The organism is Chachezhania antarctica (genome assembly GCF_003646465.1).
In the GTDB taxonomy this organism is placed as follows: domain Bacteria; phylum Pseudomonadota; class Alphaproteobacteria; order Rhodobacterales; family Rhodobacteraceae; genus Chachezhania; species Chachezhania antarctica.
The window spans coordinates 280,690-394,026 of record NZ_QZEX01000004.1 but is presented as its reverse complement, the minus strand read 5'-3'; the positions used below and the strand labels follow the sequence as shown (position 1 = coordinate 394,026).

At 65.4% G+C, this 113,337-nt stretch carries 103 protein-coding genes, 2 tRNA genes and 3 pseudogenes (1 of these 108 only partly in view); 67 read left to right on the top strand and 41 right to left on the bottom strand.

Translation table 11 applies throughout. The features are described from left to right. Window positions 1–74: 74 nt before the first annotated feature. The 8 genes and pseudogenes from D4754_RS10895 to D4754_RS10860 form a co-directional block, all read left to right on the top strand. Window positions 75–365 (top strand): hypothetical protein, encoded by a 291-nt coding sequence (locus D4754_RS10895; RefSeq protein ID WP_121063361.1) that lies wholly within the window; start codon window positions 75–77, stop codon window positions 363–365. 6 nt (window positions 366–371) lie between these two features. Then, window positions 372–719, top strand: coding sequence for a hypothetical protein (locus tag D4754_RS10890; RefSeq protein WP_240453842.1), 348 nt, complete (start codon window positions 372–374; stop codon window positions 717–719). Then, entirely contained in the window at window positions 716–1,000 is a 285-nt protein-coding gene (locus tag D4754_RS10885; RefSeq protein ID WP_121063357.1) for a hypothetical protein, read from the top strand. The genes D4754_RS10890 and D4754_RS10885 overlap by 4 nt, the downstream gene beginning before the upstream one ends. Before the next feature lie 78 nt (window positions 1,001–1,078). After that, window positions 1,079–1,933, top strand: a complete 855-nt coding sequence (locus tag D4754_RS10880) for a glycoside hydrolase family 19 protein (RefSeq protein ID WP_121063355.1) — start codon at window positions 1,079–1,081, stop codon at window positions 1,931–1,933. A gap of 59 nt (window positions 1,934–1,992) precedes the next feature. Continuing rightward, a complete protein-coding gene (locus tag D4754_RS10875; protein WP_121063353.1) occupies window positions 1,993–2,343 on the top strand; it encodes a hypothetical protein in 351 nt (116 codons plus the stop codon). 68 nt (window positions 2,344–2,411) lie between these two features. After that, window positions 2,412–2,852 (top strand): hypothetical protein, encoded by a 441-nt coding sequence (locus tag D4754_RS10870; RefSeq protein ID WP_121063350.1) that lies wholly within the window; start codon window positions 2,412–2,414, stop codon window positions 2,850–2,852. A 296-nt stretch (window positions 2,853–3,148) separates the two neighbouring features. Then, window positions 3,149–3,238 (top strand) — tRNA-Ser (locus tag D4754_RS10865). Window positions 3,239–3,516: 278 nt separating this feature from the next. Then, window positions 3,517–3,756, top strand: a pseudogene (locus D4754_RS10860) (transposase); the annotation flags it as partial. On the opposite strand, the pseudogene D4754_RS24705 reads toward D4754_RS10860, so the two are convergent. Continuing rightward, window positions 3,756–3,875 (bottom strand): annotated as a pseudogene (locus D4754_RS24705) (DUF6441 family protein); the annotation flags it as partial. The pseudogenes D4754_RS10860 and D4754_RS24705 overlap by 1 nt on opposite strands. A 47-nt stretch (window positions 3,876–3,922) precedes the next feature. On the opposite strand from D4754_RS24705, the pseudogene D4754_RS10855 reads away from it, so the two are divergent. Continuing rightward, a pseudogene (locus D4754_RS10855) lies at window positions 3,923–4,540 on the top strand (DDE-type integrase/transposase/recombinase); the annotation flags it as partial. Between the two features lie 90 nt (window positions 4,541–4,630). Then, window positions 4,631–5,185, top strand: a complete 555-nt coding sequence (locus tag D4754_RS10850) for an RNA polymerase sigma factor (RefSeq protein WP_240453841.1) — start codon at window positions 4,631–4,633, stop codon at window positions 5,183–5,185. A 14-nt stretch (window positions 5,186–5,199) separates the two neighbouring features. Here D4754_RS10850 and D4754_RS10845 read toward each other — a convergent pair whose 3' ends face one another. Continuing rightward, on the bottom strand, window positions 5,200–5,772 hold the full coding sequence (locus D4754_RS10845) for a hypothetical protein (protein WP_121063346.1): 573 nt from the start codon (window positions 5,770–5,772) through the stop codon (window positions 5,200–5,202). A 221-nt stretch (window positions 5,773–5,993) separates the two neighbouring features. On the opposite strand from D4754_RS10845, the gene D4754_RS10840 reads away from it, so the two are divergent. Further along, window positions 5,994–7,166, top strand: a complete 1,173-nt coding sequence (locus D4754_RS10840) for a S8 family serine peptidase (RefSeq protein WP_240453840.1) — start codon at window positions 5,994–5,996, stop codon at window positions 7,164–7,166. Window positions 7,167–7,301: 135 nt separating this feature from the next. Next, window positions 7,302–7,700, top strand: a complete 399-nt coding sequence (locus tag D4754_RS10835; protein ID WP_240453839.1) for a c-type cytochrome — start codon at window positions 7,302–7,304, stop codon at window positions 7,698–7,700. 13 nt (window positions 7,701–7,713) lie between these two features. Here the strand turns inward: D4754_RS10835 and D4754_RS10830 are convergent, their stop codons facing one another. From D4754_RS10830 to D4754_RS10805, 6 genes are all read right to left on the bottom strand, one after another. Further along, window positions 7,714–8,613 (bottom strand): 2-hydroxyacid dehydrogenase, encoded by a 900-nt coding sequence (locus D4754_RS10830; protein ID WP_121063344.1) that lies wholly within the window; start codon window positions 8,611–8,613, stop codon window positions 7,714–7,716. Continuing rightward, window positions 8,610–10,223 carry an ABC transporter ATP-binding protein gene (locus D4754_RS10825; RefSeq protein ID WP_121063342.1) on the bottom strand — a complete coding sequence of 538 codons (1,614 nt, stop codon included), beginning with the start codon at window positions 10,221–10,223 and terminating at the stop codon, window positions 8,610–8,612. The genes D4754_RS10830 and D4754_RS10825 overlap by 4 nt, the downstream gene beginning before the upstream one ends. After that, entirely contained in the window at window positions 10,220–11,053 is an 834-nt protein-coding gene (locus D4754_RS10820; RefSeq protein ID WP_121063340.1) for an ABC transporter permease, read from the bottom strand. The genes D4754_RS10825 and D4754_RS10820 overlap by 4 nt, the downstream gene beginning before the upstream one ends. Window positions 11,054–11,056: 3 nt before the next feature. Continuing rightward, window positions 11,057–12,034 carry an ABC transporter permease gene (locus D4754_RS10815; protein ID WP_121063338.1) on the bottom strand — a complete coding sequence of 326 codons (978 nt, stop codon included), beginning with the start codon at window positions 12,032–12,034 and terminating at the stop codon, window positions 11,057–11,059. 89 nt (window positions 12,035–12,123) lie between these two features. Then, the gene (locus tag D4754_RS10810; protein WP_121063336.1) at window positions 12,124–13,671 is read right to left on the bottom strand and encodes an ABC transporter substrate-binding protein; all 1,548 of its coding nucleotides are present in this window, start codon (window positions 13,669–13,671) and stop codon (window positions 12,124–12,126) included. A 71-nt stretch (window positions 13,672–13,742) separates the two neighbouring features. Beyond that, entirely contained in the window at window positions 13,743–14,513 is a 771-nt protein-coding gene (locus D4754_RS10805) for a class II aldolase/adducin family protein (RefSeq protein ID WP_121063334.1), read from the bottom strand. A gap of 135 nt (window positions 14,514–14,648) precedes the next feature. Here D4754_RS10805 and D4754_RS10800 point away from each other — a divergent pair, with 135 nt between their 5' ends. The 4 genes from D4754_RS10800 (at window position 14,649) to D4754_RS10785 (ending at window position 19,169) form a co-directional block, all read left to right on the top strand. Further along, window positions 14,649–15,368 carry a GntR family transcriptional regulator gene (locus D4754_RS10800; protein WP_240453838.1) on the top strand — a complete coding sequence of 240 codons (720 nt, stop codon included), beginning with the start codon at window positions 14,649–14,651 and terminating at the stop codon, window positions 15,366–15,368. Further along, window positions 15,365–16,387, top strand: a complete 1,023-nt coding sequence (locus D4754_RS10795) for a histone deacetylase family protein (protein ID WP_121063332.1) — start codon at window positions 15,365–15,367, stop codon at window positions 16,385–16,387. Before D4754_RS10800 ends, D4754_RS10795 begins: the two co-directional genes overlap by 4 nt. 3 nt (window positions 16,388–16,390) lie before the next feature. After that, on the top strand, window positions 16,391–17,674 hold the full coding sequence (locus D4754_RS10790) for an ArgE/DapE family deacylase (protein WP_121063329.1): 1,284 nt from the start codon (window positions 16,391–16,393) through the stop codon (window positions 17,672–17,674). Window positions 17,675–17,786: 112 nt separating this feature from the next. Continuing rightward, window positions 17,787–19,169 (top strand): aspartate aminotransferase family protein, encoded by a 1,383-nt coding sequence (locus D4754_RS10785; RefSeq protein ID WP_121063327.1) that lies wholly within the window; start codon window positions 17,787–17,789, stop codon window positions 19,167–19,169. A 58-nt stretch (window positions 19,170–19,227) separates the two neighbouring features. Here the strand turns inward: D4754_RS10785 and D4754_RS10780 are convergent, their stop codons facing one another. Further along, window positions 19,228–19,824, bottom strand: a complete 597-nt coding sequence (locus tag D4754_RS10780; RefSeq protein ID WP_240453837.1) for a TetR/AcrR family transcriptional regulator — start codon at window positions 19,822–19,824, stop codon at window positions 19,228–19,230. 117 nt (window positions 19,825–19,941) lie between these two features. Between D4754_RS10780 and D4754_RS10775 the strand changes: the two genes are divergently transcribed. From D4754_RS10775 to D4754_RS10760, 4 genes are read left to right on the top strand one after another with little or no spacing between them, the layout of a single operon-like run. Then, complete coding sequence (locus D4754_RS10775; RefSeq protein ID WP_121063323.1) at window positions 19,942–21,258, top strand: flavin-containing monooxygenase; 1,317 nt, start codon at window positions 19,942–19,944, stop codon at window positions 21,256–21,258. Next, complete coding sequence (locus D4754_RS10770; protein ID WP_121063321.1) at window positions 21,255–22,151, top strand: bile acid:sodium symporter family protein; 897 nt, start codon at window positions 21,255–21,257, stop codon at window positions 22,149–22,151. The genes D4754_RS10775 and D4754_RS10770 overlap by 4 nt, the downstream gene beginning before the upstream one ends. After that, window positions 22,148–23,077, top strand: coding sequence for an SDR family oxidoreductase (locus D4754_RS10765; protein ID WP_121063319.1), 930 nt, complete (start codon window positions 22,148–22,150; stop codon window positions 23,075–23,077). Before D4754_RS10770 ends, D4754_RS10765 begins: the two co-directional genes overlap by 4 nt. Further along, the gene (locus D4754_RS10760) at window positions 23,074–23,835 is read left to right on the top strand and encodes an SDR family NAD(P)-dependent oxidoreductase (RefSeq protein ID WP_121063314.1); all 762 of its coding nucleotides are present in this window, start codon (window positions 23,074–23,076) and stop codon (window positions 23,833–23,835) included. The genes D4754_RS10765 and D4754_RS10760 overlap by 4 nt, the downstream gene beginning before the upstream one ends. 43 nt (window positions 23,836–23,878) lie before the next feature. Here the strand turns inward: D4754_RS10760 and D4754_RS10755 are convergent, their stop codons facing one another. The 4 genes from D4754_RS10755 to D4754_RS10740 form a co-directional block, all read right to left on the bottom strand. Next, the gene (locus D4754_RS10755; RefSeq protein ID WP_121063312.1) at window positions 23,879–24,589 is read right to left on the bottom strand and encodes a carbonic anhydrase; all 711 of its coding nucleotides are present in this window, start codon (window positions 24,587–24,589) and stop codon (window positions 23,879–23,881) included. Window positions 24,590–24,657: 68 nt separating this feature from the next. Continuing rightward, a complete protein-coding gene (locus D4754_RS10750; RefSeq protein ID WP_121063310.1) occupies window positions 24,658–25,845 on the bottom strand; it encodes a serine hydrolase domain-containing protein in 1,188 nt (395 codons plus the stop codon). 197 nt (window positions 25,846–26,042) lie between these two features. Then, on the bottom strand, window positions 26,043–27,020 hold the full coding sequence (locus tag D4754_RS10745; protein ID WP_163025874.1) for a helix-turn-helix domain-containing protein: 978 nt from the start codon (window positions 27,018–27,020) through the stop codon (window positions 26,043–26,045). Between the two features lie 145 nt (window positions 27,021–27,165). After that, window positions 27,166–27,957: a helix-turn-helix transcriptional regulator gene (locus tag D4754_RS10740; RefSeq protein ID WP_121063306.1), complete on the bottom strand. Its 792-nt coding sequence runs from the start codon at window positions 27,955–27,957 to the stop codon at window positions 27,166–27,168. Window positions 27,958–28,043: 86 nt separating this feature from the next. Here D4754_RS10740 and D4754_RS10735 point away from each other — a divergent pair, with 86 nt between their 5' ends. From D4754_RS10735 to argE, 10 genes are read left to right on the top strand one after another with little or no spacing between them, the layout of a single operon-like run. Continuing rightward, window positions 28,044–29,111, top strand: a complete 1,068-nt coding sequence (locus D4754_RS10735) for an ABC transporter ATP-binding protein (RefSeq protein WP_240453836.1) — start codon at window positions 28,044–28,046, stop codon at window positions 29,109–29,111. Beyond that, a complete protein-coding gene (locus D4754_RS10730) occupies window positions 29,111–30,031 on the top strand; it encodes an ABC transporter permease (protein ID WP_121063301.1) in 921 nt (306 codons plus the stop codon). The genes D4754_RS10735 and D4754_RS10730 overlap by 1 nt, the downstream gene beginning before the upstream one ends. Further along, window positions 30,031–30,837, top strand: coding sequence for an ABC transporter permease (locus tag D4754_RS10725; protein ID WP_121063299.1), 807 nt, complete (start codon window positions 30,031–30,033; stop codon window positions 30,835–30,837). The genes D4754_RS10730 and D4754_RS10725 overlap by 1 nt, the downstream gene beginning before the upstream one ends. Before the next feature lie 20 nt (window positions 30,838–30,857). After that, window positions 30,858–31,883 carry an extracellular solute-binding protein gene (locus D4754_RS10720; protein ID WP_121063298.1) on the top strand — a complete coding sequence of 342 codons (1,026 nt, stop codon included), beginning with the start codon at window positions 30,858–30,860 and terminating at the stop codon, window positions 31,881–31,883. Window positions 31,884–31,885: 2 nt separating this feature from the next. Beyond that, window positions 31,886–32,647, top strand: a complete 762-nt coding sequence (locus tag D4754_RS10715) for a carbon-nitrogen hydrolase family protein (protein ID WP_121063296.1) — start codon at window positions 31,886–31,888, stop codon at window positions 32,645–32,647. A gap of 3 nt (window positions 32,648–32,650) precedes the next feature. Then, a complete protein-coding gene (locus D4754_RS10710) occupies window positions 32,651–34,015 on the top strand; it encodes an aminotransferase class III-fold pyridoxal phosphate-dependent enzyme (protein ID WP_121063294.1) in 1,365 nt (454 codons plus the stop codon). Window positions 34,016–34,033: 18 nt separating this feature from the next. Next, window positions 34,034–35,284: a flavin-containing monooxygenase gene (locus tag D4754_RS10705; RefSeq protein ID WP_121063292.1), complete on the top strand. Its 1,251-nt coding sequence runs from the start codon at window positions 34,034–34,036 to the stop codon at window positions 35,282–35,284. A gap of 14 nt (window positions 35,285–35,298) precedes the next feature. Continuing rightward, window positions 35,299–35,712: a RidA family protein gene (locus D4754_RS10700; protein ID WP_121063290.1), complete on the top strand. Its 414-nt coding sequence runs from the start codon at window positions 35,299–35,301 to the stop codon at window positions 35,710–35,712. A 5-nt stretch (window positions 35,713–35,717) separates the two neighbouring features. After that, a complete protein-coding gene (locus D4754_RS10695) occupies window positions 35,718–36,392 on the top strand; it encodes a DUF1028 domain-containing protein (protein WP_121063288.1) in 675 nt (224 codons plus the stop codon). After that, window positions 36,392–37,486: an acetylornithine deacetylase gene (argE, locus tag D4754_RS10690; RefSeq protein ID WP_121063285.1), complete on the top strand. Its 1,095-nt coding sequence runs from the start codon at window positions 36,392–36,394 to the stop codon at window positions 37,484–37,486. Before D4754_RS10695 ends, argE begins: the two co-directional genes overlap by 1 nt. A 41-nt stretch (window positions 37,487–37,527) precedes the next feature. Here argE and D4754_RS10685 read toward each other — a convergent pair whose 3' ends face one another. Further along, the gene (locus D4754_RS10685; RefSeq protein ID WP_163025873.1) at window positions 37,528–44,922 is read right to left on the bottom strand and encodes an autotransporter outer membrane beta-barrel domain-containing protein; all 7,395 of its coding nucleotides are present in this window, start codon (window positions 44,920–44,922) and stop codon (window positions 37,528–37,530) included. Window positions 44,923–45,971: 1,049 nt separating this feature from the next. Here D4754_RS10685 and D4754_RS10680 point away from each other — a divergent pair. The 4 genes from D4754_RS10680 (at window position 45,972) to D4754_RS10665 (ending at window position 49,975) form a co-directional block, all read left to right on the top strand. Then, entirely contained in the window at window positions 45,972–47,789 is a 1,818-nt protein-coding gene (locus tag D4754_RS10680) for a tetratricopeptide repeat protein (RefSeq protein ID WP_163025872.1), read from the top strand. 137 nt (window positions 47,790–47,926) lie between these two features. Continuing rightward, the gene (bfr, locus tag D4754_RS10675; protein WP_121063279.1) at window positions 47,927–48,412 is read left to right on the top strand and encodes a bacterioferritin; all 486 of its coding nucleotides are present in this window, start codon (window positions 47,927–47,929) and stop codon (window positions 48,410–48,412) included. Window positions 48,413–48,604: 192 nt separating this feature from the next. Next, window positions 48,605–49,093 (top strand): hypothetical protein, encoded by a 489-nt coding sequence (locus tag D4754_RS10670; RefSeq protein WP_205589617.1) that lies wholly within the window; start codon window positions 48,605–48,607, stop codon window positions 49,091–49,093. A gap of 141 nt (window positions 49,094–49,234) precedes the next feature. Next, window positions 49,235–49,975, top strand: a complete 741-nt coding sequence (locus D4754_RS10665) for a porin family protein (protein ID WP_121063277.1) — start codon at window positions 49,235–49,237, stop codon at window positions 49,973–49,975. Between the two features lie 97 nt (window positions 49,976–50,072). Here the strand turns inward: D4754_RS10665 and D4754_RS10660 are convergent. The 3 genes from D4754_RS10660 to D4754_RS10650 form a co-directional block, all read right to left on the bottom strand. Continuing rightward, window positions 50,073–50,149: transfer RNA gene (locus D4754_RS10660), tRNA-Arg, on the bottom strand. A 65-nt stretch (window positions 50,150–50,214) separates the two neighbouring features. Next, a complete protein-coding gene (locus D4754_RS10655) occupies window positions 50,215–50,685 on the bottom strand; it encodes a GNAT family N-acetyltransferase (RefSeq protein WP_240453834.1) in 471 nt (156 codons plus the stop codon). A 6-nt stretch (window positions 50,686–50,691) separates the two neighbouring features. After that, window positions 50,692–51,003 (bottom strand): ETC complex I subunit, encoded by a 312-nt coding sequence (locus D4754_RS10650; RefSeq protein WP_121063275.1) that lies wholly within the window; start codon window positions 51,001–51,003, stop codon window positions 50,692–50,694. 133 nt (window positions 51,004–51,136) lie between these two features. Between D4754_RS10650 and uvrB the strand changes: the two genes are divergently transcribed. Next, a complete protein-coding gene (uvrB, locus tag D4754_RS10645; protein ID WP_121063273.1) occupies window positions 51,137–53,335 on the top strand; it encodes an excinuclease ABC subunit UvrB in 2,199 nt (732 codons plus the stop codon). 83 nt (window positions 53,336–53,418) lie between these two features. Here the strand turns inward: uvrB and D4754_RS10640 are convergent, their stop codons facing one another. The 4 genes from D4754_RS10640 to ettA all read right to left on the bottom strand — a co-directional run bounded on the left by D4754_RS10640 (window position 53,419) and on the right by ettA (window position 57,819). Then, on the bottom strand, window positions 53,419–53,604 hold the full coding sequence (locus tag D4754_RS10640) for a hypothetical protein (RefSeq protein ID WP_121063271.1): 186 nt from the start codon (window positions 53,602–53,604) through the stop codon (window positions 53,419–53,421). Between the two features lie 296 nt (window positions 53,605–53,900). Next, a complete protein-coding gene (locus tag D4754_RS10635) occupies window positions 53,901–54,254 on the bottom strand; it encodes a hypothetical protein (protein ID WP_163025871.1) in 354 nt (117 codons plus the stop codon). A 241-nt stretch (window positions 54,255–54,495) separates the two neighbouring features. After that, on the bottom strand, window positions 54,496–55,818 hold the full coding sequence (locus D4754_RS10630) for a calcium-binding protein (protein WP_121063267.1): 1,323 nt from the start codon (window positions 55,816–55,818) through the stop codon (window positions 54,496–54,498). Between the two features lie 345 nt (window positions 55,819–56,163). Further along, on the bottom strand, window positions 56,164–57,819 hold the full coding sequence (gene ettA, locus D4754_RS10625) for an energy-dependent translational throttle protein EttA (protein WP_121063265.1): 1,656 nt from the start codon (window positions 57,817–57,819) through the stop codon (window positions 56,164–56,166). Between the two features lie 136 nt (window positions 57,820–57,955). Here ettA and D4754_RS10620 point away from each other — a divergent pair, with 136 nt between their 5' ends. Next, window positions 57,956–58,561: a nicotinate-nucleotide adenylyltransferase gene (locus D4754_RS10620; RefSeq protein ID WP_121063263.1), complete on the top strand. Its 606-nt coding sequence runs from the start codon at window positions 57,956–57,958 to the stop codon at window positions 58,559–58,561. An 83-nt stretch (window positions 58,562–58,644) separates the two neighbouring features. Then, complete coding sequence (dacB, locus tag D4754_RS10615) at window positions 58,645–60,183, top strand: D-alanyl-D-alanine carboxypeptidase/D-alanyl-D-alanine endopeptidase (protein ID WP_121063261.1); 1,539 nt, start codon at window positions 58,645–58,647, stop codon at window positions 60,181–60,183. A 102-nt stretch (window positions 60,184–60,285) separates the two neighbouring features. Here the strand turns inward: dacB and D4754_RS10610 are convergent, their stop codons facing one another. After that, a complete protein-coding gene (locus D4754_RS10610) occupies window positions 60,286–60,735 on the bottom strand; it encodes a tellurite resistance TerB family protein (protein ID WP_121063429.1) in 450 nt (149 codons plus the stop codon). Window positions 60,736–60,863: 128 nt separating this feature from the next. Here D4754_RS10610 and D4754_RS10605 point away from each other — a divergent pair, with 128 nt between their 5' ends. Next, window positions 60,864–62,438 (top strand): lysine--tRNA ligase, encoded by a 1,575-nt coding sequence (locus D4754_RS10605; RefSeq protein WP_121063427.1) that lies wholly within the window; start codon window positions 60,864–60,866, stop codon window positions 62,436–62,438. 172 nt (window positions 62,439–62,610) lie between these two features. Further along, on the top strand, window positions 62,611–63,030 hold the full coding sequence (locus tag D4754_RS10600; protein WP_121063259.1) for a DUF4864 domain-containing protein: 420 nt from the start codon (window positions 62,611–62,613) through the stop codon (window positions 63,028–63,030). Here the strand turns inward: D4754_RS10600 and D4754_RS10595 are convergent. Next, on the bottom strand, window positions 62,987–63,751 hold the full coding sequence (locus D4754_RS10595; protein ID WP_163025870.1) for a hypothetical protein: 765 nt from the start codon (window positions 63,749–63,751) through the stop codon (window positions 62,987–62,989). The two genes, D4754_RS10600 and D4754_RS10595, sit on opposite strands and share 44 nt — an antisense overlap. Before the next feature lie 120 nt (window positions 63,752–63,871). On the opposite strand from D4754_RS10595, the gene D4754_RS10590 reads away from it, so the two are divergent. The 3 genes from D4754_RS10590 (at window position 63,872) to D4754_RS10580 (ending at window position 65,181) form a co-directional block, all read left to right on the top strand. Continuing rightward, window positions 63,872–64,123, top strand: a complete 252-nt coding sequence (locus D4754_RS10590; RefSeq protein ID WP_121063255.1) for a GlsB/YeaQ/YmgE family stress response membrane protein — start codon at window positions 63,872–63,874, stop codon at window positions 64,121–64,123. A 119-nt stretch (window positions 64,124–64,242) separates the two neighbouring features. Beyond that, window positions 64,243–64,473: a TFIIB-type zinc ribbon-containing protein gene (locus D4754_RS10585; protein WP_121063253.1), complete on the top strand. Its 231-nt coding sequence runs from the start codon at window positions 64,243–64,245 to the stop codon at window positions 64,471–64,473. Window positions 64,474–64,623: 150 nt separating this feature from the next. After that, window positions 64,624–65,181: a L,D-transpeptidase gene (locus D4754_RS10580; protein WP_205589616.1), complete on the top strand. Its 558-nt coding sequence runs from the start codon at window positions 64,624–64,626 to the stop codon at window positions 65,179–65,181. A gap of 3 nt (window positions 65,182–65,184) precedes the next feature. Here D4754_RS10580 and D4754_RS10575 read toward each other — a convergent pair whose 3' ends face one another. Then, on the bottom strand, window positions 65,185–65,802 hold the full coding sequence (locus D4754_RS10575) for an SOS response-associated peptidase (protein WP_121063251.1): 618 nt from the start codon (window positions 65,800–65,802) through the stop codon (window positions 65,185–65,187). Window positions 65,803–65,805: 3 nt separating this feature from the next. Beyond that, window positions 65,806–66,459 carry an arylesterase gene (locus D4754_RS10570; RefSeq protein ID WP_121063249.1) on the bottom strand — a complete coding sequence of 218 codons (654 nt, stop codon included), beginning with the start codon at window positions 66,457–66,459 and terminating at the stop codon, window positions 65,806–65,808. 47 nt (window positions 66,460–66,506) lie between these two features. Here D4754_RS10570 and D4754_RS10565 point away from each other — a divergent pair, with 47 nt between their 5' ends. Together D4754_RS10565 and D4754_RS10560 are read left to right on the top strand one after the other, a co-directional pair. Next, window positions 66,507–67,205 (top strand): ABC transporter ATP-binding protein, encoded by a 699-nt coding sequence (locus D4754_RS10565; protein ID WP_121063247.1) that lies wholly within the window; start codon window positions 66,507–66,509, stop codon window positions 67,203–67,205. Further along, on the top strand, window positions 67,202–69,742 hold the full coding sequence (locus D4754_RS10560) for an ABC transporter permease (protein WP_121063245.1): 2,541 nt from the start codon (window positions 67,202–67,204) through the stop codon (window positions 69,740–69,742). Before D4754_RS10565 ends, D4754_RS10560 begins: the two co-directional genes overlap by 4 nt. A gap of 6 nt (window positions 69,743–69,748) precedes the next feature. Here the strand turns inward: D4754_RS10560 and D4754_RS10555 are convergent, their stop codons facing one another. Next, window positions 69,749–70,270 carry an RrF2 family transcriptional regulator gene (locus tag D4754_RS10555; RefSeq protein ID WP_276208625.1) on the bottom strand — a complete coding sequence of 174 codons (522 nt, stop codon included), beginning with the start codon at window positions 70,268–70,270 and terminating at the stop codon, window positions 69,749–69,751. A gap of 74 nt (window positions 70,271–70,344) precedes the next feature. Between D4754_RS10555 and D4754_RS10550 the strand changes: the two genes are divergently transcribed. Beyond that, window positions 70,345–70,920, top strand: a complete 576-nt coding sequence (locus D4754_RS10550) for a gamma-glutamylcyclotransferase family protein (RefSeq protein WP_121063241.1) — start codon at window positions 70,345–70,347, stop codon at window positions 70,918–70,920. 64 nt (window positions 70,921–70,984) lie between these two features. On the opposite strand, the gene gltX is transcribed toward D4754_RS10550, so the two are convergent. After that, complete coding sequence (gltX, locus tag D4754_RS10545; protein ID WP_121063239.1) at window positions 70,985–72,310, bottom strand: glutamate--tRNA ligase; 1,326 nt, start codon at window positions 72,308–72,310, stop codon at window positions 70,985–70,987. A 58-nt stretch (window positions 72,311–72,368) separates the two neighbouring features. After that, window positions 72,369–72,791 carry a DUF1801 domain-containing protein gene (locus D4754_RS10540; protein ID WP_121063423.1) on the bottom strand — a complete coding sequence of 141 codons (423 nt, stop codon included), beginning with the start codon at window positions 72,789–72,791 and terminating at the stop codon, window positions 72,369–72,371. 110 nt (window positions 72,792–72,901) lie between these two features. Between D4754_RS10540 and D4754_RS10535 the strand changes: the two genes are divergently transcribed. Continuing rightward, window positions 72,902–73,837, top strand: coding sequence for an MBL fold metallo-hydrolase (locus D4754_RS10535; RefSeq protein ID WP_121063237.1), 936 nt, complete (start codon window positions 72,902–72,904; stop codon window positions 73,835–73,837). Window positions 73,838–73,965: 128 nt separating this feature from the next. Here the strand turns inward: D4754_RS10535 and D4754_RS10530 are convergent, their stop codons facing one another. After that, complete coding sequence (locus D4754_RS10530) at window positions 73,966–75,627, bottom strand: NAD+ synthase (RefSeq protein ID WP_121063235.1); 1,662 nt, start codon at window positions 75,625–75,627, stop codon at window positions 73,966–73,968. A gap of 194 nt (window positions 75,628–75,821) precedes the next feature. Between D4754_RS10530 and D4754_RS10525 the strand changes: the two genes are divergently transcribed. Further along, window positions 75,822–77,240, top strand: coding sequence for an MORN repeat-containing protein (locus tag D4754_RS10525; protein ID WP_121063233.1), 1,419 nt, complete (start codon window positions 75,822–75,824; stop codon window positions 77,238–77,240). Window positions 77,241–77,500: 260 nt separating this feature from the next. Further along, complete coding sequence (locus tag D4754_RS10520) at window positions 77,501–79,213, top strand: calcium-binding protein (protein ID WP_121063231.1); 1,713 nt, start codon at window positions 77,501–77,503, stop codon at window positions 79,211–79,213. A 245-nt stretch (window positions 79,214–79,458) separates the two neighbouring features. Here the strand turns inward: D4754_RS10520 and D4754_RS10515 are convergent, their stop codons facing one another. Next, window positions 79,459–80,232, bottom strand: coding sequence for a GH25 family lysozyme (locus tag D4754_RS10515; RefSeq protein WP_121063229.1), 774 nt, complete (start codon window positions 80,230–80,232; stop codon window positions 79,459–79,461). A gap of 450 nt (window positions 80,233–80,682) precedes the next feature. On the opposite strand from D4754_RS10515, the gene D4754_RS10510 reads away from it, so the two are divergent. The 7 genes from D4754_RS10510 to D4754_RS10480 all read left to right on the top strand — a co-directional run bounded on the left by D4754_RS10510 (window position 80,683) and on the right by D4754_RS10480 (window position 89,220). Next, on the top strand, window positions 80,683–82,278 hold the full coding sequence (locus D4754_RS10510; RefSeq protein ID WP_121063228.1) for a 2-isopropylmalate synthase: 1,596 nt from the start codon (window positions 80,683–80,685) through the stop codon (window positions 82,276–82,278). Window positions 82,279–82,577: 299 nt separating this feature from the next. Further along, a complete protein-coding gene (locus tag D4754_RS10505; RefSeq protein ID WP_121063226.1) occupies window positions 82,578–83,624 on the top strand; it encodes a rod shape-determining protein in 1,047 nt (348 codons plus the stop codon). Between the two features lie 76 nt (window positions 83,625–83,700). Beyond that, window positions 83,701–84,639 carry a rod shape-determining protein MreC gene (gene mreC / locus D4754_RS10500; RefSeq protein ID WP_121063224.1) on the top strand — a complete coding sequence of 313 codons (939 nt, stop codon included), beginning with the start codon at window positions 83,701–83,703 and terminating at the stop codon, window positions 84,637–84,639. A gap of 4 nt (window positions 84,640–84,643) precedes the next feature. Then, the gene (locus D4754_RS10495; protein WP_121063222.1) at window positions 84,644–85,183 is read left to right on the top strand and encodes a rod shape-determining protein MreD; all 540 of its coding nucleotides are present in this window, start codon (window positions 84,644–84,646) and stop codon (window positions 85,181–85,183) included. Continuing rightward, entirely contained in the window at window positions 85,180–87,123 is a 1,944-nt protein-coding gene (gene mrdA, locus D4754_RS10490) for a penicillin-binding protein 2 (protein WP_121063220.1), read from the top strand. Before D4754_RS10495 ends, mrdA begins: the two co-directional genes overlap by 4 nt. Next, a complete protein-coding gene (gene rodA, locus D4754_RS10485) occupies window positions 87,120–88,259 on the top strand; it encodes a rod shape-determining protein RodA (RefSeq protein WP_121063218.1) in 1,140 nt (379 codons plus the stop codon). The genes mrdA and rodA overlap by 4 nt, the downstream gene beginning before the upstream one ends. 7 nt (window positions 88,260–88,266) lie before the next feature. Next, window positions 88,267–89,220, top strand: a complete 954-nt coding sequence (locus tag D4754_RS10480) for a 2-hydroxyacid dehydrogenase (protein WP_121063216.1) — start codon at window positions 88,267–88,269, stop codon at window positions 89,218–89,220. Window positions 89,221–89,325: 105 nt separating this feature from the next. On the opposite strand, the gene D4754_RS10475 is transcribed toward D4754_RS10480, so the two are convergent. The 6 genes from D4754_RS10475 to D4754_RS10450 form a co-directional block, all read right to left on the bottom strand. Further along, on the bottom strand, window positions 89,326–91,338 hold the full coding sequence (locus tag D4754_RS10475) for a M3 family metallopeptidase (RefSeq protein ID WP_121063214.1): 2,013 nt from the start codon (window positions 91,336–91,338) through the stop codon (window positions 89,326–89,328). 365 nt (window positions 91,339–91,703) lie between these two features. Continuing rightward, window positions 91,704–92,750 (bottom strand): HesA/MoeB/ThiF family protein, encoded by a 1,047-nt coding sequence (locus D4754_RS10470; protein ID WP_121063212.1) that lies wholly within the window; start codon window positions 92,748–92,750, stop codon window positions 91,704–91,706. Continuing rightward, window positions 92,750–93,211: a dUTP diphosphatase gene (gene dut, locus D4754_RS10465; protein WP_121063210.1), complete on the bottom strand. Its 462-nt coding sequence runs from the start codon at window positions 93,209–93,211 to the stop codon at window positions 92,750–92,752. Before dut ends, D4754_RS10470 begins: the two co-directional genes overlap by 1 nt. Continuing rightward, window positions 93,208–94,404, bottom strand: coding sequence for a bifunctional phosphopantothenoylcysteine decarboxylase/phosphopantothenate--cysteine ligase CoaBC (coaBC, locus tag D4754_RS10460; RefSeq protein ID WP_121063208.1), 1,197 nt, complete (start codon window positions 94,402–94,404; stop codon window positions 93,208–93,210). The genes dut and coaBC overlap by 4 nt, the downstream gene beginning before the upstream one ends. Before the next feature lie 72 nt (window positions 94,405–94,476). Continuing rightward, window positions 94,477–95,244: a ChaN family lipoprotein gene (locus D4754_RS10455; RefSeq protein ID WP_240453832.1), complete on the bottom strand. Its 768-nt coding sequence runs from the start codon at window positions 95,242–95,244 to the stop codon at window positions 94,477–94,479. Between the two features lie 38 nt (window positions 95,245–95,282). Then, window positions 95,283–96,161 carry an RNA polymerase factor sigma-32 gene (locus D4754_RS10450; protein WP_121063204.1) on the bottom strand — a complete coding sequence of 293 codons (879 nt, stop codon included), beginning with the start codon at window positions 96,159–96,161 and terminating at the stop codon, window positions 95,283–95,285. Between the two features lie 152 nt (window positions 96,162–96,313). Here D4754_RS10450 and cobU point away from each other — a divergent pair, with 152 nt between their 5' ends. The 3 genes from cobU (at window position 96,314) to D4754_RS10435 (ending at window position 99,003) form a co-directional block, all read left to right on the top strand. After that, a complete protein-coding gene (gene cobU, locus D4754_RS10445; protein ID WP_121063202.1) occupies window positions 96,314–96,835 on the top strand; it encodes a bifunctional adenosylcobinamide kinase/adenosylcobinamide-phosphate guanylyltransferase in 522 nt (173 codons plus the stop codon). Next, window positions 96,832–97,410: a histidine phosphatase family protein gene (locus tag D4754_RS10440; protein ID WP_121063200.1), complete on the top strand. Its 579-nt coding sequence runs from the start codon at window positions 96,832–96,834 to the stop codon at window positions 97,408–97,410. The genes cobU and D4754_RS10440 overlap by 4 nt, the downstream gene beginning before the upstream one ends. A 75-nt stretch (window positions 97,411–97,485) precedes the next feature. Beyond that, window positions 97,486–99,003 carry a YifB family Mg chelatase-like AAA ATPase gene (locus D4754_RS10435; RefSeq protein WP_121063199.1) on the top strand — a complete coding sequence of 506 codons (1,518 nt, stop codon included), beginning with the start codon at window positions 97,486–97,488 and terminating at the stop codon, window positions 99,001–99,003. Here the strand turns inward: D4754_RS10435 and D4754_RS10430 are convergent. The 4 genes from D4754_RS10430 to rsmI all read right to left on the bottom strand — a co-directional run bounded on the left by D4754_RS10430 (window position 98,969) and on the right by rsmI (window position 102,176). Next, window positions 98,969–99,871: an alpha/beta hydrolase gene (locus D4754_RS10430; protein ID WP_121063197.1), complete on the bottom strand. Its 903-nt coding sequence runs from the start codon at window positions 99,869–99,871 to the stop codon at window positions 98,969–98,971. The two genes, D4754_RS10435 and D4754_RS10430, sit on opposite strands and share 35 nt — an antisense overlap. After that, window positions 99,868–100,803, bottom strand: coding sequence for a glutathione synthase (gshB, locus tag D4754_RS10425; protein WP_121063195.1), 936 nt, complete (start codon window positions 100,801–100,803; stop codon window positions 99,868–99,870). Before gshB ends, D4754_RS10430 begins: the two co-directional genes overlap by 4 nt. Window positions 100,804–100,899: 96 nt before the next feature. Further along, window positions 100,900–101,307 (bottom strand): YraN family protein, encoded by a 408-nt coding sequence (locus tag D4754_RS10420; RefSeq protein WP_121063193.1) that lies wholly within the window; start codon window positions 101,305–101,307, stop codon window positions 100,900–100,902. Beyond that, on the bottom strand, window positions 101,304–102,176 hold the full coding sequence (rsmI, locus tag D4754_RS10415) for a 16S rRNA (cytidine(1402)-2'-O)-methyltransferase (RefSeq protein ID WP_121063190.1): 873 nt from the start codon (window positions 102,174–102,176) through the stop codon (window positions 101,304–101,306). The genes D4754_RS10420 and rsmI overlap by 4 nt, the downstream gene beginning before the upstream one ends. Window positions 102,177–102,251: 75 nt before the next feature. Between rsmI and D4754_RS10410 the strand changes: the two genes are divergently transcribed. From D4754_RS10410 to murJ, 3 genes are read left to right on the top strand one after another with little or no spacing between them, the layout of a single operon-like run. Beyond that, window positions 102,252–103,439, top strand: a complete 1,188-nt coding sequence (locus D4754_RS10410; RefSeq protein ID WP_121063188.1) for a penicillin-binding protein activator — start codon at window positions 102,252–102,254, stop codon at window positions 103,437–103,439. 16 nt (window positions 103,440–103,455) lie between these two features. Beyond that, on the top strand, window positions 103,456–106,335 hold the full coding sequence (locus D4754_RS10405) for a [protein-PII] uridylyltransferase (RefSeq protein ID WP_121063186.1): 2,880 nt from the start codon (window positions 103,456–103,458) through the stop codon (window positions 106,333–106,335). A 28-nt stretch (window positions 106,336–106,363) separates the two neighbouring features. Beyond that, window positions 106,364–107,959, top strand: coding sequence for a murein biosynthesis integral membrane protein MurJ (gene murJ / locus D4754_RS10400; RefSeq protein WP_121063184.1), 1,596 nt, complete (start codon window positions 106,364–106,366; stop codon window positions 107,957–107,959). Between the two features lie 117 nt (window positions 107,960–108,076). Here the strand turns inward: murJ and D4754_RS10395 are convergent, their stop codons facing one another. Next, window positions 108,077–108,775 carry a rhomboid family intramembrane serine protease gene (locus tag D4754_RS10395; protein WP_240453831.1) on the bottom strand — a complete coding sequence of 233 codons (699 nt, stop codon included), beginning with the start codon at window positions 108,773–108,775 and terminating at the stop codon, window positions 108,077–108,079. Window positions 108,776–108,860: 85 nt separating this feature from the next. Here D4754_RS10395 and trpS point away from each other — a divergent pair, with 85 nt between their 5' ends. The 6 genes from trpS to D4754_RS10365 all read left to right on the top strand — a co-directional run. Next, entirely contained in the window at window positions 108,861–109,892 is a 1,032-nt protein-coding gene (trpS, locus tag D4754_RS10390; protein ID WP_121063182.1) for a tryptophan--tRNA ligase, read from the top strand. A gap of 274 nt (window positions 109,893–110,166) precedes the next feature. Next, on the top strand, window positions 110,167–111,030 hold the full coding sequence (locus D4754_RS10385; RefSeq protein WP_121063180.1) for a branched-chain amino acid aminotransferase: 864 nt from the start codon (window positions 110,167–110,169) through the stop codon (window positions 111,028–111,030). A gap of 126 nt (window positions 111,031–111,156) precedes the next feature. After that, a complete protein-coding gene (locus D4754_RS10380) occupies window positions 111,157–111,612 on the top strand; it encodes a universal stress protein (RefSeq protein ID WP_121063419.1) in 456 nt (151 codons plus the stop codon). Between the two features lie 120 nt (window positions 111,613–111,732). Further along, window positions 111,733–112,302, top strand: coding sequence for a NifU family protein (locus D4754_RS10375; RefSeq protein ID WP_121063417.1), 570 nt, complete (start codon window positions 111,733–111,735; stop codon window positions 112,300–112,302). Beyond that, window positions 112,302–112,997, top strand: a complete 696-nt coding sequence (tsaB, locus tag D4754_RS10370) for a tRNA (adenosine(37)-N6)-threonylcarbamoyltransferase complex dimerization subunit type 1 TsaB (protein ID WP_121063178.1) — start codon at window positions 112,302–112,304, stop codon at window positions 112,995–112,997. Before D4754_RS10375 ends, tsaB begins: the two co-directional genes overlap by 1 nt. Beyond that, a protein-coding gene (locus tag D4754_RS10365) for a GNAT family N-acetyltransferase (RefSeq protein ID WP_163025869.1) crosses the window boundary here: on the top strand, window positions 112,994–113,337 show its 5' portion. 67 nt of this gene lie beyond the right edge of the window; only the first 344 of its 411 coding nucleotides appear in the window; its start codon is at window positions 112,994–112,996; its stop codon lies off the right edge, out of view. The genes tsaB and D4754_RS10365 overlap by 4 nt, the downstream gene beginning before the upstream one ends.

Sequence of the window (113,337 nt, the reverse complement as noted above, 5' to 3'; positions counted from 1 at the left end):
CGCGCAGGTGTCCGGTATCTTCCTGAACGGCTGATAGCCGGCTTCACTCCTCAACCCTCAGAAAGGAATTTCCCATGGCAAGTCTTTCGCAGCTCTGCACCTTCGACATGAATGTGTGGATCAACCAAATCCGCACCGACATGAATGTCGTCCTGGACGACCGGACGCGGCTTTGCATGTTCTATTCGCTGGATCCGCGCGAGATCGGCCTGTTCGTGGATGGTCACCGGGTGGCGACCTTTCGCGAAGAGGGCGCGCCGATCCGCCACGAGCCCAACATTGCCGCGGGCGTGCCCGAGTATCCCGATCATGCGGAGGTGTCCGAGGCCAGGATCGCCGAGGCCTCGGCTTACTTCGCGAGCTGATCGGTCGTGACTGACAACGAATGGGCGCACCCTCTGATCGTGCGCGCGATCGGCTCTGCAATCGGAGTGATTGCATCAATGATCGTCGTGGCTCCGGCAGGAACGCGCAATGCGCTGTATCGGGGCTTGGTCGGCGCCGTTATGGGCTTCGTCTTCGCGCCAGTTGCGCCGCACCTCTGGGGTCTCGACTTTCTGGCCGGCGAAAACCTTGACGTGGTGCTGGCGCGCGGCGCCGCGATGGGTTTCGTGATCTGGTGGATCTTGGAGCTGATCGCCAGGCTTCTGTCATCTAGCGAATGGGTTGATCGGTTGGTTAAGGAGCTGGCGCGCAAGCGGGCGGGTGGAGGCGAATGAGCCTTTGGTATCTGTCCCTTGTGCTGGCGATCGCCGACGTTGCATCGGCCGTCATGCTGGCTGCAATGGTGTTGCGACTGCGGTGCGCCCTGCGCTTGTCGCTCTGGACGCGGGGCCTGATTGCAATGTTGGCCGTGTGCCTGTGCCTTCATGCGGTCGAGCAGGTCAACCTGCTCTACAACTATCGGCCGCCGCGGGCGTTCACCTGGATTGGCGTCATGCTGTCAATGCACGGTGTGATCGCTGCCTGCTACTGGCGGACCTTCGTGCGACTGCCCTGAGCCGCTGACCGTCGCCAAAATCTAAACGCTACCGCGCCGCGCTGCGGTGGCTCAATCCAGAAACCGGAAGGGCAACCCATGCTCAATATCGAAATGCTCGAGGCGATTTCTAATCGGGCTGCAAATAGCAACATGCGTTCGGCGATCGCGGGGATCGAGGCGGGGAACAAGGTCGCAGAGATCTGCCGGCCGCATATCTTGGCGCAGTACATCGCGCAGCTCGGACACGAAAGCGCGGGCTTTCGGTACGACCGCGAGGTTTGGGGGCCGACGAGGGCGCAGCTCGGATATGAGGGCCGCGCGGATCTCGGGAACGTCCGGCCGGGTGATGGCTCGCGTTTTCGCGGGCGCACGGCAATTCAGATCACCGGCCGGGCGAACACGGCCGCTTTCCGGGATTGGTGCCGGGCCGAGATCTCGGCCGCCTGCCCTGATTTCGAGGCGGATCCGGATCTCATGTTGACGGATCCTTGGGAGGGTCTCGGGCCGGTCTGGTATTGGGCAACCCGAGATCTCGATCGTTATGCCGAAACCGGCGATATCGAAATGATCACGCGGCGGATCAACGGCGGGCTCAATGGCTACGCCGATCGGCTGGCGTGGTACGCGCGCGCCGCCCTGGTGCTCCTCGGCTTTGCGCCTGACGATGTGCGCGGCTTTCAACGGTCGGTCGGGCTCAGGGTTGACGGGATCTCGGGCGAAAATACGCGTGGCGCGCTGCATGCCGGCCTGGTCGAGCTCGACCGGATCGAGGCGGAAGGCGGCCGGGGTGTCGAGCCGGATCCTTTCACGGCGGCCGGCGAGCTCATGCTCCGGATAACGGCGGCGCAGGACACGCTCGCGCTAGCGGGTCAGGCGATCGCGCAGGGGCAAGAGGCGCTCGCGCAGGCGCAGGACGATCTCGAGACGTATCTCGCGACCGCGCAGGTCTAAGGCCGTCACGGGGCGGATCCAAACGCCGTCACGGGCGGCAAAATTCGAAAGGCAATCCAATGAAAGAAATACTGACGGCTTTTGAGCCGGCTCTGATCTATCTCCTCGGCCTCTTGATCACTGCGGCCGTGGGGCTGGCGGCAAAGAAGATGACGGAATTGACCGGCCTCGAGATCGAGGCGCGACATCGGATCGCTCTGACCGAGGCGCTCAAATCTGGCGCGGCGGCCAGCGTCAAGAATGGGCCGGATGCCGGACTTGAGGCGGTGAAGCGCGCGGCGATCGCGCATGCCCACGGCTCGGCTCCGAAGGCTATCGCCAAGCTTCGGCCGACCTACCAAGTGCTTGACACGATCGCAGAGCGATATGCCAGCGAAGCCCAAGCGGGTCGCGGCGCGGGGCATGACTAATCCGTTCTGATCCGCCGCGCCTTCTGGTGATCGGCCACGGGGGGCACGGGAAGGACACGGCCGGGCGCATGCTCGGCCGTGTCTTGCGTTGCGGGGCGATCTCCTCGAGCGCCTACGCCGCCGAGCGCGCGGTCTGGCCGATCGTGGCGGCGCGGGGCTTGTGGCCGGACTGGCGCGCGATGCATGCCGATCGCGGTATGCATCGGGAAATGTGGTTTCACGCAATCCGGGCCTACAACCTTGCGCCGGGCGCAAGCCTTGCAGAGCAGATCCTCGCCGAGCGCGCGATCTATGTCGGCATGCGCTCGCGTGAGGAGTTCGCCGCGGCACGCGGTTTGTTCGATTGCGTGATCTGGATCGACGCGGGCCGGCGTCTGCCGATCGAGGATCCCTCCTCAATGGAGCTAGAGCAATGCGATGCCGATCGGGTTCTCGACAACAATGGAACCGAGGCGGATCTCGCGCGGGGGGTGGCGGCGCTCGCCCTGGCGCTGCGCGCGCACGAATGAATAGCGCCCGGCGCTTGGGGGCGCCGGGCGAGTCGAGGGGAGGAGGTTGGGAAGGTGCGGACAGGAGCCGCGATCTCAGATTGCACAAGATTATGTGCCACGCAAACAAAAAATATCACTGCCGTAGGAACAAAAGCGAACGGGGCTGCACGGATTTTGCACGTTTTGCACGTCGAAGCGGGGGAAATCCCGGTGAATTACGGTGAAAACCAATAAAAACAGGGGTTTGTGCAATCTGCCCCTATGTACAAAAAAACGCTTGTATCTCCAAGGTGTTACCGGCTATTCCCGGCGGCGGAGACGTGGCCGAGTGGTCGAAGGCGCTCCCCTGCTAAGGGAGTAAACGGGAAACCGTTTCGAGGGTTCGAATCCCTTCGTCTCCGCCACTTGCCCTAGCGAAAGCGTTCTTACGATCCGGCCGCTGCCGGATTTTTTCGTTGTTTTCGAGGGTTATGCGGGAGGGGCTGAGCACTGGCCCAGGCATCAAGAGAACCGGAAGCGGTCTCCCAGGGGCGATATTCTCCGGACCTCATGACTGCGCAGATTTGGTGAACATCTTTTAATATATTGTTATAATGTGGTTTTTCTAAGTTTCGACTGACCTTCCCCCCGCGAGATCCCTCAGTCTGATGTAGAGTCTGCTCAACCGCGAAGGAGCAGACGAATGAGGAAGAGCCGTTTCACCGAGGCGCAGATAATCGGGATGATCAAGAAGCAGGAGGCCGGGATGGCGACCGCGGAGGTGAGCCGCAAGCACGGCCTGAGTCCGGCGACGTTCTACAAGGTGAAGTCCAAGTATGGTGGCATGGAGGTTTCCGGGGCCGCCAGGCTGAAGGCGCTGGAAGACGAGAATGCCAAGCTCAAGCGCCTGCTGGCCGACACCATGCTCGACAATGTCGTCCTGATCCGGCCACCGCGCAGGGACTTGCCTGCGGCGGACAGCGGGATCGCCAGCCAGAAACCATCTTTGGAGCGGATCAGCGGACCCGTGTCATGCGTGTCCACGATGACGGGGGCCCGCGAGATCGTAGCTCGTGGAGACGCGCTCGGCCTCGCGGGCGCGGGTAGCAACCGCATCGGTGTGGCGCAATCGCGACAGCGTTCACGACCGCAGCCACACAGCGCATCGCTTGCAGATCACTCTGACGCCGGCGCAGGAGGTGGTGGCGGTGTCTCTGCGCAAGACCCTGCTCCTGCCGCTTGACGATCTTCGCTCGGTGATGCGGAAGTTTCTGAACCCGAACGTCGCGCGCTCTGGGCTGGACCGCTGTCTGCGTCGGCATGGAGCCGGTAGCCTGCGAGACCTGAAGCCTGCCGCGCCGCGGCCTGCGGATAAACCCTTCAAGGCTTACGAGCCAGGCTATCGCCATCTCGATGTGAAATACCTATCGCAAATTGCGGACGAGGACCGCCGCCGGTATCTGTTCGTCGCAATTGACCGAGCCGCCCGCTGGGTCTTCGTGCGCATTTACCCGACGAAGACGACAGCCAACGCGCGCCGCTTCCTGCGAGACGTGGAACGGGCGGCGCCGATGCAGAACACCCGGGTGCTCACGGACAACGGTAAGGAGTTCACGGATCGTCTGTGCGGCCTGCGCAAGCGCGCGGCCACCGGGAACCACGACTTCGACCGTCCCTGCGCAGATCTCGGCATCGAGCATCGTCTGGCCCCGCCCATGCATCCCAGACCAACGGCATGGTCATGGGCTGTACCGGCGGACCGGAATTGCGACCCTGCGGTCGTTCGATTAGTGGTACGGAAAGCAACTTAAAAGGAAATGGCGATGTGTCCGGACACGCCAAGGGATGACAAGCAGCTGCTCGCTGCCGTCGCACGCGGCGACAAGGCGGCGATGCAGGTATTGTATCAGCGGCATCACGATCCGCTGTACGGGTTCATCCGGTCCCGGTGCGGCGACGAGGCGCTGGCGATGGATGTGGTTCAGGACGCGATGCTGGATGTCTGGCGCAGTGCCGCGCGGTTCTCGGGCAAATCCTCGGTGCGGACATGGATCTTCGCCATCGGGCGCAACAAGCTGGTCGACCGCATCCGGCGGTCGTCGCAGCTGTCCTATGTCGACGAGGTGCCCGAGCAGGTCGACGAGACGCCCGATGCCGCCGAAATCATCGCCGCGTCGCAGGATGCCGGGCGCTTGCGGGCGTGCCTCGATAAGCTGAAGAAGGTGCAACTGGCGGTCATCCGCCTCGCCTTCTTTGACGAGCTTCCCTATGGCGAGATCGCCGAGATCGAAGGCGTGCCCGTTGGCACGGTCAAGACGCGCATCCACCACGCCAAGCAGGCGCTGATGCATTGCCTTGGCACCCCGGCGTGACCCCGGTGAGACGTTCAGGGCCGCGACAGGGCCGTGACGCGCGGATCGTCGGCCAGCGCCGCCTCGGCTGCGTCCCGGGCTGCCTCATCGTCGAAGCTCAGGGTGTAAAGGCCAATGGCCCCCGGCCCTTCGGTGATACGCGCGCCGATCCGTTGCAGAAGCGCCGTGAGGTCCGCCAGCGCCACGTCTTCGGCGAAAGCCACGCGCAGCGCATGTCGTGCCTCCGCCTCCTCAGTTACGGTCACGTAACCCGGCCCCTGCCCCGGCAATTTCGGCACCACGCCGAACTGCCAGACCGCCACCGTAGCACCGATGATGCAGGCGACCTTCAGCAGGGTCAGCGGCCGGTTGGTGTTGGCCGGTTGTGGCACGCGTTCGGCATCTATGGCCGCCGACAGACGGTCCCACCCGGCCGCGCGCGCGCCGTCCGGCACCTGCGCCCGCCCCAGTTCGCTGGCCGCGGCGCGGAGCGCCGTGACCTCGGCCTCCAGCGCGGGGGTGCGGGCCATCTCGGCCTCAAAGGCTACGCGTTCCTCTTCGGAAAGCCGGCCCTGCATGTAGTCGATCAGTCGGTCGTCCTGGTCCATCACCGGATCCTGTTTTCTTGTGCGAATCTTCCAGACTTCAGGGCGGAAAAGAAGATCCGATCTGAAGCGGCGCCGCCAACGTGCATGTGTTGTCCCCCTATGGTCGCGCGGGATGCCGGGGTGGTTCAAAAAAAGTCGGTCCGTCGCGCTGACCGCCCGGCATGGGCGGTATATCCACGAAAAAGATTGAACCGATCCGACCCAAGGAACGACCATCAGGTATGAAACAGAGCCCCATCCTTCCCCGCCCCGTCCGCGCGACACTGCTGGCCGGCCTTCTGGGCCTGGCCGCCTGCGCAAGCTATGAACTCAACCCGCCCGCGCCCGAGATGATCCGCGCCGACGCAGGTCAGGTCACCGACCCGCGCGAGATCGTGGCGCTGGTGCCCGATGCGGCCTCGGCCTCCCGCCTGCTGACGGGCGCCACGGCGCAAGGCTTCGTGTTGCGCGAGCAGGACGATCTGCCCGCGCTCGACATGAAGATGCTCAGCTTCACCATACCGGAGCCGCTGGACGGCCCCGGCGCCATCGCCGCGCTGGAAACGATCGAGCCGCGTTCTACCGCGGGCGTGAACCACGCCTACAAGCCCGCAAGCACCGGGTCGCTCGATTATGCCGATGCGCTGATGAGCTGGCCCGATTCCCCCTGCCGGGCCCTTGGGCCTATCGGGATGCTGGATACGGCCATCGACAGCTCGATCCCCGAACTCGCGGGCGTGACCATCCACCAGGCCAGTTTCCAGCGTGGCACGGCCGCCGACCCGCGCCACGGGACCGAGGTCGCCTCGGTCCTCGCGAATCCGCGGCGGCTGACCGGCGTGACGCTCTACAATGCCTCCGTGATCGGAAAGTCGGCGCGCGGGCAGGACGAATCCGGGGTCGACAGCCTGCTGCTGGCGCTGGACTGGCTGGCGCAGAACGGTGTGCGGCTGGTGAACATCAGCCTTGCCGGGCCGTATAACAAGCTGCTGGACCGCGGCATCGACCGGGCCGAGGCGCAGGGCATGACAATCGTCGCGGCCGTGGGCAATGACGGCGCGGCGGCCAATCCACGCTACCCGGCAGCGCTTGGCAACGTCATCGCGGTGACAGCCGTCGATGCCGACCGGCGGGTCTACCGGAAGGCCGGACAGGGCAGCTTTGTCGATGTTGCGGCACCCGGTGTGGACGTGATGGTTGAAATGGGCGGACGGACGCGGTTCGCGACCGGTACGTCCATCGCCACGCCCTTCGTGACGGCACGGCTGGCATCTGACCCGACGCTTTATACCGCGCCGGCGAATGCCGTGCGAAACGAGCTGGCGAAATCCGCCGTGGATCTGGGCGCGCCCGGCAACGATCCTGTCTATGGGGTCGGCCTTGTCGTGGCGAGTGATGCGTGCAGCCCGGGCTGACGGCCCGCGGTGGTGTTAAGGCATCACTGCAGAGTCCGCCGGCGGCCGGGGCTTCGTTGTTCCGGCCTGACGTGCGATGATCAGTCGAAAGTACCAAGCAGGCCGAAGATGGGCGGAGGAAAGATGAAAATTGTCATGCGTGTAGTGACCCCGGCAGCGGCGGCCCTTGCCGTCGCCGCCTGTGGCCAGGACCGGATGCCCGACGCGACGGACGGCATGGCGTTCTTTGTGGACAACTGCGTGGAATGCCACGGCAGCGACGCGCGCGGCGATGGCCCGCTGGCCGCCGGTCTGGCGAAGAAACCGACCGACCTTACGGTGCTGGCCCGGGACAACGGCGGCGTGTTCCCGGCGGCAGAGGCACTGAGCTATATCTACGGCGAACCGGGCTCCAGCCATCTGTCCCGGGTGATGCCCGAATTCGGGGGCGCGATGGAAGATGACCTAGTGCCTGTCGAGATCGACGGGATCCTTACGCCCACCCCACGCGAACTGGCCGGGCTGCTGGCCTACCTCGAAAGCATCCAGCGATAGGCTGCGGCCCGCTTCACGCGGGCTGAAGCTCCCTCAGCCGGGCGATGATCGAACCGGTGACGTTCTTCGCTTCGGCCAGACTGGCGCTGTGGGGCGTGATCACGATGCGCGGATGGGTCCACAGCGGATCTTCCGGCGGCAGCGGTTCGGTGGCGAAGACATCCATCGTGGCGCCGGACATATGGCCTTCGTCGATCATCCGGATCAGGTCGGGTTCCACCACCTGCCCGCCACGGCCGATCTGGATCAACGATGCGCGCTTGGGCAGCTTGGCGAAAAGGTCCGCGTTCAGCATGCCCTTCGTCTGGGGCGTCAGCGGCAGGACGTTCACAAGGATGTTCGTTCCCGCCAGGAATTCGTCCAGCTGGTCGCCGTGATAATGCGTCACGCCGGGATGCGGATCGGGCGCGCTGCGCGAAAAGCCCGAAACGGGGTAGCCAAGCCCCGTCAGCCCCGTCGCGATGGCACGTCCCAGAAAACCGAAGCCCAGGATGCCGATGCGCCTGCGCTCCGGCGACATGCTCATGGTCACCCGGGACCATTCGCTTTTGCGCTGCATCTCCAGCGTGTGGAACATGTTCCGGTGATGCCAGATCACATGGAAGGCGACATAGCCCGCCATCTGCAGCGCCTGGTCATCGTCCTTCACCGGGTAAAGCGGTACGTGCGTCGGCAGCGACGGGCAGATGTCGATCGCATCCGTCCCGGCACCGGCCGAAAAGACCGCCTTGAGGTTGGACATGCCGGTGAACAGGCCCGGCGCGGGGCGGAACGTCAGCACGAAATCGACCTCCGCCGGATCGGTGATCTCGTCCTTGCCCAACAGTTCGATGTCCGGCGCCTGCGCTTCGAAATGTTTTCGGTAGAACTGCATCAGGTCGATGCCGCCTTCAGATGTGATCACGCCCTTCATGCGTCCACGTTCTCCTTCGCCCAGTCGGCGCCGGGAACCGCCGCCAGAAGCTGACGGGTATAGGCCTGCTGGGGCGAAAGGAAAATATCGTGGACGGTGCCGATTTCGACAAGCTTGCCCTTCTGCATCACCGCGATCCGGTCGCACAGCTGCGCCGCGACACGCAGGTCGTGGGTGATGAAAAGGATCGACAGGTCGAACCGTTCGCGCAGGTCGCGCAGAAGGTCCAGCACCTGCGCCTGGATCGACACGTCGAGCGCCGAAACCGCCTCGTCCGCGATGATCAGTTCCGGGTCCATGGCCAGCGCGCGCGCGATGCCGATCCGCTGCCGCTGCCCGCCGGAGAATTCGTGCGGATAGCGGGTGGCGGCCTCGGCGCCCAAGCCCACGATCTCCAGGAGTTCGCGGGCGCGTTCCTGTGCCTTGGCCCTGGGCACACCGTTGGTGATGGGCCCCGCCGTCAAAGCGCCCATGATCCGTTGCCGGGGGTTGAGCGAGGCATAGGGATCCTGGAACACCATCTGCACCTTGTGGCGTTCCTTGCGCAGTTCCTCATCCGACAGAGCCGCCAGATCGGTGCCCCCGACCATCACCTGTCCGCCATCCGGCGTGACCAGCCGAACCGCCGTCCGCCCCAGCGTCGACTTGCCGGAGCCGCTTTCGCCCACCAGCCCCAGCACCTCGCCCCGCGCAACGGTCAGGGACACATCGTCCACCGCGCGCACCTCGCGCACGGGTTTGAAAAGGCCCCCGCCGGTGCGATAGATCTTGCGCAGGCCGCGGATTTCCAGTGCCGGCACGTCGCGCGGCGGGCGGGCCTTGGGCAGCTTGCCCGTCGGGATCGCGTCAAGCAGGCGCTTGGTATAGTCGTGCTGCGGATTGCCCAGCACCTCCGCCGCCCGCCCGCGTTCCACCACCTTGCCTTCACGCATGACGATCACGTGGTCGGCGATTTCCGCCACCACGCCGAAATCGTGGGTGATGAACATCACCGCCATGCCGTGCTTGTCGCGCAGGTCGAGGATCAGTTTCAGGATCTGCGCCTGTGTCGTCACGTCCAGAGCGGTCGTGGGTTCATCGGCGATCAGAAGTTTCGGTTCCAAAGCAAGCGCCATGGCGATCATCGCCCGCTGCCGCTGCCCGCCGGACAGCTGGAACGGATAGGCGCGGATGATCTTTTCGGGGTCCGGCAGGCCGACCTCTCGGATCAGGTGCAACGCCTTTTCGCGACGCTGCGACGGGGTGTAAAGGTCATGGGCCGCGAAGACCTCGGATATCTGTTCCCCGATCCGCATCAGCGGGTTCAGCGCCGTCATCGGCTCCTGGAAGATCATCGCGATCTCGGCGCCGCGCAGCGCCTGCTTGCGCGCCTCGGGCAGGCTCAGCACGTCCTCACCGTTGAAGACGGCCTTGCCGGCCTCGACCGTCACGCCCGGCGGCAGAAGACCCATAAGCGCATTCGCGGTCATCGACTTGCCCGACCCGCTTTCGCCCACGACGCACGTGATCTGGCCCATCTCGATGGCCATATCCATGTCCTTTACCGCGAAACGGCGGTCGGCGCCTTCCGGCAAGCCGATGCTCAGATTGTCTATGACAAGCGTGCTCATGCCCTGCCCTTCCGGCTGAGATGCGGGTTCAGCGCGTCGTTAAGGCCTTCGCCGATCAGGTTCAGCGCCAGAACGGTAATGATGATCGCCACGCCCGGGAAGAACGACAGCCACCAGGCCGACCGGATCACCGTACGTGCCGCGCCGATCATGTAGCCCCAGCTCATCGCGTTGGGATCGCCTAGGCCCAGGAAGGACAGGGAGCTTTCCAGCAGGATCGCGGTCGCCACCATGAGGGACGCCATGACGATGATCGGAGAGACCGTGTTGGGCAGCACCTGCGTGACAAGGATCCGCGGTTTCGACAGGCCCGCCAGCGTGGCGGCATCGACGAATTCGCGCTTGCGGACCGACATGACCTCCGCCCTCACCAGACGGGCCACAGGGGGCCACGAGACGATGGCAATGGCCAGGATGATCGAGGTCAGGTTGGGCTGGAAGATCGCCACCAGCACGATGGCCAGCGCGAAATTGGGGATGGTCTGGAAGAATTCTGTAAAGCGCATCGCGCCTTCATCGACCATGCCGCCGTAGAACCCGGCCAGCGCGCCCAAGGGCACACCGATCAAGAGCGCCACGAGGGTCGAGACGAGCCCCACCAGCAGCGACACCTGCGCGCCGTAGGCCAGTTGCGCGGCGACGTTCCGGCCCAGCGTGTCGGTGCCGAACGGATAGGCGTCCTGCGCGAAGGGCGGCAGGAAGGGCCGCTGCACCATCTGCCACGGCCCGCCGGGGTAGAGCATGGGCGCAATGACGGCGATCACGATCACGGCCAGCAGCAGAACGACACCCACCATGGCCCCGATATTCGAGGAAAAGCGTTTCCACATGGCTCAGGCCCTCGCGCCAATTCGGGGATCGACGATCCGGTAGACGATATCGGTGATCACGTTGAACAGGATCACCATGGCGGCCGAGACGATGAAGACGCCAAGGATCGTGTTGTAATCCCGCGCGGCGAGGCTTTCGAACATCAGCCGCCCGATGCCCGGCCAGGCGAAGACGGTTTCCGTCAGCACCGCGCCGCCCACAAGCTGGCCCGCCTGAAGGCCTGCCAGCGTGACGACCGGCAGTATGGCGTTGCGCAGGATATGGCGGCGGCGGATGGCAGCGCCGCCCAAGCCCTTGGCCTTGGCGGTCTTCACGAAATCGAGCTGGCTGACTTCCAGCATGCTCGCCCGCGTCATGCGCATGTAGACGGCCATGAAGAACAGACCCAGCGTCATCGCGGGCAGGACAAGATGGCGGCCTATGTCGAGGATGCGGGCCATGCCGGTATAGTCGGCGCCCACGGTTTCGAACCCGAAGGCGGGCAGCCAGCCCAGCCAGACGGAAAAGACCAGCACCGCCATCAGCGCGGCCCAGTACAGCGGCGTCGCGTAGAACAGCAGCGCCAGCGTGGTCAGCAGGCTGTCGGAGGCCTTGCCGACCCGGGCCGAGGCCGCGACGCCCAGCCAGATCCCCAGCCCAAGCGAGATGAAGAAGGCCGTCATCGTCAGCAGCAGCGTGGCGGGCAGACGTTCGGCGATCAGCTGCGACACGGGCATGCCCTGCCGGAAGGAATAGCCCAGGTCGAACTGGACGATGCCCCATACATATTTACCCAATTGCAAATAGAACGGCTGATCCAGCCCGAACCGTTCGCGCAATTGCGCGATCATCTGTTCGTCGGCGGCGCCGGCCTCACCGGCCAGAACCACGGCCGGATCGCCCGGCGCGGCGTGCAGCAGGAAGAAATTCAGCACGGCAATGGCCAGAAGCGTCACTGCCGCCTTGGCCACGCGCGAAAGAATGGCGATGAGAATATCCATGTGCCCCCGGATTCCCGTGTGTTGCCTGCCCCGCGATCAGGGGGCGTAAAGGTCGGCGGGCCGCGAACGGCCCGCCGGTCAAAAGGGGCTTACTCTTCGATCCAGGCGTTGCGCGGACCGTCGTTCACACCAATGGCGGTGGTGACCAGATCCTTCACGTTGCAGCGGTAGATGGTCGGGAATTCCAGCTCCATCATCCAGGCCACCGGGACATCGTCCACGATTTCCTTCTGGATCTCGTCATAGGCGGCCTGACGCTCTTCCGGCTTCACCAGCGTCGCGGCCTTGGCCCATTTCTCGTCGAGCGACGGGTTCTCGTAGCCTTCGACGTTGTTCCACGGGCTGCCCTTCTCGATACGGTCGGCGGTGTAGTTCCGAGACACGCCCAAAGCCGGATCGCCGTACTGGTAGAGGTACGTGAAGGCCATGTCGTAGTCCCAGTTGGCCGTCTTCTCATTCCAGCCCGCGACGTCGGTGCTGTCGATCTCGACGTTGATGCCCACCTCGGTCAGGTTCTGGCGCACGGCTTCGGCCCAGCGCTGCCAGGTCTCGCCATAGGGCAGCGGCAGCAGGCGGACCGGCTCGCCGTCATAGCCCATCTCTTCCAGCAGTTCCTTGGCCTTGTCCGGGTTGTGATCGTAGATCGTCACGTCGTCCGAATAGAAGTTGGTCTTGGACGACACCGGGCCCGTGGCCACGTTGCCGAAGCCGTTCCAGACCACGTCCTTCATGAACTCGCGGTCCATGGCGTACATGATCGCCTGGCGGAACTTCTCGTTTGAGGTCGGGCCTTCGCGGTTGTTCAGCCACATCCATGCGTGCGGCGCGAAGAATTCCCAGCCCTTGCCGGTGGTGCAGACGCCCTCCATCTCCGCAAGGCGCGGGATGTCCCAGTTTTCGACCGAGCCGCCGGGCAGCACATCGACTTCACCAGTTTCGAACGCCACGGCACGCGAGGCGGCGTCGGGGATGACGCGGTAGTAGACTTCATCAAGGTAGGGCAGACCGTCGACGTAATAGTCTTCGTTCTTCACCAGGTGGATGAAGCTGCCCTTTTCCCATTCGTTGAACTTGAAGGGGCCGGTGCCGATGGGCGTCGCGTTGGCCTCGTTCGTGGCGTAATCCGTGCCTTCATAGATGTGCTTGGGGATCATCGGCATGGTCGCCGCTTCGAACACGCTGATGAACGGGCCGAAGGGTTCCTTCAGCTTGAACTCCACCGTCAGCGGATCCACCGCGGTGATCGTGTCGACATAGGCCAGCGACGCGCGCAGGCGCGCATGGGTTTCGCGCAGGAACGTATCGGCCGAAAACACGACGTCATCGGCCGTGAAATCCTCGCCATCGTGCCACTTCACGCCCTCTTGCAGCTTGAAGGTGTAGGTCAGCCCGTCGTCCGAGATCTCCCAGCTTTCGGCCAGGCCCGGCATCGGGTTCAGGTCGGTGTCGTAGCGCAGCAGGCCTTCGTAGATGTCGCCGGCGACAAGCTGCGTCGGGCCGTTCTGAACAAGGCCCAGCATCAGGCCGGGCGGCTCGGGCTGCACCACTATGTCAAGCCGGCCGCCTTCCTGCTGCGCGGCCAATGGTGAGGCCAGCGCGGCAGCGACCAGGAATGTCGTCGTTTTCAGAAAGTTCATGTGTCTTCCCCTGTTGGTTTCGAAGTTTTTTCTGACTTTAGCGACCCGCGCTCTGACGGCGCGGTTGATGCTCAGCCCTTGTAGTCGGGATCGTACTTGTCGAGCCGGCGCAGCATGGCGGCCCATTCCGGATCGGGCCTTCCGCTCTCTTCCATGGCATCATAGGCCCTGGCGTACTGGCTGGCCGTGTGTTCGGCCACGTCGTCGGGCAGGACCACCGGCGTCAGCCCCATGCCCAGCGCCGCAATCTGCGCCTTGCAGGATCGTTCCAGGTTCAGCGTCAGCTTCACGGCTTCCGCGACCGACCGGCCCAGCACCAGCGTCCCGTGATTGCGCAACAGCATCAGGTTGCGCTGACCCAGATCCTTCACGATCCGCTCGCGTTCTTCAAGGTTGAGCGCGATGCCTTCGTAATCGTGGAACGCGATCCGGTCATGGAACTGCGCCGACCACTGGTTCAGCGGCAGCAGCCCTTCCTTGATCGACGATACCGCGACACCGGCCACGGTATGGGTATGCAGCACGCAAACCGCATCGTGGCGCGCCATGTGCACGGCGGAATGAATGGTGAAGCCAGCCGCATTCACCCCCGCGCCATAAGGGTCATCCACCACCGCGCCGGATTCATCCACGGTGACAAGGTTCGACGCTGTCACTTCATCGAAACGCAGGCCGTAGGGGTTCAGCAGGAACCGCTTCTCCCCCTCCGGCCCATCGGGCAGGCGGGCCGAGATATGAGTGTAGATGCTGTCGTCCATCCCCTCGAGCGCGATCAGCCGATAGGCGGCGGCCAGATCGCGGCGCAGATCCTGCAGCGTGGTTTCGGGTGCTCCGTCCGGCATGAGACATCCTTTCCATTCGCCCGCCAGATGCGGGCTGTCGCTCTGTGCCCAATCAAAAGGCACACAGGGCGCCCGGGTCAAGGAAATTGTCGACAATCGCCAATACTGCAATTAACCTGCCTAGAGATGCAGCAAATGGGCCTGTCCGCAATGGAGTCACCGCAATCCGCCTCCGGTTTCGCACCGCTTGACCCCGAAGGGCTGGTGAGTCGCGTGGTGGGCGTGTTGTCGAAGGCCATCGTGACACGGCAGTTGCCGCCGGGATCGCGCGTCTCCGAATCGGTAATCGCGCGGGACATGGGAATCAGCCGCGCCCCGGTGCGTGAGGCGGCGCGCCTGCTGGAAGCCTCGGGCCTTGTGGAGTACCGCACCAACCGCGGCTTCTTCGTTCGTCAGGTCACCGCGGACGAGCTGGACAATCTCTACGAGCTTCGGATGGTGATCGAGGTCGCCGCCGCCCGGCGCCTGATCCGGCAGGGGGCGGAAGATACCGTTCGCCGGCTGGAAGCCCAGATCGCCGAACTGCACCGCGTGGCCGACATGGACGCCGACGCGCTGACGCAGGTCGAAGCCGACATGGAGTTCCATCGTCTCCTTTGCGAAGGCAGCGGCAATCCGAAGTTTCAGGCGGTCTTCAATCAGATCGCGATCGAGACCGAATTCTCGATCATGGTTGTCGGCCATATCTACGACGATGCCCATCGCATGGCCGATACCCATCAACCCATTCTGGACGCCATCCGTCACGGCAACGAGGCCGAGGCCGAAGGCGCCCTGCGTTTTCACATCGGCGTGGCGCGCAAGCTCGTCACCGCCCAGTTCCGCAAAATCGAGGAAGGTCAGAGCAAATCATGAGGTGTTTCTACGCGCGTGCGACCGAAGCCCACGATCCCGTCTTCCGCCTGACCCACGGCAAAATCCTGCGCAACGCCGAACAGGCCGAACGCGCGCGTCTGCTGCTGGCCGGGCTGGACCAGCTTTCGCTGACGACCGAAGAACCGCCCGAGGCCCCGCGCGCAGCACTGGAAACGGTACACACGCCCGCGTTCCTGGATTTCCTGGAAACCGCCTGGGACGACTGGCAGAAACTGCCGAATGCCGGGCCCGAGGTCGTGCCGAACGTCTTCCCCCGCGCGTCCTGTTCAACCTATCCGAAAAGCATCGTCGGCAAGGCGGGCTGGCACATGGGCGATACATCGGCCCCCATCGGGGAACACACATGGGACGCCGCCCGCCGCGCGGCCGATTGCGCCATTGCCGCTGCCGACGCGGTTATCGGCGGGGAAAAGGCTGCCTATGCGCTCTGCCGTCCTGCCGGGCACCATACGACCGCGGATATCGCCGCCGGGCATTGCATGATGAACAACTCGGCAATCGCGGCCCAACGTCTGCGCACGGCCTATGACACCGTGGCCACGCTGGATATCGACGTGCATCACGGCAACGGCACGCAGGGCATCTTCTATGACCGCGCCGACGTGCTTTCGATCTCGATCCACGCCGACCCGACCGATTACTATCCCTTCTTCGTCGGCTACGACACGGAAACCGGCGAAGGTGCGGGCGAGGGTTTCAACGTGAACATCCCCCTGCCCCGCAGCACGACCGACGACGCGTGGATCGCCGCCATCGAAAGCGCACTGGAACGTATCGCCGCCTTCACGCCCGGCGCGCTGATGCTGAGCCTCGGGCTCGACGCCCACGAAAACGACCCGCTGCTGGGCATGAAGATCAGCTGGGACGGGTTCCGGCGCGCAGGGAAAATCATCGCCGATGCGGGCTATCCCACCGTGATCGTGCAGGAAGGCGGTTACCTCTCTGAAGATCTGACCACCTCGCTGGTCAGCTTCCTGTCCGGCTACATGGGGCGCTGAACGATGGCCCTTTCCCCTGAACTGACCAAACAGATCCTGGACGCCGTCGATGCCGGCTTCGAAGACCAGATCGCCTTTACCCAGGACCTGACGCGCTACCCGTCGCTGCGCGGGCAGGAGCATACCGCGCAGGATTTCCTGCACCGTGAACTCCAGAACCGCGGCTACACGATGGACCGCTGGACCATCGACGTGAAGGACATCGAACATCATCCCGGGTTCTCGCCCGTCGATGTCGATTACTCCAACGCGATCAACGTCGTCGGCACCCTGCGCCCGAAGACGGAAAAGGGCAAAAGCCTTGTTCTGAACGGCCATGTCGATGTGGTGCCCACGGGTCCCGAGGACATGTGGACCACCCCGCCGTTCGAGCCGCGCCGCGACGGTGACTGGCTCTATGGTCGCGGCGTGGCCGACATGAAAGCCGGGATCGCGGCCAACATCTTTGCCGTCGATGCGCTGAAATCGCTGGGCTACCGGCCTGCAGCGACGCTCTACCAGCAATCGGTGGTGGAAGAGGAATGCACCGGCAACGGCGCACTGGCCGCGTTGCTGCGCGGCTACAACGCAGACGCCGCGATCATCCCCGAACCCGAAGACGACAAGCTGGTCCGCGCCAACACGGGCGTCCTTTGGTTCAAGGTCCGCGTGCAAGGCGCCCCGGTCCACGTCCGCGAAGCGGGTAGCGGCGCGAATGCGATCGAGGCCGCCTATGACCTGATCCGCGGCCTGCGCGGGCTGGAGCAGGCCTGGAACGACCAGAAAGGCGACCACCGCTATTTCGAAGACCTCGACCACCCGATCAACTTCAACGTCGGAAAGATCGAAGGCGGCGACTGGGCGTCTTCCGTTCCCGCGTGGTGCGAATTTCACTGCCGCATCGCGATCTACCCCGGTCAGAAACCCGCCGACGCCGCGCGCGAGATCGAAGATTGCCTGCGCCATGCCGCGCAATCGAACGCGTTTCTCGCCAACAACCCGCCGGAGCTGACCTTCAACGGCTTTTTTGCCGAAGGCTATGTTCTGGAAGAAGGATCCGAAGCCGAAACCACGCTGGGCCGTGCCCATCTGGCCAGCTATGACCGGCCGCTCGAAAGCTTTGTCACGCCCGGCTATCTCGACGGTCGGGTTTTTGTTATCTACGGCGAAACACCGTGCCTCGTTTACGGCCCGCTGTCCGAGTCGATCCACGGCTTCGACGAACGGGTCAGCCTGTCGTCCGTCCGCCGCGTGACCGGGGCGATTGCGCTGTTCATAGCCGATTGGTGCGGGCTGGAAGAGATTTGATCAAATCCCGCGTGACGCCGCCCCCTTTGGTGGATAGATTGCGCGGAAATTGGGTATGGGCGTACCGAACGCCGAACCTTCAACGTAACGATTCAACCGATCCGGAGATATCATGAACGAGCGCCCGAATTCCCTGCACGCAAGCGACATCGCCCATTCGATGCACCCCTACACCAACATGCGCCTGCATGAGGAAAAGGGCCCCATGATCATGACCCACGGCGACGGCGCCCGGGTCTATGACAGCGAAGGCAAAGAATACATCGAAGCGCTGGCGGGCCTCTGGTCCGTGGCTGTCGGTTTCTCGGAAACCCGCCTGGCGGATGTCGCCTATGAGCAGATGAAGAAGCTGCCCTATTACCATTCCTTCGCGCACAAGGCGCACGAACCGTCGATCCGCCTGGCCGAGAAGATCGTGGAAATGACCCCCGAAGGGCTGAACCGCGTGTTCTTCACCAACTCCGGCTCGGAAGCGAACGACACCGTCATCAAGATGGCGTGGTTCCTGAACAACGGTCTGGGCCGGCCCGAGAAGAAGAAGTTCCTGTCGCGCAACAAGGCCTATCACGGCATCACCATCGCATCGGGCTCGCTCACCGGTCTGCCGGGCAACCATAACGGCTTCGACCTGCCCGCCATCCCCGTCGTCCACCTGACCACGCCGCATTACTGGCGTTGGGCCGAAGAGGGCGAGACCGAAGAGCAGTTCACCGCCCGCCTGCTGAAAGAGATGGAAGAGACCATCCTTGAAGAGGGCCCCGAAACCATCGCCGGTTTCATCGGTGAACCCGTCATGGGCGCCGGCGGCGTGATGACGCCGCCCGAAGGCTACTGGCCCGCGGTGGCCGAGCTTTGCAAGAAGTACGACATCCTGCTGGTGTCGGACGAGGTCATCAACGGCTTCGGGCGCACCGGCGCGCGTTTCGGTTGCGAAAAGTACGGCTTCACGCCCGACATCCTTGTGACGTCGAAGCAGCTGACCTCGTCCTACCTGCCGCTGGCCGCGATCGTGGTGAACGACAAGGTGTATGACGCCATTGCCGACCATACCGCGAAGCTGGGCACCTTCGGCCACGGCTTCACCGCCTCGGGCCACCCGGTGGCCTGTGCTGTGGGCTTGGAAAACCTGAAGATCATCGAAGAGAAGGATCTGATGGGCAACGCCGCGCGGCTGGAAGAGCAGTTCCAGCAGGGCCTGCGCAAGTTTGCCGATCACCCGCTGGTGGGCGAAGTCCGCGGCGTGGGCCTGATCGCCGGTGTCGAACTGGCGAAGGACCGTGACGCCCGCGAGGCGTTCTCGCCCGCTGGCAGCATGGCGCCCAAGGTCGTGAACTTCTGCGCCGAGGAAGGCCTGATCGTACGGGCCGTCTATGAAACCGTGGCCTTCTGCCCGCCGATGATCGTCACCTCGGACGACATCGACGAGATCCTCGCCCGCTTCGGCCGCGCGCTGGACAAGGCGCTGGAAGCTGCCAAGGCAGACGGTCAGCTTTAAGCCCGCTTTCCTGAACAACCGAAGGCCGCTCCCCCGGGGGCGGCCTTTTTCGTGGCCGTCACGAACCGGCCGACAGCCCCGCCGCGCAGTACTGCACCAGGTGTCGGATCTGCGTGTCTTCTTCCGGAAGCTCGCCACCCAGCGCACCGATCCGGCCCTGCGTCGTCAGAAGCGCCAGCATGGCCGAGACCGAGAAGACGAACCCGGCCGCCACCTGCTGGCGCGACGCGTCGGGCAGAAGGCCCAGCATCTCGCGCAGGAAGACCTCGGCCGTGGGGTCGAAGCATTCGGCGGAAATGGCGCGCCAGCGGTCGTCGGCCGAAACATAGGCCACAAGGCGGGCGTAATTGCGCCAGCGCGGTTCCACGCGCGAGAGATCGAAGAACGGCCGCATGAAGGCCGCAAGCACGGTCTCCAGCGTCACGTCTCCCGCCGTTTTCAGCCGTTCCAGGTTCTCGGTCCGGACCTGCGACAGTGCCTCGGCCCGCCGGGCGACGGTGCGGTGGAACAGCACCTCTTTCCCGCCGCCGTGATGATGGATCGTGCCCACCGGCTCCCCCGCCTCGGCGGCGATGTCGCGGATCGTGGCGCCATCGAATCCCCTGTCGGCAAACACCGTCTCGGCCGCATCAAACACCCGCTTCTTCGTGGCCAATGCACGCTTGGAGGGTGCTCTTTTCCGCTTCGGTTCAGGGGGTTGTGCCGATGTCATGAATTGACCTTGCCTTAACTTGAACATTTGTTCAAGTTAACTCCACCAAGGGAGTACGAAATGACCGACGCACAAAACCGGTTTGCCCTGATCGGGGCGGGCCCTATGGGTCTGGCAGCCGCGAAGCTGCTGAGCGAACACGGAATCGCCTTTCAGGGGTTCGAGCTGAACTCCGGCGTGGGCGGCCTGTGGGATATCGATGCCCCTCGCTCGACCATGTACGAAACCGCGCATCTCATCTCCTCGAAGAAGATGACCGAGTTCACCGATTTCCCCATGCGCGAGGAGGTGGCCGAATACCCCTCGCATCGCGAGATGAAGCGCTATTTCGACGAGTTCGCCGACCATTTCGACCTGAAGAAGCACTACCGTTTCGGCGCCGAGGTCCTGTCCTGCACGCCTCTGGGCGGCCCGAATGACGGCTGGCGGATCACGTGGCGCGATGCGGAGGGCGAGCATGCCGAAGACTTCTCGGGCCTGATGATCGCCAACGGCACGCTGAGCACGCCCAACATGCCTGCCTTCAAGGGGGAGTTCACGGGCGAGCTGATCCACGCCTCGGACTACCGCCATCCGACCCAGTTCGCGGGCAAGCGCGTGCTGGTCATCGGCGCAGGCAATTCCGGCTGCGACATCGCGGTGGACGCGATCCATCACGGGGAATCCTGCGATCTGTCGATGCGGCGGGGGTACTATTTCGTGCCGAAATACGTCTTCGGCAAACCCGCCGACACGCTGGGCGGCGCGATCAAGCTTCCGATGGCCCTGAAGCGGATCGTGGACGGCACGATCCTGAAATGGTTCGTCGGCAACCCGCAGAAATACGGCTTCCCCAAGCCCGACTACAAGCTGTACGAAAGCCACCCCATCGTGAACTCGCTGGTGCTGTACCACGCGGGCCATGGCGACATTACGATCCGCCCGGATGTCGACCGGTTCGAAGGCAAGACGGTCCATTTCAAGGACGGCACCAGCAGCGCCTACGAAATGATCCTTGTCGCCACGGGCTACAAGCTGGACTACCCCTTCATCGACAGCGCGCACCTGAACTGGCAAGGGTCCGCCCCGCATCTTTACCTGAACTGCATGCATCCCGAACGGGACGACCTCTTCGTGATGGGCATGGTCGAAGCGTCGGGCCTGGGCTGGCAAGGCCGGCACGAACAGGCCGAGATGGTGGTGCGCTACATCGAGGGCCTGAAATCCGGCGCCACTGCCGCGCAGGAGCTGAAGGAAACGAAGGCCAAGGGGTTCGAGCGCGCAACCGGCGGCATGAACTACATCGACCTGCCGCGCATGGCCTATTACGTCGACAAGGCGACGTACCGGAAGGCCGTGACCGGCTGGATCGACAAGCTGCGCGGGTCGGCAAAATGATCGACGAGGCGGTACTCGATTTCACGCCCGGGTCGCTGATGCTGCTGAACGCGATCCTTGCGGTGGTGATGTTCTCGATCGCCATCGACCTGCGGCCGCGCGATTTCAAGGCGCTGGCACAGGCGCCGAAGCCGCTGATCGTGGGCCTGCTGTCGCAGTTCGTGCTGCTGCCGGTGCTGACCTTCCTGCTGGTGATGATCGTGCAGCCGGCCGCGTCTGTCGCGCTGGGGCTGATCCTTGTGGCGGCCTGCCCGGGGGGCAACATCTCGAACTTCATCACCCACCGCGCGGGCGGAAATGCGGCGCTGTCGGTGTCGATGACCGCCTTCGCGACGGTCGGGGCAATCCTGCTGACACCGTTCAACATCGCCTTCTGGGGGAGCCTTTACGAGCCCTCGGCCGAGATCCTGCGCCAGACACATGTCGACCCGGTCACCATCGCGATCATCGTGGGGCTGATGCTGGTCCTGCCTCTGGTGTTGGGCGTGACGCTGAACACGAAGCGGCCCGCAGTTGCGGCGCGGCTGCGCAAGCCGCTTCAGTGGATCTCGATGGGGATCTTCGTGGCGTTCATCGTGCTTGCCCTGGCCGCCAACTGGGCGCAGTTCCTGGCCTATGCCGGCGGGATCGCCGGGCTGGTGATCCTGCACAACGCCATCGCCCTGGGCGGCGGATACATCTTCGCGACCCTCGCCCGGCTGTCGCCCTTCGACAGGCGCGCCATCACCATCGAAACGGGGATCCAGAATTCCGGCCTTGGCCTTGTCCTGATCTTCGGCTTCTTCGGCGGGCTTGGCGGCATGGCCGTGGTCGCGGCTTTCTGGGGCATCTGGCACGCGATATCCGGGCTGGCGCTCGCCCGGATCATGTCGCGGACCGAGGCCCCGCGATGACGCGCATCCTGATCACCGGCGGCGCGGGCATGGTCGGCCGCGCGCTGGCCACTGCCCTGCCCGCGGACGATATCGTGGCCACCGATCTTGCGCGTGGCAGCCTGCCCGACGCTGTCCGCTTCCAGCGGATGGATGTGACAGGCTCCGACCCCGACACGGTGATCGGTGAGGAAAGACCCGATGTCGTCGTGCACCTCGCCTCCATCGTCACACCGCCTCCGGGCATGACCCGCGAACAGGCCTTTGCGGTCGATGTCACCGGCACCAAGAACGTGCTGGAGGCCTGCATCCACCACAAGGTCAAACGCCTTGTCGTGACAAGCTCTGGCGCGGCCTATGGCTATCACGCCGACAACCCGGTGCCGCTGACAGAAGACGCCCCCTGCCGCGGCAATCCGGAATTCGCCTATGCCGATCACAAGCGCCAGGTCGAAGAGATGCTGGCCCAGGCGCGCTGGCTGCATCCGCAACTGGAGCAGGTCGTGCTGCGCGTGGGCACCGTGCTGGGTGCCGGCACAGACAACCAGATAACGGCGCTGTTTCATCGCAAGCGGCTGCTGGCGATCCGGGGCTGCGACAGCCCGTTCGTCTTCATCTGGACGCAGGACCTGGCCCGCATCGTCCGCCGCGCGGCGACCGGGGGGCCGGCAGGTATCTTCAACGTGGCCGGCGACGGGTGGCTGTCTGTCGATACGCTGGCGCAGACATTGGGCAAACCTGTCCTCCGCCTGCCCGCCTGGGGGCTGAAGGCCGCGCTGGCCGTGGCGCACCCGCTGGGGCTGTCGCAATACGGGCCCGAACAGGTGCGGTTCCTGCAATACCGCCCCGTGCTGGCCAACGACCGGTTGAAACACGATTTCGGCTACCAGCCGGAACTGACATCGGCCGAGGTCTTCGACCTGTGGCGACGGGAGGCAGGCCTATGAAAACCGCGGTGATCTCTGGCGGGAATGGCGGGCTGGGCCGGGCGCTGGCGGCGCAACTCGGCGCGCAAGGCTGGCATTCGGTCCTGATGGATATCGATGTGACGGGGCTCGAGGCGACCGAAGCGCAGACACCCGTCGCCGTGGATCTGACGGACACGCAGGCCCTGCACACGGCGGCAAGCGACATCATCGCCGCGCGGCCCTCCATCGACCTCGTGATCTACAATGCGGGCGTGTCGCAGATCGGCCCCTTCGCCGAAAGCGATGCCGCCAGTCACCGGCGGGTGTTCGAGATCAACTATTTCGCCGCCGTCGAAATGGCCCGCGCCTTCCTGCAGCCAGTGCGCGAGGCGCGCGGCACGCACCTGGCCATCTCGTCGGTCGCGGGCTTCGCGCCGCTCCACAACCGGACGGCCTATGCCGCGTCGAAACACGCGATGCAGGGGTTCTTTTCGTCGCTCAGGTCGGAAGAGGCGCCCTATGGCGTGCGCAGCCTGATCGCGGCGCCGAGCTTCGTGGCAACGAATATCGGCAATGCATCGCGGACGGAAGACGGCGTCGTGCGCCCGGGATCAGCTGCGGACGGGGTGGATTACATGACGCCGGAGGAGGCGGCGCGCGTAATCCTGCGGGGCGTCGACAGGGGGGATGAATTCATCCCCGTGGGCCGCGTGGCGCGGCTGTCATCGCTGATCATGCGCGCTTCGCCCAAGACCTATCAGCGCGCGATGCGGAAAAAGATAAGTGGCGAAGGCTGAACCGAAGCGGACCGCGTGATCCGCTTCGGTATCGTGTCGTCGATCAGAGGAATTCGACCTTCCCGGTGGCGATATCATAGACCGCCGCAACCGAGCTGAGCTTGCCCTCTTCGTGCATCCCGGCAAGGATCGGCTCCGCCTTGGACGCCATTTCGGCATTCAGCACCGCATTCTTCGCAGTGGCGGCTTCCAGAAGGTTGTCCGCACCGGTGGCCATAACGTCGTAGACGGCAGGCCGCAGCGCGTTGACCAGCGACGGCAGATGGCCCGGGGGCAGTTCCTTGTCCTGGATCGACTGGATCGTCGCACTCACCGCACCGCAAGAGGTGTGGCCAAGCACCACGATCACCTGCACGCCAAGCACGGCGGCCCCGAATTCAAGACTGGCCAGCCCATCTTCGTTGATGAAGTTCCCGGCCACGCGGACCACGAACAGATCGCCCGGCCCCTGGTCGAAGATCAGCTCGGGCGCGACGCGGGAATCCGCGCAGGAGACGATCGCGGCAAAGGGCTGCTGCCCTTCCGCCCGAGCATTTCGGCCGACCGAGTGATCGGTGTTGATCGCCTCGTTCGCGACATAGCGCGCGTTGCCGTCCATCAGGCGCTGCAACGCCTCCTCGGGCGAGGTCGGCGCCGGTCCGGCCGATTGGCCGGTGGCTTGCGTCGCGGCCGCAGCCCCGGCAACGGTCATGGCCAGACCGCCGGCAAAAAGCCCCCGGCGGCTGATGGTATGTTCAGGATGATCCTGGCACATTCTCTTGTCTCCTCGTTCTTGTTATTGGTGGTTGGGAAAGCGGGGGCACAAAGGCGCCACCGTGACTGTCAGTCGGCGGCGTAGGCCGTGTACAGACGCTCCAGCACTGCGCCCGTGGCGTCGTTGCCATTTGCGCCGGCGATGTTCGTCGTGACGACAACGCCAAGGTCGCGGTCGGGATCGACGATGATCCGCGTCAGGTTCATCGCGTTCGATCCGTTATGCGTTGGCAACGGGCCGTCGGCCCAATCGTAGTCCACGATGCTCCAGCCGAAACCGTAACCGCCCGTCGTGGGCGTTCCCGGCGGCGGGTTCTCCCGAACCGGCGTTTCGACATGCTGCGCCTGGATCGTGGCCAGGGTTTCGGGCGAGACGAGCGCGGGACCGCGCGCGCCCTTCCCGGCGTTCCAGTCGGCCCATTTGGCGTAATCAAGGATCGACATGTGCGCCATGCCCGCCGGTCCCAGCACCACCGGCCCGTCTGCCGCTGGCCCCCAGAGGCGGGGCGTCACCGATCCGTCGGCATTGGTCATGTGCCCGACGGCCGCGTCCAACAGGCCGAAGGTCGCCGGCGGGCCGATGCCCGCGGAGTCCATTCCCAGCGGTTCGAAGATCCGTTCGTGGATCAACCGCTCCCACGCCTCGCCCGAGACCTTCTCGATCATCGCGCCGGCGATCATGTAGCCCATGTTGGAGTACTGGAAGGGGGAGCCTTCGGGCACCGTGATCTCGTTCTCCTTCCAGTGATCCAGCACGCGCAGCCGCCGGTCGAAGGTGTTGTAGTCGAACGTTTCGGCGTTGAAATAGAGATCCAGCAGCTCGTCATTGTCGCCGGGTATGCCGCTGGAATGGGACAGCAGCTGTTCGAGCGTGGCGTTGGACAGGCTCCCGCTCATCCCCGGCACGTCTTCGCCCAGAACCTCGCCCACGGTCGTGTCCCATTGCAGCTTGCCTTCATCGACCATCATGCCCGCCAGCGTCGCGGTCATCGACTTGGTGTTCGACCCGATGTGGAACCGGTCATCGATCGTGACGGGCAGGTCGCGGCCCATAACGCGCGTGCCGACCGCCGATGCCTCGACGACCTCGCCATTCTTCACCACCGCCGCTGCAATCGCGGGTACGCCGTACTGCTCGCGAATGTCGTTCAGATAGCTGTCCAGATCCGAGGCTGCCGCAGGGCCGACCGAAAGAAACGCGGTCAGGGCAACACCTGACAGGGCCGGAAGATGAAATCGCGTGAAGAAAGCAAACATATCAGGAAACATCCGTCATCTTGGTTCGCCCGTATCAAACGGGGCGAATTAGTCCGAGTGGGTTCGGTCGGATCACAGGTCCGGGCCCGGCCCACGGCTCGAGCGCAAGATTAGTCGCGGCATTGCGGTCGGACTATCCGATTTCCGCAATTCGTCTTTCACATGAACGATACTACCGGAATGCACGAACCAGCCGTTCAGCGCGCGAGGGTGGCCGAAGGGGACTCGTTGAAGATGCGTTTGTAATCCTGTGCGAAGCGCCCAAGGTGCAGGAACCCGTGATGCATGGCCGTGGCCGTCACCGTCGTATCGCCCGGTTCCGCCCGGCAAAGAATGGCCTGCACGCGGTTCAGACGCAGAAGGCGCAGATAGGCCATCGGCGACATGCCCATATGCGTGCTGAACGCGTATTGCAGGGTACGCTGCGACACGCCGAGTTCGCTGCACAGCTCCACCACACTTGGCGGCTCGTCCGTGACGGCGCGGTCTTCGGCCAGGTTGCGGGCCTGCCGGCAGATCTGCATCGCTTTCACCCGCGCGGCCGGCGGCAGGGGGCGATGCGCATCCAGCGATGCCGTCACGACGTGCAGGAGCGTCTGGAATAGGCTGGTCTGCATGCCCACCGTATCAAGGGGCACGCCCGACGCCGTCGCCATCTTCCCCGCCTGAAAGCACAGATCGACCGCCTCCGCGAAGCGGCGCTTGTCCCGCGACCGGATCGCCGTCAGCCCCGCGCCCGCCCCGGACCATTGTGACGGGTTCAGGATGCGGGCGGCGCTCAGGAACGCGTCGTGATCGAAAGTGACATAGGTCGTCTGCGCACCGGCAGGCACGTGGATATCGAACTCCGTCCGCCCCGGCATGAAGAAGATCGCGTCGGCATTGGCAGCGTCATATTCGGAAAACCGGAACGCGGGATCCAGCGTGCAATAGGACAGCGTGCACAGGTTGTCGGGCGTGGCCCCCAGTTTCTGGACCGCGGCGTCCTGATGTTCGCGCACGATCTGCTGGCCACCCAGATCCATGCACTCCATCCGGCCCAGCTGCCGCCCCGGGCTAAGCTGCAGGCATTCCATCCGGATCCATGGCTGCATCGCGGCCTGATCCAACCCGTGGTCAATCCGGGCCGACTGCACGGCGGGGGGTGGGGCAAGGGTCGGACTGAGATCGTTCAACCGCGGTGTCTCCGTTGCGCCCGCCGCCTGCAGCCCAAGGCCGCAAGAAGAGCATTCTGCTTCCAGCCGAGACGGTTAGTGCGGACGTCTCCATCTGGTGCAAAATCGTACACGATCCCATGCACCCGGTCGAGCGCGACGCGGGTCAGTCCGAAAGCAGCGGCATCACCAGCGAGAACAGTTCGGCCTGCGACGAGATCCGGCATTTGCGGTACAACTGCTTGCGGAAGACCTTCACCGTCTGCGGGCTGATTTCCAGGCGGAGGCCGATGGAGACCGAAGAATGCCCCCGCAGGATCAGCAGCGCGACCTCGGACTGACGGCGGCTGAGGCTGATTCCATGACGCTCGACAAAGCGTTCGCGCAACCGATCGACGAGCTTTGCATCGGTATAGTCGCCGCTGGACGAGAGCCCCGCCCATTGCTTTGCGATCAGCCTGCAGGCAATCGTGCTTAATCTTTGGGCGACATCCACGTCACGCGGGGAAAACGGGCGACCCGAACTGGCGTCGCGCCCAAGGCAGACATGCACGGATACCCCTTCGGCCGGATAGGCCACGTAGGCCATTTCGTCGACCAGCGTCGTGCGGCGGTAATAGGTGGCGTAGTACTCGTTCCGCTGGAACTGGTCGGGCGCGAAATCGCGCAGGCGGTAGAGCCCTTCAGGCACCCGCGCGACATGAAGTTCGTGAAAGGGATCGAGCAGGTAAGCCCCTGAGATATAATTGCTTTCGATATTCGCATGCACGGCAGACACGCGCGCGCGATAGAACAGCGCCTCCGGCCTCCGGGTCTGGAAATAGGCCAGCATCGTGGTGTTGTCGATTTCGATGCTGCGGTCCAGCCAGGCATAGAGCGCATGGGCGAAATCGTCGGTTCCCAGGGCACCGATGACGTCTGCCAGATGCCTCTCGGCCGTGTTGGGAAGTGGCTGCATGATACCCCTCTGGGGGTATGTACCCCCTGAAGACGCCTTTCTTACGATAAAGCCCCGTAACCGGGGGTATGCCGCAAGAGGGGCCGATGGACCAGAAGAACATCGCAGTGGATGTCGACCACGTGGTCAAACGCTATGGCAGCGTGACCGCGTTGCATGGCGTGACGCTCGACATCCGGGAGGGCGAGTTCTTCACGCTGCTGGGCCCGTCGGGCTGCGGGAAGACGACGCTTTTGCGCTGCATCGCGGGGTTCGAGGACGTGTCGGAGGGCATGATCCGCCTGCACGGGGACGACATCACCCCCCTGCCCGCGCACAAGCGGCCGGTGAACACGGTGTTCCAGCAATACGCTCTGTTCCCGCACATGACGGTGCTGGACAACGTGGCCTTCGGCCTTGCCCGGCGCGGCTGGTCGGCACGGGATGCAGAAGGCCGCGCGCGACAGGTGCTGAAGCTGGTGCAGCTGACCGATTTCGCCAAGCGGAAGCCCGGCCAATTGTCGGGCGGACAGCAGCAGCGGGTCGCCTTGGCCCGCGCACTGGCTCCCGAACCGCAGGTGCTGTTGCTGGATGAACCGCTGTCCGCGCTCGATCTGAAGCTGCGGCAGGCGGTGCGGGTCGAACTGAAGCAGATCCAGCGGGAAACCGGCATCGCTTTCGTCTTCGTGACCCACGATCAGGAAGAAGCGCTGACCATGTCCGACCGGATCGCCGTCATGTCCAACGGCCATGTCCAGCAGATCGGCACCCCGCGCGAGATCTACGAGGCGCCCGTGAACCGCTTCGTCGCCGATTTCATTGGCGAGACGAACCTTCTGGAAGTTGACGTGCAGACGGTCTTGGGTGGCCGCGCGACGGTCGCCCTGCCGGGAGGCACCGTGATCGACGTGCCCGCCGCCGATGGGGCCGCGACGGGCCCCGGCCACCTGTCGGTGCGCCCGGAACGGATCACGCCCACGGACGGTCCCGGCAGCGTGACGGCCACGGTGGACAGCCATGTCTACCTTGGCACCGATATCCAGCTGCACGCGAAGCTCGATGATGGCACGCCGCTGGTGGTGCGAATGCAAAGCAGCGGTGCGGATATCCCGGCACAAGGGACGCGGCTGGCATTGGACGTGGAGGCAGGCGCAGCGCGCCTGCTGGCGGACTGATGGCAGGCGCCGCGCCCGGCGGGGGCGCTTCCCGGTCCGAGGTCTATCGCGGCAGCGGTCCGCGGCTGCTCCTTCCCGCATGGATCTTCATCGGGGTCTTCCTGCTGCTGCCGGTCATTCTGATGGCCGTCTATTCCTTCCTGACGAAGGAATTCCGCGGCGGCGTGATCTGGGAGTTCACCTTCGCCGCCTACGACCAGTTCTTCTTGAACCGGGGCCTTTTCGGGGACGAACCGCCCACCATCGAATGGACCTACCTTGGCATCTTCTGGCGCTCGATCTGGCAGGCCGGGCTGGCGACATTCTTCTGCCTGCTGATCGGCTTTCCCACGGCGTGGTACGTGGCGACGCGGCCGGTCTCCACCCGGTCGGTCTGGCTGTTCCTGATCACGATCCCCTACTGGGTGAACCTGCTGATCCGCACCGTTTCCATGAAATTCCTGCTGCGCGACACCGGCCCGCTCAACGAATTCCTGATGTGGACCGGGGTGATTGCCGAGCCCCTGTCGCTGATCAACACCAACTTCGCCGTGCAGGTCGGGCTGTTCTATTCCTACCTGCCCTTCATGGTGCTGCCGATCTACGCCGCCGTTGAACGGTATGACTTCGCCCTCTCGGAAGCCGCCGCCGATCTTTATTGCGACAGCTGGACGACACTGCGGCTGGTGATCCTGCCCGCCGTGAAACCGGGGATCGTGGCCGGGTGCATCCTTGTCTTCGTGCCGTCGCTTGGCGCGTTCCTGGCGCCGGATCTGCTGGGCGGGGCCAAGACCTTCATGATCGGGTCGCTGATCGAGGAACAGTTCAAGGGCGCCGCCGGCAACTGGCCGTTCGGGGCGGCGGCGGCGATGATCCTGCTGACCGTGGTAATGGGCGTCCTGCTGATCCACGCCCGCGCACAAATGCGGGAGGACGGGTGATGGCCAAGACCGACCTCCGCCGCTTTGCCGGGTTCCGGGTCACGACATGGCTGTGCCTGCTGGTGCTCTATGCGCCCTTGGTGATCGTCGCGGTCTACAGCTTCAACGCGTCGACCTCGATCACCCGCTGGGGCGGGTTTTCCCTGAAATGGTATGTCGACGTCTTCACCGGGCCGGAGGCGCCCCGCTTCCGCGATGCGGCGATCAACTCCTTCGTCATCGCCATCGCCGCGGCCACCTGCGCCACGATCATCGCCACCGCTGCCGCCGTGGCCATGAACCGCACAGGCCGGTTCCGCGGCAAGATGGCCAGCCTTGCGCTGATCAACCTGCCCCTGATGGTGCCGGAGATCGTGACGGCCGTCGCCTCGCTGATCTTCTTCATCACCATCGGGTTCAAGACCGGGCTGATGACCATCTTCGTGGCCCATCTCGTCTTCTGCATACCGTTCGCCTACCTGCCCATCGCGGCGCGGATGCAATCGGTGCCCGACATGTACGAACAGGCGGCGATGGACCTGTACGCCACGCCCTGGGAGGCGTTCCGGCTGGTCCTGCTGCCGCTGATGATCCCGGGCATCCTGTCGGGGTTCCTCCTGGCCTTCATCATCTCGCTCGACGACTTCCTGATCACGAATTTCGTCAAGGGCGCGGGCATCGAAACCCTGCCCACGGCGATCTTCGGGTCGGTCAAGCAGGGCATCAAGCCCAACATCATGGCCATCTCGACGCTGCTTCTGGGCGTCTCGGTGGTTCTTGTCACGCTCTCCTGGGTGATCGGGCGGGCGGGTCAATCAAGAAACTGAACAACAGCGGAGACAGACACATGAAAACACTTCTCACCACCAGCGCGCTGGCGCTGACCCTTGCCACCGCGGCGGCCGCCGAGGGCGAGCTGAAGATCTATCACTGGTTCGAATACATCCCGCAGGAGCTTCTGGACAAGTTCGCCGAGGAATACGACGTCACCGTCACCATGGACACGTTCGATTCGAACGAGGCGCTGCTGGCCACGCTGAAGGCGGGCAAGCTGGGCGAATACGATGTCGCGGTGCCGGGCGATTACATGGTCAAGATCATGGCCGACGAAGGCATGCTGGACACGTTCACGCCCGACGAGATGCCCAATTTCGACAATATCGAGGACCAGTGGGTCGATGTCGAATTCGATCCGGGCCGGAAAAGCACCATCCCCTACCAGTGGGGCTCGACCTCTTTTTCCGTGAACACCGAAGCCTATGACGGTCCGCTCGACAGCCTGTCGCTGATCTTCGAGCCGCCGGAAGAGCTGAAGGGCAAGATCAACGTTCTGGATACCTCGGGCGAGACGCTAACGCTGGCCTCGCTTTACGCCGGCATCCCGCAATGCACATCGGACCGCGAACAGCTGAAGGCGTTGAACGCGCTGGTGCAGGGGGCGAAGCCCGCCTGGGCCTCGTTCGGGTCGGACGTGGCGAAGGATGTGCTGGTGTCGGGCGATGCGGCCGCGGGCATGATCTGGTCGGGCTTTTCGGCCAAGGCCCGCGCGGAAGGCGCGCCGATCGAATACGTGTTCCCCAAGGAAGGCATGATCGTCTGGATGGACAACGTGGCCCTTCTGAAGGACGCGCCCAACCGCGACAACGCGCTGAAGTTCATGAACTTCCTGCTGGAGCCTGAAAACGCCGCCGCTGTCACAAACTATGCCCAGTACACCGCGGGCGTCGAAGGCGTGGCGGAATTCCTTGAACCGGAGGTCGCCAATTCCCCGGAATCGAACCCGCCGGCGGATGCCAAGGGCGTCTTCGTTCAGGCCTGCCCGGAAGAGGTTCAGGTCCTTTACGACGCGATCTGGACCAACCTGAAGAAGTGACGATGCAGCTCGCGCTTTGCCAGACCACGCCCCTGCACGGCGATATCGAGACGGGGTTCACCCGTCTCGACACCATGACCCGTGCCGCGGCACAGGCGGGCGCGGGCATGATCGTGTTCCCGGAACTCTACCTGCCGGGCTACAACCAGCCCGGCCTGCATGACACGCTTTCCCAGCCTTTGGGCGGCGAATGGTTCACCCGCGTGGCCGGGATCGCGCGCGATGCGGGCTGCGGCATCACGCTTGGCTGGGCGGAACGGGATGGCGATACCGTCTACAACGCCGCCACCGCCTTCGCCGCCGACGGCACGATGCTGGGCCATTACCGCAAGATCCAGCTTTTCGGACCGATGGAGAACGCCAGCTTCGCCCCCGGCGACGCCTTCTGCACCTTCGATCTGAACGGTATGCGCACCGCGCTGATGATCTGCTACGACGTCGAATTCGCGCCCCATGTCCGGGCGCTGGCGGAAGACGGCGTGAAGTTGATCCTTGTGCCCACGGCCAACCCCGTCGACTTCCCCCATGTGTCTGGCGCGCTCGTCCCCGCCCGCGCGGCCGAGATGGACCTGACCATCGCCTACACCAATTACTGCGGCCCCGAAGGCGATGTGATCTTCGGCGGACGCTCCGTCATCGTCGGGCCCGATGCCATTCCGCTTGCCAGCGCAGGCCCCGGCCCTGCGCTGCTGATCGCGGACTTGGACCGGCCGGTCCCCGACGCCATCCGATCCACCCAACTTGCCGATTTCAAGAAGGTCTGACCCATGTCGCTCGATCTCGATACCTCAACCGATGGCGTGCTGACCGCCGACACGCACCTCGTTCAATCCTTCGCCGATCTGAACGCCCTGAAGCAGGACGGCGCGCGGACGGTCATCGTGGGGGCCGATGGCGCCTTCGTGACCGACAGCGAAGGCAACAAGCTGATCGACGGGATCGGGGGGCTGTGGTGCGTGAACGCGGGCCACCGCCGGCGCGAGATCATCGACGCGATCACAGAACAGCTGGACACGCTGGATTTCTATTCGACGTTCTACAACTTCACCCACCCCGCCGCCGCGGCGCTGGCCACCAAGCTGGCAGAGCTGGCGCCGGGGCACCTGAACAAGGTGCATTTCGCCAATTCCGGGTCGGTCGCAAACGACACGGCCATTCGCATCCTGCACCACTACTACAACAGGCTGGGCCAGCCGAAGAAGAAGCAGATCCTGTCGCGCCACGGCGCCTATCACGGGTCCACCCACCTCGCCATCGCGATGACGACGCCCGCCTACTCCGAAGGCTGGGACAAGGCAGAAGGTCTCGTCCATCACCTGCGGTGTCCGCATCACTGGCGCGAAGGCGAAGGCCAGACCGAGGCCGAATTCCTGACCTCCCTGATCGCCGACGCGAAGGCCCGGATCGAAGAAATCGGGCCCGAGAACATCGCCTGCTTCATCGCCGAACCGATCATGGGCGCCGGCGGGATCATCGTGCCGCCCCCGGGCTATCACGCCGCGATGGGCGCGCTGTGCCGGGAGTACGAGATCAAGTACATCTCGGACGAGGTCGTCACCGCCTTCGGCCGGCTGGGGCATTTCTTTGCCTCGAAGGACGTGTTCGGCGTGCAGCCCGATATCATCACCACGGCCAAGGGCCTGACCTCGGGCTACCAGCCGCTGTCGGCCACGATCCTGTCGGACGAGATTCACGAGGTCATCTCGGAACCCGGCGGCACGTTCCTGCACGGGATGACCTATTCCGGCCACCCCGCCGCCGCCGCGGCGGGCCTTGCCAACATCGCGCTGATGGAGCGCGACCGGATCCCCGAAACCGTCCGCACCACCGGCAAGCGGTTCGAAGGCAACCTGCGCGGGCTGGCGGATCTGGAGATGGTGGGCGAAGTGCGCGGCAGCCATTTCATGATGGGGATCGAATTCGTGAAGAACCGCGAGACGAAAGAACCCTTCACGCCCGAAGACATGATCGGCCTGAAGGTCGCGAAAGCGGCCCAGAACAGGGGGCTGATCGCGCGGCCATTGGGCAATATCCTTATCCTGTCGCCGACGCTGGTGATGGACGACACGCTGATCGACCGGACGTCGGATATCCTGCGCGAGGCGATAACCGAGGTGCAAAATGCGCTCTGACAGGGAAGGATCTTTCCGATGAGTGTCGAGAAGACGGACGTGCTCGTCGTCGGCGGCGGTCAGGCCGGCGTCGCGATGAGCGAACATCTGGGCGCCGAAGGCATTCCCCACATCGTGCTGGAACGTGGCCGCATCGCCGAAAGCTGGCGCACCAAGCGCTGGGATTCGCTCGTGGCGAACGGGCCTGCGTGGCATGATCGGTTCCCGGGGCTGGAGTTCTCCTGCCCGCCCAATGCCTTCGCCGGGAAGGAGGACGTCGCGGCCTACATGGAAGCCTACGCCGAACAGATCAATTCGCCCCTGCGCACTGGGGTCGATGTCACCTCGGTCACGCGGCTGGAGAGCCGTCAGGGCTTCCGCGCCGAAACCAGCGCCGGGCCTATCGAGGCGGATTATGTCATCGCCGCCACCGGCCCGTTCCACACGCCGCTGATGCCCGATCTCGTCCCCGAAACGCCGGGCCTGACGCAGATGCATTCCATCGCCTACCGCAATCCGGGCGCCCTGCCTGACGGTGCAGTGCTGGTGGTGGGCGCGGGCTCCTCCGGCGTGCAGATCGCGGCGGAACTGCGCAAGGCGGGCCGTGACGTCTACCTGTCGGTCGGCCCCCACGGCCGTCCGCCGCGCAGCTATCGCGGGCGGGATTACTGCTGGTGGCTGGGCGTTCTGAACAAGTGGGATGCCGAGGCGATCCCCGGCGCCGATCACGTCACCATCGCCGTCAGCGGTGCCGAAGGCGGCCATACCGTCGACTTCCGCGCGCTGGCCGCAACCGGCATCACGCTGGTCGGACGGACACAAAGCTGCACCGATGGGAAGCTGACCTTTTCGAACGATCTGGCAAAGAACATCGCCCGCGGCGACCGCGATTACCTTGCCGTGCTGGACGAGGCCGACGCCTTCGCCAAGGCCAACGGGCTGGACCTGCCCGAGGAACCCGAAGCGCGGGAGATCCTTCCCGATCCCGATTGCCTGACCCATCCGCTCACGCATCTCGACCTGGCCCAGGCCGGGGTCACGACCATCATCTGGGCCACGGGGTTTGCGCTGGATTACTCATGGCTGAAGGTGAACGCGTTCGATGCCAATGGGAAACCCAAACATCTGCGCGGGATCACGGATGAACCCGGCGTCTACTTCCTGGGATTGCCCTGGCAGACCCGGCGTGCTTCATCCTTCATCTACGGCGTCTGGCACGATGCCCGCTACATCACCGACCACATCGTGAAGCGCCGCGCCTATCTTGCCTATCCCGGCACGCCCGGCTGACATCGGAGACCGAATTGGCCCATACCCGCATCCGCAAGTTCAACACGTCCGACACTTACCCGGAACAGAACCTAAACAACGACCTGTGCCAGGCCGTCGTCGCCCGCGGCGCCACCGTGTTCCTGCGTGGCCAGTGCCCGCAGGATCTGGACACCGCCGCCAATATCGAAAGCCACGATCCGGTCGAACAGACCCACAAGGTGATGCAGAACATCGTCCAGTTGATCGGCGAAGCCGGGGGCGAGATGGACCACCTCTGCAAGGTCGTCGTCTACCTGACCGACGTCCGCCACCGCGAGGCCGTCTACCGCACGATGGGCGAATACATCCGTGGCATTCACCCGGTGTCGACCGGCGTGGTGGTCACGGCACTGGCCCGCCCAGACTGGCTGGTCGAGATCGACGCCACTTTCGTGATCCCGGACTGATCGCCATGACCTTCTCGATCACCGCCCGCTGCGCGACGACCGGCCAGTTCGGCGTGGCGATCTCGTCCTCCTCCCCCGCCGTTGCCGCGCGCTGCGCCTTTGCGCGCGCGGGCGTGGGGGCAGTGGCCAGCCAGAACGTGACCAATCCGGCACTGGGGCCCGCGGTGCTGGATCTGATGGCAGGCGGACTGTCGGCGGAAGAGGCCGTGACAAAGGCCATCGAAGGCGAAGCGCACCCCGACTATCGCCAGCTTCTGGCGGTGGACGCGCAGGGCCGCAGCTTCATCCATTCCGGCGCCAACGCACTGGGGATCTGGACCGCTGCCAGCGGCAAGAACTGCGCGTCGGGCGGGAACCTTCTGGCGAATGACGGCGTTCCTGCGGCCATCGTCGCAGGATTCGAGGCCGCCACCGGCGCCCTTGGCGACAGGCTGATCGCCGCGATGCAGGCGGGCCTTGCGGCCGGCGGCGAAGCCGGGCCGGTTCATTCCGCCGGGCTGCTGATCATGGACCGGCAGGCGTGGCCTTACGCGGAACTCCGTTGCGACTGGACGGAAGACTGCCCGATCACGGCCATCGCCACCGCGTGGGATGTCTACAAGCCGCAGGCCGACGCCTATATCACCCGCGCGCTGGACCCGACCGAAGCGCCCTCCTACGGCGTGCCGGGCGACGAATAGTGAGCGAGACCGAGATCCTCGCCCAACTGGTGCGCTTTGCCACGATCACCGACGGGCCAAATCTGGAACTGATCGGCTGGGTCGAGACTTTCCTGTCAGACTGCGGTTTCTCCGTGACCCGCGTGCCGTCGGGCTGTGGCACCAAGGCCGGGCTGCTGGCGCGGCGGGGGGACGGCCCCGGCGGCGTGCTGCTGTCGGCGCACAGCGACGTGCTGCCGGTGGCCGGGCAGGACTGGCACGGCGATCCATTTGCCCTGATTGAACAGGACGGCCGCCTGATCGGCCGCGGCAGCACCGACATGAAGGGCTTCCTCGCCTGCGTTCTGGCAGAGGCCGAGCGGCGGAAGGACGGTCCCCTCACCCGCCCCATCATGATCGCGCTCAGCTGGGACGAGGAGATCGGCTGCCAGGGCATCCCCCAGATGATCGACCGGGTGGTTCCCGTGCTTGGCCGCCCCGATCTGGTGATTGTGGGTGAACCCACCTCGATGCGCCTGTGCATAGGGCACAAGGGCAAGGCCGCCTACCGCGCCACCTGCCGGGGCGAGCCCGGTCATTCCTCCATGGCGCCCCTATACACCAACGCGCTGCACCTCGGCGCCGACCTGATCCAGACGCTGCGCCGGGTGCAGGACCGGCTGGCAGAAAGCGGCGCGCAGGATCCGGGCTACCGCGTGCCCTCCTCCACGGTTCATGCCGGGCGGATGAGAGGTGGCGTGGCGCTGAACATGATCCCCGAAGAGGCCGTGATCGATTTCGAGATCCGGCATCTGGCCTCGGAAAGCCCGGACGACATTCTGGCCCAAGTGCAGGCCGATCTGCCGAAGGACACGGATATCGCCCGTGTCACCGCCTACCCCGGCCTCGACGCCGACCCGTCGGACCCGGCCATCGCCGCGCTGGCCGGGCTGCTGGACGATCCGGACCCCATCCGCGTCTCCTACGGGACAGAGGCGGGTTTCTTCGCGGGCCTCGGCCTGCCCACCGTCGTGTGCGGGCCGGGCGACATGGCCGACGGGCACCAGCCCAACGAATCCATCGCGCTATCCGAACTGGACCGCTGCCGCGCGCTGCTGGGCGATCTGCTGGGCTGACGCGCGCGCGCCAGCTTGTCCAGATGGGCCACCGGCCGGGATCAGAAGACGATCCGGAACTGGACGGCGGCGCCCAGATCATAGGTCGTTTCCGACAGGCCGGCATTGGCGTTCAGGCTTAGAGTCGCGCCCTTGCGGGTCAGGATGTCGACACCCAGCCCCAGGTCCAGCCGCGTCCGGTCGAGCGCGGTTTCGGCGGTGAAGTCGAGCCCCTGCGGCCCCATCGTCACGAACTGCCCCGAGGCCGAGGGCGTGGCGTCGCCCAGAAGCTGGGTCAGCCCCACATGGCCGAACAGCCGCGATTGCGTGCGGCCGATGTTCTGGTAGTCGCCGTAGAAGGACAGCGACGGACGGACGTGGAAGATCGTCTCGTCATGGGGATCGACGGCCAGCGCATAGCCCGAATCCGGCGTCTCCTGGAAGGCGTTCGAATGCAGGTAGGTCGCGCCGACCTCGATCTGCGGGCGCAGGTTCATCCGGCCCGACCGCAGCGACCATGCCACGTTGGCGCCCAGACCGGCCGTCATCGGCCGGTGCGTGCCTTCAAGGTTGAAGCCGCTGGCCGATTGCCTGTCGATATCGAACTCACTGGTGCTGAAGGCACCGTAGATCCCGTACTCCATTCCGCCGACATCCCGGCTAAGCGCCCCGCCAAGCTGGAACTGGTAGCCTTCGCCGGTGCCCTTGCCATCTTCGCCGGTGATGTTGTGCTGTTCGAAGGACGCGGCCGCGCCGAACGTCCACACATCGGCGAACGGCATGCTCATGCCGCCGGCAATTTCATAGCTGTCCTGGGCGAAGCCCAGGTTGTCGCTTTTGGCCTTCTGGGTGAAATGCCGCCCGCCCACACGGATCCACGAACAGCCCGACCCGTCGGTCTTTGCCATATCCTCGGGCGACTGGCGTTCGCAGTTGATCAGCCGTTCGGCAAAGCCCAGCGACGACAGGTAGGTGGTGATCTGGGTATCGACCACGATCTCCATCCCCAGCGTGTTGAGCGAGCCCACGTATTGCGGATCGTCCTCCAGCGCGACGAGCTCGTTGAAGAACGCCTCGTCCATGTAGCCGCCGCGGTAGAGCTGGTGGAAATAGGCCGCCAGCCTTGTCTGGTTGTCATTGGCCAGCGTGGTGACAGACTCGCTCGCGAAGTCGATATCGTAGGCGAGGTGGAGCTTGCCGGGCTCGATCTTGACCAGGCTGTACTGGCCCACCGCCGACGGCGTGACCGCGACCTGATCGAGATCGATATCGCCCACGCCTTCCATGATCACGTCGGCCTGCCGGCCTGCCCGTCCCGGCAGGTGGTTGATCAGTTTCGGCGCCACGGTACCGGTGATCGTGGCCGTGCCCACCACATCCAGCGTGTCGCTGATATCGGTCGCTGCCGCCGGGTCCACATCGACGTGGATCGTGCCTTTCGCCGAGTTGCGGAAGTTCCCTGTCACCTGCGTGGTGCCCACGACACCTGCGTCACCGATGGTGAAGGCGCCGTTGTTGACCACGCGGTCGACATTCAACACCGCGCCGCCATGAACCGTGCCGCGCGCCCGGTTGTGCAGGATCACGCCCGATGCCTTGTCGATCCCGCCAACGATCGTGCCGGTGTTGTTGACCGTCAGGGTGGTGTCCTTGGCATAGATCGCCGTGCCGTCTGTCCCCTGTTCGGTCGTGATCGTCCCGCTGTTATTCAGGATCGATGTCTCGGGCCCCTTGATCAGGACCCCGATCCCGTCCTGCGCATCGTCGACCGCGGCCGCGCTGCCGCCGGACACGGATCCGGTGACAGTCACCAGCATCTTTCCCGCGCCATCGCCGGTCGAGGTGGCGACGATCCCGTGCGCGCCCGCGCCGCTCACGTCGATATCGCCATCAACTGTCACGGTCACCTTGTCCGAACTGCTGGTCGTGCTGCCCGATCCGCCGGCCGATTGCGCGAAGATCCCGTGCGAGCCGATGCCAGAGGTCGTGATCGAACTGCCCGAGGCCAGCGATACAGCGACACTGCCGCCGGTTCCGGTGCCACCCTGCGCGCCGATCAGGCCCGCATCGCCGGTGGACGAGGTGGTGACGTTGCCCTGAAGGCCCCCGCCGCCGCCGATGGATTGTGCAAGGATACCGACCGAATGATCTCCCGTCGTCGTCAGGTCTCCTGTGAAGCTGACAGTAACGTCGCCACCATCGCCTGCCCCGCCGTCATCGCCCAGGCCCGAGCCATAGGTGTCGAACGCGCCAAAGACGACCGCGCCGCCCATGCCGCCGCCGCCACCGATCGATTGCGCCACGATGCCATGCGCATTCGCGACCGCATCCGATGACGCGCCAGTGGTGGTGATGTCGCCGGTATGCGAGATCGTGACCGCCCCGCCGTCACCGGTGGTGCCATTGCCCGTGACAGTGACCGAGCCCGAGGCATCGGTGTTCCAGCCGCCAAAGGACGTGCCGCCCCCGCCGCCGACCGACTGGCCAAGGATACCGATGGAATAAAGCCCGCCGGTCATCAGGTCCGTCGTCGTGTTGGCGATGGTGACCGCGCCGCCATCACCGTCCTGACCGGAACTGCCACCGACCACGAGGCTGACATCCTGCACGTCAACCGATGTCTGGTTGCCGGAGTTGCCGCCGCCGCCACCAACGGTCTGCCCGAAGACGCCAAGGCTGGCCGTGCCGGACGTCGCGATGCTTGCGCCTGTATTCGTGATCTTCACCGTGCCGCCGCTGCCGGCCCCGCCGCCGGAGCCGCCAACGGTGATCGTGTGCTCGCTGCCTTGGCCCGCGGCTTCCCCGCCAGATCCTCCGCCCGCGCCGACCGACTGGGCGAAGATCCCGTAGGCATTGCTGCCCTCGGTCGAAATCGCCGCGGTGTTGGTGATCTTGGCCGTGCCGCCATCGCCCCCGGCCCCGCCAGTCCCGCCGATGAAGATATCAAGGCTGGTCCACGCGTCGGTGTCCGTCCATTGCTCCGTCGGATCGTCCGACGGGGATTCGGTTTCGGCATCGTCCAGGTAATCCTCGATGTTGGACGCCGTGTTCGACGAGGTGAACGCCGACAGATCGTCGCTCGATGCGCCGCCCGCACCGCCGCCCCCGCCGATGGACTGCGCCATCACCGCGTGGCTGCTGTCGCCGGTGGTCGAAACCTGGGCCTTGTTCGTGATCGTGGCCGTGCCGCCATCGTTCCCGGTGCCGCCGCCGCCGCCGACTTCAACCTGAAGCGAGCCCGACATGTTGCTGTCGCCCTCGTCGTCGTCCTCGTTGTTGCACTTCTTCGTGGCGTTCACGAAGACAAGGTCGCAGACGCCGGTGAAGCTGAACGAATAGGTCGACACCGCGCCGCCATCGCCGCCGCCGCCACCGACCGACTGGGCGAAGATCCCGCGCGCATTGGTGCCCGTGGTCGCGATGACGCCGCTGTTGGTGATCGTGGCCGAACCGCCTTCGCTGGCCGAACCGCCGGACCCGCCGACGCTGACATTCAGGTTCGCCGAGACCTGGTTTTCCTCGTCCGATTCCATGCCGCCAAGGGTCACGACAGCCGTGCCCCCCGAACCGCCCTTGCCGCCGTTCCCGCCGATGCTTTGCGCATAAAGCCCGGCCGAGGACGTGCCGGCGGTCGAGATCGCGCCGCTGTTGGTGATGCTCACATCGCCCGTTTCGGTCGTGTTGCCGCCTGCGCCGCCGACGATGACGCTGGAATTGATCTGGTTGTCGGTATTGGCGCCCGCGTTCAGCAGGACATTGTAGGAACTGCCCCCCGCTCCGCCATTGCCGCCGACCGATTGCGCCATCACGGCATCGGCGTTGTCACCGTAGGTGGTGATGCTGCCGGTGGTTGTGACCGAAACATTGCTGGATGATCCGCTGTCACCACCCGTGCCGCCGACATCGACGGTCACATCGACCGATTGCGACGTGCCCGCGTCGACCGTCCCGGAATAGACCGATCCGCCCGCGCCGCCATCGCCACCGATGCTTTGCGCAAGGATCGCCGTGCTACCGAAATCGAAGGTCTCGAACTCCGCGTCCGATGTCACGGTCACGCCGGCACCGCTGCCGCCCGCGCCGCCGTCGCCACCCACGGCGACCGAAACGCTGCCCGACGGATAGCCATCATCGGCCCCGGCCGAGATGCCGCCGGTCAGGGCAAAGCCGCCCGCGCCGCCATTCCCCCCCTGGCTGAGCGCGTGCAGGCCGATCGACTGTATCCCTTCGGACGCGACAATCGCGTTCGACGAAAGGGTCACATCGACCGAAGCGGCGTCGCCGCCGGTGCCGCCGCCGCCGCCCAGCGCAAGGTTGACGCTGCCCTGGCTGACCAGCGTCGACGACATCGCCGCACCGCCCAGGCCGCCATTGCCACCAAGGCTCATCGCGACGACGACGGGCGATAGATCGCCCAGGGTGAACACACTGCCGGTGGTGCCGAAACCGCCGGTGATATCGGCTGTCACGGTGCCGGCCGTGCCGCCCGCGCCACCCTTGCCGCCGATCGAGATATCGGCAGAGACAGCGCTGGCCACCGCACCCGACATCGCATAGCCGCCAACACCGCCGGACCCGCCGACGGACATCGCCGTCACCGCGGCCGCATGATCGCCGCTGGTACTGACAAGGCCGACCGTCACGCTGACATCGCCCGCCGTGCCGCCACCGCCGCCCGCGCCGCCGACGCTTACTCCGACAGAGCCCAGCGGGATGCCCGATCCGGTAAAGGCCACGCCGCCGGTGCCGCCGCTCCCCGCGACCGAAACCGCCGTGACGGCCCCGGCCAGGTCCCCGCCGGTCCGCACATCACCGGTCGCGATCACGGTCACATCGCCGGAATTCCCGGCGTCCCCGCCATCGCCGCCGATGGACGCGCTGACCTGCGCCGACCCACCGGCCGTGATGCTGCCCGTCGCGTAGGAGGCCCCGCCCGATCCGCCGACGGATTTGGCCAGGATGCCCTGTGCCGCGGACCCCGTGGTGTGGACGTAACCGCTGTTGTAGACATAAACGTCGTCCCCGGCCCCGCCGGAGCCGCCGTCACCGCCGACGCCCACGTTGACGCCCTGGATCGACAGGTTGCCCGCGATCACGACGCCGGAATGGCCGCCACCGCCGCCGGTGGACGCGGCATAGATGCCGTGGCCGTGGGAGCCGGAAGTCTCGATCTCCCCGCCCGAGGTGGTATCGGAACCGTAACAGCTGGACGACGAAGACAGGTCGGTCGATTCACCATTGCAGACCGTGACTGCCCCGCCGGCCCCGCCGCCAGAGCCGTCACCGCCCACCGCAACGCTGATCCCGACGCTGCCTTCCGAGGCCGCGACCGTCGTGCCGGCGTTGCCGCCGCCTCCGCCGACGGACGTGGCCGCGATCCCCATCGCGTTCTCGCCCGAGGTGGTGATGTCGGAATAGCTGTTGACCAGCACCGCATCCCCGTCGCCTGCAGCCCCACCGTCGCCACCGAAGGTCAGCGCCAGGCTCAGGCCCCCGGCCGCGGCGGATACCGCGTTGCCCGCGTTGCCGCCGCCGCCGCCGGTGCTGCTGGCCACGATACCGCTGGAATTGTCGCCCTTGGTTGTCAGCGATCCGCCTTCCGTGGAATAGACAAGGACCTGGCCGCCATCATTGCCGGTGCCCCCATCGCCGCCCATCGCGACGGAAAAATCGGCGCTGGCCGACACCGCGTTCGACCCGTGACCGCCGCCGCCGCCGATGGACTGGGCATAGATCGCATCGGAATTGTCGCCCTTGGTCAGGATGGCGCCCTCCGACTCGACCAGGACGGAGTCCGATGTCGCTCCCGATCCGCCATTGCCGCCGAAGCTGCCAATGCCCGAGGTCGACGAGGCCGAACCGCCACCGCCGCCGACGCTTTGCGCGAAGATGCCGGCGCTGTCATCGCCGTCCGTGGTGACGTCGCTGTTGATCGACATCTGAACATATCCGCCGGTGCCGCCGTTCGACCCGGCGCCGCCCACCGAAACGATGGCCGATGCGCTGCCGCCATCGCCGCCGCCGCCGCCGACGGACTGGCCCACCACGCCGCGGCTGCGGTCACCGGTCGTCGTGAAGCTGCCGCCCGCCGTCGTGACCTGGATCGCGCCGGCATCGCCACCGGCCGACCCGGTCCCGCTGAGCGACACGATCCCGGACGAGGACGACCCCTTGCCACCGCCGCCGCCCACGCTCTGCACGAAAAGCGCGTCGGAATGGTCGCCGGTCGTGAAAATCCCGTCGGTCCCGGTCGAGGCGTCGAAAGTGGCCTCGGCAAAGCCGCCATCCCCCGCCGATTGCGAGGAACTGCCATAGGCCACGATGGCGCTGCTGTCGCCGCCATCCCCGGAAAACCCCCCGACGCTCTGGACGATCACGCCCGCGGCATCGTCGCCGCTGGTGCTGAACGTGCCCGCAAGCGTGGCATAGACCGCCTCTCCGTTGCCCGCGCCCGACCCGGCGCCGCCCTTGGCCGATCCGAAGACGCCGTTCGCGCTTCCCCCGTCCCCGCCGGCCCCGCCATAGCTGCGCAGCAGCACGGCGGAACTGCTGTCGGTCGTCGTGGTGATGTCGAACGTGTATTCGGTGTCGACGTAGATGCTGGCCGTGCCGCCATTGCCGCCGACACCGCCGCTACCACCGGTGGCGCTGCCGCCGCTTGTGGCGTCACCGCCATCACCGCCGTCACCGGCCACACTTTCGATCAGCAGCGCGGGCCCCGACGATGCGCCGGTAATCGTCGTGGAGCCGGAACCGGAATAGCTTACACCCGCGGATCCGCCGTCACCGCCGGTGCCACCGTCGCCGCCACTGCCATGGCCGGTCAGTGTGTTCTTGCCTTCGCCACCGTCACCGCCATCACCGCCGGTGCTGGAGATCACGATGCCCGAGATGTCCCCCGCAAACGTGTTGTCGCCTTCCAGGATCAGGACGGCCGAACCGCCGTCGCCCCCGGTGCCCCCGTCGCCGCCTGCGCCGGTGTAATCGGCCGCGCGGCCTTCTCCGCCCGATCCGGCGTCGCCGCCCGTGGCCTCGACCGTCAACTGGGCGAGCCCGCCAGAGACCGTGACATCCTTGATGTACTGTTCGATCAGACCCGCATCGCCGCCATCGCCACCGTCGCCGCCATAGCCATCGCCAAACCCGGTCGACTTGCCTTCGCCGCCGTCGCCGCCATCGCCGCCCACGCCCTGAACGGTCCACGTGCTTTCCGCGGTTACGCTTGTGGAACTGACCTTGGACGTAATCGAGCCGCCACCGGACCCGTCTCCCGCGTCCGAGGCGCGGGCGGTTCCGAACGCATTGCTCTTGTCGCTGCTGTCGGACCCGGAATCGCCAGAGGTGGCCACGAAAAATGGCCAGGCGGTGGTCTCTGCAGAGAAATCGATCGCCTCGTCGAGGTTGAAATTCAGGTTCAGCGTCGGATCACCACTGCCCGACGTCGTGAAGAAAACCACAGGAAAACTGGAAGTATCCACGTAGGTTCCGGTATTCGTCAATTCGTCAACATTGAATGTTAGAACCGGGTCGTCGTCGACATTGAAGAATTGAAGAACAAGCGGTTCCGTAATCTCGCCCGTGCAGGTCCGCGTGTCGCCATCCGTGGAGCAGGATGCAGCCGCGCCGAATTGCGGCAGGGCGATCAGGGAAACGCCGCTCAGAAACGCGAGAAGGGGAAATTCAATGGGTGAAGTTCGTCCAATTGCGAGGGACCTGTCCCCCGCACCAGCCGTGTTTCCGATCATGTGTCTTCATCTCCAAAGCGCGGCCCTGCCCATGCCGCCTGACGCCCAGCCCCTGTGTCCCCGCCGTGCTGTCGCAACCCAAGGTTGCCGCGCCGGAATGGCGCTTCCTATGCAGACTGATTTACGCTGCGTCAATAACTTTGAGTGATCGCGTCAGGGTACACCAAGACGGTTGTTATTGGCCGGAACCGCCGGGATAGCCCCGCGCGAGACACCGCGTTCTTCCCATGATCGACTTTCATTCGGGAAATAAGGAAAGATAAATGCAAATAATCAGTTTTATCTCGAAAATAGGCATGGAGGCGGCAGCCCGGCCGGAAGAACCCAATGAAAACCGGGGCATCGCCTTTGCAGACGCCCGGCCTACCGTTCCAAGAAGTACACCAGATCGGCCCAAGCACAGCGGTGTCGGTACAGCCTCGGTCGCGTCAGGATAGACGGAGCGGTCTTCAGCATCGTTTTTTCAGTCACATCGGCTACAAGCACCTTGAATAACTGTTCCGCGATGTCTCATTAAAATGCTCTGAAAAGTGGTATGAGTTAATTGCGAGTTGGTGTGATGGTATGAATGCAGAAACATGCTTGTGGTATCACCCCTTCAAACGGGGTGCCGTTAAGACGTTGGAACCTGTTCGAACGTTGAATCGTCTTGTGTCAGGCCTGACGTACCCGGGTGACAAACGCCTGATCGCGGACCTTAAGGCCGCAGGAAATCTGCGCGCATATCCGGACAACGCGATCTCGGCTTCCCGGGGGGGCACATGAGATACGGATCTCCGTTCATTGGAACGCCGTCCGGAGACACGCCGGACGAAGGCCTGGTGCGCGCGCAACTGGCACGTCTCATGGGGAGTCCCGCATTCGAGGCGAACGACCGTCGCCGGAAGTTTCTGTCCTATGTCGTCGAAGAAACGCTGGCCGGACGCGACGACCGCCTGAAGGGGTTCACCATCGGGCAGGCCGTGTTCGGGCGGGGGGACGATTTCGATGCCCAGGCCGATCCCGTGGTGCGGCTGGAAGCACGCCGCCTGCGTCGCGATCTGGACGGGTACTATGCCGGGGCCGGCGCGCAGGACGAGGTCAGAATCTCGATCCCCAAGGGCGGCTACGTTCCGCAGTTCGCCTTCTACCACGTCGCCCCGCCCCCGCCGGAACCGGACGACGTCGCCCCGGAAACCCATGTCGCGCCTGCCGAACCTCTGCCGGAACAGCCAAAGCGGCCCGCGCCGGTCCGGTCTCGCGCCCGCAACCGTTGGGCCCCGATCCTTGCCGCGGCCCTTGTCGTGCCCGCGGCGGCCGGGGCCGGCCTCTACTACATGCTGGCCAAGCCGAAGCCCGCCATCACCGTTCCCGACGATTACGCGAAGGTCGCTGTCCTGCCGTTCGAACCGATCGACAGTTCGGAAACCTCCGCGATGCTGGCCACCGGGCTCAGCTGGGAAGTGGTGCAGAACCTGAAGACCTTCGCCGGGATGCGGGTGTTCCAGCCGAAGAAGCCCACCGATCTGTTTTCCGTGCTGGACACGTGGCGGCAGAACCCCGGGGCCAACTACCTGATCCGCGGCAAGGTCCTGTCCCAGGCAAGCACCGTCGAGATCTCGGCCCAGCTTCTCGATGCCATGTCCGAGGAAGTGCTGTGGTCGGAAAGCTATGATGTCGCGATGACCCCGGAAAACGTGATCGACGTGCGCGACGACGTATCGGGCCAGATCGCCACGGTCATATCGGGCCCCTACGGACCCTTGGCGGAAAACGTCCTGCAAAGCCGTGGCAAACTGCACCCCGGCAGCATGGACAGCTACCTGTGCCTGCTTCAGGCTCACGAGTACCGCCGCAATTTCCTGGCCAGCAAGTACGCACCGACCCTGCAATGCCTGCAGGAAACGGTCGACCAACAGCCCGACTATGCCGATGCCTGGGCCCTGCTTGGGTGGGTGCACCTGGACGCCGCGCGATACGACTTCCCCGGAACCTTCGGGCAGGAAACGGAACTGGCCCAGGCCTATGATGCCGCGAGCCGCGCCGTGGACCTGGACCCGGACAATACGCTGGCCCTGAAATCACTGTCGGCGGTCACGCACCACATGGGCCGGTTCGAGGAAAGCGAGCGGCTGGGCCGGAAGGCTCTGGAGATCAATCCCTACGATCCCGACACGATGGCGCAGATCGGCTGGCGGCTGACGGTGCGGGGCCGCTTCGACGAAGGCGTGCCGTTGATGAAAGCGGCCGTCGACAGGGCCATTCAGCCCCCCGGCTGGTACTACGCGATTCTCGCCTTCTACCATGTCGTTGCCGGGGATTTCGCCGAACTGCAGCGCGTGGCCAACCTGGGCGTGAAAGGGGTGCACGGGTCAGCGGACGACTTCCAGCTGTCGGTGGCCCTGGTCGCCATGGCCGCGGCAGAGCTCGGCGACCACGATCTTGCGCGAAAGTCCCTGTCGCAGATGGACCCGAATTCGCTCTTCTACCGCGATCCGCGCGCGTTTCTCGAAAACTTCGAAACGACGGCAGAGATCGCGGATGTCGTGGTGGCCAGCTTCGAAAAGGCGAAAGCTCTGGCCGCCTCCCCCCAGGACTGAAGCCTCCGTCTCGGTCCTGCTGTGGCGCGCGCACAACAATTTGCGTCGATTTCTTCGCAAGAACAGTGCTGTCATTAAACTTGGAATGACTCTAATATCAGTCTCAATGCGGGACTCACGTACAGAAGGAGAGGTCCATGAAAGGCAGCCCCAAGGTCATCGAAATACTCAACAAGGCGCTTCGGCACGAGCTGACCGCCGTAAGCCAGTACTGGCTGCACTACCGGTTGCAGGACGACTGGGGCCTCGGCCACATGGCAAAGAAAAGCCGTGAGGAAAGCATCGAGGAGATGGAACACGCCGACAAGATCATCGAGCGTATCATCTTCCTTGAAGGCCACCCGAACCTCCAGACGCTCGATCCCCTGCGCATCGGCGAGAACGCCAAGGAAACGCTGGAATGCGATCTGGCGGCCGAGTACTCGGCGCGCGAGCTTTACAAGGAAGCGCGCGAACTGTGCCGCGACGAAGGCGACTACGTTACCATGAGCCTGTTCGAACAGCTGATGAGCGACGAGGAAGGTCATATCGACTTCCTTGAAACCCAGCTCGACCTGATCAAGGAAATCGGCGACGAGAAGTACAAGCAGCTCAACGCCTACAAGATCGATCAGGAAGACTGATCCTTCCGGACAACCGGAAAGACCCCGCGCGCCGCCTCCCAGCGGCGCGTTTTTCGTGTCCGGTTTCGGGCAAAAGACCCTCTGGTCAATACCTGACTAAAACAGTAGTCTAATTGCACCCAGCCGCATCACTGCCAGCCAGGTCGACGTGAAAAGGCGCCGGAGGCCCGGCGCCGCGATCAGGGGCAGGACATGACCAACAATTGCGAGGCAAGCAGCCGCGGAACGCCCATTCACCAACTGGGCTATACATCGGCCGAACGCGCGATTCTCACCATCGCCCGGCACTACTTCTCCAGCTTCGCAGACCCGGAACAGCAGGGCTGGCTTCAGGCGATCTCCGCGGCGCTCGACACGTTCGGGCACGACACCGGCCCGCACGCCGCCTGCGCGGTGCTGTCCGCGGTCCAGGCCATGCGCCGCAGCCGCAGGTCGAGCTTTCGATACAACAACGCCAACTGCACCTGCTGCGCGGGCCATGTCTCCCCCCACGAGCGTGCTTTCCTGAACACGATCAAGGCCACGGCCCGCAACCGGCCCGACGCCGCGCAGGGCCATGCCGTCCTGCTGTGCGAAGGCAACGACGTGTCCCGCGTCCTGATGTCGGCGCAGATCGTCGCCGATATCTGCATGGACCGGTCGCCCGCCCCACTGCCGGTTGGTCAGGATCACGAATACTGACCACCGCGATGGAAAAAGGGGCCGATGAAAAACGGCTCTTTGCGTGTGATCCGCAAATCAATATCGTCGTTAAGGCGAGTCTGCCTCTATCGCCGTTCCCATGGGCCGGACCGCCCGATAGTGTTATGCGAGGTTGTCACGATGAAACGTCTTGAAGCGTCCGCCCTCTGCCTGGGTCTCGCCCTTGTCCCGGCGCAGGCCATGGCACAGGAGTCCGACTGGTCGACGCGATTGTCGGTCTACGGCTGGGCCTCGGGCATCGACGTGTCTGCCGCGACGCCCAGAGGCACCGTCTCGGGAGAGTTGAGCATCAACGACGTTCTGTCGGATCTGAAAATGGCCTTCATGGGCGCATTCCGGGCCCAGAACGGACGGTGGAGCCTCATAGGCGATCTGGTCTACGCCAATATCGGCCTCGACAACGGCCTGCCACCGAATGGCGCCGGGTTCACGGGGGCAACCGTCGACACCAAGATGACGATCGGCAGCGGCTACGGCATGTACCAGGTGGCTGGCGGTGCACGGTCGTCGCTCGACGTCGGGCTTGGTTTGCGCGGGATCTCCATGACCGTCGACACGAAGCTGGACCCGGGCGGTGTCACCTCCTCCAACAGCGACACGTGGGTCGACCCGGTGATCGCGGCCCGCTTCCAGACAAATTTCACCGACAGGTGGTACGCGCTTGGATTCGCGGATGCCGGCGGTCAGCTGAACGGCGATACGACCTCGTGGCAGGTCCTTGGCGCGGTGGGCTACAAGTTCAACGATGTCTGGTCGGCCGAAGGCGGCTACCGCTACATGAGCATCCAGAACTCAAGCGCGGCCACGACGATGGATGTGGATCTGTCGGGCCCCCTCTTCGGCGTATCGATGCGCTTCTGATCGCGGGCAGCCAGCCCCGCGTCGGACAGTGCGGTCTTCACCGTGCGATTGCGAAGGGATTGCGACGGGAAGGTCCGTTCTGCCTGATTTGTCGATATGGCGGGCCGTGAAGGATTCGAACCCTCGACCCCAGGATTAGAAGTCCCGTGCTCTATCCAACTGAGCTAACGGCCCGCACTGACGACGGTGCAGTCATTGCCCGAAATCCCATGGCAGGTCAAATGACCTTGGACCTTGTCCTAGGGCGCCAGATCCAGCCTCATGAAGGCGCTCAGTGGATCGGGCACGTAATCCGCGAAGGGCGGACAGGGCTGGAACCCGTACCGGGCATAAAGCCTTCGCGCCACGATGAAATACTCATCGGCGCCGGTCTCTAGGCTCAGCCTGACCAGTCCCAGCGTTCGGGCGTGGGCCAGCAGATGATCCAGCAGGGCAGCTCCGACGCCCCGGCCCCGCGCCTCGGCCAGGACATGCATGGATTTCAGCTCGCCCTGGCGGTCGCCCCAGCGCTTGAGCGCGCCCATGGCCAGCGGCGTGTCACCGTCCCAGAGCAGGAAAAAATCGACATCAGGCCCCGCCAGTTCGGCCGCGCCCATGGCATGGACGCTTTCGGGCGGGGTCTGTTCGTGCATCAGGGACAGATGCCGCGCGATCAGCCCCTGTGCCGGCGCGCCAAGGGGATCTGCCGGCCGGACCGAGAAATCCGACAACCCGGTTCAGTGGGTCCAGGCGCCGCGGCGGTCGGTCGCGAAGTTCTCGCCATAGCCGCGGGGGCGAATGTTGGGCTTGCGGGTCTTGGGCTCGATCACTTGCGCGTCGATGCCGTGTGCCTCGGCATATTCCAGCGCGGCTTCCTTCGTCTCGAACCGCATGCGCACCTGGCTTTGGGTATCGGAGGACGAGGTCCAACCCATCAGCGGATCCACTTCGCGCTTCGACGCCGGGGCGAATTCCAGCACCCACAGATGGGTCTTGGCCTGGCCCGAGGACATGGCGGTCCTGGCGGGACGATAGATGCGCGCAAGCATGGGGCAACCTCCGGATTCTGCGCACCGAATATCCCCGAATGCGCGCCTTGCGGCAAGTCCCCAATCGCCGCAGCCCCCTGCGCCTTGACCATGGGCCGGCCCCGCACCCATATGGGGGACGGAGGTCGCCCCCATGCACAACAACCGTCCCGATCAGCTGCCGATGCTGCACGCACCGGCCCCCGATGTCCGCGAGCGTGACAAGCTTGAAGGTGGCATCCGCTTTCGCATGCAGACCGACTTCAACGCGGCAGGCGACCAGCCCCATGCCATTGCCGAACTGACCGAAGCCATCAACGCCGGCGAACGCAACCAGGTGCTGCTGGGCGCGACCGGCACCGGCAAGACCTTCACCATGGCCCGCGTGATCGAGGAAACCCAGCGCCCGGCGATCATTCTTGCCCCGAACAAGACGCTCGCGGCGCAGCTTTATGGAGAGTTCAAGGGCTTCTTCCCCGACAACGCCGTCGAATATTTTGTCAGCTATTACGACTACTACCAGCCCGAAGCTTACGTTGCGCGGTCGGATACCTATATCGAGAAGGAAAGCCAGATCAACGAACAGATCGACCGGATGCGCCACTCGGCCACCCGGGCGCTTCTGGAGCGTGACGACGTGATCATCGTCGCCTCGGTGTCGTGCATCTACGGCATCGGCTCGGTCGAAACCTATGGCGCGATGACACAGGACCTGAAGGTCGGGCAAAGCTATGACGTGCGGTCGGTCATCGCCGATCTGGTGGCACAGCAGTACAAGCGCAACGATCAGGCGTTCCAGCGCGGGTCGTTCCGTGTGCGCGGCGATGTGCTTGAGGTGCATCCCGCCCACCTCGACGACCGGGCCTGGAAGTTGAGCTTCTTCGGAGACGAGCTTGAATCCATTTCTGAATTCGATCCCCTGACCGGTGAGCGTACCGACACGTTCGACCAGATCCGCATCTACGCGAATTCCCACTACGTGACCCCGCGCCCGACGATGCAGCAGGCGATCATCGGCATCAAGAAAGAGCTCAAGCAGCGGCTGGATCTGCTGGTCAGCGAAGGCAAGTTGCTGGAAGCGCAACGGCTGGAGCAGCGCACGAACTTCGATCTGGAGATGCTGGAAGCGACCGGCGTCTGCAACGGGATCGAGAACTATTCGCGCTACCTGACCGGCCGCGCGCCGGGTGAACCGCCGCCCACCCTGTTCGAATTCATCCCCGACAACGCCATCGTCTTCGCCGACGAAAGCCACGTGTCGGTGCCGCAGATCGGCGGCATGTACCGGGGCGACTACCGGCGCAAGTTCACGCTGGCCGAACACGGGTTCCGCCTGCCCTCGTGCATGGACAACCGGCCCCTGAAGTTCGAGGAATGGGATGCGATGCGGCCGCAATCCGTCTTCGTTTCGGCCACGCCCGCGGCTTGGGAGATCGACCAGGCGGGTGGTGTCTTCACCGAACAGGTCATCCGCCCGACCGGGCTTCTGGATCCGCAGGTTGAAATTCGCCCCGTGGAAATGCAGGTCGACGATCTGCTGGACGAAGTAAAACGCGTCGCCGCCGCGGGTTACCGCGTGCTGGCCACCGTGTTGACCAAGCGCATGGCCGAGGACCTGACGGAATACCTGCACGAACAGGGCGTGCGCGTCCGCTACATGCACTCCGACATCGACACGATCGAACGGATCGAGATCCTGCGCGACCTGCGGCTGGGCGCCTTCGACGTGCTGGTGGGGATCAACTTGCTACGCGAAGGCCTTGATATTCCTGAATGTGGGCTGGTCGCGATCCTCGATGCCGACAAGGAAGGCTTCCTGCGGTCCGAGACGTCGCTGATCCAGACCATCGGCCGCGCCGCGCGGAATGCCGAAGGCCGGGTGATCATGTACGCCGACCGTATCACCGGATCGATGGAGCGCGCGCTGGCCGAAACCGACCGCCGCCGCGCCAAGCAGATGGCCTATAACGAGGAACACGGCATCACGCCCGCGACGGTGAAGAAGAACGTCGAGGACGTGCTCGCCGGCCTCTACAAGGGCGACACCGACATGTCCCGCGTGACCGCCAAGATCGAAAATCCGTTGCATGGCGGCAACCTGGAGGCCGTTCTTGACGGGCTTCGGACCGATATGCGCAAGGCGGCCGAGAACCTGGAGTTCGAGGAAGCCGCCCGCCTCAGGGACGAGGTCAAGCGGCTGGAGGCGGTGGACCTTGCGGTGGCCGACGATCCCCTGGCCCGGCAACAGGCGGTCGAAAAGGCGTCCGAGGCTGCTGTCGGTTCCCGTGGCAGATCAACGGCAGGCCGGCCCGGTCAACGTGGCGGCAACGTGCAGCGTCGCAAGAAGAGATAGGCGCGCGCGGCTTCGCACGCACCCGAAACACGGCAAAGCCGGCGCGTCAGCGGGTCATGGCCCCCCGACGCGCCTGCAGCCCATCACGCCCCCAGGCACTTGTTGGCGGCGGCGGCCTGTGCGGGCGAAACATCTTCGTCGGCTTTGACAGTCTGCCGGATGTCACCGCTCTCGGTCAGCGTGGTCGACACGGCGAAGGCCCCGTCGATCCCGGCCGCCGCCACGCAGCGCGCCAGATCCGCGTCGGCCGTGACCTGCTTTTCCTGCATGCCCGTATCGCAGCTTGCGAGGCCCACAATGGCTATCAAAGGGAAACAAAATCGTTTCATCGGGGTATCCACCTTCTCTGGTAGCAGATGTCGACTCATCTGCCTGTGGACAGGCTAGATTTTGCAGGACGATTCTTCAACCTGGGCAGGCGTTTGGACAGGCTAACGCATCACGCAGCCCAGCGTGGATGCGGGGGAATGCAGCACACGCACGCGGCTGTCCGTAAGTCCGGATAATTTCCCGGGCACGGTCTGCGACCGACCCCGGAAAATTTTTCTTCAGAAGCAGCTTGCCGCTACTTCACGTTGATCTTGATCGTATCGCCCTGGATCTTGATCTGTTCCCGGCCCTTTTGCGTGGCCGTGAAGACAAGCTGCATGGCCGGGGTTTCGCCACCACAGGAATTGCTGTTCCGCCAGCCCTTCTTGCCAAAGCTGATCTTGCCCGTTTTCGTCGCCGGCACCCGGACCGAGCTTAGGACAGGGGCTTGTCCGCAGTCGCCGCGGTACCCGTAAATCACCTGGCTTTCGCCGACATTCAGGGAGACATCCCTGACCCACGGGATCTCGGGGCCGTCGAGGGCCACTGCAGGTGAAACTGCGCCAAGGGAAAACCCAAGCGCCGCGACCAGAATCATCGGTTTCTTCAAAGTTCGTACTCCCATAACTTGAACTGGAGCGATCTTGCGTCCACGACCGCAAAATGCGGACGATTTCACGCTAGGAGCGCATGGTAAGCATAGCAAGTATCTTGGGGCTCATGCTGCCGTTGTGGCGGACGGCCGCGTAAGGCGTACGCAGGGTGTCAGACCCAAAGGGACGTCCCCAGTCCCTCCGGGTCAGCGCGCTTGGAAGTAAGGGCGCGTGCAAGACACGCACCCAAATCTCCTGTTACTGGAACAGGATGTCGATGGACGGATCGAAAGTGTCCGCCACGTCTTCCAGCAGCACCGTCTGGGTGCCCTTGAAGGCGAGCGTCAGCAGCACGTCATCGCCCTGTGTCGTGGTGGTCAGGTCCGATTGCTTGAGGCCGGCGGTGAAGATGATGTTGTCGAAGCCGACCTCGAAATCGGTGATCGTGTCGTCGCCGAACGCCGCTTCGAAGATGAAGTTGTCCGCCGTCTTGTCGCCGCCGGCCTTGCCGCCGTTCGCTGTGAACGTGTCGTTGCCCTTGCCGCCGTTCAGGAAGTCCGGGTCGAGCCCCGATTTCAGGATGTCGTTGCCCCGGCCACCGAACAGGACATCCGTCCCGTCGCTGCCGAACAGCTTGTCGTGGCCGGCATTGCCGTAAAGCTCGTTCGTGCCCGCGCCGCCGTCCAGCCGGTCGTTGCCGTCGCCGCCATACAGGAAATCCGACCCGTCATCGCCATAGAGCTTGTCCTTGCCCTTGCCGCCGCGGAGCGTGTCACCGTCGTTGCCGCCGGACAGGATATCCTTGCCCCAGCCGCCGAAAACCTTGTCGCTGCCCTGTCCGCCGCCAAGTTCGTCATCGCCCCTGTTGCCGCGAATGGTGTCGTTGCCCTTGCCGCCTTCGGCCTCGTCGTTGCCCTTGCGGCCGAAGATGATGTCGTCGCCCGACCCGCCCAGCAGGTAATCATTGCCGTTCCCGCCATCGAGGAAGTCGTTGTCGGAGCCGCCTTCCAGCCGGTCACGGCCGGTGCCGCCGTAAAGCTCGTCCTCGCCTTCCGCGCCCAGCAGCAGGTCCTTGCCTTGGTTGCCGTAAAGCCGGTCGTCGCCTGTCAGCCCTTCGAAGCGATCGTCGCCCTTGCGGCCACGGGCGATGTCGTCGAAGGACCCGGTGATGTATGTATCCTGCTCGTCGCCGCCCAAGTACTTGTAGCGCAACGGAATCACGAGCAGATCGCCGAAGGTCACGTCCGGGTCCGAGGCGTTGGAATTCAACGCGTCCAGCGACACGTCGAAGCCCGAGAACGTCCAGGCATTGGCCGGGTCTTCCTCGACGTAGCCGATATAGCTGTCGACACGGCCGCTGTAGCGGCCGGTTTCGGGATCTTTCGAAAAGCCGGTGCCGAAGAGGATCTGGGTGTAGGTGACCGAACTGTCGAAGCCGCCCGAGAATGTCACGGTCGCTTGCGTATCCGACGTAACCTCGTACTCGGCGCTCTGTTCGGCGAGCCCGCGAACGAAGTTCGGGCCTACGAAGTATCCGTAGATCGTGACGGTGGTGAAATCGGGCTGAAATTCTCCGGGCATTGCGGTCGTTCCTCAGTTATTTTCCGGCCCGCGGCGCAGGCAGGTGTTTCGTGCGGGCAAGTTGCCCAGGCGGAACGTAGCAGGTGGCATAGCTTTTGATAGATGAATAATTGGTCAGAATTCGCGCTATCGTGGGCAATACTGCCCGAATCCTGTCCAAATCTGACAAGGCAGCGGCCTGTCCTGTCACGACTTTCGAAACCGTGCCAGCCACCCCGAAAGACTAGAAAGCGGTGGGCTGGATGCCACTATGCCCGAGCCTCGGGCAGGTCTCGCCAGGGCGCGCGCAACGCGCGCACCCTGAGCGTTTCCCCTTGCCCCGGCAACGGCGCGCCGGGCCGGAATTTACCGGGCGAACTTCTTGTATTTCAGGCGCTTGGGTTCCAGCGCGTCGGGGCCAAGACGGCGCTTCTTGTCTTCTTCGTAATCCTCGAAGTTGCCTTCGAACCATTCGACATGCGCATCGCCTTCGAATGCCAGGATATGCGTGCAGATCCGGTCAAGGAAGAAACGGTCGTGGCTGATGACCACGGCACAGCCCGCGAAATCGACCAGCGCATCTTCCAGCGCCCGCAGGGTTTCGACGTCCAGATCGTTGGTCGGTTCGTCGAGCAGCAGCACGTTGCCGCCGGATTTCAGCAGCCGCGCCATGTGGACCCGGTTGCGTTCACCGCCCGACAGCAGGCCAACCTTCTTCTGCTGATCGCTGCCCTTGAAGTTGAAGGCCGAACAATAGGCGCGCGAGTTCATCTGCGCATCGCCCAGTTCGATGATCTCGGCCCCGCCGGTGATCGCCTCCCACACGGTATCGCCCGCCGCGAGATCGTCGCGCGACTGGTCCACGTAGGACAGCTCGACCGTATCGCCGAATTCGACCTTGCCTTCATCCGGGCTTTCCTGCCCCGTCAGCATACGGAACAGCGTGGATTTACCCGCGCCGTTGGGCCCGATCACGCCGACGATGCCACCCGGCGGCAGCGAGAACGTCAGCCCGTCGATCAGTTGCTTGTCGCCGTAGTGCTTCGAGATGCCCTCGACCTCGATCACCTTGCCGCCCAGCCGCTGGCCGCGGGGGATGACGATCTGGGCGCGGGCGATCTTTTCGCGTTCGGACTGGTTGGCCAGATCCTCGTAGGCCGCGATCCGGGCCTTGGATTTCGCCTGCCGCGCCTTGGCGCCCTGCTGCATCCATTCCAGTTCGCGTTCCAGCGTCTTCTGGCGCGACTTGTCTTCGCGCGCTTCCTGCTTCAGGCGCTTGGCCTTCTGGTCCAGCCACGCGGAATAGTTGCCCTCGTAAGGAATGCCCCGCCCACGGTCGAGCTCAAGGATCCACCCGGTGATGGAATCGAGGAAATAGCGGTCGTGGGTGACGATCAGGCAGGTGCCCTTGTAGTCCATCAGGTGGTTTTGCAGCCACGCGATGGTTTCGGCATCGAGGTGGTTCGTCGGTTCGTCGAGCAGCAGCATGTCGGGCGCCTGCAGAAGCAGCTTGCACAATGCCACCCGGCGCCGTTCACCGCCCGAAAGCGTCGTCACGTCGGCGTCGTCGGGCGGGCAGCGCAGCGCCTCCATCGACACGTCGACCTGCGAATCCAGATCCCACAGGTTCTGGCTGTCGATCTCGTCCTGCAGCGCGGCCATTTCCTCGGCCGTCTCGTCGGAATAGTTCATCGCCAGTTCGTTGTAGCGATCCAGGATCGCCTTCTTTTCCGCCACGCCCTTCATGACGTTGTCCCGGACGTTCAGGTCTTCGTCGAGCGCCGGTTCCTGCGGCAGGTAGCCCACCTTGGCGCCCTCCGCGGCCCAGGCCTCGCCCGAGAAATCCTTGTCGATCCCGGCCATGATCCGCATCAGGGTGGACTTGCCCGAGCCGTTGACGCCCACGACGCCGATCTTCACGCCGGGCAGAAAGCTCAGCTTGATGTTCTCGAAACACTTCTTGCCACCGGGATAGGTCTTCGACACGCCATCCATGTGGTAGACATATTGATAGGCCGCCATTGCCGAGCTCCCTCTTGGTTGCGCCACTGCAGCGACGGTCATAGTCCCGCACAGATGCACGGGCAACCGGGTTCGGGGCATAAGGTAGCGCGGGCAATTGATTTCCCGCTGCGTTCATGCGCATTGACATCCCGTCATGGACATTCGGCTGCCATATCTCGCGCCCGGACAATGTGTCGGGCTGTTGGGGGGATCCTTCGATCCGCCCCATGCGGGCCATGTGCACATCACCCGCGAGGCGCTGAAGCGCTTCGGGCTGGATCGCATCTGGTGGATGGTCTCGCCCGGCAACCCGTTGAAGGCCCACGGGCCCGCCCCGCTGGACCAGCGGCTGGCAGAGGCGCGCCGTTTGATGCGTCACCCCCGCGTCACTGTCACCGGGATCGAGGCGCGGCTGGGCACGCGGGCCACGGCCGATACGCTGGTCGCACTCCGCACGCTCTACCCGCATGTGAATTTCGTCTGGCTGATGGGGGCCGACAACCTCGTGCAGCTTTCCCAGTGGCGGGACTGGACCTCGATCATGGACAGCGTGCCCGTGGGCGTTCTGGCCCGCCCCGGTCAGCGGGTGTCCGCCCGGACCTCGGTCGCGGCGCAGCTTTACAGCCGTTACCGGATTTCCGGCTGGGCCAGCCACCTTCTGGCCCGTGCCGATGCGCCGGCATGGTGCTTCGTCAACGTGCCGATGGTCGATCTCAGCTCCAGCGCGATCCGTGCGGGCGGGGGCTGGGCGCAGCGGTGAACAAAAGTCACAACTTGCGGAGCGGCGTCGCGCCGCCGGATCGGGTGGTTGTTTGACACCCCGCGACCGGATTATGTGAGCCCATGCCAAGACTTGTCTCGCGACGCACCATAATTGCCAGCCTCGCCGCCAGCGCGGCCCTCCCGCAGGTGCTCGACGCCGGCGCCCCCCGGACCTCCGTGCGCCCGAAGGCGCGCGGGGGCACACCGGCCACCGCCGCGCCCGCCGCCGCCCCTACCGCCGAACGCGTCCAGAACGCCCAGTCCGGCGCGGAACAGCTGGTCAAGGGATCGGGCCTCTCGGGCGAGGTCGGCGTTGCCGTGGCCGATGCCCGGACGGGCCTGATGCTGGAGACCTACAACGCCGATGCCGGGCTGGCCCCGGCCAGCGTCGCCAAGGTCCTGACCTCAGTCTACGCGCTGGATACGCTGGGGCCCGCCTACCGGTTCCCGACGCAGCTTCTGACCGATGGCACGCTGTCCAACGGCCGGCTCGACGGGGACCTGATCCTTGCCGGTGGCGGCGATCCCACGCTCGACACAGATGCGCTGGCCGACATGGCCGCGAAGCTGAAGGCCGCGGGCGTGCGCGAAGTGCGCGGCAGGTTCCTCGTCTACGATGGCTACCTGCCCTATGAACGCAGCATCGACGAAGGCCAGCCCGAACATGTGGGCTACAGCCCTGCCGTGTCGGGCATCGCGCTGAACTTCAACCGCGTGCATTTCGAATGGCGCCGGCAATCGAACGGCTATGGCGTCGCGATGGATGCCCGGTCCGGCCGGCACCGCCCCGAGGTGACGACCGCGACGATGCAGCTCGTCAACCGCGCGACGCCGATCTACACCTACAACCGCAAGGGCGCGACCGACGAATGGACGGTCGCCGTGCAGGCCCTGGGCGGCGCAGGCTCCCGCTGGCTGCCGGTCCGCAACCCGGGCGAATACGCCGGCGACGTGTTCCGCACATTTGCGCGCGCGCAAGGCATCGTCCTGAAGGAACCCGAAACCATTCGCCGCTTTTCCGGCCGGGTCGAGGTGCTGGTCACACATCTCAGCGCGCCCTTGCGCGACCTGCTGCGGGACATGCTGAAGTTCTCCAACAACCTGATGGCCGAGATGATCGGCCTCACCGCCTCGACCGTGCGGGGCAGCCGGCCCAGGTCGCTGAAGGACTCGGGCCGCGACATGAGCCGCTGGGCCGCGAAAACCTACGGCATGAACGACACCCTCTACGTGGACCATTCCGGGCTGGGCCCCGATTCCCGCACCACCGCGAAGGACATGGTCACGCTTCTGGTCCGGGTCTATCCGAAGAACCAGCTTCGTCCGCTGCTGAAGCCCATCGCCATGCGCGATTCCAGCGGCAACACGGCACGCAACCACCCGGCGACGGTGGATGCGAAGACAGGCACGCTGAACTTCGTCTCGGGCCTGGGCGGCTACATCACCACGCGCGACGGCACCGTGCTGGCCTTCGCCTATTTCTCGGCCGACATGGACATCCGCAGCCGCCTGACCAAGGCCCAGCGGGACCGCCCACCGGGCGGGCGCAACTGGAACTACCGCTCCAAGGCGCTGCAACAGAAGATGATCACCCGCTGGGAAAAGCTTTACGGCAGCTGATCCGGCGAATTCCTCTTATGTCCAGAAAGTATAGTGGGAGCGGCCATCCCGCAGGGACAGATACCGGCAAGGCCCGGTTCATGCGGCCGCCGCACGGACCGGTCAGACCATGAACCGCGCCCGCGCGCCGCGTTCGATGGCCGCCGCGTGCAGGCGGTCGATCTCCAGCTCGTAGCGGAATTCCTGCAGGATGCGCAGCTCCGACGGTTCCAGCTCCCCGTCGGCCGCCGCCACGTCGCAGGCCAGCGCGTAGGCGGTTTCGAACAGGCGTTTGGGCAGGTTGTCCCGCACCAGCCCGAACAGCGCATCCAGCCCGTCTTCCTGGTCGAACAGGTCGAACACCGTCTGCGACAGGACCGAAAGGCGATCGGTGTCGAAATCGGCAAAGACCGGCAGCATGTCGATCGCACTTTCTATCTGGACCAGCTCGGACGTGCGGATGTTGTTGTCGGATGCCGAAACGGCGATCATCAGCAGGACAAGACAGTCCTGCGGGCTGAGAACGTGGTCTTCGGAGGAGGTGGCGGAATCGGGCAAATCGGTCTCTTTCATCCAGCGCAGCAAAACCTTCTGCATGCGCAAATTATTGACGCCCCGGCGGGAGCACAATAGGTAGCGCCCGAAACACGCACGGGCGATCAGTGATTGATGCCCTTTTTCCCTTCCGGAGCCTGAAGAAGATGTCCGATTTGCGCGACGCGGCAATGCAGTCCAAAGCCTGGCCCTTTGAAGAGGCGCGCCGGATTCTCAAACGGTACGAAAAGAAGGAACCGGAGAAGGGTTATGTCCTTTTCGAAACCGGCTACGGCCCGTCCGGCCTGCCCCATATCGGCACCTTCGGCGAGGTCGCGCGCACCACGATGATCCGTCGCGCGTTCGAGGTGATCTCGGACATTCCGACGCGGCTGTTCTGCTTTTCCGACGATCTGGACGGGATGCGCAAGGTGCCGGGCAACGTCCCGAACCAGGACGCGTTGCAGGAACATCTGCAAAAACCGCTGACCTCGGTCCCCGATCCGTTCGGCGAATTCGACAGTTTCGGCCACCACAACAACGCCATGCTGCGCCGGTTCCTCGATACGTTCGGGTTCGAGTACGAGTTCATCTCGGCCACCGAGTTCTACAAGTCGGGCCAGTTCGACCCGATGCTGCTGCGCGCGGCCGAACGCTATGACGACCTGATGAAGATCATGCTGAAATCGCTCCGCGAGGAGCGCCAGCAGACCTATTCGATCTTCCTGCCGCTGCACCCGGAAACGGGCCGTGTCCTCTATGTGCCGATGAAGCACGTGGATGCCAAGGAAGGCACGATCACCTTCGACGACAACGATGGCCGCGAATGGACCCTGCCCGTGACGGGCGGCAACGTGAAGCTGCAGTGGAAGCCCGATTTCGGTGCCCGCTGGGCGCAGCTTGGCGTCGATTTCGAGATGTATGGCAAGGATCACAGCACAAACACGCCGATCTACGACGGGATCTGCAAGACGCTGGGCGTTCGCCCGCCCGAGCATTTCACGTACGAGCTGTTCCTCGACGACAATGGCGAGAAGATCTCGAAGTCGAAAGGCAACGGGCTGTCGATCGACGAATGGCTGACCTATGCGTCGTCGGAAAGCCTGAGCTACTTCATGTACCAGAAGCCGAAAACGGCCAAGCGGATGTATTTCGACGTGATCCCGAAGGCGGTGGATGAATACCACCAGCAGCTGCGCGCCTATGCCGATCAGGACACGAAGGCGAAGGTGAACAACCCGGTCTTCCACATCCACGGCCACAACGCGCCGGCGTCCGACATGGTGGTGCCCTTCGCGATGCTTCTGAACCTCGCGTCGGTATCGGGTGCCGAGGACAAGGAGACGCTGTGGGGTTTCATCCAGCGTTATGCGCCTGACGCGGGCCCTGAAACGCATCCCGGCCTCGACCAGTCGGCCGGCTACGCGGTGAGGTATTTCAACGACTTCGTGAAGCCCACCCGCACCTTCCGCGCGCCGACGGATGCGGAACGCGAAGCACTGGAAGCCTTGCGTGCGGAACTGGCCGCCTATGACGGCCCGGTCGAAGACGAGGCGCTGCAATCGGTGGTCTATGCCGTTGGCCGCGACAGGTTCGATCCGCTGCGGGGCTGGTTCACGGCGCTGTACGAAGTGCTGCTGGGCGCCAGCCAGGGCCCGCGTTTCGGCGGGTTCATCGCGCTTTACGGCGTCGACGAGACGGTGACCCTGATCGACCGCGCGCTGGCGGGCGAGTTCATCTAAATCCTGCCCGGCCGGGCTGCGTCGCGGTCCATGCGCGCGCCCGGCCGCCCCACCCGCCTCCCCCCGGCGAACGCTGCGCGTTCGCCTTGGCGTCCGTGCGCGCGCATGGACGTCCCGGGTTCGCGTTCTATATCCTTGTCGGGACGGCTGAACGCAGCAACCGGAGGACCCGATGATTGTCCGATCCGCACTTCTTGCCCTGGTGATGGCCGCCGGCCTGTCTGTACCGGCGCAGGCGCAGGAACGCCCCGCCGTTCCCGCGATCCAGAACACGATCACCGCCCAGCTGAATGCCTTCGTGGCAGATGACCTGACCGGCGCCTTTTCCCATGCCAGCCCCACGATCAAGCAGGCCTTCCGCACGCCGGAAAATTTCGGCGCCATGGTCCGGAACGGCTATCCGATGGTCTGGCGCCCGGCCGAGACGCGCTACCTTGAATTGCGCGAGGTCGCGGGCACCCTGTGGCAGCGCGTGATGATCACCGATACCGAGGGGCAGACCCATCTGCTGGATTACCAGATGATCCCCGGCCCGGACGGCTGGCAGATCAACGCCGTTCAGCTTCTGGAGTCACCGCCGCCGTCTGTCTGAGCGGGATTTCGGGGCCGTCGAGGTTGGGCGTGTCTTCTCCCGCGCCCTTGCCGAAATCCTTCCAGATATCGAGCCTCAGGCCCACGCTGTTCTGCCCCCCGAAATGGCGGAACTCCAGCCCCGCGACCCAGATTTCATCGCCGAAGCCCGGGATCATCAGCGACGGCACCAGCGACCCGCCCACGCCTTGCGACGGGATATAGCCCGTTTCCACCTTCATCAACGGCCGGATCTTCATGCCCGACGACTGGCCCCACGTGAAATCGAGCTTCCAAAGCGGCTGATCGTTCCCCAGCCTGCGGTCGTAATTGGCATCCAGCGCCCACCACGCATTGCCCCGGCGATTTTCCACGCCGCGGCCAAGGCTGTAGCCCAGCTTGTAGAAGCCCCACCAATCCTCTTGCCAGTGGTGCCCGCCGATCCCCATTTCCATCGCCTGCTTCAGAGCGCCCTCTCCCCGGCCCACCGGCAGCCGCGCGAACAGGATTGCATGTCCGGTCACGCCCGGTGTTTCGTTGATGTCGACGCCCAGCGTCAGCCGCTTCGCGACACCATATTCAAGATAAAGCTTCGCCTCGTGGTCCGGCACGATGCGGTCGGGCCGGATCGTGGTTCCGAAGGACAAAAACCCCTCTCCCGGGTCGCGCAGCCACGCACCGCCCCGGGCCGGCCCGCACAGGACCAGCAAGACCAGAACCAACACCACCCCGCCGTGTCGCACATCGCACCTCCGCCGCAAGTTTCGGACGACATGGTTAACAAAGAATGACTCGACCGTGCTGGACGGGTCAGCGCGCTTGCGCGATAGAGGAGGCACCCACGTCCATCGGAGACAGTTGACATGACACTAACCGCAATTCTCGTAATGCTCGGCATTGGCCTTGTCGCCGGCTGGCTGGCCAGCTTCATCGTTGGCGGCCACGGGCTGGTCACCTACCTGATCTCGGGCGTTGTCGGCGCCTTCGTGGGTCCGGTGTTGCTGAGCCTGCTGGGCATCGACCTGTCGATCGGCGGTCCCCTGATCACGCAGATCCTCGTCTCGGCCATCGGCGCCATCGTCGTCGTGCTGGTCGCAAGGCTCGTCGCGCGCTGACGGCCTGCCAGGCATCACTACGCGTCAGGCATCATTACAAAACGTGAGCCGCGCCCCCTTCCCGCGGCGCGGCGCATGCCTATGTCATCGGGCACATGCAACCGATGACGGAGACCGCCATGCAATGCCCGATCGATGGCACGCAACTGCAGATGACCGACCGCGCCGGGGTCGAGATCGACTATTGCCCGAAATGCCGGGGCGTCTGGCTGGACCGGGGCGAACTGGACAAGATCATCGAACGCTCGGGCACACCTATCCCGGAAACCCCGGGCTACGGACAGGTCGACCAGAAGCCCTACAAGAAGAAGAAACGGGGCGGATTCCTCGAAGACCTCTTCGATTTCTAGGTGTGACGGGCCCGAAAGGTTACATGCAAGCCACAGAATGCGATCAAACCTGCGTGGGTCAAGCCTTGCGCAGATTGACGAAAAAGCGCTGTTGGCGGACAAGTTAGGCGTCGCACCGACGTCCCGTACGCACCCGAACTGGGGGATATCATGATCAACCGCCGTACATTCATCGCCGCTGCCGGCGCCGCGTCCGCTGCCGTCGCATTGCCGGAAATGGCCCGCGCGCAGGTGTTCGATGCCACGCCCCAGGTCGTCAGGATCAAGGACCAGTACGCGCCCGGCCAGCTGCTGATCCTGCCGAAATCCTATTACCTCTACTGGGTGGAAGCGCCGGGTCAGGCGCGTCGTTACGGCGTCAGCGTCGGCCGGGCGGGGCTGGAATTCACCGGGGCCGCCGTGATCGGCGCCAAGAAGGAATGGCCCACCTGGCGCCCCACGGACGAGATGATCGAGCGGGAGCCGCGCACCTATGGCCGCTTCGCCGGCAACGATTACGTCGAACCGGGTGGTCCGTCGAACCCGCTGGGCGCCCGCGCGCTGTACCTGTTCCAGGACGGCCGCGACACGTATTTCCGGATCCACGGCACCAACGATGTGAACAGCATCGGCCGGTCGGCATCGAACGGCTGCATCCGGATGAAGAACGATGACGTGATCGATCTGTACACCCGCGTGCCGCTGGGCACTCCGGTTGTCGTTCTGTAAGTATCAGGGGGCCGACCAGTCGACCCCCTTGGCCTCTTCCACCGTCAGCCGCCCGTCCGGCCACGGTCGGAACAGGCGGGCGATCCCCTCCTCCGCGCCTGACAGCCACAGATCCACGTCTTCGGGCTCAAGAATCACCGCCATGCGGTGATGCACATCGCGGACATCCGCCGACGGCTCGCACGTCACCGTCGCGATCTGCGGCACCTCGATCCCGCCGGGAGCCTTCCAGACATCGGTGATCGCCGCGAACAGCAGCAGCCCGCCTTCCTTCGGCGCGATCCGCCACGCCGTCTTGCGGCGGGTCTCGCCCGTCCATTCGTACCAGCCGTTCACCGGCATCACGGCACGGCCTGTGCCCTCGAAGGCTGTCTTCTGCAGCACCGTTTCGGATCGCGCGTTGATGATCGTCTCCATCACCGGACGCCCGCGGGCGTTGACGCGGCCCACGGGGATCATGCCCCAGCGCATCCGGGTGAGGCCGCCGGCGGTCAGTGCCACCACTTCCTGCCCCGGCGCGATGTTCAGGCGGCGCGGTTCATCCGCCACGGGGGCGGGAGAGACACCCAGCGCCGCGGCCAGGTCTGCGGGCGGCGTGGTCAGGAAGACGCGGCCCGGCATCTGTCAGTCGGTCTCGTCGCGGACCGAGGCGATCAGGTCCAGCACCTGCGGGCCGATCTCGTCCACGATCAGCGCCACGCCATCGGCATTGGGATGCAGGCCGTCGGGCTGGAAATAGGCCTGCGCTGCGGCCAGATCGCCAGCATCCCCCGCAATGCCATCGAAGAAGCCCGGCACAAGGTCCGTGCCATGGGCCGCCGACAGATCCGGGTAGATCGCGTCGAAGGCCTGCTTGTACTCGGCCCCCCAGTTGCCGGGCGCCTGAACACCGACCAGCAGCACTTCGACATCCGCTTCGTCCGCCGCGGTCAGGATCTTTTTCAGGTTGGCCCGGGTCACGGCCGGATCGATCCCGCGCAGCATGTCGTTGGCCCCAAGCGCCACGATCATGCCGTCGACCTCGGGCGTCAGCGTCCAGCCCACGCGCGCGGCGCCGCCCGCGCTGGTATCGCCGGAAACGCCCGCATTGATCAGCACGGCATCGGCGCCCTGCCCGTCCAGCCAGCGCTGCAACTGCGGGACGAAACCCTGATCCTCGACCAGCCCGTAGCCCTGTGTCAGGCTGTCGCCCAGGGCCGCGATCGTCACCGGCTCGGCGCTCAGCCCCGTGCCCGCGACGATAAGGGTGGCCAGGATCGCGAAGCTTTTCTTGCGCATGGCGGTTCACGCTCCATATCCAAAGGGTAGCAAGTCAGGAGAGGCCCATGCCCGACCCCGTTCTGTCCCTCAAAGATGCGGCTTTGTGGCTGAATGGCAATGCCGGGCGGGTCGATATCCTGCACGGCATCACGCTGGATGTTGAACAGGGCGAGACGCTGGGCCTTGTCGGGCCCTCCGGTTCCGGCAAATCCTCGCTCCTGATGCTGATGGGCGGGCTGGAGCAGGCAACCGGCGGGACGATCACCGCCCTGGGACAGGACCTGACGGCGATGGACGAAGACGCGCTGGCGCGATTCCGGCGCGATCACATGGGCGTCGTGTTCCAAAGCTTCCACCTGATCCCCACGATGACCGCATTGGAAAACGTGGCCACCCCGCTGGAGCTTGCCGGCCATCGCGATGCGTTCGACCGCGCGGCGGCAGAGCTTGAGACCGTGGGCCTCGGCCATCGCGCCGGGCACTACCCGTCGCAACTGTCGGGGGGCGAACAACAACGCGTCGCGCTGGCCCGTGCGTCTGCCCCGCGGCCGCATATCCTGCTGGCGGACGAACCGACCGGCAATCTGGATGAAACCAACGGCGCGGCGATCATCGATCTGCTCTTCGGTCTTCGCGACCGGCACGGGGCGACGCTGGTGCTGGTGACCCACGCCACCGAACTGGCCAAGCGCTGCGACCGGGTGATCCGCCTGCGTGACGGGCGCGTGGCGCCGGACGCCATGGCCGGGGCCGCCGCCGAATGACCACCCGCACCGCTGCCCGCCTGGCCACCCGCGAACTGCGCGGCGCGCTCCGCAACGGGGTGCGGGGGTTCCGGATCTTCCTTGCCTGCCTGATCCTTGGCGTCGCGGCGATTGCCGCCGTAGGCTCCGTCCGCGCGGCGATCGAGGCGGGGCTTGCCCGCGAAGGCGCGGCGCTGCTGGGCGGCGATGCCGAGATCGAGTTCACCTACCGCTTCGCCACGGAGGAGGAACGCGCATGGATGGATGCGCGGGCCGATGCGGTGTCCGAAATCGTCGACTTCCGGTCGATGGCCACCGTCCCGCGCGGCGACGAGGCCGACCGCGGGCTCACACAGGTGAAGGCGGTCGACGGGTTCTATCCGCTGATCGGAGAGGTCGCGCTTTCCCCCGACATCGGCCTTGAAACGGCGCTGTCCGGTCAGGATGGCCTGCCCGGCGCGGTGATGGACCAGCTTCTGATCGACCGTCTTGCCCTTGCCCCGGGCGACATCTTCCGCCTTGGCGCGCAGGATTTCGTGCTGATGGCCGCACTGGAGAGGGAGCCGGACAACGCCACCGCCGGCATTGGCCTCGGGCCGCGAACCATCGTCCGCACGGAGGCCCTTGAGGGCTCCGGCCTTCTGGCGCCCGGTACGCTCTTTTCATCGAAATACCGCCTGTCCCTGCCCCCCGGCACCGATATCGCCGCCATGGCGGAGGAGGCCGATGCCGCCTTCGGCACCTCCGGGCTCAGCTGGTCCGACGCGCGGAACGGCGCGCCGGGCATCACGCGGTTCGTGGAGCGGCTGGGCGCCTTCCTGATCCTCGTCGGCCTGTCGGGCCTTGCGGTGGGCGGCGTAGGCGTGTCCGCCGCGGTCCGGGCCTATCTCGCGGAAAAGACATCGGTCATCGCCACCCTGCGCACGCTGGGGGCCGACCGGCGGACCGTGTTCCTGACCTACTTCTTCCAGATCGGCGCCCTGTCCCTTCTTGGCATCATTCTGGGCCTTGCCCTTGGCGCCGCCCTGCCCCTTGCCTTCGCGTCCCTGATCGAGGCGCAATTGCCGATCCCCGCCGTCTTCGCCCTCTACCCCGCGCCACTGGGCGAGGCCGCGATCTACGGCATTCTGACCGCGCTGATCTTCACGCTCTGGCCCCTTGCCCGGACGGAGGACGTGCGCGCCGCGACCCTGTTCCGCGATGCCCTGTCATCGGCGAAGGTTCTGCCGAACTGGCGTTATCTCATTGCGATTGCGGTTGGATTGATCGTCATGGTGGGGCTGGCCGCGTGGTTCAGCGGCGCCGTGATGCTGACACTCTGGACGACCGGCGGGATGGCCGCCGCGCTGGTCGTGCTGGCCGTGACCGCCGGGCTGACACGGCTGGCCGCGCGGCTGGGCACGCCGCTTGTGCGCAACAGGCCCGCCTTTCGCTGGGCGCTGGCCGCCATCGCCGGGCCGCGCGAAGGGGCCGGTGCGGTGGTGCTGTCGCTGGGGCTGGGCCTGTCGGTCCTGTCCGCCGTGGGCCAGATCGACGGAAACCTGCGCGGCGCAATCACCGGATCGCTGCCCGATGTCGCGCCGTCCTATTTCTTCGTCGATATCCAGAAGGACCAGATGCCCGTCTTCATGGAACGGCTGGAGGGCGACGACGCCGTCTCCCGCATCGAAAGCGCGCCGATGCTGCGGGGGATCATCGCGCGGATCAACGACCGCCCCGCGAAGGAGGTCGCAGGCCAGCACTGGGTCCTGCAAAGCGACCGCGGCGTGACCTATGCCGGCGCCCTGCCCCCGGGCACCACAGTGACGGCGGGCGAATGGTGGGGCGAAGGCTATGACGGGCCGCCCCAGATCAGCTTTGCCGCCGAAGAAGCCGCCGAGATGGGCCTGTCGCTGGGCGACACGATGACCGTGAACGTCCTTGGCCGAGACCTGACCGCGACCATCACCAGCTTCCGCGAGGTCGATTTTTCCGCCGCCGGCATGGGGTTCTTGATCGCGATGAACCCGTCCGCGCTGGCCGGCGCGCCCCACAGCTTCATCGCGACCGTCTATGCCGAAGAAGAGGCCGAAGCCGCGATCCTGCGCGATCTGGCCGGGCAATTCCCCAACATCACGGCGATTCGCGTGCGCGATGCCATCGACCGGGTCGCAGGCGTTCTGGCCGGGCTGGCCGCCGCCACGTCCTATGGCGCGGCGGTGACGCTGGTCACGGGCTTCCTTGTGCTGATCGGCGCGGCGGCCGCAGGCACCGGTGCGCGAACCTATGAAGCAGCGGTTCTGAAAACCCTTGGCGCCTCGCGCCGGCAGATCCTGGCAAGCTTCGCCCTGCGCTCGGCTCTTCTGGGTGCGGCGGCGGGGCTGGTCGCACTGGTGGCGGGCATGGCCGGGGCCTGGGCCGTCACGCGGTTCGTGCTGGAAACGGGGTTTCAGGTGATCTGGCCATCGGCCCTGGGGGTCGTGATCGCGGGGATCCTCGCCACCCTCCTGGCCGGTCTGGCCTTTGCCTGGGGGCCGCTTGCCGCGCGGCCCGCCAGAACACTTCGTGCGCAAGAGTAGGGCCGCTTACGGGGGGCAATTGCCTTCTTGAAGACGGTCCATGACGCCGCCCCCGTTCGAGCCCATAAGCTCGGCCAGCGGAACCTCGTCCAGCGTTTCGTAAAAGGCGGCTTCGGCATTCACCAGCGCCTGCCGCAGCCTGCAATCCGAGACGCTCTCGCACGTCACGGACTGACAGCCAAAGCACTCGGCCAGCGGCACGCCGCTTTCCAGCGACCGGAAGATATCGCCCAGGCTCACCTCGTCGGGACCGCGGGCCAGTTCCAGCCCGCCACTGCGGCCGCGCTGCGTGTCGATGTACCCCATCTGTCCCAACGCATTGACAACATGGGCCAAATGGTTCTCGGAGATATTGCACTTCCGCGCCACCTCGGATTTGGTGACACGGCGATCTGGCTGACTTGCGCAATACAGCATCAATCGTACGGCAATGTTTGTTCTCTTTGTTATGCGCACGGCTAACTCCTGTCGGAAGGTCGTGTAAATCGATGGCTCTACTCTTGCGGGCACGGGGCAGATTTCGCACATCCGACCAAAGGGCGATTTGACATGCATCAATATCGGCAAGAATTGTCGGAAAGTGATTTGAGAGGGCAGACCCGATGAACGATCCCTACTTTTTCGGCTACGGCAGCCTGGTGAACCGGGACACGCACACCTATCCCGGGGCCAAGAAGGCGCGCCTTGCCGGCTGGCGGCGGGGGTGGGTGCATGTGGACCCGTGGCCTGTCGCGGTGCTGACGGCCGTGGCCGCCCCGGGGTCGGAGATCGACGGGCTGATCGCCCGCGTACCCGGCAGCGACTGGGTGGCGCTGGACGAACGGGAGCGGAATTACGAGAGGTTACCGGCAACGGAGAACGTCACGCACGCCCTCGCAGGGCCGCTCGATATCGCGGTTTACGCGGTGCATCCCGATCTGCACGGGGCACCGCAAAGCCCGGCGCCGATCCTGCTCAGCTATCTGGATGTCGTGGTGCAGGGGTACCTGCGCGAATTCGGCCCCGAAGGGGCCCGGCAGTTCTTCGAGACGACCGATGGCTGGCACACGCCCGTCCTGAACGACCGCGCCGCCCCGCGCTATCCGCGCCACAAGGTGCTGACAGATGACGAACGCGCCGTGGTGGATCGCTGGCTGGACGAGATCGAGGCGCTGGTCCAGCCCCTGGGCCAAGCCTAGAAACGGCGCCCGCAATCAGGGCCAATCGACAGCAACCAAACTCGGCGCCGAAGGTCGGCGCCCGTCAGCCCCGGGCGCGGACGACCTGCAGAAGCGGCATGAGATGCGCCATCTCGGGCCCGCGCTCCAGTCCCGTCACGGCCTTGCGCAGCGGCATGAAGAGCCCCTTGCCCTTGCGGCCGGTCTTTTCCTTCACCGCATCGGTCCAGGTCTTCCACGTGTCAGCGGTGTAGGGCGGCGGCGGCAGCAGGGTCATCGCCTCGCCGATGAACGCCTTGTCCTCGTCCGCGATCAGCGGATCGGCCCCGTCGCGGCACAGCACCCACCAGCCTTCCAGGTCGGCCAGCGTGGTGATGTTGTCCCGTGCCATCATCCAGAAGGGTTCGGCCAGATCGTCGGGCACACCGACGGCGGCCACGGCCTCCTTCACCTCGGCCAGGGACTTGTGCTGAAGCACATTGGCGGTCAGCGGGAACAGGTCTTCCTCGTCGAACTTCGTGGGGGCCGAGCCGAAGCGGCTGATGTCGAAGCCTTCGATGATCTCGGCGATGTCGGTACGTAGTTCGACCGGATCAGACGATCCCAGCCGCGCCATCAACGACAGAACGGCCATCGGCTCCACCCCGCGCGCCCGCAGATCGCGCAGCGCCAGCGTGCCCAGCCGTTTCGACAGAGCCTCGCCCTGCGGGCCGGTCAGCAGCGAATGGTGGGCGAAGGTCGGGACGGTGCCGCCCAGCGCCTGGATGATCTGGATCTGCGTCGCGGTGTTAGTCACGTGGTCCGACCCGCGGACGACATCCGTCACGCCCATCTCGGTATCGTCGACGACCGACGCGATGGTGTACAGCACCTGCCCATCCGCCCGGATCAGCACCGGATCGGACACTGACGCAGCATCGATCGAGATATCGCCCAGGATCCCGTCGGCCCATTCGATCCGTTCGTGATCCAGCTTGAACCGCCAGACCCCGTTGCCACGCTCGGCGCGCAGCTTGTCCTTCTCGGCCTCGCTCAGATCCAGCGCCGCGCGGTCATAAACCGGCGGGCGGCCCATGTTCAGCTGCTTCTTGCGCTTCAGGTCCAGTTCGGTGGGCGTCTCGAACGCCTCGTAGAACCGGCCCATTTCGCGCAGACGGTCGGCGGCCTCGGCATAGCGGTCAAGCCGCAGCGACTGGCGTTCCACCTTGTCCCAATGCAGGCCCAGCCATTCCAGATCTTCCTTGATCGCGTCGACATATTCTTCCTTCGACCGCTCCGGGTCGGTGTCGTCGATGCGCAGGATGAAGGTGCCCCCCGCCTTGCGCGCGATGAGAAAGTTCATCAGCGCGGCACGCAGGTTGCCAATATGCAGATAGCCGGTGGGCGAAGGGGCAAAACGGGTGGTAGTCATGGACGTCTCCTGTCGCGCGCCGTTTGTCACGAGGGGGCGGATTTGTCCAGAACCGCGGTCAGGTCGGGTGCACCGGCCAACGGGTTTCAAGGTCGCGTAGCCCGGTGGCGATCAGTTCGCGCAGCACGTCCAGGTCGATATCGGCCAGCTTGTTCACGTAAAGGCACGCCTTGCCCGTCCTGTGCTTGCCCAGCCGGTCCAGGATCTGGCCATAATCCTGGTAGCCCGGCATGATGTAGATGGAATGCGCCTTCGCTCGCGGGCTGAACCCGGTGGCCAGCGACGTGCCGGAATGGCCGGTCTGGTAGGTATAGTGATAAAGCCCGTAGCCCAGCATCCCCCCGCGCCACAACAGCGGTGCAAAGCCCGTCACCTCGCGGAACAGCCCGTCCAGCACCCGTGCATCTGCGGCCTTCGCCGCGGGGGCCAAGGCCTCCAGAAAGCGCTCCACCTGCGTGCTCTGATCGTCGGTATCGCTCATCACAACCACTTTAATACTGGCCGAGCGGAAAATCTGAAATAATTCCTGCGTACGCGGGGCATCTTTTTACGTCCTGCGCACGAAACAACGGACTATCGGAGGATCATCCCATGACTGCCAGACTGTCCCGCCGCGCAGCACTCGGCGCCGGAGCCGCCCTGCCGCTTGCCGCGGCCACCGCGCCTTTCGCGACGCAAGCTTCAGCCCAGGGTTCGCCAGAAAGCCTGCCCAACACGCGCAGCTTCCATATCGGCGACATGAAAGTCACGACGCTCCTCGATGGCTCCATGCCGCGCGACGGGGTGCAGGACATCTTCGGCGCCAACGTGTCCGAGGAAGAATTCACCGAGGTCTCGACCGAGAACTTCATCCCCGCCGACAAGGCGCAGTTCTACTTCACGCCCACGCTGGTCGACAGCGGCAACGGCATGGTGCTGTTCGATACCGGGCTGGGACAGGGCGGGATCCAGAAAGCCCTGACCGAGGCCGGCGCCAGCCCCGAGGACGTGGATATCGTCGTGATCACCCACATGCACCCCGACCATATCGGCGGCATGACAACGGGCGATGCGCCGACCTTCCCCAATGCGCGCTACGTGACCGGCCAGCAGGAATACGATGCGTGGATGGCCAGCGGATCGAACCGGATCACCGATCTGATGGCCACGAAGATCGAACCCTTCAAGGACAAGATGACCTTCATCGGCGACGAGGACGAGGTCGTCCCCGGGATCACCGGCCACGCCGCCTTCGGCCATACGCCGGGCCACATGATCTACCGCATCGAATCGGCCGGCAAGCCGCTCCTGCTGACGGCAGACATGGCAAACCACTACGTCTACCCGTTCCAGAACCCGGAATGGCACACCAGCTTCGACAGCGACAAGGAAGCGGCCAGCGCCACGCGGCGGAAGTATTTCGACATGCTGGCCACCGACAAGATCCCGATGATCGGCTACCATATGCCCTTCCCCGCCGCGGGCTATGTCGAACCCAGGGGCGACGGCTTCCGCTTCGTCCCCGTCAGCTACCAGCTCCTCGGCTGACGCCCGCCGGTCTTCTTCTTTCTGAAAGTACTCACGGGGGTCCGGGGGACCGTGGTCCCCCGGGCGGGGGGCACGGGGGGCGGCCGTCCCCCCGTCAACCCGGGCGACGCGCGCAGCCGCGGCGCAATCTAAGCCTTCGGTTCTCTCCACCGATTGGCAATCGGATACCGCCGATCCAGCCAGAACGCCCGTTTCGACAGACGCGTCCCGGGCGCCGACTGGAAGCGTTTGTACTCGCTGATATAGATCAGGTGCTCCACCTTCCGGGCCGTCTCCGCATCGAACCCGGCCGCCACGCAATCCGCGATCGAGCCGTCCTGATCGACGAGAATGTCCAGGATCGCATCCAGCTCCGGGTAATCGGGCAGCGAATCGCTGTCCTTCTGATCGGCCCGCAGTTCCGCACTCGGCGGCTTCTCGATGATCGACACCGGGATCACCTCGCCTGCGGGGCCCTTCATCCAGTCGCGGTGGTTCGCGTTCCGCCAGTGGCAGGTCTCGAACACGCGGGTCTTGTACAGGTCCTTGATCGGATTGTAGCCGCCCGCCATGTCGCCGTAGATCGTGGCATAGCCCACCGCCACTTCCGACTTGTTGCCCGTGGTCAGAAGCATCTCGCCGAACTTGTTCGACATCGCCATCAGCAGCAGCCCCCGCAGGCGGGACTGGATGTTTTCCTCCGTCAGGTCCGGCTCGCGCCCGTCGAACAGCGGCGCCAGCGTTTCCGTCACCGCGTCCCGCGCGCCAGAGATCGGCACGAAATCGTAATGACAGCCCATCCGCTCCGCCGCGTCCTTGGCGTCGTCCAGAGATCCCTGCGACGTGTACTCCGACGGCAGCATCACGCAGCGCACGTTCTCGGGGCCCAGCGCATCCACCGCGATGGCCGCGACCAGCGCGGAATCCACGCCGCCCGACAGGCCCAGCAGCACCTTCCTGAAGCCGGTCTTCGCCATGTAATCGCGCAGCGCGATCACCATGACGTGGTAATCCTGCTCCCAGTCGTCGGGGCGCACGGCCTTGGGGCCTTCCTTGGCGCGCCAGCCGTCCGGTCCGCGTTCCAGATCCAGATGCGCCACCGCCTCGCGCAGGTAGGGCATCTGCAGCGCCAGCTGCCCGCCCGGGTTCAGCACGAAGGACGCGCCGTCGAAGACCTGATCGTCCTGCCCGCCCACCATGTTCAGGTAGATCAGCGGCAATCCGGTCTCGATCACGCGGGAGACCATGAGGTTCATCCGCTTGTCGTACTTGCCCCGGTAGTAGGGCGAGCCATTGGGCACGAGCAGGAACTCCGCCCCCGTCTCGGCCAGCGTCTCGGCCACGTCCTCGTGCCAGGCGTCTTCGCAGATCGGGCTGCCGATGCGGGTGTTGCCAACCGAGTAGGGGCCGCCCAGCGGGCCGCTGTCGTAAACGCGGACCTCGTCGAAGACCGTCTCGTTCGGCAGGTGATGCTTCAGCACGGTCGACGCGATGCGCCCGTTCCGCAGGATGTGGTAGGCGTTGTAAAGCCTGTTGTCCTCGACCCACGGCCCGCCGATGGCCAGCGCCGGGCCGTCGGCGCACTCCTCCGCCAGCTTGCGGATCTCGGCAATCGCGGCATCGTGGAAGGCGGGCTTCAGGATCAGGTCCTGCACGTTGTAGCCGGTGATGAACATCTCGGTCATCGCGACGAGGTCGGCACCGGCGGCGCGGCCTTCCTCCCACACGGCACGGGCCTTGGCGGCATTGCCGGCAAGGTCGCCCACCACGGGGTTCAACTGTGCAAGGGTCAGACGGAACGTATCGGCCATAAGGTCAGTTGCCTCGCTTTCCGGGTCGGGGTCCAGCCCAAGCCCTGTAGCAAATCGTCGCCGGGGGAAAAGTGCCAATGTCGAAAAGACGTTGCCCGGGCCTGCACGCTGACCTAGTTTTCGCCGCGAAAGCGGATGCACGAAGGTGACGCCTTGCGGCACCGGACGCGGCGCCGACCCGAAGGGGGACGGGAATGAAACAGCCCATCGCGGCAGTGATCGCACGTTTGATGGCGGCCGGACTGCTGGCGTCCGGCCCGATGGCGTCCGGCCCCGCCCTGGCCCAGATCAACCCGGTCGAGACGACGCAGGACGAGATCGGCGGCGTCTACGAAGGCACTTTCCGCAACGGCCTGCAGCACGGCACCGGCACCTACCGCCTGCCCAGCGGCTATGAATACACCGGCGACTGGGTCGACGGGGAGATCAGCGGCACCGGCACCGCGCGCTTCGCCAATGGCGTGGTCTATGAAGGCGAATTCGCGAAGGGCAAGCCGCACGGCACGGGCATGATCGTGTTCTCCGACGGCGGCACCTACGAAGGCCAGTGGGTCGACGGCATCATCCAGGGCCGCGGCATTGTCGTCTTTGCCGATGGCGGGCGCTATGAAGGTCAGCTTCAGGACGCCCTGCCCCATGGCGAGGGCACGATGAAAAGCCCCGGCTACGTCTACGAAGGCGACTGGGTGAACGGGCGCAAGCACGGACAGGGCAAGTTCACCTATGCCGATGGCGTCGTCTACGAAGGCGGGCTTGAGGACGGCGAGATTTCCGGCGTGGGTTCCCTCACCTTCCCGGACGGCATGGTCATGTACGGACAGTGGAGCGACGGGCAGCTCGACGGTCAGGGCCGGATCACCCATCCGAACGGCGATGTCTACGAGGGCTCGGTGATCCGCGGCAAGCTCGCCGGAAAGGGGAAGATGACCTACGCCAACGGCGACGTCTACGAAGGCTCGTACCTCGACGACATGCGCCACGGGTTCGGGACGCTGACGACGAAGGACGGCTACACCTACGAAGGCATCTGGTCGGAAGGCCAGCTGACGCGCGAGGCCAAGGTCAGCTATCCCGACGGCTCGGTCTACCTTGGCGAGTTGAAGGACGGGCTGGCCGAAGGCGATGGAGAGCTGATCTATCCCGACGGCACCAGCTACAAGGGCACGTGGATCGGCGGTGCCGTGGACGGGACGGGCACGGTCCGCTATCCCAACGGCGCGGTCTACGAGGGCGGCTTCAAGGACGGCAAGAGCCATGGCCGCGGCAAGCTGGTCCTGCCCGATGGCTACACGTACGAGGGCGACTGGCTGAACGGGCTGCGCCATGGCGAAGGTGTGGCGTCCTATGTCGATGGCAGCGTCTACACCGGTCAGTTCATCAACGATCAGCGCGACGGACGCGGCAAGATCGAGATGCCGTCCGGGTTCACCTACGAAGGCCAGTGGGTCGAAGGCGACATGAACGGCCGGGGCGTTGCGACCTATCCCAATGGCGATGTCTACGAGGGCGCGGTCGTCGACGGGGTCCGCCAGGGCGAAGGCACGATGCGCTATGCCACCGGCGCCGAACGGTCGGGCACGTGGGTGGGCGGAACCTTGCAGGACGACGGCTGACCGCGCCCTTGCAGCACGACGGCTGACCGTGCTGCGTCCTCCACGGCGCATTCAACAACCCCAGACTGAAAACGATTCCAACCGAAATTCGGCTGGGTTGAATGGTGTGGCCCATTCGCGCCGGATCGTCTCCGCCGGTGACCGGTAAGGGCGGCCCAAACGTGGACGAATAATTTAACTTGTGATTGTTTTACCGGACGCCCGGTCAGCCTTCATAGTTCGCCGGTGCCGATGCAAGCCAGGCAAAGGAGTACCCCGTCATGCCGAAGAAAAAGCCTGTCTGGGGCATGGTCCTTCATGCCTCGTCGTCCATCGAGGACCTGTTCGCCAACCTGAACGACGCAATGGTGGCCTATGGCAAGTACGACAGCTGGACCCCCGGTATCAGCGCGCCGATCCCCTCTGGCGCGACGCTGAGCCGGGCGCAGGACGAATGGCAAGCCTATGCCAGTTTCAGGCGCACGGCCGATGCCGAGGACCGGTCGGACGAGCTTGACGTCTACAGCCGCGGGAACACAGCCCTGGAAAACGGCGACGGCCAGCCCGAGACGCTCACCTACCGCGCCAAGGAAATCGCGGACGGTTCCAGTCGCACCCACTACGTCGAATGGAAGCTCATCGAGAAGAAAAGCAAGATCGGCATGCTGGCACTGGCCGACAAGTCCGAAACCGGAACGACGATCACCCGCGATGTGCTTTGGACGGCGAAGCCGAAGGCAAGCGAGATCGTTTCATATGGCGACAAGACAAAGCAGAACCTTCTGAAGCATCTCGGCTCCGGGTTCGATGTCGAAGACGAACGCGTCCACATCTTCCTGGTCTCGGGGGACAAGCAGATCGAACTGGGCGACAGGAACGACGTGGTGTCCACGTTCTTCCCCGATCACTACCTCGAGAACAACGGCCACTGGCCGGATCGGACCGACCAGTCTCCGACCGGACGGTACAAGGGCGGGTCGGTCATCGACGGCGGCGGCGGCTTCGACCGACTGATCTACGACGACGGAGAGTACTATTACGACTTCAAGCAGTTGCCCCGTTCCGAAGCCCAGCAGTTCATGCGGAAGGACTTCAAGATATCCACGGTCGGCAATCCCTTGGACGGCGTGTTCGAGATCAAGAACAAGCCGTTCGGCTGGACGGACAAGATCATGAATATCGAAGAGCTCGAATTCGCGGTCCGGTCCGGCTGGGATGCAGAGGCCTCGGTCACGGTGAACATCAAGTCCCCCTTCAGCCGCGGGGATGACAGGTTCGATTTCAACGGGAAGCTTCCCGATCTCGAACAGAAGGCGACATTCGGCATGACCTTCGGCCGCGCGGGCGGCGGTGACGATCACGTCCGGCTGCCAAGCCAGTTTGCCGTTCTCAAAGACGGCACCTTGGACGCCGACGGGAAAAGCAACACCTTCTACGCCGGCAAGGGCGATGATGTGATCTTGGGGGGCAGCAAGCAGGATTTCATTCGCGGCGGCAAGGGCGACGATACCATCAACGGCGACAGCAATGCCCGGACCGGAGGGCCGGACAAGCTGTTCGGCGAGGCGGGCGACGATGTGCTGTCCGGCGGCAAGGGCAAAGACTGGCTGAACGGCGGCAAAGGTGGTGACGTTCTGTGGGGCGGCGGTGGCAAGGACTACCTGCAAGGTGGCAAGGGCCGCGACGCGCTGACAGGCGATGGCGGCAACGACAAGATGCAGGGCGGAAACGGGTCCGACACCTTCGTCTTCAGCCACAATTTCGGGCGTGACAGGATTCTGGATTTCACGGCAACCGGTCCCCGGTCGCAGCAGGATCATATCGAATTCAGGAAACTCGTCGACGAAGCCGAGACCGCTCGCGAATTCAAGGCCGCCTCGAAACAGGTCGGCAACAAGGTGATCTACGATGCCCACGACGACGGCCAGAACCGGATCGTTCTGAACGGCGTCGACATGGACGACCTGACAGGCTTCAACTTCGATTTCCTGTAAGACCCGTACCTGCGCGAACGACGTCCGCCGTTCACCGCACCTTCGCGCGCAAAGGATCGCGCCCAACCCTGGGCGGGCGCTGTAACCTGTACCCGTCGCACGGCTCCGACACCCCGCTCATCCGGCGTTCAACGCCGGGCATCAACGTGGTGCCCGACCGTTGGGAGGGTCGTTCACGGCCCGGGATGACCGCGGGCCAGACGACAAATGAGTGTCAAAAGCTGGAGGACGCGGGGGTCACGCCCCTACCGCGCGCCGGTGAACTTCAGCCAGTCCTCGGCCGAGCCGTTGAAGACGTTGATATCCACCCCGCCCTGCACGCCCGGAACCACGCCGGTGCTGGTGTACTGCCAGAACAGCCACGACCGCCCCTCGTACCGCTTGTGCGGCAGTTGCGAGACCGAGCGGAGCCAGAAATCCGTGCGCGACAATCGCCCGATATGCGTGTCCTCGAAGAAATCGGGCGTGGTGTAGATGATCGGGCGGCGGCCGTAGTGCTTTTCGAGGATATCGAGGAAGATCTTCGCCTCGCGCCGGACAACATCCCCCGGGGGCCGGATCGTGCAGGTGGGCGAAAACGGCGTCCATTCCATGTCGAGCACATGGGGCAGCCTGTTATCGCCACGCGGGACGTTGCGGATGAACCACGCCGCCTGCTCGGCCGCCGGGCGGCACCAGTAGTAGAAGTGATAGGCCGCGTGCGGCACGCCTGCCAGTTCGGCGCCGCGGCTGTGCTCCCTGAACCGCGGATCGGCCAGGTCGCCGCCCTCGGTCGCCTTGATGAAGGCGAAGCGCACGCCGGCATTCCGCGCCGCGTCCCAGTTGATAGGCTCCTGAAAGCGCGAGATATCGAGCCCGTGGATCGGATAGGCCCGCGGCCCGGGCCCGCCCCAGTCGGTCGGATCGAGATCGCCGAAATTGGACGGGCCAGACTGCAACACCGCCACATTGGTGACCGGCTTCTGTCCGCATGCCACCAGCAGCAGGATCAGTAGTACCGATAAAATACGTGCGCCCATGGCTGTGATCTCCTGCCTCCGGATCCGCTTCCCCGAACGACTATTCCACGGCCCGCGCGTCGGCGCTACGGCTCATGCGTCTCGCCACGCATCGCCGGACGCCACAGGCGCAAGCCTGCCACGCTTCGCGATGCGCCGCGAAAATGTGCCGGTTCCCCCGAATTCGCGCTTTTCTTCCGCGCCCTGTCCGGTATAGCGTGCGCCCATGAACGCGATGGCCGCATATCACGCCCTGCCCCTGCGCGCGGACACCCTCCGCGCCGCTGGCCTACTGCTTCTGCTAGTCCGCCTCTGAGCGTGCCATCAGGCGCGCCCGCTCAGAGGTTAATGCCTGCGCGCCCCCGGCACCGGATCACATCACAGCCAACCTGACGCCCGCGCAACGGGCACGTGACCGATCCGAACCCCGCCGGTTCTTCAGAAGGCTTACGGACACACGAAGGACATACCATGACCGAACCCGCACAAACCGCCCCCGGCGCCGCCGAAGACGACCGCGTCCTGATCTTCGACACCACCCTGCGTGACGGCGAACAAAGCCCGGGCGCCACGATGACCCATGCCGAGAAGCTGGAGATCGCCGAACTGCTGGACCAGATGGGCGTCGACATCATCGAAGCCGGCTTTCCCATCGCCTCGGAAGGCGATTTCAAGGCGGTGAACGAGATCGCGGCCAACAGCCAGAACGCCGTGATCTGCGGGCTGGCCCGCGCCAACTATGCCGATATCGACCGCTGCTGGGAGGCCGTGAAGGCCGCGCGCCGTCCGCGCATCCATACCTTCATCGGAACGTCTCCCCTGCACCGCGCGATCCCGAACCTGACCATGGACGAGATGGCCGAACGGATCCACGATACCGTCAGCCATGCCCGCAACCTGTGCGAAAACGTCCAGTGGTCGCCGATGGATGCCACGCGGACGGAATGGGATTACCTTGCCCGCGTCGTCGAAATCGCGATCAAGGCCGGGGCCAGCACAATCAACATCCCCGACACCGTGGGCTATACCGCCCCCGTCGAAAGCGCCGACCTGATCCGCCGCCTGATCGCCGAAGTGCCGGGCGCCGATGACGTGATCTTTGCCACCCACTGCCATAACGATCTTGGCATGGCGACGGCGAATTCGCTGGCGGCCGTCGAAGGCGGCGCGCGCCAGATCGAATGCACGATCAATGGCTTGGGCGAACGCGCGGGCAACACCGCGCTGGAAGAGGTCGTGATGGCGCTGAAGGTCCGCCACGACATCATGCCGTGGTCGACGGGCGTCGACAGTTCGAAGATCATGCACATCTCGCGCCGGGTTTCGACGGTTTCGGGCTTCCCGGTGCAATACAACAAGGCAATCGTCGGCAAGAACGCCTTTGCCCACGAAAGCGGCATCCACCAGGACGGTGTGCTGAAGAATGTCGAGACGTTCGAGATCATGCGCCCCGAGGACGTGGGCCTGTCGTCGAACGCGCTGCCGCTTGGCAAGCATTCGGGCCGCGCCGCGCTGCGCGACAAGCTGAACCAGTTGGGCCATGAAGTGGGCGACAACCAGCTGAAGGACATCTTCGTGCGGTTCAAGGAACTGGCCGACCGCAAGAAGGAAGTCTACGACGAAGACATCATCGCGCTGGTCAGCGACACGGCCGAGGCCGGTCAGGCCCATCTGAACCTCGTCTCGCTGAAGGTGACGTGCGGCACCGGCGGCCCGGCCGAGGCCACAATGGAGATGGAGGTCGACGGCACCGACATCACCGCCACCGCCCATGGCGACGGCCCGGTCGATGCCGCCTTCAAGGCCGTGCGCGAGATCTACCCCAACACCGCGCGGCTTCAGCTCTACCAGGTGCATGCCGTGACCGAAGGCACAGATGCGCAGGCGACGGTGTCGGTGCGGCTGGCCGAAGACGGCGTGATCGCCACGGGCCAGTCGGCGGATACCGATACGGTCGTGGCCTCGACCCGTGCCTATATCGCGGCGCTGAACCGTCTGATCGTGCGCCGGTCGAAGTCCGGCCCGGGCGTCGATACGCGCGAGATCTCGTACAAGGACGCAGGTTAAGGCGTCTTCGCCGGGGCCGGTCTGACGGCCCCGGCAACCGCCCGGCATGTCCGGGACCATGCCACGAAAGCGGAAACGCGATGCGGGAAGGCCACGCTTGGGGGGGCCTGCGCGTCCCGACCTCACGTAAAGCCGGACCTCTTTCGCGAAGAACCTGCCACAAACGCCTGTCCTCGTGGCGGAATCGTGCTATCGGCCCGCCGGCCCCCCTTTCGCGCCCGACGGGCAGTGCCTATAAGGCTTCAGTCGGGTGGCGCAGAGTCGTGGCCGGGAAATCGACGGATGTGGGACAGAAGTACATGGCGTTTCTTAACAATCTGGGTGGCCTGTTTTCTTCGGACATGGCCATTGACCTGGGGACGGCCAATACGCTCGTCTACGTGAAGGGACGCGGGATCATCCTGTCGGAGCCGTCGGTGGTGGCCTATCACGTCAAGGATGGCGTGAAGAAGGTGCTTGCCGTGGGCGAAGACGCCAAGCTCATGCTCGGCCGGACGCCCGGTTCCATCGAGGCGATCCGCCCGATGCGCGAAGGCGTGATCGCCGATTTCGACACCGCGGAAGAGATGATCAAGCACTTCATCCGCAAGGTGCACAAGCGGTCGACCTTCTCGAAACCCAAAATCATCGTCTGCGTCCCCCACGGGGCGACGCCGGTCGAAAAACGCGCCATTCGCCAGTCGGTCCTGTCGGCCGGCGCCCGGCGCGCGGGCCTGATTCCCGAACCCATCGCCGCGGCCATCGGGGCCGGCATGCCGATCACCGACCCCACGGGCTCGATGGTCGTCGACATCGGCGGCGGGACAACCGAGGTGGCCGTCCTGTCGCTGGGCGATATCGTCTATGCTCGGTCCGTCCGCGTCGGCGGTGACCGGATGGACGAAGCCATCATCGCGCACCTGCGCCGCCAGCAGAACCTGCTGGTCGGGGAATCGACCGCCGAACGGATCAAGACCTCCATCGGCTCGGCCCGCATGCCCGACGACGGGCGCGGCGCGTCGATGGAGATTCGCGGCCGCGACCTGCTGAACGGCGTGCCGAAGCAGATCGAGATCAACCAGGCCCAGATCGCGGAAGCGCTGGCCGAACCCGTGCAACAGATCTGCGAGGCCGTGATGGCCGCGCTGGAAGCCACCCCGCCCGATCTTGCCGCCGATATCGTCGACCGTGGCGTCATGCTGACCGGTGGCGGCGCCCTGCTTGGCGATCTGGATCTTGCCCTGCGCGAACAGACCGGGCTGGCGGTTTCGATTGCCGACGAAAGCCTGAACTGCGTGGCGCTTGGCACCGGAAAAGCTCTGGAATACGAAAAGCAGCTGCGGCACGCTATCGACTACGACAGCTGAGGCCCGCCCGCCTGCCGGGTGAGCGGCGCTTCGCGAGGAAGCCCCGAACGCAGAACCCACGGACGGGAATTGCCGATTGGCCAAGGACAGCGGACAGACGACCGATTATGCAGGCCCGCTCCGGCGCCTGCTTCTGATCGTGATCTGCGTGGCCCTGTTCGGCCTGTTCCTGTTCTGGCGCATCGACAGCCCGCGGGTGGAACGCCTGCGCGCGCAGGTCATCGACAGGCTGGTGCCCAACATGGACTGGGCGATGGCGCCGGTCACCGGGCTGGTCAATCTTGGCCGCGACTTCCAAAGCTATCGCCGGCTGGCCGAACAGAACCAGGAACTGCGCAGCGAATTGCGCCAGATGCAGGCCTGGAAAGAGGCCGCGTTGCAGCTGGAACAGGAAAACGCGCGGCTGCTTGATCTGAACAACGTGCGGCTCGACCCGCGCCTGACCTACATTACCGGCGTCGTGATGGCCGATGCGGGCTCTCCCTTCCGGCAATCGGTGCTGCTGAACGTGGGCTCGCGCGATGGGATCGTCGATGGCTGGGCCACGATGGACGGGATCGGGCTGGTGGGCCGGATATCGGGAACCGGGCGGAATTCGTCCCGGGTGCTGCTGATCACCGATGCGGCCAGCGTCATCCCGGCGATCATCCAGCCGTCGGGGCAGAAGGCGCTGGTGGCGGGCGACAATACCAACGCCCCGATGATCGATTTCCTTGAAAACCGCGACCTCGTCCGCCCGAACGATCGCGTCGTGACGACCGGTGACGGCAAGGTCTTCCCCGCGGGCCTGCTGATCGGTCACGTGGTGGAAGATCGGGCCGGCAACATGCGCGTGCGGCCGTCGGCCGACCTGTCGCGGCTGGAATACCTGCGCATCCTGCGACATCACGGGACCGAGGCGATCTCGGATCCCGGCGGCCTTGTCGCCCCGGCCCCCGCCGCCCCGGTCGAGGAGCCCAAGCCCGAGACGGCGGAAGGTGCAGAACCGACCGCGACGGAAGACGGCGAAGGGTAAGCGGATGGAACCCATTTCCCCTGCCCGCATCTGGTTCTTCCGCTTCTGTTATGCCGGCGTGGCGCTGTTGATCCTCTTCGCCCAGCTTCTGCCGCTGGACACCGCGCCGCGGTCGTGGGCCGCGCCCGACGTGCTGATGTGCCTGACGATGGCATGGTGCGTGCGCTGGCCCGCCTATGCGCCGGTCTGGCTTGTGGCGCTCGTTGCCCTGATCGCGGATCTGTTACTTCAGCGCCCCCCCGGCCTGATGGCCCTTTTGATCGTGGCCGGAAGCGAGTACCTGAGGTACCGCGCGACCGGGCCAAACCAGTCCGGCGCGGTTATCGAGTGGATGTCGGCGGCCTTGGTCATGGGTGCTATCTTCATTGTGTACAGGTTGGTTCTTGGCATGCTGGGTGTCGGTCAGGCACAAGTGGGCCTGATGTTGACGCAGATTCTGGGAACGATACTGGTCTATCCCCTTGTCGCGCTCCTGTGCCGGGTCGCGCTGGGTGACCCCGCGCCGGTGGCGTCCGAGACCGAGCGGAAGGCGAGCCGGATATGAGACGCCCGCCCAAGGAACTGGAAGGCCTGAACCGGATCACCAGCCGCCGCGCGCTGATCCTGGGCGGCGCGCAGGCCGGGCTTGTCGGTGTTCTGGCGCTGCGCATGCGTCAGCTTCAGGTCGAAGAGGCCGACCAATTCCGCCTTCTGGCGGAAGAAAACCGCGTCAACATTCGCCTGATTCCCCCAGCGCGGGGCGAGATCTTTGATCGCAACGGCGTGATCCTTGCCCGCAACGCGCCCAGCTACCGCATCGTCATGGTGCGCGAGAACGCGGGCGACGTGGACCAGGTGATCGGGCGGCTGTCGAAACTTGTCGAACTGGACGAAGACAAGCTGAACCGCGCGGTCGAGGAAATGAAGCGCAGCCCGCCATTCCTGCCGGTGACGCTTGCCGATCAGGTCAGCTGGGATGTCGTCAGCCGGGTGGCCGTCAATGCGCCCGCCCTGCCCGGCATCGTGCCGGAGGTCGGGCTGACGCGGTTCTACCCGCAGGCCGAAGATTTCGCCCATGTCGTGGGCTATGTCGGCCCGGTCAGCGATTACGACCTGTCCAAGCTGGAAGACCCGGACCCGGTGCTGAAGATCCCGCGCTTCCAGATCGGGAAGATGGGCGTCGAATCCCGGAACGAGGAATTGCTGCGCGGTCGCGCCGGCACCAAGCGGGTGGAGGTCAACGCCACCGGCCGGGTCATGCGCGAGCTGAGCCGCCGCGAGGGCGAGGCCGGCGCCGACCTGCAACTGACCATCGACGCGGACCTTCAGCGCTATGTCCAGGCCCGGCTGGGGCAGGAAAGCGCCAGCGCCGTGGTGATGGATGTCCAGAACGGCGACCTGCGGGCCATCGTGTCCTCGCCCAGCTACGATCCGAACCTCTTCGTGCGCGGGATCTCCGTCAGCGATTACAAGGAACTGACCGAGGACAAGTTCCGCCCCCTTCTGGGCAAGGCGGTGCAGCACGTCTATCCGCCCGGATCGACCTTCAAGATGATCACGGCCATGGCCGCGCTGGAGGCGGGTGTGATCTCGCCCGAGGAAACCGTCTACTGCCCCGGTCACCTGACCGTCGGCGGCCGCCGCTTCCACTGCTGGCGGCGCGCCGGGCACGGCCACGTGAACCTGAACGGCGCGCTGAAATACAGCTGCGACACCTATTTCTACGAAGTCTCGCTGAAGGTCGGGATCGACAAGATCTCGGAAGTGGCGCGCCGGTTCGGGCTGGGTCAGCGTCACGACGTGCCGTTGTCTGCGGTGGCCGAAGGGCTGACACCGACAAAGACATGGAAACAGCAAAGCTACGGCCGCGACTGGCTGATCGGCGACACCGTCAACACCTCGATCGGTCAGGGCTACCTTCTGGCCTCGCCCTTGCAACTGGCGGTCATGTCGGCCCGCCTGGCCACGGGCCGCGAGATCACGCCGCGGCTGGTCAAATCCGTCGACGGCGTCGAAACACGGTCCGGCGACGGTCCGGACCTGGGTATGGCGGACCGCTACCTGAAAATGGTCCGGCAGGGCATGTACGCCGTGTCGAACGAAAGCCGCGGCACCGCCTTCAGCAACCGCATCGTGGCGGACGGGATGAAGATGGCCGGCAAGACCGGTACCAGCCAGATCCGCAACATTTCAGACGCGGAACGCCGCGCCGGCGTGATCAAGAACAAGGATCTTCCGTGGGAGCGGCGCGACCACGCGCTGTTCGTCTGCTTCGCGCCCTATGACGCGCCGCGCTATGCCGTGTCGGTCGTGGTCCAGCATGGCGGCGGCGGGTCGACCGCGGCTGCCCCCATTGCCCGCGATGTGCTGCTGCAGGCGCTCTACGGCGACACGCCGCCGCTGGCCGCCTATCCGCCCAATGACCGACGCCGCATCAAGGCCCAGCAGGAGCGGCTTCACCGCGAGAAGCTGCGCCGCGACAGCGAACGGAGCGGCCGGGCATGAGCTACCTGGAATATGCCGTCAAATCGGTGCCGTCCGGGCCGAAAAAGATCTTCTACCTGAACTGGCCGCTGAACCTGCTGCTGATCTCGGTCGCGCTGATGGGGTTCCTGATGCTCTATTCCGTGGCCGGCGGCCGGGCCGACATCTGGGCAGAACCGCAGATGAAGCGCTTCGCCGTGGGCTTTGCCGTGATGATCGCGATCGCGCTGGCGCCGATCTGGTTCTGGCGGTCGATGTCGGCCGTGGCCTACGCGATTTCCGTGATCCTCCTCCTGGCGGTCGAATTCTTCGGCACCGTCGGCATGGGCGCACAGCGCTGGATCGACCTTGGTTTCATCCGCCTGCAACCGTCCGAGCTGTGCAAGATCGCCACCATCATGCTGCTGGCCGCCTATTACGACTGGCTGCCCGCGAAACGTATCTCGCGGCCGTTCTGGGTGTTCCTGCCGGTCCTGATCATCCTGTTTCCCGTGGGCCTGGTGCTGTCGCAGCCCGACCTTGGAACGGCGATCCTGATCCTGGCGGCGGGCGGCGGGCTGATGTTCGTGGCGGGCGTGCACTGGGGCTATTTCGCCACCGTTTTCGCCATTGTCGGCGGGGTGGTCACGGCAGCCCTGAAAAGCCGCGGCACCGAGTGGCAGCTGCTGGAAAACTACCAGTACAAGCGCATCGACACGTTCCTCGATCCCGCGTCGGACCCACTGGGCGCGGGCTACCATATCACCCAGTCGAAGATCGCGCTGGGATCGGGCGGCTGGACCGGGCGCGGCTTCATGCAGGGCACGCAGAGCCGCCTGAACTTCCTGCCGGAAAAGCATACCGATTTCATCTTCACCACCCTGGCGGAGGAGTTCGGCTTCATCGGGGGATTCTCGCTTCTGACCCTCTATGCGCTGATCATCGCCTTCTGCATCGCCACCGCGATGGCCACGCCCGACCGTTTCGGCTCGCTCGTGTCGCTGGGCGTGGCGCTGACGTTCTTCCTGTTCTTCGCCGTCAACATGCTGATGGTCATGGGGCTGGCCCCCGTCGTGGGTGTGCCGCTGCCGCTGGTCAGCTATGGCGGATCGGCGATGCTGGTCCTGATGGCCGCCTTCGGCCTTGTCCACAGCGCGAACATCCACCGTCCACGCTAAGGCTTCCATGACCCTGAACATCCTCTTCCTCGCCCCGGCCGGCCACTGGGCCGATTACGAAGCCCCGCTGACCGCCGCCCTAACGCGCGCGCTGGACGGCACCGGAGAGGTCGCAGACCTGCGCCCCACCGGCGGCTTCGCGCCCGCCGAGGTCGATTACATCGTCTACGCCCCGGCGGACGGGCACACGGATTTCACGCCCTACACCCGGCTGAAGGCCGTTCTCAGCCTCTGGGCCGGGGTCGAATCGATCGTGACGAGTGACAGCCTGACCGTCCCGCTGGCGCGCATGGTCGATCCCGGACTGACGGCCGGCATGGCCGAATGGGTCACGGGCCACGTGATGCGCCATCACCTTGGCATGGACGCGCATATCCACGGGCAGGACGGTGTCTGGCGGAACGACACTGTCCCGCCCCTCGCCGCCGACCGTCCCGTCACCATCCTTGGCCTCGGTGCGCTGGGATCGGCCTGCGGACAGATGCTGGCCCATATCGGCTTCCCCGTCACGGGGTGGAGCCGCACCGAAAAGCACATCGACGGCATCACCGGCCATCACGGCCCCGACGGGCTGAAGACGGCGCTGACAGGCGCGCAGATCGTCGTCCTGCTCCTGCCCGACACAGCCGAAACGAAGAACACGCTGAACGCCGAAACCCTGGCCCTGCCCGCCCCGGGCGCCGTGGTCATCAACCCCGGCCGCGGCCCCATGATCGACGACGACGCGCTCCTGGCCGCGCTCGACGGCGGCCAGATCGCTCACGCCACGCTCGACGTCTTCCGCACCGAACCCCTGCCCGCCGATCACCCCTACTGGGCGCATCCGAAGGTCACGGTCACGCCGCACATCGCGTCCGCCACCCGGCCCTCGAGCGCGGCAACAGTCATCGCGGAAAACGTCCGCCGTGGCGTGACGGGCGAACCCTTTATCAACGTCGTGGATCGCTCCCTCGGATACTGACGACGCCGCGCGCCAATCAAAGCGCGCGCCGAGATCGCGAGGAAGGCCGCCTCCGTGCGGCCGACCGGGGGTGGGCTGGGCGGGCGAGCCCGGCGCGCGCGGGCGCTACGCCGCCAGCCCGCGCCCCTTCAGGAGTGCTTCGACCCCGGGCATCCGCCCCCGGAACTCGACATAAAGCGCCTCCGCCTCCTCCGAACCACCGCGGCTCAGGATCGATGCCTCCAGCGCCTTGGCCCGTTCCGGGTCGAACGCGCCGCCGGCTTCCTCGAAGGCCGCGAAGGCGTCGGCGTCCATCACTTCCGACCACATGTAGCTGTAATAGCCCGAGGAATACCCGTCGCCGGAGAACACGTGCGCGAATTGCGGCGTCGCGTGGCGCATAGCGATGGCCCGTGGCATGCCGATCCCGTCCAGGATCTCGGCCTGCTTTGCCATCGGATCGGCGGGCGGTTCGCCCTCGTGAAAGGACAGGTCGACGAGGGCGGAGGCCACGTATTCCACCGTCTGGAACCCCATGTCGAAATTCGCGGCCGCCACGACCTTCTCCACCATCTCGGGCGGCATCGGCTCGCCCGTTTCGGCATGGGTGGCAAAGCGGCTCAGTACCTCCGGCACGTCCAGCCAGTGCTCATAGAGCTGGCTGGGCAATTCCACGAAATCCCGCGCGACCGAGGTGCCGGACATGGATTCGTAGGTCACGTCCGACAGCATCTGGTGCAGCGCGTGGCCGAATTCGTGAAACAGCGTCCGGGCCTCGTCCCAGCTCAATAGCGCCGGATTGCCTTTGGCGAAATTGCACACGTTGATCACGATCGGCGCCTGCGCTTCGGGGAAGCGCGCCTGCTGCTGCATCGCCGAACACCATGCGCCCGACCGTTTCGAGCCACGCGCGAAATAGTCCCCGATGAAAAGCGCCACGTGCTGGCCGTCCCGCGTCACCTCCCACGCCCGCGCGTCGGGGTGATAAAGCGGCAGGTCCACGGCCGTGAACTCCAGCCCGAACAGCCGGTTGGCGCAATCGAACGCGGCCTCGATCAGGCGGTCGAGCTGCAGGTAGGGCTTGAGATCGGATTCATCCAGATCGAAGGCCGCCGAACGGCGTTTCTGCGCGTAGTAGCGCCAGTCCCACGGCTCGAACGGGCCGTTGACGCCGTCGTCGTGGAGCATCTCCTCCATCGCCGCCGCATCCGCCTCGGCCCGCGCTTTCGCGGGCTCCCACACGGCCATCAGCAGATCGCGCACCTTGCCGGGCGTGCCCGCCATCTCGGTCTCCAGCTTGTAGGAGGCGAAATCGTCGTAGCCCAGAAGCTGCGCGCGTTCCTTGCGCAGGGACAGGATTTCCGCCGCGATCTCGCGGTTGTCGCGCGGGCCGTCATGCGCCCCGCGCGCGGTGAAGGCCCGCCAGACCTTTTCGCGCAGATCCCGGCGCGGCGAGGTTTCCATGAACGGCACGCACAGCGACCGCGACAGCGTGATGACCGGCCCGGGCCGGCCCCGCTCCTCTCCCGCATCCGTCGCCGCGCGGACAAGGAAACCGGGCAGGCCTTCCAGATCCTCCGGCTCAAGATCCAGCGCCCAGTCGCGTTCGTCCCCCAGCAGGTTCTGCGTGAAGGACGTGCCCAGTTCGGCCAGCCGCATCTTGATCGCCTTCATCCGCGCGTCCTGTTCCCCGTCCAGCGCGGCCCCGGCCCGCACGAAGCTGCGATGGGTCAGGTACAAAAGCCGCTGCTGTTCGGCTGTCAGGTCCAGCCTGTCCCGCGCCTCCCAGATCGCCTTGATCCGGGCATACAACGCCTTGTCGCCAGTGAGTTCGGCGTAGTGCGAGGCCACCTTGGGCGCGAAGCTGCGCTGCAGTTCCTCGCGCCGAGGCGAACTGTCGGCGCCCGCGAGCGTGTAGAACACCGAGAGCACGCGGTGCAGATCTTCACCCGCGGCTTCCAGCGCCTCGACGGTGTTGGCAAAGTCCGGAGCGGCGGCCTGATCCCGGATCGCGGCGATTTCCGCCTTGTGTTCGATGAGCGCGGTGTCGAGCGCGGGGGTGAAATCTTCATCGGAAATCGCGTCGAAAGGGGCGAGGCCGAACTTGGTGTCGAAGGGCGCGAGCAGCGGGTTGGTCATCGGATATCTCCTGAGGTTGGACTGAAGCTAAGTCCGGCGGCCGACATCGTCCAGTAAGCGGGCCAAACATTCCTGCGCGCGACAGGGTTGCGCCGCGCCATTGCGCGTCGCCCGGGGGCGCGGGCGGCTTCGCCGCCCGCGCCATTGACCCGTGTTCAGGGGGGGCTCGGGCTCACCACAAAGATGGGCGCGCCATCTTCGCGGAACCGCCATCGCTTCTGCTGCCTGAGCGCCCCTGCCCCCCGCATCAAGGGCAAGCCGCGCTGGCGCGCGGTGCTGCGCACCCTTGACGCGGGGGCCAGGGCCGCTCTTTCCGGCAGCGCGACGGCGGCTCCGCGAAGATGGCTTGTTGCTATGGGTGGGGGTCAGGCTTTGGCCTGGCCGCAGATGGGGCAATCGGGGCGGGGTTTGAGCGAGATGCGGCGGGTTTCGCCGTAGAGCGCGTCGTAGATCAGCATCGCGCCGCGCATCGGGTCGCCCGCGCCGGTGACGAGTTTGACGGTTTCGACGGCCATCATCGCACCCACGACGCCCGGCAGCGGGCCCAGAACGCCGGCTTCTGCGCAGGAGGGCGCGAGATGGGCGGCGGGCGCTTCGGGGAAGATGCACTGGTAGCAGGGGGCGCCGTTGGCCGGGTCGAAGACAGACAGCTGGCCTTCCCATTGCGACAGCGCGCCCGAGACCAGCGGTTTGCCCTGCGCTACGGCGGTGCGATTGGCGAGGTAGCGGGTGTCGAAATTGTCGGTGCCGTCGAGGATGATGTCGAATTCGGCGAAGAGATCGGCGGCGATATCCCCGGTCAGGCGGCGATGGTAGGGGCGGATGGTGACGTAGGGGTTCTGTGCCTCCATCGCGGCCTGGGCCGAGAAGACCTTGGGCGTTCCGATATCGGTGTCGCGGTGGATCACCTGTCGCTGGAGGTTGGCGTTGTCGACCACGTCGTCGTCGATCACGCCGATGGTGCCCACGCCCGCGGCGGCGAGGTACTGCAGCGCCGGTGAACCGAGACCGCCGGCGCCGATGACGAGAACGCGGGCCTGTTTCAGCTTCTTCTGGCCCGGCCCGCCCAGTTCACGCAGGACGATATGGCGGGCATAGCGGTTCAGTTCCGTGTTCGAGAAGCTGCCGGGCGCCGTTTCCGTTGGCTCAGGGTCTGACCGGGCCCGCCGGCGAAGCCAGGCCAGGCCACGGCCATAGGCCAGCGCGATGGCGGCAAACCCGGTGACGATCAGCCATTCTTCGGGCGATCCGCCGGTGGCGGCGCGGATCGGATGGCCTTCGGGCAGGACGAGTTGCGACAGGATCACGCCGGCAAGCAGGATGGCGATCATCGCGATCCGGGCCGCTTTCGGCAGGCGCATGGCGAGGCCCGCGCCCCAGATCACGCCGGCAAGGGCCAGGACGACCAGCATCAGCCCTGCCCGGTCGACCCGAAGCCGCCCGTACCGCGGGCGGTTTCGGACAGGCTGTCGGCCAGTTCGAACCGGGCCTGCAGGACCGGCGCCGCGACCATCTGGGCGATGCGGTCGCCGTGGGCGATGGTGAAGGGCTCGCTCCCGGCGTTCAGCACGATCACGCCCAGCGGCCCGCGATAGTCACTGTCGATGGTGCCGGGCGCGTTGGGGAGCGTGATGCCGTGTTTCAGCGCGAGGCCGGAGCGCGGGCGGATCTGGATTTCATAGCCTTCGGGGATTTCGAGGCTGAGACCCGTGGGCACCAACGTGCGGTCGCCGGGGGCGAGCGTCACGGGGGCGCGGTCTGGCAGGTCGGCGCGCAGGTCGGCCCCGGCGGCGCCTGCCGTCTCGTACGCGGGCAGCGGCAGGTCCGGGTCGGCGCCCGGCAGGCGCTGGATCAGGATGCGGACGGGGGTCATGCGGTCAGCGCCTCCACCAGGCGGTTGGCAAGGCGGCGGGCGACCTGGTCCTTGGTCATGCGGGGCCATTCCTCGGGGCCATCGTCCGAGATCAGGATCACGGCGTTTTCGTTGCCGCCCATGATGCCCGTGGCCGGGCTTACATCGTTGGCCACGATCCAGTCGCAGCCCTTGCGCGCGCGCTTGGCGGTGGCGTGGGCGACGACATCGGTGGTTTCGGCCGCGAAGCCCACGACCAGCGGCGGGCGGCCTTCGGTCATTTGCGATACGGTGGCGAGGATGTCGGGGTTCTCGGCGAATTCCAGAACCGGCAGCGCGCCGGCGGTTTTCTTCATCTTCTGGTCGGATGCGCTGGCCACCCGCCAGTCGGCAACCGCGGCGGCGAAGATGGCGGCGTCGGCGGGCAAGGCGTTCTGCACCGCCTCCAGCATCTGTCGGGCCGTGTCGACCTTGATCACCGTCACGCCGTCGGGCGGGGGCACATCGGCAGGGCCGGTCACGAAGATCACCTCCGCCCCCAGACCGGAAAGCGCCGCGGCAATCGCCGTGCCCTGCGCCCCCGAGGACCGGTTGGCGATGTAGCGCACCGGGTCGATGGGTTCGTGTGTGGGGCCGGACGTCACGAGGATCCGGCGGCCTTTCAGCGGGCCGTCGGCCAAGGCGGCTTCCACGGCGGCGACGATCTCCAGAGGCTCCGACATCCGGCCCGGGCCGAATTCGCCGCAGGCCATGGTGCCGTCGTTCGGGCCGACGAAGCGAATGCCATCTTCCGCCAGTAGCGCACGGTTGCGGACGCTGGCAGGGTGATCCCACATGCGGACATTCATCGCGGGCGCGACCAGGACCGGCGTGTCGGTCGCCAGAAGCAGGGTCGAGGCGAGGTCGCCCGCAAACCCGTGCGCCATCTTGGCCATCAGGTCGGCGGTGGCGGGGGCCACGACGATCAGGTCGGCCGACCGGCTGAGCTCGATATGGCCCATCTCGGCCTCGTCCGTCAGATCGAAGAGATCGCGGTAGAGCTTGTTTCCGGCCAAAGCCGCGACGCTCAGCGGCGTCACGAATTCCTCGGCCGCGCGGGTCAGGACCGGGGTCACCGATGCGCCGCGTTCGCGCAGGCGGCGGATCAGGTCCAGCGCCTTGTAGGCCGCGATACCGCCGCCGATGATCAGAAGGATGCGCTTTCCGCCCAGCATCGCGTTTCTCCCGCGGTTCGTCAGGGGCAACTTATGCGGCGCGGGTGGGAAGGACCAGCCGTCTTTCCCGGCTTATTCCGTGCGCAGCGAGGCACAGGGGTCTTCACGCTCCACCCCGGGGCTATCGGCCACGGCGTCGTAGGGGCCCAGGATGTGCCCGTCTTCGGACTGGCCCAGCGCGAAGATCTTCAGCGCCGGTTGCACCAGAGCCAGTGCCGCCGGCACCCCCCAATCGGACCGCGCATGGCCATTCCCCGCGATCACGACCACCGGCCCGCCCGTCGTTTCCAGCGCCCGCAGCGACGCATCGGCCAGCGATGCATCGCGGGCGCGCTGGACCTCGACCATCGCGGGCAACTGGTCATCGGGCAGCATGTCGCAATGGGCGGCCTTCTGCATCGCCTCGCGCTCGCGCTGTTCGCTTTCGGGCAAGGGTTCGGCCAGACGGAACCGCGCGGCCGAAGGCAGGACGGCCGAAGCACCTTCGCGGTAGACATCCATCAGGGCCGCGCGCGGGATCTCGGCACCGAAGTGCTGCGCGTCGCGGGCGGCGTGGAAGACAGGGTAATAAAGATCGAAATCGGGCCAGCCGGAGGCGTCCCATTCCAACGCCGCGCGCAGCGCGGCCTTGTCGGCGATCAGGTCGCCCGTGATCAGCAGCGCATCGGGCGCCGTCAGCATTTCCCACACCACGGCCTTTGGCTGGACCCGCGCGATCAGCTCGGCCTGTCGGGCATGGTGATGCGGGTTGTCGTGATGTTCGCCCAGAATGACGATATCTGCCGCCTGCAAGGCGTCATTCCCCGAAGGATCGAACGCCTCGGCAGCCAGGGCCGGCATGGCCAGGAGGAGGGATATGAGGAACGCGACTCGCCTTTTCATGCGAGCAGGTTCTGCACCTCATGGGACCGGGCTTCAAGGTTCTTGCGCATCTTCTGGAAGGCCGCGGCCTCCAACTGGCGAACACGTTCTTTTGATAGCCCCAGTTCCGTGCCAAGGCATTCCAGCGTTCGCGGGTCATCGCGCAATTTCCGTTCCGCCACGATGAAGCGTTCGCGTTCCGACAGCTTTGACAGCGCGCCGACCAGCCATTCGCGCAGCTGGGCGTTATCCAGATCCTGCGACACGGTCTGTTCCGCCTGCGGGCCGTCATCTTCCAGCGCGTCGATCCATTCGCGGCCCTCATCCTCGGCCGATTGCTGGGCGTTCAGGGAAAAGTCGCTGCCCCCCAGCCGCCCGTCCATCATCGCCACGTCGTTCACCGACACGCCAAGCTCTGTCGCGATCCGCTGGTACAGCGTGGCGCGATCCAGCGTTTCGCCTTCGGCCGTGGCCTCGCGTTCTACCTGTGCCTGCACGCGGCGCATGTTGAAAAACAGGGACTTCTGAGAAGAGGTCGAGCCAGTGCGCACCAGCGACCAGTTGCGCATCACGTAATCCTGAACCGACGCGCGGATCCACCAGACGGCATAGGTGGAAAACCGCACGCCGCGGTCCGGGTCGAACTTGTCGGCGGCCTTCATCAGGCCAAGTCCGGCTTCCTGGATCAGGTCGTTCATCGGCGCGCCGTAGCGCTTGAACCGGGCGGCGACCGATATGGCCAGCCGCATGTAGGCCGTGGTCAGGCGGTGCAGCGCCGCCTCGTCCCGGTTGTCGCGCCAGGCGATGGCCAGTGCGCGTTCGGTTTCGGCATCCAGCATCTCGGCCTTCATGGCCACGCGGGACAGGGCTGGGCGGGGGGCTGTATTCACATCCATCTCTCACTCCTTGCGGGCACTCGTGGCGGCAGGGCTTGGCGAGACAGAGCTTGCCCGGCGCATTTGAACTAACTACGCAGGCCAGCGGAAACCGGATCACAATCGGCTAGAACGAATCCGGGCAATGACAAGAGCAGAGGAGACCAGCAGCCATGCTTCCCATGACGACATTGGTGATCGGCGGCGCGGCATCGGGCAAATCGGCCTTTGCCGAAGGCCTGGTCGAAGCCTCGCCCGCCCCGCATCTCTACCTTGCCACGGCCGAGGCCTGGGATGACGAGATGGCGTCGAAGATCGCCCGCCACGTGTCCCGACGCGGCGACGGCTGGGAGACGGTGGAATGCGCCCACGATACCGAGGCGCGGCTGAAATCCCTGCCCGAAGGCGCGACGGCGCTTCTGGATTGCGCGACGCTGTGGCTGAACAACCGGATGATGGCCGGCGCCGATGTGGTGCAGGCGACCAGTGACCTGCTCGAGGCCATCGCCGAAAGCCCCGCCCGCGTCGTGATCGTCACGAACGAACTGGGCCAGGGCGTGGTGCCGGCCGATGCCGAAACCCGCGCCTTCCGCGAGGCGCACGGCCGGATGAACATCGCCCTTGCCGCGCAGGCCGATCTGGCCATCCAGGTCGTGGCCGGGCTGCCGGTCGTGCTGAAGGGCGCCACGCCGTGACGCGCCTCCACCTTGTCCGCCACGGGCCCACGCATGCCAAGGGCATGGTCGGGTGGAGCGATCTGCCCGCCGATCTGAGCGATGCCGCGACAATGGCCCGCCTGTCGGATCACCTCCCGCGCGACGCTGTGGTGATCTCCTCCGACCTGATCCGGTGCGTCGCCACGGCCGAGGCGCTGGCGCAAGGCCGCGATCTGCTGGCGCCAAACGAGGCCCTGCGCGAAATCCATTTCGGCGACTGGGAATTGCGCCGCCACCCTGAGATCACGGAAACCCACCCGGAGCTGTCGCGCGCCTTCTGGTCCGAACCGGGCGACATCTGCCCGCCCGGCGGCGAAAGCTGGAACCAGATGCGCGCGCGGGTCGATCCGGCCATCGACGCGCTGATCGCGGATCACCGCGGCCGGGACATCATTGTCGTGGGCCATTTCGGCATGATCCTGGGCCAGGTCCAGCGCGCACGCGGCATCACCCCGCACGAAGCGCTGGGGCAGAAGATCGACAACCTGTCGGTGACCGAGATCACCCGGCTGGAAACCGGCTGGAACGTGGGACGCGTCAGCCACCTTCCCTAACCTTTCCCGCCTGCGATTAACCGATCAGTAACCATACCGCCCCTAGCCATGAGCATGGCATGACAGGAGGCGGCAATGATCGCACGGGCCTATACCGTGGCCTTCGAAGGGGTCGAGGCGCAACCGGTCGAGGTGCAATGCGCGCTGACACCGGGCCTGCCGGGCTTTTCGGTCGTGGGCCTGCCGGACAAGGCAGTGTCCGAGGCGCGCGAACGGGTGCGCAGCGCGCTGGGGGCCATGTCCATCGCCCTGCCCTCGCGCCGGATCACGGTGAACCTGTCGCCCGCCGACCTGCCGAAGGAAGGCAGCCATTTCGACCTGCCCATTGCGCTGGCCCTGCTGGCCGCGCTGGGGATCGTGCCCGCGGACGCGGCAGAAAACACGGTGGCTTTGGGGGAACTGTCTCTCGATGGCCGGCTGCGCGCGGTGCCCGGCGCCCTGCCCGCGGCGCTGGCGGCGGCGACCGAAAATCGAACATTGCTCTGCCCCAAGGAATCGGGCGCCGAAGCGGCGTGGGTCGACGCGGCCGAAGTGATCGCCGCCCCCGACCTTGGCGCCGTCGTGCGCCATTTCACGGGACAGGCCCCGCTGGCCCCCGCCACCGCCGGCGAAGTCCGGCAGAAGGCAAACGGCACCCACGACCTGCGCGACGTGAAGGGCCAGGAACGGGCCAAGCGCGCGCTGGAAATCGCCGCCGCCGGGCGGCATCATCTGCTGATGGTCGGCACGCCCGGTTCGGGCAAGTCGATGCTGGCGGCCCGCCTGCCGGGTATCCTGCCGCCGCTCGGCGTGGCCGAGGCGCTGGAAACCTCGATGATCCAGTCGCTCTGCGGGCTGCTGGGCGATGGCGGGATCGACCGCACCCGGCCCTTTCGGTCGGTCCATCACACAGCGTCGCAAGCCGCCATCGTGGGCGGCGGGCGTACCGCCAAGCCGGGGGAGATCAGCCTGGCCCATAACGGGGTCCTGTTTCTGGACGAACTCCCAGAATTCTCGCGGCAGGTGCTGGAGACGCTGCGCCAACCGATCGAGAACGGAGAGGTCATGGTCTCCCGCGCCAATGCGCATGTCAGCTACCCCTGCCGGTTCCTGCTGGTCGCCGCCGCCAATCCCTGCCGCTGCGGCTACCTGCCGGACCCTGCCCGCGCCTGCGCCCGTGCGCCGGGATGCGGGGATGACTATCTTGGCAAGATTTCCGGCCCCCTGATGGACCGGTTCGATCTGCGGATCGAAGTCCCCCCCGTCGCCATGACCGACCTGAATCTGCCACCGTCGGGGGATACGTCGGCCCAGGTCGCCCAACGCGTGGTGAACGCGCGCGAGATACAGGCCGCCCGCTATGCCGACACGCCGGACCTGCGCCTGAACGCCGATGCCGAAGGCGAACGGCTGGAGGAGGTCGCGACGCCGGATGCCGAAGGCCATGCCCTGCTGAACCGCGTGGCCGAACGCATGGGCCTGTCGGCCCGCGGTTATCACCGCGTTCTGCGCGTGGCGCGCACGATTGCCGATCTGGACGAAAGCGACGGGGTCCACAAACCCCATGTGGCCGAGGCGCTCAGCTACCGGCTGACGCTGTCAGAATCGACCTGACCCAGACCGCCAGATCCCGGATCGCCACGTCTGCCTCGGGCAGCCGACCCTGGAAGATGGGCCACGCATGGGGCAGGTTGCCGGCCTTGTGCAGATGTACCTCGCGCCCCTGCTCGGCCAGCTTTTCGGCCAGCCGGAAGGTGTCATCGCGCAGGATCTCGGTGTCGGATACAGACAACCAGACCGGCGGCGCGCCCGCCATGTCGGCAAACAGGGGCGAGGCGCGCAGATCCGCCGGATCCTGACCCTGAAGGTAGAACTCTGCCAGATCCTCGGCGCGCGTGGCCGGAAGCAGCACTTCGGCCTTGGCGTTCTCCCGGAAGGACGCGCCTGAAAAGGTGAGGTCGGTGAACGGCGAGAACCCGAAATACCCCGCCGGCACCGGAAGGCCCTTCGCCAGGATCTGCGTCAGAAGCACCAGCGCCAGCCCGCCGCCGGCACTGTCACCGCCGATGATCACGCGGCGCGGGTCGTGCCCCGCCTCCAGCAACGCGCGGTAGGCGGCCATGATGTCATCGGGCGCGGCGGGAAAGGGATGTTCGGGCGCCAGACGGTAGCGCGGCACGCAGACCGTGGCGCCCGTCGCCTGCGCGATGCGCGCGGCAAGGTAGGCGTGGGTGCGCGGGCTTCCCATGATGTAGGCCCCGCCATGTACATAAAGTATAGTGCCCTCGCCCGCGCCGCACCACAGTGCTTGGCCCTCGCCCAGCGGCGCCTCGCGGATCGCCACGCCCCGCGGGCGACGGAAGAGCCAGCTGGCATGGCGTTCGAATTTCGCCCGCACCGCGGCGGGTTCGACCGCGCGGGCGAGTTGCGGCTTCTCGATGTACCGCAGGACAGGGTTCAGAAGGCGCGCCTGCCAGCTCACGCTACGCGGGCCTCGACAGCCTCCCAGATCTTCCCGGCGACGTTGATCTCGTCGAAACGCTCCAGTTCCTGGATACCGGTGGGCGAGGTCACGTTGATTTCCGTCAGGTAGTCGCCGATCACGTCGATGCCGACCAGAACCTGCCCCTTTTCCTTCAGCAGCGGACCGATGGCGGCGCAGATCTCACGATCGCGCTCCGTCATGCCGACCTTCTCGGGGCGGCCGCCGACATGCATGTTCGACCGTGTCTCGCCCTCCGCCGGCACGCGGTTGATGGCGCCGATGGGATCGCCGTCGATCAGCAGGATGCGCTTGTCGCCCTTGGTGACGGCGGGCAGGAACTTCTGCACGATCAGCGGCTCGCGCGAAAATCCGGTGAACATCTCGAACAGGGACGACAGGTTGCTGTCGCCGGTGTGCAGCTTGAACACCCCGGCGCCGCCGTTGCCGTAAAGCGGCTTCACGATGATGTCGCCGTGCTTGGCGCGGAAGTCGCGGATGGTTTCCAGATCGCGGGTGACGGCGGTGGGGGGCGTCAACTGCGGGAAATCAAGTACCAGCAGCTTTTCGGGATAATTGCGCACCCAGAACGGATCGTTCACCACCAGTGTCGTGCCCTTCAGCCGGTCCAGCAGATGAGTCGTGGTGATGTAATGCATGTCGAAGGGCGGGTCCTGGCGCAGCCAGACGACGTCCATCTCGGCCAGGTCGACCTCGCGCTCGGGCGTCAGCACGGCTGGGACGCCGGCGACACGCTGCACGGTCATGTCATGGCCGCGCGCGGTGATGCGGCCTTCCTGGAAGGCCAGCTTGTCGGGGCTGTAGAAGAAGAGATCGTGCCCGCGGGCCTGCGCCTCTTCCGCGAGGCGGAAGGTGGTGTCGGCATTGATGTCCACGGACCCGATCGGATCCATCTGAAAGGCGATCTTCATGGGCACTCCCCCGGTTCGGCAACGTCACGCCATCTTACATGACGCGCCCCATGCCGGGGTTCAATGCACTTCTTGGGTCGGCCCCCGGAACGGGCCCTAGAACTGGCCGAAGGCGTTTTCGATGATCCGGAACTGCCCCTGCCCGTCGACCAGCGCCACGTCGAAGCGCATTTCGGTCAGAAGGCCCATGGGTTCGCCCGCCATGAATTCTTCGGCCGCACCGCACAGCCGGGCCATTTGCCGCGGCCCCAGCCGTTCGGCCGCCCGCGCGAAGGACCGGCTTTTCTTCACTTCGATGAAGACCAGGCCATCGCCATCCCGCGCGATCAGGTCGATTTCACCCGCTTTGCCCCGCCAGCGGCGGCGCGCGACCGTCAGCCCGCGGCGTTCGTAGTCCTGCGCAATGCACGCTTCCGCGGCCAATCCCGCGCGATATTCCCGCGCGCCCCGTTCGGATCGCTGTGACGAGGCGGGCCGCGAGGCCGCAAGAGGGGCTGGAATCATTCGCCGTCATCCTTGTTTGCCGACAGGCGCAAAGCCATCTGGTAAACCTTCCGCCGGGGCATGCCATGGGCTGCCGCAACCGCATCGGCCGCGTCCCGCACCGACATCGTTTTCAACGCATCGCCCAGCACCTGTTCTACATCATCTTCCTTAACGGCCCCTGAACGCACCCGGTCCACCACCAGCACGATCTCGCCCCTGGGCGGGCTACTGCGGGCGGTTTCGGCCAGTTCGGCCAGCGTGCCGCGGCGGATTTCCTCGAACTTCTTGGTCAGTTCGCGGCAAAGCGCCGCCGTCCGGTCTGCACCAAGTGTGTCCGCCATGTCGGTCAGGCTGGCGGCGACCCTGTGGGGCGCTTCGTAGAAGATCAGCGTGCCGGGAACGTCGGCCAGTGCTTCCAGACGGCTGCGGCGGGCACCGCCCGAATTGGGCAGGAAACCGGCGAAGAAGAACGCGTTCGACGGCAGGCCCGACAGGCTCAGCGCCGTCAGGACCGCCGAGGCGCCGGGCACAACGGTCACGGTCAGGCCCGCTTCGGTCACCGCGGCGGCCAGCCCGTAGCCGGGATCGGCGATCAGCGGCATGCCCGCCTCGGACGCATAGGCCACCGAGGCGCCGCCCGCGACAAGCGCCACCAGCCGCGCGCGCGATTCGTCGCTGGAATGGTCGTGATAGGCCACAACCTTGCGTCCGTTCAGCGGCACGCCGTGGATGTCCATCAGCCGCCGCAGGGTGCGCGTGTCCTCGGCCGCCAGCACATCGGCCGATGCCAGCACGTCGAGCGCCCGCAGCGTGATGTCGCGGGCGGTCCCGATCGGCGTTGCAACAAGGTAAAGACCCGGCGCGAGATTTACGTTCTGGTGATTCAAGACTGGACCCGGCCTTGATGGCCTCTATGATCCTCGCCGCGTGCCATCAACCGCCGGACGAGGAGTATCCGCCACATGTTTGCCGTTTTCCACCGCACCCGCAAGGCGGCCATAGGCCTGCTTGCCTCGCTGGGCGCCCTGGCCCTGACCGCCTGCGACCTGCCCGTGGCGAACAATCTGTCCGGTGGACCGTCGATCAATCCCGGCGCTCCGGTCGTTGTGGCGTTGCTGGTGCCGAAAAGTTCCGCCGAACGCGGGATCTCGGCCATCGGTCAGAGCCTCGAGAATTCCGCCCGCATGGCGGTGACGGATCTTGATGGCACCCAGATCGACCTGCGCGTCTATGACACGGCAGGCGACCCGGCCCTTGCCGCCAGCGCGGGATCGCGCGCGGTGGCCGACGGGGCCAAGATCATCATCGGGCCGCTCTTCCAGGAATCGACCGCCGCGGTTGCCGCCGCAACGGCCGGGTCGGGCGTGAACATCCTGTCGTTCTCGAACAATGCGTCGCTGGCCTATGCCGAATCGAACGTCTTCATCCTGGGGGCGACCTTCAAGAACACCGCCGACCGGCTGGTGAGCTATGCCGCCCGCAACGACAAGCGCAACATGGTCGTCGTGCACGGCACCGACGTTCCGGGCCAGCTTGGCTACCAGGCCGTGCAAAGCGCCCTTTCCGGCAGCCCGGCGCGGGAAGTGGGCACCGTGGTCTACGAGCCATCGCAGGAGGCGGTGGTTGCAAGCGTGGGCCGGATTCGCGATGAAGTCGGCACCAGCGGCGCCAACGCGATCTTCTTCACGTCGAACACGCAAGGGGCGCTGCCGCTTTACGCCCAGATGCTGCCCGAAGCCGGGCTGATCTCGCCCTCGCCCCAGTTCATCGGCCTGACGCGCTGGGATATTCCGCCGCAGACCCTTGGCTACAAAGGGGTCGAGGGCGCGTGGTTCGCCCTGCCGGATCCGACCAAGTCGTCCGCCTTCCGGGCCCGCTACAAATCGACCTACGGGGCCGAGCCGCACCCGATCGGGGGCCTTGGCTATGACGGCATCGCCGCTGTCGGTGCGCTGGTTGCCAGCGGCAACAGCAACGCGCTGACCGGCCGGTCGCTGACACAGTCCCGTGGCTTCCAGGGGACCGGCGGCATCTTCCGCCTGCTGCCCGACGGCACCAACGAACGCGGCCTCGCCGTGGCCACGGTGCGCGACAAGCAGGTCGTCGTGATCGATCCGGCCCCGACGAGCTTCTCGGCCTTTGGCTCCTAAGTCGCCGCCGACAGCCATGGCCGAAACGCCAGCGCAGCCCGGCGCGGTCACCGACCGCGCCGGCGCCATCTATTCGCCCGGACCGCTGGCCGACGCCACGCCGGGGCCGTCCCCGTCTTCCGTCGCCGGTCCGCAGCCGCTGATCCTGCCTGCGCCAGACATCGTCGATGTCGACGCGCTGCGCGCCACCGCGCACGAGGTCGCCGAGAGGACGCAGAAAGCCGGCGGTGACGCGGCCGAGATCCGCAATGCCGTGGTCCCGATCCTGCGCGAGGCGCTGGCCCAGGGCCGCAAGATCATCGCCGACGCCTTCACCGCCCGCCCCCGCGCGGCGGCGGATATGGTGCGCTCCTACACCTACCTGACCGACACGATGGTGATCACCACCATGCAGATCGCCGAACGGTGGCTGGCCCCGCTGTCCGAGCGCGCGAAGAAGAACCCGCTGTCGCTGATCGCCGTCGGCGGCTATGGCCGTGGCGACATGGCGCCGTTTTCCGACGTCGATCTGCTGTTTCTTGCGAAAAGCCGGATGTCCGACGACGCCGAGGCGCTGATCGAGGCGATGCTCTACCTGCTGTGGGACCTGAAGCTGAAGGTCGGCCATTCCAGCCGCACCATCCGCGATTGCCTGAAGCTGGGCGCCGACGATTTCACGATCCGCACCTCGATGCTCGAGATGCGCCATCTTGCGGGCAATCTGGCGTTGGCGGACGAACTGGAAGAGCAGCTGCGCACGAAGCTGTTCTCTGGCACCGAACGCGAATTCACCGAAGCCAAGCTGGAGGAGCGGGAAAACCGCCATTCCCGGCAGGGCGAACGCTACATGGTCGAGCCCAACGTCAAGGAGGGCAAGGGCGGGCTGCGCGATCTGCAATCGCTCTACTGGATCGCCAAGTACATTCACGGTGTCCGCGCCGCCGCCGAACTGGTGCCGCTGGGCGTCTTCCGGCGCGAGGAATACGAGACCTTCCGCAAGGCCGAAAACTTCCTGTGGGCCGTGCGCGGGCATCTGCATCTGGCCGCGGGCCGGGCGACGGAACAGCTGACCTTCGACATGCAGGTCGAGGTGGCGCAGCGCATGGGCTATACCGATCTGCGCGGGCGCCGGGCGGTCGAGATCTTCATGCAGGATTACTTCCGCCAGGCCACCGCGGTGGGCGATCTGACCCGGATCTTCGTGGCCAAGCTGGAAGGCGAAAGCGTCCGACAGCAGCCGCTTCTGGAACGGATCTTCATGCGCACGCCCGAGGTGCAGGACGGTTATGTCGTGGTGAACACCCGCCTGGCAATCGCGGATCCGGTGGCCTTCCTGAACGACAAGCTGAACCTTCTGCGCCTGTTCGAGGAAGGGCTGCGGTCGGGCCTGCTGATCCATCCCGACGCGATGCGGCTGGTCACGGCCAACCTGCACCTGATCGACAATGCGATGCGCACGGATCCGGAAGCGCAGAAGATCTTCATGGGGCTGCTGCTGAACCACGGCAACCCGGAACGCGCCCTGCGTCGGATGAACGAGCTTGGCGTGCTGTCTGCCTTCATCCCCGAATTCGAACCCATCGTCGCGATGATGCAGTTCAACATGTATCACAGCTACACGGTGGACGAGCACACGATCCAGTGCATCGCGCAACTGGCGATGATGGAGAAGGGCAATCTGACCGAAAGCCTGCCCGTCGCAAGCGAAATCCTGTCGGGCGGTGTGAACCGCCGGGTGCTGTACGTGGCGCTTCTGTGCCACGACATCGGCAAGGGCCGGGCCGAGGATCATTCGATCCTTGGCGCCCGGATCGCGCGCACGGTGGCGCCGCGACTGGGACTGGACCGCGAGGAATGCGATACCGTCGAATGGCTGGTCCGCTATCACCTGCTGATGTCGGACACCGCCCAAAAGCGCGACATCGCCGATCCGCGCACGGTGCGCGACTTTGCCAAGATGGTCGGATCGGTCCGCCGGCTGGACCTGCTGACGGTACTGACCGTCTGCGATATCCGCGGCGTGGGCCCGTCGACGTGGAACAACTGGAAGGCCGCACTTCTGCGCGCGCTCTATCGCCAGACCCGCCGCGCACTGGAAGACGGGATGGAGGACTTCACCCGCGCCAACCGCGGTGTCGAGGCCAAGAAGGCGCTGCGCGCCGCCCTGCCCGACTGGCCGAAGGAAGACCTCAAGGTCGAAACCAAGCGCCATTACGCGCCCTACTGGCAGGGGCTGCATGTCACGGCCCATGTCGTCTTTGCCCGGATGCTGCGGCAGCTGGCGGCCAAGAACGATCCGTCGGCGCTGCAGATCCACCTGTACCCCGACAGCGACCGCGACGCGACGCGGGCGTGCTTTGCCATGGTCGACCATCCCGGCATCTTTTCCCGCCTGACCGGCGCGCTGGCGCTTGTGGGCGCCAACGTCGTCGACGCGCGCAGCTACACCACCAAGGACGGCTACGTGACGTCGGCCTTCTGGATACAGGATTCGACCGGTCACCCCTACGATGCCGACCGCCTGCCGCGGCTGGAACAGATGATGCGCCGGACGCTGGGCGGAGAGGTCGTGGCCTCCCGCGCGCTGGAGCCACGCGACAAGCTGAAAAAGCGCGAGCGGGCCTTCACCGTTGCCACCAATGTCAGCTTCAACAACGACGCGTCCGACATCTACACGCTGATCGAGGTCAACAGCCGCGACCGTCCCGGCCTGCTGTACGACTTGGCGCGGACCATGACGCAGGCCAACGTCTATATTGCCAATGCCGTGATCGCGACCTATGGCGAACAGGTGGTCGACACGTTCTACGTCAAGGACATGTTCGGCCTGAAATACCACGCCCGCAGCAAGCAGCGTTTCCTGGAAGCGCGCCTGCGCGAAGCGATCGACGAAGGCGCGAAGCGGGCATCCGAATAGGCCCGGGCGCGCAGCCAGAGGCAGGGCCATGAAACCGATCCGCCTGATGATGGGCTTCTTCACCGTGGGCGGCTGGACAATGGCCAGCCGCGTTCTGGGGCTTGTCCGCGACCTGATGATCGCGGCCTTCCTTGGTGCGGGCCCGGTGGCCGAGGCGTTCCTTGTGGCCTTCGCGCTCCCCAACATGTTCCGCCGTTTCTTCGCCGAAGGCGCGTTCAACACGGCCTTCATCCCGCTCTTCTCCAAGAAGGTGGAAAAGGGAGAGGATGCGCTGGGGTTCGCCAACGATGCCTTCGCGGCACTTGGATCGCTCCTGATCGTCTTCACCCTGCTGGCCCAATTGTTCATGCCGTGGCTGGTGCTGGCCATGGCGTCGGGCTTTGCAGGCGACGAACGCTTCCCGCTTGCCGTGGTCTATGGCCGGATCGCCTTCGGTTACATCCTTTTCATCTCGCTCGCAGCCCTCTGTTCCGGGGTTCTCAACACGGCCGGGCGCTTCGCGGCGGCGGCCGCCGCGCCGGTGCTGCTGAACGTGATCCTCGTCTCGGCTCTGCTCTTTGCCGAAAGCGGGCTGTTCCGGGACCTGTTCCATATCGACATCAATGGCGGCCCGGATGCGGCCAGCATTGCCACAGGTACGATCCTGACGTGGGGCGTGCTGATCGCCGGGATCGCGCAACTGGCGCTGGTCTGGTGGGCCGCGGGCCGGGCCGGCTTCCCGATCCGGCCGCGCCTGCCCCGTCTCACACCCGACATGATCCTGCTGGCCAAGATCGCCGCCCCCGCGATGCTGGCGGGTGGCGTGCTGCAGATCAACCTGCTGGTCGGTCGGCAGGTCGCGTCCTTTACCGATGGGGCCATCGCATGGATCGGCTATGCCGACCGGCTCTACCAGTTGCCGCTGGGGGTCGTGGGCATCGCCGTGGCTGTCGTGCTGCTCCCTGACCTGTCCCGCCGCCTGACGGCCGGCGACGATACCGGCGCCCGGTCCGCCTTCAACCGCGCGGGAGAGATCTCGCTCGCCCTCACCGTCCCGGCCGCCGCGGCGCTGGTGGTGATCCCCACGGCGCTTATCTCGGTCCTGTTCCAGCGCGGCTCCTTCACGGCCGAGGATACGGCGGCCACGGCCACGGCCGTGGCACTTTACGGCCTGGGCCTGCCGGCCTTCGTTCTGCAGAAGGTGCTGCAGCCGCTCTACTTCGCCCGGCAGGATACCAGGACGCCCTTCCGCTTCGCGGTCGTCGCCATGGTGGTGAACGCCGTGATCGCGGTCGGCGGCAGCTACGTGATCGGCTGGCACGCGGCGGTCATCAGTTCCACCATCGCCGCCTGGGCCATGGTCTGGCTCCTGTGGCGCGGTACCGCGCCCCTGGGTGACGTCGCCCGGTTCGATACCCGGTTCTACAAGCGGCTCGGGCGGGTCTGCCTGTCGTCGGGGATCATGGCCCTGGCCCTCATCGGCGGCGCGACAGTGCTTGGCGATGCGCTCAACAGTCCCGGCTGGCGCTATCTTGCGCTGGCAGGATTGGTCACAAGCGGCATCGTCGTCTACTTCGCCTCGGCCCAGCTGACGGGCGCGCTCAGCCTGTCGGAAATCCGCGGCGCCTTTCGCCGGTCGAAATAGGCGGCGACCCCCTTACCACTGATCGCGCCCGAGACGGCGAGGCGGATGCGGACTGCATCCGCCGTTGGGGCTGGTGGGCGGGCCGGCTCGGGCGCGATCCAGCCCGTAGCTGAAAGATCAGTCCCGCCGGATCCGCGCCAGCAAGGCCCGCAATCCACCGGGCGCGAGAACGATCGACAAAACAAAGCCCGAAAGGAACCCGGCCAGATCCGCGATCCAGTCCTTCTGAACGTCGAAAAACAGCCCGAAGCCAAGCTGCACGCCCATCAGCACCGCGATCAGCGAAAAGGCCCGCAACTGGCTGGCGCCCACGATCTCCAGCGACCGCCACATAAGGTAGGTATATCCGCCGATCATGCCGTAGACCGCCGGGAACGAGCCCAGCAAGGGATAGGGATCGCCTGCGAGCAGCCCATAGGCCAGCGCCCCCACGGCCGAGGACACGAAGAAGATCAGCAGCATCGAAATCGCGCCGAAGACCTCGGCCACCATCTTGCCCAGCGCCAGCAGCATGACCCCCGCCACAAGGGCATTGGTAAAGCTCGCCGCAACGAACGGATAGCTCACGAAGCGGATCATGTGGTTCGCAGGCCAGCGCCCGGTTTCGATCATCCACCACAGGATGTCGCCCGAGAAACCGAAGCGCTGCACGGCGGCCAGTCGCCAGCCCACGGCCCCGGGACCGCCGACGATGCCCTGCGTGCCCAGGAAGAACGCCAGCTCGATCCCGATCAGAACGATGAACAGCGCCGCCACCACCGGCGGCATGGGCAGAACCGCCGGTTCCTCGCCATTTTCCCGATCGTCGTCCGACATCTGATCTCCTGCTCTGCTTGACGCCCTGCCCGCGCATGGGTAAGCGAACCCGGCCCCCTTGACCAGCCCGCAAGGCCCAGACCCCATGACCGACACCAACGCCGCCTTCACTCCCCGTGTCTTCTCGGGAATCCAGCCGTCCGGCGGATTGCATCTCGGCAATTACCTTGGTGCCATCAAGCGCTTCGTCGACATGCAGGGGGAGGATTTCCAGACCGTCTACTGCATGGTCGATCTCCACGCGATCACGGTCTGGCAGAACCCGACCGACTTGCGGAAGAACACGCGGGAGCTTTGCGCGGGCTTCATCGCGGCGGGCATCGACCCGGAACAATCCATCCTGATCAACCAGAGCCAGGTGCCTGAACACGCCCAGCTGGCATGGATCTTCAACTGCGTCGCCCGCATGGGATGGATGCAGCGGATGACCCAGTGGAAGGACAAGGCGGGCAAGAACACGCAGAACGCCTCGCTGGGCCTTCTGGCCTATCCCGCGCTGATGGCAGCCGACATCCTGATCTACCACGCCACCCATGTGCCCGTCGGCGAGGACCAGAAACAGCATCTCGAACTGACCCGCGACATCGCGATCAAGTTCAACCACGACTACGGCGTCGAGTTCTTCCCGCTGACCGAACCGGTCATCGAAGGGGCCGCCACGCGCGTGATGTCGCTCCGGGATGGATCGAAGAAGATGTCGAAATCAGATGCGTCCGACATGAGCCGCATCAACCTGACCGACGATGCCGATGCCATCGCCCAAAAGATCCGCAAGGCCCGCACCGACCCGGAGCCACTGCCCGAAACCCTGGACGGCCTGGCCGAGCGCCCCGAGGCCCGAAACCTTGTGAACATCTACGCGGCCCTGGCCGAAACAACTGCCGACGCGGTGATCGCCGAATATGGCGGCCAGCAGTTCGGCACTTTCAAACCGGCGCTGGCCGATCTGGCCGTCGAACGGCTAGCCCCCATTTCCACGGAAATGGCCCGCCTGATGGGCGAGCAGGACGAGATCGACCGCATCCTGACCCGCGGCGCAGAGCGCGCACGCGAAATCACCGCGCCGATCCTGAAGAAAACCTACGACATCGTCGGCATGGTGCCCCCGGCCATCTGAGGCCCGCGCCCGAATTCCACCCCGATCTGCCCCCGCGAACGGCAAGGAGGATCCCGCAAGGGATCCGACGGGGGTGAGCGGGCGGGCCGTTCGCGGGGGCGGATCGGCGGCAGCGGCACCAACAACTGCCCGATATTCAAGCAGATAGGCAACAGGCACGTGCAGATGCGCGCAGGTAACGCAGCCGTCATGCTGCGGCGCAGAGCCACTGTGGACCCCTGTCCACCCGCCCGGTAAGCTTCCGCCCGAGCGAAAACAATCGACAGGACGAAGCATGGCCGTTGGTACGAATATCCGAACATATTTCGAAGGCACATGGCACGATGGCGACGCGATGATCATGCGGGGGGCCGATCATGCCACCTGGCTCGGATCCTCGGTGTTCGACGGTGCCCGCCATTTCAACTCGAAAACCCCCGATCTCGAAGCGCATTGCGCGCGCCTCAACCGGTCGGCCGAAGCGATGCTCCTGCACCCCACGGTCGAGACCGAAGAGATGATGGAGATCGTACAGGAAGGGCTGGAACCCTATTCCGAAGACGCCGCGATCTACATCCGGCCGATCTACTGGGGCATCGACGGCAACGAAACCGCCGTCATGCCGGATGAGGAACAGACCGGCTTCGCCATTTCGCTGGAAGAGATGCCGATGCCCGGCTCCGCCTCCACCACCACGCTGACGCGCACCCGCTTCCGCCGTCCGGTGATGGATGACGCGGTTGTCAACGCCAAGGCCGGTGCGCTTTACCCCAACAACGCCCGCATGATGGCCGAGGCCCGCCGCAAGGGGTTCGGCAACGCGCTGGTCGCCGACGCCACCGGCAACGTGGCCGAAACCGCCACGGCGAATGTCTTCATGGTGAAGGATGGCGAGGTCTTCACCCCCATCCCGAACGGCACCTTCCTGGCCGGCATCACCCGGATGCGCCACATCCATAACATGCGCGCCGACGGCATGAAGGTGCACGAAACCGTCCTGTCCTTCGACGATTTCGAAGACGCGGACGAGGTCTTCCTGTCGGGCAACCTGTCCAAGGTCACGCCGGTCGTGGCCTTCGATGATGTGTCCTACCAGGCCGGGCCCGTCACCAAGCGTGTGCGCGAACTGTACTGGGACTGGGCCGCCTCGGTGCAATAGGCCCCGGAATAGTCCTTGGGCACGGCCATATCATTCGACGATTGTCATTCGCCCCCCGACTTGCGATGATCCCCCATGCCGGTTCTTCAGGCGCTCTTCGCCCTGGAACCTGCGGGGGAGAGCACAATGAGAAAATTCCTGGTTGTTCTCGATGACAGCCGCGAATGCCTGAACGCGATGCGGTTCGCCGCCATGCGTGCGGCCTCCACCGGTGCGGGGGTCACGATCCTGTCCGTGATCCCGCCCGAGGAATTCAACCACTGGATCGGCGTCGCCGACCTGATGCGGGCCGAAACCCGCGAACGGATCGAAGCCCATTACGAGGTTTTCGCCAAGTGGATGCGCGATCGCCAGAAGGTCGACCCCGAACTGGTGATCCGCGAGGGCGAGGCCGTCGATGAAATCCTGGCCCAGATCAAGGAAGACCCGACGATCGGCGTGCTGGTCCTGGGCGCCGGCGCCGAAGGCAAGGGGCCGGGGCCGCTCGTTGCGCATCTCTCCCGGTCGGCAGGCGACCTGCCGATCCCGATCACCATCGTGCCCGGCAATCTCAGCAAGGAAAAGCTGGAAGAAATCACCTGATCCTGCCCGACCGTGGCGAATCCCCTTGTGTCTCGCGCCCTCCAGTTTAAAATCATTCTAATTCTTGACTTCACCCTGCCCCGACCGCATATGCGGTAAAGATACATGGGAGATGCCGCGATGTTCATCCAGACCGAAGCGACACCGAATCCGGCCACGCTGAAATTCCTGCCGGGCCAGACCGTGCTCGACGCGGGCACTGCCGACTTTCCGACGGCCGAAGCCGCCGTCAAATCGCCGCTCGCCCAACGCATCTTCGATGTGTCGGGTGTCACCGGCGTGTTCTTCGGCAACGACTTCGTGACCGTCACCAAGGCCGACAGCATCGACTGGGATCACATCAAGCCCGCCATCCTTGGCGCGGTGATGGAGCACTACCAGTCCGGCGCGCCGGTGATGAACGAAGCCGGCCCCGACGCCGCCTCCGGCCACGCCGCCACCGAGGCGGGCGAGGACGAGGAAGTCGTGGGCCAGATCAAGGAACTGCTCGACACCCGCGTCCGCCCGGCGGTTGCGCAGGACGGTGGCGACATCACGTTCCACGGCTTCGAACGGGGTGTGGTCTACCTGCACATGCAGGGCGCCTGCGCCGGTTGCCCGTCCTCGACCCTGACGCTGAAAATGGGGATCGAGAACCTGCTGCGCCACTACATCCCCGAAGTGACCGAGGTCCGCCCCGTTCTCGCGTGATGACCGGTCCTTCGATCCTTGCCTTCGACACATCGGCCGCGCATTGCGCGGCCGCTTTGCTGTGCTATGACCAGATCGTCGCCAGCCGCTATGTGCCCATGACACGCGGACAGGCCGAAAGCCTGATGCCGCTGCTGGAAGAGGTCATGGAGGAACAGGCAATGCCCTGGGACGGGCTCGACGCCATCGGCGTTGGCATCGGTCCCGGCAATTTCACCGGTATCCGCATCGCCGTGTCCGCCGCCCGCGGCCTTGCGATGGGGCTGGGCATCCCCGCCATCGGAATCAGCGCCTTCGATATCCTCCGCGGCCCCACCGGCCCGACAGATGTGGCGCCGCAGCGCGTCGTGCTGCAATCCCAGCGCGCCGGGCTGTATATTCAGGACTACGTCAACGGTCGCCCCGCAGCGCCCCCGCAGCCGGGTGCCAACGGTTATGCAGGCTGGGCCGACGTTCCCGCCCCTGACGCCGGCTTCGCCATCGTAGGCCGTCACGCCACCGACATCGCGGCCCGGTGGGCGGTCAAAGGTATCGACGCCACGCTCCCCGACACGGGGATAGCAGACACAATCGCCCGCATCGCCGCGACGCGTCTTGCGCAGGGCGGGCCTGCCACGCCCCCCGCCCCGCTCTACCTCCGCCCCGCCGACGCCGCACCGTCGCGCGACGTGCCGCCAGTGTTGCTGGACGGATGACGCCCGATCTCATGGCCCGGATCCACCTGGCCGCCTTCGCCCAGTCCCGCCCCTGGACCGCCGGCGAGTTCGAAAGCCTCCTGTCCAGCAAGGGCACCCGCGCCGTGGGCGACGACCGCGCCTTCGCGCTCTACCGTGTCACAGCGGACGAGGCCGAGCTTCTGACCATCGCCACCGATCCCGGTCACCGCCGCCATGGCCTTGCCCGCGCGCTGATGGACCTGTGGCAGATGGAGGCCCACGCCATGGGGGCCGCGCGCGCCTTCCTGGAAGTCTCCGCCGACAATGGCCCGGCCTTCACGCTCTACCTCTCCTGCGGGTACGAGATCGTGGGCCGCCG

What these genes read in the sequence shown, in the direction of transcription:
- D4754_RS10750 (WP_121063310.1), bottom strand. Translation starts at nt 25,845, where the DNA reads ATGTTTGCTTTCTTCACGCGATTTCATCTTCCGGCCCTGTCAGGTGTT.
- D4754_RS10835 (WP_240453839.1), top strand. Translation starts at nt 7,302, where the DNA reads ATGCGTGTAGTGACCCCGGCAGCGGCGGCCCTTGCCGTCGCCGCCTGT.
- D4754_RS10555 (WP_276208625.1), bottom strand. Translation starts at nt 70,270, where the DNA reads ATGTGCGAAATCTGCCCCGTGCCCGCAAGAGTAGAGCCATCGATTTAC.
- D4754_RS10480 (WP_121063216.1), top strand. Translation starts at nt 88,267, where the DNA reads ATGACCCTGAACATCCTCTTCCTCGCCCCGGCCGGCCACTGGGCCGAT.
- D4754_RS10815 (WP_121063338.1), bottom strand. Translation starts at nt 12,034, where the DNA reads ATGGATATTCTCATCGCCATTCTTTCGCGCGTGGCCAAGGCGGCAGTG.
- trpS (WP_121063182.1), top strand. Translation starts at nt 108,861, where the DNA reads ATGACCGACACCAACGCCGCCTTCACTCCCCGTGTCTTCTCGGGAATC.
- D4754_RS10805 (WP_121063334.1), bottom strand. Translation starts at nt 14,513, where the DNA reads ATGCCGGACGGAGCACCCGAAACCACGCTGCAGGATCTGCGCCGCGAT.
- D4754_RS10540 (WP_121063423.1), bottom strand. Translation starts at nt 72,791, where the DNA reads ATGAGCGATACCGACGATCAGAGCACGCAGGTGGAGCGCTTTCTGGAG.
- D4754_RS10800 (WP_240453838.1), top strand. Translation starts at nt 14,649, where the DNA reads ATGGGCCTGTCCGCAATGGAGTCACCGCAATCCGCCTCCGGTTTCGCA.
- D4754_RS10575 (WP_121063251.1), bottom strand. Translation starts at nt 65,802, where the DNA reads ATGCCGGGCCGCGTCTTCCTGACCACGCCGCCCGCAGACCTGGCCGCG.
- tsaB (WP_121063178.1), top strand. Translation starts at nt 112,302, where the DNA reads ATGACCGGTCCTTCGATCCTTGCCTTCGACACATCGGCCGCGCATTGC.
- D4754_RS10755 (WP_121063312.1), bottom strand. Translation starts at nt 24,589, where the DNA reads ATGTGCCAGGATCATCCTGAACATACCATCAGCCGCCGGGGGCTTTTT.
- D4754_RS10420 (WP_121063193.1), bottom strand. Translation starts at nt 101,307, where the DNA reads ATGATTCCAGCCCCTCTTGCGGCCTCGCGGCCCGCCTCGTCACAGCGA.
- D4754_RS10620 (WP_121063263.1), top strand. Translation starts at nt 57,956, where the DNA reads ATGGACATTCGGCTGCCATATCTCGCGCCCGGACAATGTGTCGGGCTG.
- coaBC (WP_121063208.1), bottom strand. Translation starts at nt 94,404, where the DNA reads ATGCTGGGCGGAAAGCGCATCCTTCTGATCATCGGCGGCGGTATCGCG.
- D4754_RS10590 (WP_121063255.1), top strand. Translation starts at nt 63,872, where the DNA reads ATGACACTAACCGCAATTCTCGTAATGCTCGGCATTGGCCTTGTCGCC.
- D4754_RS10410 (WP_121063188.1), top strand. Translation starts at nt 102,252, where the DNA reads ATGTTTGCCGTTTTCCACCGCACCCGCAAGGCGGCCATAGGCCTGCTT.
- D4754_RS10450 (WP_121063204.1), bottom strand. Translation starts at nt 96,161, where the DNA reads ATGGATGTGAATACAGCCCCCCGCCCAGCCCTGTCCCGCGTGGCCATG.
- D4754_RS10585 (WP_121063253.1), top strand. Translation starts at nt 64,243, where the DNA reads ATGCAATGCCCGATCGATGGCACGCAACTGCAGATGACCGACCGCGCC.
- gshB (WP_121063195.1), bottom strand. Translation starts at nt 100,803, where the DNA reads ATGAAGATCGCCTTTCAGATGGATCCGATCGGGTCCGTGGACATCAAT.
- murJ (WP_121063184.1), top strand. Translation starts at nt 106,364, where the DNA reads ATGAAACCGATCCGCCTGATGATGGGCTTCTTCACCGTGGGCGGCTGG.
- D4754_RS10665 (WP_121063277.1), top strand. Translation starts at nt 49,235, where the DNA reads ATGAAACGTCTTGAAGCGTCCGCCCTCTGCCTGGGTCTCGCCCTTGTC.
- mrdA (WP_121063220.1), top strand. Translation starts at nt 85,180, where the DNA reads ATGAGACGCCCGCCCAAGGAACTGGAAGGCCTGAACCGGATCACCAGC.
- dut (WP_121063210.1), bottom strand. Translation starts at nt 93,211, where the DNA reads ATGACCCCCGTCCGCATCCTGATCCAGCGCCTGCCGGGCGCCGACCCG.
- D4754_RS10770 (WP_121063321.1), top strand. Translation starts at nt 21,255, where the DNA reads ATGATCGACGAGGCGGTACTCGATTTCACGCCCGGGTCGCTGATGCTG.
- D4754_RS10375 (WP_121063417.1), top strand. Translation starts at nt 111,733, where the DNA reads ATGTTCATCCAGACCGAAGCGACACCGAATCCGGCCACGCTGAAATTC.
- D4754_RS10495 (WP_121063222.1), top strand. Translation starts at nt 84,644, where the DNA reads ATGGAACCCATTTCCCCTGCCCGCATCTGGTTCTTCCGCTTCTGTTAT.
- gltX (WP_121063239.1), bottom strand. Translation starts at nt 72,310, where the DNA reads ATGACTACCACCCGTTTTGCCCCTTCGCCCACCGGCTATCTGCATATT.
- D4754_RS10775 (WP_121063323.1), top strand. Translation starts at nt 19,942, where the DNA reads ATGACCGACGCACAAAACCGGTTTGCCCTGATCGGGGCGGGCCCTATG.
- rodA (WP_121063218.1), top strand. Translation starts at nt 87,120, where the DNA reads ATGAGCTACCTGGAATATGCCGTCAAATCGGTGCCGTCCGGGCCGAAA.
- uvrB (WP_121063273.1), top strand. Translation starts at nt 51,137, where the DNA reads ATGCACAACAACCGTCCCGATCAGCTGCCGATGCTGCACGCACCGGCC.
- D4754_RS10385 (WP_121063180.1), top strand. Translation starts at nt 110,167, where the DNA reads ATGGCCGTTGGTACGAATATCCGAACATATTTCGAAGGCACATGGCAC.
- D4754_RS10570 (WP_121063249.1), bottom strand. Translation starts at nt 66,459, where the DNA reads ATGCGCAAGAAAAGCTTCGCGATCCTGGCCACCCTTATCGTCGCGGGC.
- D4754_RS10725 (WP_121063299.1), top strand. Translation starts at nt 30,031, where the DNA reads ATGGCCAAGACCGACCTCCGCCGCTTTGCCGGGTTCCGGGTCACGACA.
- D4754_RS10530 (WP_121063235.1), bottom strand. Translation starts at nt 75,627, where the DNA reads ATGGCCGATACGTTCCGTCTGACCCTTGCACAGTTGAACCCCGTGGTG.
- D4754_RS10795 (WP_121063332.1), top strand. Translation starts at nt 15,365, where the DNA reads ATGAGGTGTTTCTACGCGCGTGCGACCGAAGCCCACGATCCCGTCTTC.
- cobU (WP_121063202.1), top strand. Translation starts at nt 96,314, where the DNA reads ATGCTTCCCATGACGACATTGGTGATCGGCGGCGCGGCATCGGGCAAA.
- D4754_RS10710 (WP_121063294.1), top strand. Translation starts at nt 32,651, where the DNA reads ATGTCGCTCGATCTCGATACCTCAACCGATGGCGTGCTGACCGCCGAC.
- D4754_RS10535 (WP_121063237.1), top strand. Translation starts at nt 72,902, where the DNA reads ATGACTGCCAGACTGTCCCGCCGCGCAGCACTCGGCGCCGGAGCCGCC.
- ettA (WP_121063265.1), bottom strand. Translation starts at nt 57,819, where the DNA reads ATGGCGGCCTATCAATATGTCTACCACATGGATGGCGTGTCGAAGACC.
- D4754_RS10405 (WP_121063186.1), top strand. Translation starts at nt 103,456, where the DNA reads ATGGCCGAAACGCCAGCGCAGCCCGGCGCGGTCACCGACCGCGCCGGC.
- D4754_RS10600 (WP_121063259.1), top strand. Translation starts at nt 62,611, where the DNA reads ATGATTGTCCGATCCGCACTTCTTGCCCTGGTGATGGCCGCCGGCCTG.
- D4754_RS10435 (WP_121063199.1), top strand. Translation starts at nt 97,486, where the DNA reads ATGATCGCACGGGCCTATACCGTGGCCTTCGAAGGGGTCGAGGCGCAA.
- D4754_RS10630 (WP_121063267.1), bottom strand. Translation starts at nt 55,818, where the DNA reads ATGCCCGGAGAATTTCAGCCCGATTTCACCACCGTCACGATCTACGGA.
- D4754_RS10880 (WP_121063355.1), top strand. Translation starts at nt 1,079, where the DNA reads ATGCTCAATATCGAAATGCTCGAGGCGATTTCTAATCGGGCTGCAAAT.
- D4754_RS10895 (WP_121063361.1), top strand. Translation starts at nt 75, where the DNA reads ATGGCAAGTCTTTCGCAGCTCTGCACCTTCGACATGAATGTGTGGATC.
- D4754_RS10870 (WP_121063350.1), top strand. Translation starts at nt 2,412, where the DNA reads ATGCTCGGCCGTGTCTTGCGTTGCGGGGCGATCTCCTCGAGCGCCTAC.
- D4754_RS10705 (WP_121063292.1), top strand. Translation starts at nt 34,034, where the DNA reads ATGAGTGTCGAGAAGACGGACGTGCTCGTCGTCGGCGGCGGTCAGGCC.
- D4754_RS10610 (WP_121063429.1), bottom strand. Translation starts at nt 60,735, where the DNA reads ATGAAAGAGACCGATTTGCCCGATTCCGCCACCTCCTCCGAAGACCAC.
- D4754_RS10825 (WP_121063342.1), bottom strand. Translation starts at nt 10,223, where the DNA reads ATGAGCACGCTTGTCATAGACAATCTGAGCATCGGCTTGCCGGAAGGC.
- D4754_RS10670 (WP_205589617.1), top strand. Translation starts at nt 48,605, where the DNA reads ATGACCAACAATTGCGAGGCAAGCAGCCGCGGAACGCCCATTCACCAA.
- D4754_RS10845 (WP_121063346.1), bottom strand. Translation starts at nt 5,772, where the DNA reads ATGGACCAGGACGACCGACTGATCGACTACATGCAGGGCCGGCTTTCC.
- D4754_RS10840 (WP_240453840.1), top strand. Translation starts at nt 5,994, where the DNA reads ATGAAACAGAGCCCCATCCTTCCCCGCCCCGTCCGCGCGACACTGCTG.
- D4754_RS10830 (WP_121063344.1), bottom strand. Translation starts at nt 8,613, where the DNA reads ATGAAGGGCGTGATCACATCTGAAGGCGGCATCGACCTGATGCAGTTC.
- D4754_RS10380 (WP_121063419.1), top strand. Translation starts at nt 111,157, where the DNA reads ATGAGAAAATTCCTGGTTGTTCTCGATGACAGCCGCGAATGCCTGAAC.
- D4754_RS10885 (WP_121063357.1), top strand. Translation starts at nt 716, where the DNA reads ATGAGCCTTTGGTATCTGTCCCTTGTGCTGGCGATCGCCGACGTTGCA.
- D4754_RS10395 (WP_240453831.1), bottom strand. Translation starts at nt 108,775, where the DNA reads ATGTCGGACGACGATCGGGAAAATGGCGAGGAACCGGCGGTTCTGCCC.
- D4754_RS10695 (WP_121063288.1), top strand. Translation starts at nt 35,718, where the DNA reads ATGACCTTCTCGATCACCGCCCGCTGCGCGACGACCGGCCAGTTCGGC.
- D4754_RS10455 (WP_240453832.1), bottom strand. Translation starts at nt 95,244, where the DNA reads ATGCCGGCCCTGGCTGCCGAGGCGTTCGATCCTTCGGGGAATGACGCC.
- D4754_RS10640 (WP_121063271.1), bottom strand. Translation starts at nt 53,604, where the DNA reads ATGCAGGAAAAGCAGGTCACGGCCGACGCGGATCTGGCGCGCTGCGTG.
- D4754_RS10525 (WP_121063233.1), top strand. Translation starts at nt 75,822, where the DNA reads ATGAAACAGCCCATCGCGGCAGTGATCGCACGTTTGATGGCGGCCGGA.
- D4754_RS10760 (WP_121063314.1), top strand. Translation starts at nt 23,074, where the DNA reads ATGAAAACCGCGGTGATCTCTGGCGGGAATGGCGGGCTGGGCCGGGCG.
- D4754_RS10790 (WP_121063329.1), top strand. Translation starts at nt 16,391, where the DNA reads ATGGCCCTTTCCCCTGAACTGACCAAACAGATCCTGGACGCCGTCGAT.
- D4754_RS10505 (WP_121063226.1), top strand. Translation starts at nt 82,578, where the DNA reads ATGGCGTTTCTTAACAATCTGGGTGGCCTGTTTTCTTCGGACATGGCC.
- D4754_RS10510 (WP_121063228.1), top strand. Translation starts at nt 80,683, where the DNA reads ATGACCGAACCCGCACAAACCGCCCCCGGCGCCGCCGAAGACGACCGC.
- D4754_RS10550 (WP_121063241.1), top strand. Translation starts at nt 70,345, where the DNA reads ATGAACGATCCCTACTTTTTCGGCTACGGCAGCCTGGTGAACCGGGAC.
- D4754_RS10650 (WP_121063275.1), bottom strand. Translation starts at nt 51,003, where the DNA reads ATGCTTGCGCGCATCTATCGTCCCGCCAGGACCGCCATGTCCTCGGGC.
- D4754_RS10515 (WP_121063229.1), bottom strand. Translation starts at nt 80,232, where the DNA reads ATGGGCGCACGTATTTTATCGGTACTACTGATCCTGCTGCTGGTGGCA.
- bfr (WP_121063279.1), top strand. Translation starts at nt 47,927, where the DNA reads ATGAAAGGCAGCCCCAAGGTCATCGAAATACTCAACAAGGCGCTTCGG.
- D4754_RS10820 (WP_121063340.1), bottom strand. Translation starts at nt 11,053, where the DNA reads ATGTGGAAACGCTTTTCCTCGAATATCGGGGCCATGGTGGGTGTCGTT.
- D4754_RS10810 (WP_121063336.1), bottom strand. Translation starts at nt 13,671, where the DNA reads ATGAACTTTCTGAAAACGACGACATTCCTGGTCGCTGCCGCGCTGGCC.
- D4754_RS10765 (WP_121063319.1), top strand. Translation starts at nt 22,148, where the DNA reads ATGACGCGCATCCTGATCACCGGCGGCGCGGGCATGGTCGGCCGCGCG.
- D4754_RS10565 (WP_121063247.1), top strand. Translation starts at nt 66,507, where the DNA reads ATGCCCGACCCCGTTCTGTCCCTCAAAGATGCGGCTTTGTGGCTGAAT.
- D4754_RS10850 (WP_240453841.1), top strand. Translation starts at nt 4,631, where the DNA reads ATGGCGATGTGTCCGGACACGCCAAGGGATGACAAGCAGCTGCTCGCT.
- dacB (WP_121063261.1), top strand. Translation starts at nt 58,645, where the DNA reads ATGCCAAGACTTGTCTCGCGACGCACCATAATTGCCAGCCTCGCCGCC.
- D4754_RS10605 (WP_121063427.1), top strand. Translation starts at nt 60,864, where the DNA reads ATGTCCGATTTGCGCGACGCGGCAATGCAGTCCAAAGCCTGGCCCTTT.
- D4754_RS10715 (WP_121063296.1), top strand. Translation starts at nt 31,886, where the DNA reads ATGCAGCTCGCGCTTTGCCAGACCACGCCCCTGCACGGCGATATCGAG.
- D4754_RS10520 (WP_121063231.1), top strand. Translation starts at nt 77,501, where the DNA reads ATGCCGAAGAAAAAGCCTGTCTGGGGCATGGTCCTTCATGCCTCGTCG.
- D4754_RS10740 (WP_121063306.1), bottom strand. Translation starts at nt 27,957, where the DNA reads ATGCAGCCACTTCCCAACACGGCCGAGAGGCATCTGGCAGACGTCATC.
- D4754_RS10470 (WP_121063212.1), bottom strand. Translation starts at nt 92,750, where the DNA reads ATGCTGGTCGTCCTGGCCCTTGCCGGCGTGATCTGGGGCGCGGGCCTC.
- D4754_RS10560 (WP_121063245.1), top strand. Translation starts at nt 67,202, where the DNA reads ATGACCACCCGCACCGCTGCCCGCCTGGCCACCCGCGAACTGCGCGGC.
- D4754_RS10680 (WP_163025872.1), top strand. Translation starts at nt 45,972, where the DNA reads ATGAGATACGGATCTCCGTTCATTGGAACGCCGTCCGGAGACACGCCG.
- D4754_RS10580 (WP_205589616.1), top strand. Translation starts at nt 64,624, where the DNA reads ATGATCAACCGCCGTACATTCATCGCCGCTGCCGGCGCCGCGTCCGCT.
- D4754_RS10730 (WP_121063301.1), top strand. Translation starts at nt 29,111, where the DNA reads ATGGCAGGCGCCGCGCCCGGCGGGGGCGCTTCCCGGTCCGAGGTCTAT.
- D4754_RS10785 (WP_121063327.1), top strand. Translation starts at nt 17,787, where the DNA reads ATGAACGAGCGCCCGAATTCCCTGCACGCAAGCGACATCGCCCATTCG.
- D4754_RS10875 (WP_121063353.1), top strand. Translation starts at nt 1,993, where the DNA reads ATGAAAGAAATACTGACGGCTTTTGAGCCGGCTCTGATCTATCTCCTC.
- D4754_RS10720 (WP_121063298.1), top strand. Translation starts at nt 30,858, where the DNA reads ATGAAAACACTTCTCACCACCAGCGCGCTGGCGCTGACCCTTGCCACC.
- D4754_RS10475 (WP_121063214.1), bottom strand. Translation starts at nt 91,338, where the DNA reads ATGACCAACCCGCTGCTCGCGCCCTTCGACACCAAGTTCGGCCTCGCC.
- D4754_RS10735 (WP_240453836.1), top strand. Translation starts at nt 28,044, where the DNA reads ATGGACCAGAAGAACATCGCAGTGGATGTCGACCACGTGGTCAAACGC.